The 107236-nt window shown below is 35.5% G+C and carries 104 protein-coding genes and 1 riboswitch (1 of these 105 only partly in view); of the genes, 35 read left to right on the plus strand and 69 right to left on the minus strand.

The genetic code is table 11. The features are described 5' to 3' along the window. Positions 1-262 carry the 5' portion of a TetR/AcrR family transcriptional regulator gene (locus tag FC70_RS04920; RefSeq protein ID WP_057889887.1) on the minus strand. The gene continues 338 nt to the left of window position 1, outside the view, so the window shows 262 of its 600 coding nt (coding positions 1-262); the start codon lies at positions 260-262; its stop codon lies off the left edge, out of view. Positions 263-963: 701 nt separating this feature from the next. Then, the gene (locus FC70_RS04925; RefSeq protein ID WP_057889888.1) at positions 964-1596 is read right to left on the minus strand and encodes an HAD hydrolase-like protein; all 633 of its coding nucleotides are present in this window, start codon (positions 1594-1596) and stop codon (positions 964-966) included. Positions 1597-1682: 86 nt separating this feature from the next. Here FC70_RS04925 and FC70_RS04930 point away from each other — a divergent pair, with 86 nt between their 5' ends. Beyond that, positions 1683-2093 carry a peptide deformylase gene (locus tag FC70_RS04930; RefSeq protein ID WP_057889889.1) on the plus strand — a complete coding sequence of 137 codons (411 nt, stop codon included), beginning with the start codon at positions 1683-1685 and terminating at the stop codon, positions 2091-2093. Positions 2094-2137: 44 nt separating this feature from the next. Here the strand turns inward: FC70_RS04930 and FC70_RS04935 are convergent, their stop codons facing one another. From FC70_RS04935 to serC, 13 genes are all read right to left on the minus strand, one after another. After that, positions 2138-2746: a sugar O-acetyltransferase gene (locus tag FC70_RS04935; protein ID WP_057889890.1), complete on the minus strand. Its 609-nt coding sequence runs from the start codon at positions 2744-2746 to the stop codon at positions 2138-2140. 94 nt (positions 2747-2840) lie between these two features. After that, a complete protein-coding gene (locus FC70_RS04940; protein ID WP_057889891.1) occupies positions 2841-3152 on the minus strand; it encodes a metal-sulfur cluster assembly factor in 312 nt (103 codons plus the stop codon). An 18-nt stretch (positions 3153-3170) separates the two neighbouring features. Beyond that, positions 3171-4574, minus strand: coding sequence for a Fe-S cluster assembly protein SufB (gene sufB, locus FC70_RS04945; RefSeq protein WP_083478647.1), 1404 nt, complete (start codon positions 4572-4574; stop codon positions 3171-3173). After that, positions 4571-5020 carry a Fe-S cluster assembly sulfur transfer protein SufU gene (gene sufU / locus FC70_RS04950; protein WP_057889893.1) on the minus strand — a complete coding sequence of 150 codons (450 nt, stop codon included), beginning with the start codon at positions 5018-5020 and terminating at the stop codon, positions 4571-4573. The genes sufB and sufU overlap by 4 nt, the downstream gene beginning before the upstream one ends. After that, positions 5007-6245: a cysteine desulfurase gene (locus tag FC70_RS04955; protein WP_057889894.1), complete on the minus strand. Its 1239-nt coding sequence runs from the start codon at positions 6243-6245 to the stop codon at positions 5007-5009. The genes sufU and FC70_RS04955 overlap by 14 nt, the downstream gene beginning before the upstream one ends. After that, entirely contained in the window at positions 6226-7518 is a 1293-nt protein-coding gene (gene sufD, locus FC70_RS04960) for a Fe-S cluster assembly protein SufD (RefSeq protein ID WP_057889895.1), read from the minus strand. Before sufD ends, FC70_RS04955 begins: the two co-directional genes overlap by 20 nt. Positions 7519-7520: 2 nt before the next feature. Further along, positions 7521-8339 (minus strand): Fe-S cluster assembly ATPase SufC, encoded by an 819-nt coding sequence (gene sufC, locus FC70_RS04965; protein ID WP_057889896.1) that lies wholly within the window; start codon positions 8337-8339, stop codon positions 7521-7523. A gap of 218 nt (positions 8340-8557) precedes the next feature. Further along, on the minus strand, positions 8558-9472 hold the full coding sequence (locus tag FC70_RS04970) for a PTS system mannose/fructose/sorbose family transporter subunit IID (RefSeq protein WP_057889897.1): 915 nt from the start codon (positions 9470-9472) through the stop codon (positions 8558-8560). A gap of 25 nt (positions 9473-9497) precedes the next feature. Next, positions 9498-10304, minus strand: a complete 807-nt coding sequence (locus FC70_RS04975; protein ID WP_057889898.1) for a PTS mannose/fructose/sorbose transporter subunit IIC — start codon at positions 10302-10304, stop codon at positions 9498-9500. Between the two features lie 24 nt (positions 10305-10328). Then, positions 10329-11300, minus strand: a complete 972-nt coding sequence (locus FC70_RS04980) for a PTS sugar transporter subunit IIB (RefSeq protein ID WP_057889899.1) — start codon at positions 11298-11300, stop codon at positions 10329-10331. Between the two features lie 153 nt (positions 11301-11453). Further along, positions 11454-11840 (minus strand): DUF956 family protein, encoded by a 387-nt coding sequence (locus FC70_RS04985; RefSeq protein WP_057889900.1) that lies wholly within the window; start codon positions 11838-11840, stop codon positions 11454-11456. A gap of 237 nt (positions 11841-12077) precedes the next feature. Continuing rightward, positions 12078-13268, minus strand: a complete 1191-nt coding sequence (locus FC70_RS04990) for a phosphoglycerate dehydrogenase (protein WP_057889901.1) — start codon at positions 13266-13268, stop codon at positions 12078-12080. Position 13269: 1 nt separating this feature from the next. Beyond that, on the minus strand, positions 13270-14343 hold the full coding sequence (gene serC / locus FC70_RS04995; protein WP_057889902.1) for a 3-phosphoserine/phosphohydroxythreonine transaminase: 1074 nt from the start codon (positions 14341-14343) through the stop codon (positions 13270-13272). Positions 14344-14845: 502 nt separating this feature from the next. Here serC and trpX point away from each other — a divergent pair. The 7 genes from trpX to nadC all read left to right on the plus strand — a co-directional run bounded on the left by trpX (position 14846) and on the right by nadC (position 22334). Next, positions 14846-15835 (plus strand): tryptophan ABC transporter substrate-binding protein, encoded by a 990-nt coding sequence (gene trpX / locus FC70_RS05000; RefSeq protein ID WP_057889903.1) that lies wholly within the window; start codon positions 14846-14848, stop codon positions 15833-15835. After that, positions 15835-16734, plus strand: coding sequence for an ABC transporter permease (locus tag FC70_RS05005; protein WP_057889904.1), 900 nt, complete (start codon positions 15835-15837; stop codon positions 16732-16734). Before trpX ends, FC70_RS05005 begins: the two co-directional genes overlap by 1 nt. Further along, positions 16727-17491 (plus strand): ABC transporter ATP-binding protein, encoded by a 765-nt coding sequence (locus FC70_RS05010; protein WP_057889905.1) that lies wholly within the window; start codon positions 16727-16729, stop codon positions 17489-17491. The genes FC70_RS05005 and FC70_RS05010 overlap by 8 nt, the downstream gene beginning before the upstream one ends. A 152-nt stretch (positions 17492-17643) precedes the next feature. Further along, entirely contained in the window at positions 17644-19338 is a 1695-nt protein-coding gene (locus FC70_RS05015) for an oleate hydratase (RefSeq protein WP_057889906.1), read from the plus strand. An 88-nt stretch (positions 19339-19426) separates the two neighbouring features. Further along, positions 19427-20209 (plus strand): NrtR DNA-binding winged helix domain-containing protein, encoded by a 783-nt coding sequence (locus FC70_RS05020; protein WP_057889907.1) that lies wholly within the window; start codon positions 19427-19429, stop codon positions 20207-20209. Positions 20210-20320: 111 nt separating this feature from the next. Then, on the plus strand, positions 20321-21514 hold the full coding sequence (locus FC70_RS05025) for an MFS transporter (RefSeq protein ID WP_057889908.1): 1194 nt from the start codon (positions 20321-20323) through the stop codon (positions 21512-21514). Next, positions 21504-22334: a carboxylating nicotinate-nucleotide diphosphorylase gene (nadC, locus tag FC70_RS05030; protein WP_057889909.1), complete on the plus strand. Its 831-nt coding sequence runs from the start codon at positions 21504-21506 to the stop codon at positions 22332-22334. Before FC70_RS05025 ends, nadC begins: the two co-directional genes overlap by 11 nt. Positions 22335-22375: 41 nt before the next feature. On the opposite strand, the gene FC70_RS05035 is transcribed toward nadC, so the two are convergent. The 8 genes from FC70_RS05035 to FC70_RS05070 form a co-directional block, all read right to left on the minus strand. Then, positions 22376-22639, minus strand: a complete 264-nt coding sequence (locus tag FC70_RS05035) for a hypothetical protein (protein WP_235804075.1) — start codon at positions 22637-22639, stop codon at positions 22376-22378. Between the two features lie 17 nt (positions 22640-22656). Continuing rightward, positions 22657-23361 (minus strand): matrixin family metalloprotease, encoded by a 705-nt coding sequence (locus tag FC70_RS05040; RefSeq protein WP_083478648.1) that lies wholly within the window; start codon positions 23359-23361, stop codon positions 22657-22659. Between the two features lie 102 nt (positions 23362-23463). Continuing rightward, entirely contained in the window at positions 23464-24327 is an 864-nt protein-coding gene (locus FC70_RS05045) for an NAD(P)-dependent oxidoreductase (RefSeq protein ID WP_057889910.1), read from the minus strand. A gap of 12 nt (positions 24328-24339) precedes the next feature. Then, positions 24340-24972, minus strand: coding sequence for a carbonic anhydrase family protein (locus tag FC70_RS05050; RefSeq protein ID WP_057889911.1), 633 nt, complete (start codon positions 24970-24972; stop codon positions 24340-24342). Between the two features lie 255 nt (positions 24973-25227). Beyond that, on the minus strand, positions 25228-25545 hold the full coding sequence (gene trxA / locus FC70_RS05055) for a thioredoxin (RefSeq protein ID WP_057889912.1): 318 nt from the start codon (positions 25543-25545) through the stop codon (positions 25228-25230). After that, entirely contained in the window at positions 25526-26293 is a 768-nt protein-coding gene (locus FC70_RS05060; RefSeq protein WP_057889913.1) for a DUF475 domain-containing protein, read from the minus strand. Before FC70_RS05060 ends, trxA begins: the two co-directional genes overlap by 20 nt. A 23-nt stretch (positions 26294-26316) precedes the next feature. Next, a complete protein-coding gene (locus FC70_RS05065; RefSeq protein WP_057889914.1) occupies positions 26317-27231 on the minus strand; it encodes an RluA family pseudouridine synthase in 915 nt (304 codons plus the stop codon). Between the two features lie 11 nt (positions 27232-27242). Continuing rightward, positions 27243-28220 (minus strand): choloylglycine hydrolase family protein, encoded by a 978-nt coding sequence (locus FC70_RS05070; RefSeq protein ID WP_057889915.1) that lies wholly within the window; start codon positions 28218-28220, stop codon positions 27243-27245. An 89-nt stretch (positions 28221-28309) separates the two neighbouring features. On the opposite strand from FC70_RS05070, the gene FC70_RS05075 reads away from it, so the two are divergent. Further along, positions 28310-29230, plus strand: coding sequence for a magnesium transporter CorA family protein (locus FC70_RS05075; protein ID WP_057889916.1), 921 nt, complete (start codon positions 28310-28312; stop codon positions 29228-29230). A gap of 54 nt (positions 29231-29284) precedes the next feature. On the opposite strand, the gene FC70_RS05080 is transcribed toward FC70_RS05075, so the two are convergent. The 4 genes from FC70_RS05080 to FC70_RS05095 form a co-directional block, all read right to left on the minus strand. Then, on the minus strand, positions 29285-30358 hold the full coding sequence (locus tag FC70_RS05080) for an aspartate-semialdehyde dehydrogenase (protein ID WP_083478649.1): 1074 nt from the start codon (positions 30356-30358) through the stop codon (positions 29285-29287). A gap of 51 nt (positions 30359-30409) precedes the next feature. Beyond that, entirely contained in the window at positions 30410-30841 is a 432-nt protein-coding gene (locus FC70_RS05085) for a MerR family transcriptional regulator (RefSeq protein WP_057889917.1), read from the minus strand. Between the two features lie 8 nt (positions 30842-30849). After that, the gene (locus FC70_RS05090; RefSeq protein ID WP_057889918.1) at positions 30850-31284 is read right to left on the minus strand and encodes a GNAT family N-acetyltransferase; all 435 of its coding nucleotides are present in this window, start codon (positions 31282-31284) and stop codon (positions 30850-30852) included. An 80-nt stretch (positions 31285-31364) separates the two neighbouring features. Then, on the minus strand, positions 31365-32027 hold the full coding sequence (locus FC70_RS05095; RefSeq protein WP_057889919.1) for a histidine phosphatase family protein: 663 nt from the start codon (positions 32025-32027) through the stop codon (positions 31365-31367). Positions 32028-32149: 122 nt separating this feature from the next. On the opposite strand from FC70_RS05095, the gene FC70_RS05100 reads away from it, so the two are divergent. Together FC70_RS05100 and FC70_RS05105 are read left to right on the plus strand one after the other, a co-directional pair. Next, positions 32150-32416, plus strand: coding sequence for a hypothetical protein (locus FC70_RS05100; RefSeq protein WP_112278644.1), 267 nt, complete (start codon positions 32150-32152; stop codon positions 32414-32416). 115 nt (positions 32417-32531) lie between these two features. After that, positions 32532-34664 (plus strand): LTA synthase family protein, encoded by a 2133-nt coding sequence (locus tag FC70_RS05105; RefSeq protein WP_057889920.1) that lies wholly within the window; start codon positions 32532-32534, stop codon positions 34662-34664. A 57-nt stretch (positions 34665-34721) separates the two neighbouring features. Here FC70_RS05105 and FC70_RS05110 read toward each other — a convergent pair whose 3' ends face one another. Then, entirely contained in the window at positions 34722-35720 is a 999-nt protein-coding gene (locus FC70_RS05110) for an NAD(P)/FAD-dependent oxidoreductase (RefSeq protein ID WP_057889921.1), read from the minus strand. A gap of 176 nt (positions 35721-35896) precedes the next feature. Here FC70_RS05110 and FC70_RS05115 point away from each other — a divergent pair, with 176 nt between their 5' ends. The 5 genes from FC70_RS05115 (at position 35897) to FC70_RS05135 (ending at position 40169) form a co-directional block, all read left to right on the plus strand. Beyond that, the gene (locus FC70_RS05115) at positions 35897-36856 is read left to right on the plus strand and encodes a nucleoside hydrolase (protein WP_057889922.1); all 960 of its coding nucleotides are present in this window, start codon (positions 35897-35899) and stop codon (positions 36854-36856) included. A gap of 41 nt (positions 36857-36897) precedes the next feature. Next, positions 36898-36987, plus strand: a riboswitch (TPP riboswitch). A 175-nt stretch (positions 36988-37162) separates the two neighbouring features. Next, positions 37163-37744 (plus strand): ECF transporter S component, encoded by a 582-nt coding sequence (locus tag FC70_RS05120; RefSeq protein ID WP_057889923.1) that lies wholly within the window; start codon positions 37163-37165, stop codon positions 37742-37744. Then, positions 37737-39128 (plus strand): ATP-binding cassette domain-containing protein, encoded by a 1392-nt coding sequence (locus FC70_RS05125; protein WP_057889924.1) that lies wholly within the window; start codon positions 37737-37739, stop codon positions 39126-39128. The genes FC70_RS05120 and FC70_RS05125 overlap by 8 nt, the downstream gene beginning before the upstream one ends. Then, positions 39118-39771 carry an energy-coupling factor transporter transmembrane component T family protein gene (locus FC70_RS05130; protein WP_057889925.1) on the plus strand — a complete coding sequence of 218 codons (654 nt, stop codon included), beginning with the start codon at positions 39118-39120 and terminating at the stop codon, positions 39769-39771. Before FC70_RS05125 ends, FC70_RS05130 begins: the two co-directional genes overlap by 11 nt. Positions 39772-39839: 68 nt before the next feature. Continuing rightward, positions 39840-40169 carry a magnetosome magnetite crystal formation protein family gene (locus FC70_RS05135; RefSeq protein ID WP_057889926.1) on the plus strand — a complete coding sequence of 110 codons (330 nt, stop codon included), beginning with the start codon at positions 39840-39842 and terminating at the stop codon, positions 40167-40169. Positions 40170-40226: 57 nt separating this feature from the next. Here the strand turns inward: FC70_RS05135 and FC70_RS05140 are convergent, their stop codons facing one another. Then, positions 40227-40718: a hypothetical protein gene (locus FC70_RS05140; protein ID WP_057889927.1), complete on the minus strand. Its 492-nt coding sequence runs from the start codon at positions 40716-40718 to the stop codon at positions 40227-40229. Positions 40719-40928: 210 nt separating this feature from the next. Between FC70_RS05140 and FC70_RS05145 the strand changes: the two genes are divergently transcribed. Beyond that, positions 40929-42995 (plus strand): cation:proton antiporter, encoded by a 2067-nt coding sequence (locus tag FC70_RS05145; RefSeq protein WP_057889928.1) that lies wholly within the window; start codon positions 40929-40931, stop codon positions 42993-42995. A 45-nt stretch (positions 42996-43040) separates the two neighbouring features. Here the strand turns inward: FC70_RS05145 and FC70_RS05150 are convergent, their stop codons facing one another. Next, on the minus strand, positions 43041-43976 hold the full coding sequence (locus FC70_RS05150) for an alpha/beta hydrolase (RefSeq protein WP_057889929.1): 936 nt from the start codon (positions 43974-43976) through the stop codon (positions 43041-43043). Positions 43977-43988: 12 nt separating this feature from the next. Here FC70_RS05150 and FC70_RS05155 point away from each other — a divergent pair, with 12 nt between their 5' ends. From FC70_RS05155 to FC70_RS05165, 3 genes are read left to right on the plus strand one after another with little or no spacing between them, the layout of a single operon-like run. Continuing rightward, complete coding sequence (locus FC70_RS05155; RefSeq protein ID WP_057889930.1) at positions 43989-44906, plus strand: alpha/beta fold hydrolase; 918 nt, start codon at positions 43989-43991, stop codon at positions 44904-44906. A gap of 43 nt (positions 44907-44949) precedes the next feature. After that, a complete protein-coding gene (locus FC70_RS05160) occupies positions 44950-45369 on the plus strand; it encodes a helix-turn-helix domain-containing protein (protein ID WP_057889931.1) in 420 nt (139 codons plus the stop codon). 14 nt (positions 45370-45383) lie between these two features. Continuing rightward, positions 45384-46238, plus strand: a complete 855-nt coding sequence (locus FC70_RS05165) for a hypothetical protein (protein ID WP_057889932.1) — start codon at positions 45384-45386, stop codon at positions 46236-46238. A 260-nt stretch (positions 46239-46498) separates the two neighbouring features. Here the strand turns inward: FC70_RS05165 and FC70_RS05170 are convergent, their stop codons facing one another. The 3 genes from FC70_RS05170 to FC70_RS05180 all read right to left on the minus strand — a co-directional run bounded on the left by FC70_RS05170 (position 46499) and on the right by FC70_RS05180 (position 48464). Beyond that, positions 46499-46972 (minus strand): hypothetical protein, encoded by a 474-nt coding sequence (locus FC70_RS05170; RefSeq protein WP_057889933.1) that lies wholly within the window; start codon positions 46970-46972, stop codon positions 46499-46501. Positions 46973-46975: 3 nt separating this feature from the next. Next, positions 46976-47371 carry a hypothetical protein gene (locus FC70_RS05175; RefSeq protein WP_057889934.1) on the minus strand — a complete coding sequence of 132 codons (396 nt, stop codon included), beginning with the start codon at positions 47369-47371 and terminating at the stop codon, positions 46976-46978. A gap of 82 nt (positions 47372-47453) precedes the next feature. Next, a complete protein-coding gene (locus tag FC70_RS05180) occupies positions 47454-48464 on the minus strand; it encodes a lipoate--protein ligase (RefSeq protein WP_057889935.1) in 1011 nt (336 codons plus the stop codon). 225 nt (positions 48465-48689) lie between these two features. Between FC70_RS05180 and FC70_RS05185 the strand changes: the two genes are divergently transcribed. Then, positions 48690-49136 (plus strand): universal stress protein, encoded by a 447-nt coding sequence (locus tag FC70_RS05185; RefSeq protein ID WP_057889936.1) that lies wholly within the window; start codon positions 48690-48692, stop codon positions 49134-49136. A gap of 65 nt (positions 49137-49201) precedes the next feature. Here the strand turns inward: FC70_RS05185 and FC70_RS05190 are convergent, their stop codons facing one another. The 21 genes from FC70_RS05190 to FC70_RS05290 all read right to left on the minus strand — a co-directional run bounded on the left by FC70_RS05190 (position 49202) and on the right by FC70_RS05290 (position 71323). After that, on the minus strand, positions 49202-50740 hold the full coding sequence (locus FC70_RS05190) for an MFS transporter (RefSeq protein ID WP_057890289.1): 1539 nt from the start codon (positions 50738-50740) through the stop codon (positions 49202-49204). A 1-nt stretch (position 50741) separates the two neighbouring features. After that, complete coding sequence (locus FC70_RS05195; RefSeq protein ID WP_057889937.1) at positions 50742-51293, minus strand: PadR family transcriptional regulator; 552 nt, start codon at positions 51291-51293, stop codon at positions 50742-50744. Positions 51294-51434: 141 nt separating this feature from the next. Continuing rightward, entirely contained in the window at positions 51435-52688 is a 1254-nt protein-coding gene (locus FC70_RS05200; RefSeq protein WP_057889938.1) for an ABC transporter permease, read from the minus strand. Beyond that, positions 52681-53577 (minus strand): ABC transporter ATP-binding protein, encoded by an 897-nt coding sequence (locus tag FC70_RS05205; protein ID WP_057889939.1) that lies wholly within the window; start codon positions 53575-53577, stop codon positions 52681-52683. The genes FC70_RS05200 and FC70_RS05205 overlap by 8 nt, the downstream gene beginning before the upstream one ends. 123 nt (positions 53578-53700) lie before the next feature. Next, positions 53701-54507, minus strand: coding sequence for a hypothetical protein (locus FC70_RS05210; protein WP_057889940.1), 807 nt, complete (start codon positions 54505-54507; stop codon positions 53701-53703). Then, complete coding sequence (locus FC70_RS05215) at positions 54500-55213, minus strand: ATP-binding cassette domain-containing protein (RefSeq protein WP_057889941.1); 714 nt, start codon at positions 55211-55213, stop codon at positions 54500-54502. The genes FC70_RS05210 and FC70_RS05215 overlap by 8 nt, the downstream gene beginning before the upstream one ends. Continuing rightward, positions 55206-55583, minus strand: a complete 378-nt coding sequence (locus FC70_RS05220; RefSeq protein ID WP_057889942.1) for a GntR family transcriptional regulator — start codon at positions 55581-55583, stop codon at positions 55206-55208. Before FC70_RS05220 ends, FC70_RS05215 begins: the two co-directional genes overlap by 8 nt. A gap of 135 nt (positions 55584-55718) precedes the next feature. Further along, positions 55719-56975, minus strand: a complete 1257-nt coding sequence (gene purD, locus FC70_RS05225; RefSeq protein WP_057889943.1) for a phosphoribosylamine--glycine ligase — start codon at positions 56973-56975, stop codon at positions 55719-55721. Positions 56976-57014: 39 nt separating this feature from the next. Further along, positions 57015-58544 (minus strand): bifunctional phosphoribosylaminoimidazolecarboxamide formyltransferase/IMP cyclohydrolase, encoded by a 1530-nt coding sequence (gene purH / locus FC70_RS05230; protein WP_057889944.1) that lies wholly within the window; start codon positions 58542-58544, stop codon positions 57015-57017. A gap of 36 nt (positions 58545-58580) precedes the next feature. Further along, on the minus strand, positions 58581-59159 hold the full coding sequence (gene purN, locus FC70_RS05235; RefSeq protein WP_057889945.1) for a phosphoribosylglycinamide formyltransferase: 579 nt from the start codon (positions 59157-59159) through the stop codon (positions 58581-58583). After that, positions 59152-60192, minus strand: coding sequence for a phosphoribosylformylglycinamidine cyclo-ligase (gene purM / locus FC70_RS05240; RefSeq protein ID WP_057889946.1), 1041 nt, complete (start codon positions 60190-60192; stop codon positions 59152-59154). The genes purN and purM overlap by 8 nt, the downstream gene beginning before the upstream one ends. After that, the gene (gene purF / locus FC70_RS05245; protein WP_057889947.1) at positions 60185-61663 is read right to left on the minus strand and encodes an amidophosphoribosyltransferase; all 1479 of its coding nucleotides are present in this window, start codon (positions 61661-61663) and stop codon (positions 60185-60187) included. The genes purM and purF overlap by 8 nt, the downstream gene beginning before the upstream one ends. Continuing rightward, positions 61648-63843, minus strand: coding sequence for a phosphoribosylformylglycinamidine synthase subunit PurL (purL, locus tag FC70_RS05250; RefSeq protein ID WP_057889948.1), 2196 nt, complete (start codon positions 63841-63843; stop codon positions 61648-61650). Before purL ends, purF begins: the two co-directional genes overlap by 16 nt. A gap of 39 nt (positions 63844-63882) precedes the next feature. Beyond that, a complete protein-coding gene (gene purQ / locus FC70_RS05255) occupies positions 63883-64554 on the minus strand; it encodes a phosphoribosylformylglycinamidine synthase subunit PurQ (protein ID WP_057889949.1) in 672 nt (223 codons plus the stop codon). A 3-nt stretch (positions 64555-64557) separates the two neighbouring features. Continuing rightward, on the minus strand, positions 64558-64815 hold the full coding sequence (gene purS / locus FC70_RS05260) for a phosphoribosylformylglycinamidine synthase subunit PurS (protein WP_057889950.1): 258 nt from the start codon (positions 64813-64815) through the stop codon (positions 64558-64560). Further along, entirely contained in the window at positions 64808-65536 is a 729-nt protein-coding gene (purC, locus tag FC70_RS05265; RefSeq protein ID WP_057889951.1) for a phosphoribosylaminoimidazolesuccinocarboxamide synthase, read from the minus strand. Before purC ends, purS begins: the two co-directional genes overlap by 8 nt. Before the next feature lie 2 nt (positions 65537-65538). Beyond that, a complete protein-coding gene (purK, locus tag FC70_RS05270) occupies positions 65539-66675 on the minus strand; it encodes a 5-(carboxyamino)imidazole ribonucleotide synthase (RefSeq protein WP_057889952.1) in 1137 nt (378 codons plus the stop codon). Further along, the gene (purE, locus tag FC70_RS05275; RefSeq protein WP_057889953.1) at positions 66656-67141 is read right to left on the minus strand and encodes a 5-(carboxyamino)imidazole ribonucleotide mutase; all 486 of its coding nucleotides are present in this window, start codon (positions 67139-67141) and stop codon (positions 66656-66658) included. Before purE ends, purK begins: the two co-directional genes overlap by 20 nt. A gap of 190 nt (positions 67142-67331) precedes the next feature. Next, entirely contained in the window at positions 67332-67715 is a 384-nt protein-coding gene (locus FC70_RS05280; protein WP_057889954.1) for a Rid family detoxifying hydrolase, read from the minus strand. Positions 67716-67865: 150 nt separating this feature from the next. Next, positions 67866-70322, minus strand: coding sequence for a phosphoketolase family protein (locus FC70_RS05285; protein WP_057889955.1), 2457 nt, complete (start codon positions 70320-70322; stop codon positions 67866-67868). Between the two features lie 272 nt (positions 70323-70594). After that, on the minus strand, positions 70595-71323 hold the full coding sequence (locus FC70_RS05290; protein ID WP_057889956.1) for a GntR family transcriptional regulator: 729 nt from the start codon (positions 71321-71323) through the stop codon (positions 70595-70597). 127 nt (positions 71324-71450) lie between these two features. On the opposite strand from FC70_RS05290, the gene FC70_RS05295 reads away from it, so the two are divergent. Both FC70_RS05295 and FC70_RS05300 read left to right on the plus strand, forming a co-directional pair. Then, positions 71451-71945: an aminoacyl-tRNA deacylase gene (locus FC70_RS05295; protein ID WP_057889957.1), complete on the plus strand. Its 495-nt coding sequence runs from the start codon at positions 71451-71453 to the stop codon at positions 71943-71945. Between the two features lie 11 nt (positions 71946-71956). Then, positions 71957-72718 (plus strand): hypothetical protein, encoded by a 762-nt coding sequence (locus FC70_RS05300; RefSeq protein ID WP_057889958.1) that lies wholly within the window; start codon positions 71957-71959, stop codon positions 72716-72718. Positions 72719-72770: 52 nt separating this feature from the next. Here the strand turns inward: FC70_RS05300 and FC70_RS05305 are convergent, their stop codons facing one another. From FC70_RS05305 to FC70_RS05315, 3 genes are all read right to left on the minus strand, one after another. Then, positions 72771-73727: a TerC family protein gene (locus tag FC70_RS05305; protein ID WP_057889959.1), complete on the minus strand. Its 957-nt coding sequence runs from the start codon at positions 73725-73727 to the stop codon at positions 72771-72773. Positions 73728-73753: 26 nt separating this feature from the next. Continuing rightward, positions 73754-74578 (minus strand): undecaprenyl phosphate translocase family protein, encoded by an 825-nt coding sequence (locus FC70_RS05310; protein ID WP_057890290.1) that lies wholly within the window; start codon positions 74576-74578, stop codon positions 73754-73756. Positions 74579-74684: 106 nt separating this feature from the next. After that, positions 74685-75350, minus strand: coding sequence for an HD domain-containing protein (locus FC70_RS05315; RefSeq protein WP_057889960.1), 666 nt, complete (start codon positions 75348-75350; stop codon positions 74685-74687). Positions 75351-75653: 303 nt separating this feature from the next. Here FC70_RS05315 and FC70_RS05320 point away from each other — a divergent pair, with 303 nt between their 5' ends. The 5 genes from FC70_RS05320 to FC70_RS05340 all read left to right on the plus strand — a co-directional run bounded on the left by FC70_RS05320 (position 75654) and on the right by FC70_RS05340 (position 81490). Then, positions 75654-75893, plus strand: coding sequence for a hypothetical protein (locus FC70_RS05320; protein ID WP_057889961.1), 240 nt, complete (start codon positions 75654-75656; stop codon positions 75891-75893). Between the two features lie 22 nt (positions 75894-75915). Beyond that, positions 75916-77337 carry a glycoside-pentoside-hexuronide (GPH):cation symporter gene (locus tag FC70_RS05325; RefSeq protein ID WP_057889962.1) on the plus strand — a complete coding sequence of 474 codons (1422 nt, stop codon included), beginning with the start codon at positions 75916-75918 and terminating at the stop codon, positions 77335-77337. A gap of 113 nt (positions 77338-77450) precedes the next feature. Beyond that, positions 77451-78209: a type I 3-dehydroquinate dehydratase gene (gene aroD / locus FC70_RS05330; RefSeq protein ID WP_057889963.1), complete on the plus strand. Its 759-nt coding sequence runs from the start codon at positions 77451-77453 to the stop codon at positions 78207-78209. 131 nt (positions 78210-78340) lie between these two features. Next, the gene (locus FC70_RS05335; RefSeq protein WP_057889964.1) at positions 78341-79768 is read left to right on the plus strand and encodes a C69 family dipeptidase; all 1428 of its coding nucleotides are present in this window, start codon (positions 78341-78343) and stop codon (positions 79766-79768) included. A gap of 99 nt (positions 79769-79867) precedes the next feature. Next, positions 79868-81490 (plus strand): ABC-F family ATP-binding cassette domain-containing protein, encoded by a 1623-nt coding sequence (locus FC70_RS05340; protein ID WP_057889965.1) that lies wholly within the window; start codon positions 79868-79870, stop codon positions 81488-81490. A 53-nt stretch (positions 81491-81543) separates the two neighbouring features. Here the strand turns inward: FC70_RS05340 and FC70_RS05345 are convergent, their stop codons facing one another. Continuing rightward, positions 81544-83004, minus strand: coding sequence for an amidase (locus tag FC70_RS05345; RefSeq protein ID WP_057889966.1), 1461 nt, complete (start codon positions 83002-83004; stop codon positions 81544-81546). 80 nt (positions 83005-83084) lie between these two features. On the opposite strand from FC70_RS05345, the gene FC70_RS05350 reads away from it, so the two are divergent. Continuing rightward, positions 83085-83942, plus strand: a complete 858-nt coding sequence (locus FC70_RS05350) for a transporter substrate-binding domain-containing protein (RefSeq protein WP_057889967.1) — start codon at positions 83085-83087, stop codon at positions 83940-83942. 2 nt (positions 83943-83944) lie between these two features. Continuing rightward, complete coding sequence (locus FC70_RS05355) at positions 83945-84604, plus strand: amino acid ABC transporter permease (RefSeq protein WP_057889968.1); 660 nt, start codon at positions 83945-83947, stop codon at positions 84602-84604. Positions 84605-84656: 52 nt separating this feature from the next. Here FC70_RS05355 and FC70_RS05360 read toward each other — a convergent pair whose 3' ends face one another. From FC70_RS05360 to FC70_RS05375, 4 genes are all read right to left on the minus strand, one after another. Further along, positions 84657-85220, minus strand: coding sequence for a hypothetical protein (locus FC70_RS05360; protein WP_057889969.1), 564 nt, complete (start codon positions 85218-85220; stop codon positions 84657-84659). Positions 85221-85279: 59 nt separating this feature from the next. Then, entirely contained in the window at positions 85280-86281 is a 1002-nt protein-coding gene (locus FC70_RS05365) for an aldo/keto reductase (RefSeq protein WP_057889970.1), read from the minus strand. Between the two features lie 151 nt (positions 86282-86432). Continuing rightward, entirely contained in the window at positions 86433-87857 is a 1425-nt protein-coding gene (gene araA / locus FC70_RS05370; protein WP_057889971.1) for an L-arabinose isomerase, read from the minus strand. A 195-nt stretch (positions 87858-88052) separates the two neighbouring features. Next, on the minus strand, positions 88053-89126 hold the full coding sequence (locus tag FC70_RS05375) for a GntR family transcriptional regulator (RefSeq protein WP_057889972.1): 1074 nt from the start codon (positions 89124-89126) through the stop codon (positions 88053-88055). Between the two features lie 112 nt (positions 89127-89238). Between FC70_RS05375 and FC70_RS05380 the strand changes: the two genes are divergently transcribed. Continuing rightward, positions 89239-90090 carry an aldo/keto reductase gene (locus tag FC70_RS05380; RefSeq protein WP_057889973.1) on the plus strand — a complete coding sequence of 284 codons (852 nt, stop codon included), beginning with the start codon at positions 89239-89241 and terminating at the stop codon, positions 90088-90090. A gap of 62 nt (positions 90091-90152) precedes the next feature. Here FC70_RS05380 and FC70_RS05385 read toward each other — a convergent pair whose 3' ends face one another. From FC70_RS05385 to FC70_RS05395, 3 genes are all read right to left on the minus strand, one after another. Further along, positions 90153-90977 (minus strand): helix-turn-helix domain-containing protein, encoded by an 825-nt coding sequence (locus FC70_RS05385; RefSeq protein ID WP_235804076.1) that lies wholly within the window; start codon positions 90975-90977, stop codon positions 90153-90155. Positions 90978-91173: 196 nt separating this feature from the next. Beyond that, positions 91174-92679, minus strand: coding sequence for an arabinosylfuranosidase ArfA (arfA, locus tag FC70_RS05390; protein ID WP_057889975.1), 1506 nt, complete (start codon positions 92677-92679; stop codon positions 91174-91176). A gap of 15 nt (positions 92680-92694) precedes the next feature. Further along, the gene (locus FC70_RS05395) at positions 92695-94065 is read right to left on the minus strand and encodes a glycoside-pentoside-hexuronide (GPH):cation symporter (protein ID WP_057889976.1); all 1371 of its coding nucleotides are present in this window, start codon (positions 94063-94065) and stop codon (positions 92695-92697) included. Positions 94066-94500: 435 nt separating this feature from the next. On the opposite strand from FC70_RS05395, the gene FC70_RS05400 reads away from it, so the two are divergent. From FC70_RS05400 to FC70_RS05410, 3 genes are all read left to right on the plus strand, one after another. Then, positions 94501-96864, plus strand: coding sequence for a hypothetical protein (locus FC70_RS05400; protein ID WP_057889977.1), 2364 nt, complete (start codon positions 94501-94503; stop codon positions 96862-96864). Between the two features lie 312 nt (positions 96865-97176). Beyond that, positions 97177-98145, plus strand: a complete 969-nt coding sequence (locus FC70_RS05405; protein WP_057889978.1) for a glycoside hydrolase family 43 protein — start codon at positions 97177-97179, stop codon at positions 98143-98145. 16 nt (positions 98146-98161) lie between these two features. Further along, positions 98162-99424, plus strand: coding sequence for an oligosaccharide MFS transporter (locus tag FC70_RS05410; protein ID WP_057889979.1), 1263 nt, complete (start codon positions 98162-98164; stop codon positions 99422-99424). A gap of 108 nt (positions 99425-99532) precedes the next feature. On the opposite strand, the gene FC70_RS05415 is transcribed toward FC70_RS05410, so the two are convergent. Both FC70_RS05415 and FC70_RS05420 read right to left on the minus strand, forming a co-directional pair. After that, the gene (locus FC70_RS05415) at positions 99533-100900 is read right to left on the minus strand and encodes an MFS transporter (RefSeq protein ID WP_057889980.1); all 1368 of its coding nucleotides are present in this window, start codon (positions 100898-100900) and stop codon (positions 99533-99535) included. 16 nt (positions 100901-100916) lie between these two features. Continuing rightward, complete coding sequence (locus FC70_RS05420; protein ID WP_057889981.1) at positions 100917-103025, minus strand: alpha-galactosidase; 2109 nt, start codon at positions 103023-103025, stop codon at positions 100917-100919. Between the two features lie 219 nt (positions 103026-103244). Between FC70_RS05420 and FC70_RS05425 the strand changes: the two genes are divergently transcribed. Next, positions 103245-104165 carry a helix-turn-helix domain-containing protein gene (locus FC70_RS05425; RefSeq protein WP_057889982.1) on the plus strand — a complete coding sequence of 307 codons (921 nt, stop codon included), beginning with the start codon at positions 103245-103247 and terminating at the stop codon, positions 104163-104165. A 54-nt stretch (positions 104166-104219) separates the two neighbouring features. Here FC70_RS05425 and FC70_RS09480 read toward each other — a convergent pair whose 3' ends face one another. After that, a complete protein-coding gene (locus tag FC70_RS09480) occupies positions 104220-106376 on the minus strand; it encodes an alpha-galactosidase (protein ID WP_057889983.1) in 2157 nt (718 codons plus the stop codon). 65 nt (positions 106377-106441) lie between these two features. After that, positions 106442-107236, minus strand: a 795-nt coding sequence (locus tag FC70_RS09485; protein ID WP_235804077.1) for an MFS transporter, incomplete at its 5' end; no start/stop codon positions are given.

Below are 107236 nucleotides of genomic sequence, written 5' to 3' on the forward strand. Positions count from 1 at the left end.
CCATTTTCAATAAAATATCCTCTGACTTCATATCACCAGTAATTCCTTTTGCAATAGATGAACCAAATACTATCGATATCTGTCCTACTAAAGCTTTTAAATAATCATTTTTATTCGCAAAATGCCTATATGGACTAGAATGTGTAACTCCACAAATTTCTGCAACTCTTCTTAAGGAAATATGTTTCATACCTTCTGTTTGTACAATTTTAGTACCTTCCATAATTAGCTTTTCTTTCAGTTTAGAACCTTCAACTACCATTTCAAAACTCCTGTCTATTGTTAGCCACACTTACAAAACAAAATTTTTTTAAATGCCATCGGAATTCTATCCTATACTTAACATGATAACTACAAATAGCGATATATTTATTAATATAATATTTCAGCTCCTTCTATTCCATCTAATCTTGAATTCCACATAAATTCAATATTCAACATTTACGGTGGATATAAGCACACATACCTAACGATTGATATTGATTAATAACTTTGCAAAACACGCTAATCAAGTAGACACTGTCTACTTGATGAATAAAAAAATAAGCTAAAAACAAAATTATTAAAAATAGGTACTAAAATTAAATAAGTGGACACTGTCTACAAGGCAATATTAACTCTTTTATTTGGAAAGTCAATAATTTTTAATAGCAATAGCATCAATCTTAACAGCAATATTTTTAACTTTTTTAGAAATATAATCATTATTAACGAAAAAAAATACGGTTCAATACCAAAATTTTTTTCGACCAGTTAATTGCATAAAATTCATTATAATTTATGTGTTTCATCTCATATTTTTAATTGCTTTTTTCTAGACAAAAAAACCTTCCATAATTGTGAGATAAATTAATAATATTTCATCTCACAATTATAAAAAGTATTATCTTAAAAAATAAATGTTTTTAAATTATTTAATTTAGCAATTTGGTAGTGACCATTGTAATATTTGTGATTTTTTGTTTAACTAAAGATTTCTTGTACTCCTGCAATAATTTTAATTGGTGAATCTACTATTACATCTGCCCCAGTCACTTCACCAAACCCATAGGTCACGCCCAGTGTTTTAACGGCATTATTCTGACCACCGATAATGTCATTCATAGTATCACCAATCATGACACTATTCGTTTGTTTTGAACCCGTGACTTCCATGGCGTAATTTAGAATTTCAGTTTTAGCTGGGAATTGTTCCGTTGCACCATAAATGCCATCAAAATATTGTGCTAAATCAAAATAATTTAAAATTTCAGTTAATACTTCAACTGGTTTAGCTGAAGCAGTATAAAGTTTATAATCCATTGACTTTAATGTTTGCAGGGTTTCTTCAAAATCATCAAAAATAACTAAATCAAACTTACCCTCGGTTACATAACGTTCATGATACACCTTAGCGGCAACCTTTAATTGTTGATCATCTAATTCTGGATAATGTACTCTCAGACTTTCTGCAATTGGTGGGCCAATAAAAGTTCGATATTCTGACTCAGTTAATTCTTTCATCTTCAATTGTGCAACTGCATATTTTAAGCTGTTAACAATTCCTGGTTCTGAATCTGCAATGGTACCATCAAAATCAAAAAATAAATTTTCCACATTGACTCTCCTACAATTTGAATTTTTAGTTTATAACCTCTATTTTACGATATAATTAGCTGAGATAATACGGATAGGAGAAAATAATGATTAAAGAAATTAATCGTGATGAAAAATCACTCAGTAAAAAATCAAAATTTGCTACTAAAGCGGATAAACAAATCATCACCGACTTAGCAGATACACTACAACATCATAGTGATACTACGGTTGGCATGGCAGCCAATATGATTAGTGAATTCAAAAACATTATCATTGTTCAAATGGGGATGATTGCGGTTATTATGGTTAATCCCGTCATCAAACAAAAATCAGATCCTTATCAAACTAAGGAAGGTTGCCTTTCGCTTGCCGGTGAACGCCCAACCATGCGTTTTAAAAATATTACAGTTGAATATCTTGACCAACATTTCGAAAAACAGCAAAATACTTTTTCGGAATTTACCGCTCAAATTATCCAGCATGAGATTGATCACTGCCACGGTATTATTATTTAACTTAACAAAAAAGAATCCTGACAAGTCAGCATTCTTCAAATTAATTAGTCATTATGTTTAATAATTCGGGCTGGATTACCAGCCACAATCGTATTACTGGGAACATCTTTCGTCACAACACTGCCTGCACCCACCACGACATTGTCGCCAATCGTCACATTTGGCAATACAATTACTGAGCCACCAAACCAACAATCATCCCCAATTGTGATGGGACCATCATACTGCCATCCTTGACGACGAAGTTCCTTATTTGAAGGATGATGATTCGGTGTAAATAATTGACAATTAGGACCAATAAAACAATGCGCTCCAATGGTAACTTTTCCGGCACTTAAAATTTGAAGATTCGCATTAATAAACGTCTCTTCCCCAATAAACAGTTTAGTTGGGTGTTCGATTGAAGTTAATGGAAAATAAATATCTGCTGATTGACTAGCGTTGGGTAAAAATTCACGCAACATTGATGTAGCTTGATCCAAATCCGTTTTAGCAACATCATTCATTTGTTGTACAATTTGTGCGCTATGTTTTACTATTGCCTGAATTTTTGGCTCTTTTGAATACTGATACCAGTCACCATCATTAACTTTATCAAAAATATTTTTAGCTGCTAATGCTTCAAGATTCGGTTCTTTTAATTTTTTCGACATCTAATTGACCTCATATGTAATTGAATTTAATGATTCTATATTATCACAAAAGCGCCTTAAGTTAACCGTACAAATTAGCTTAAGACGCTTTTTATTAATGAATTCCTAATTCAATTCGGGCTTCACGTGACATTTTTTCAATTGACCAAGCTGGCTCCCAGACCAAATTAATCTTAACTTCTTTAATCTCAGCAAAATGGCTAACTTCTGCTTCAATTTCATCATTTAAGTAATCTGATAATGGACATCCGGCAATGGTTAGTGTCATTGTAACTGTACAAATGCCAGTTGTTGCATCTGCATCGACCCCATAAATCAGGCCTAAATTGACAATATCAATCCCCAGTTCAGGATCAATTACATTTTCAAGTGCATTTAAGATCTGTTCATTTAATTGATCTGCCATTATAAACTCCTTAGTTAATTATCCGATACTGCCTTCCATTTCAAAACTAATTAATCGGTTCAATTCAACTGCATATTCCATCGGTAGTTCTTTCGTAAATGGTTCCACGAAGCTCATGATAATCATTTCCGTTGCCTTGGCTTCACTAATCCCACGACTCATTAAATAATAAAGTTGTTCTTCTGAAATTTTTGAAACTTTTGCTTCATGTTCCATTGAAACATTACTATTAAGAATTTCATTATATGGAATCGTATCACTAGATGATTCATCATCCATAATAATCGTATCACATTCAACGTGTGCAAACGAGCCATCTGAATGACGTCCAAACCGAATTTTACCACGATAATCCACCGCGCCACCATCTTTAGCAATCGACTTAGAGACAATTGATGATGAAGTATTTTTAGCGTTATGAATCATTTGAGCGCCAGTATCAGCATCAATATTTTTACCAGCAACGGCAATTGAGAGCATAGTTCCCCGCGCACCTTCACCGTTTAAATAAACGGAGGGATATTTCATGGTAATTTTCGAGCCTAAATTGCCATCGACCCATTCCATTACACTATTTTCTAATGCTTGTGCTCGTTTTGTTTCCAAACTGTACACATTATTTGACCAATTTTGAATCGTCGTATACCGACAATAGGCATCCTTTAAAACATTGACTTCGACCACGGCTGCATGCAAACTATCAGAATCATAAGAAGGTGCGGTACAACCTTCAACATACTCAACATGTGCCCCTTCATCAACAATGATTAAAGTCCGTTCAAATTGACCTGTATTTTCATTATTCAAGCGGAAATATGATTGAATGGGTGTCGTTAACGTAACTCCTTTAGGTACATAGATAAAGCTACCGCCCGACCAAACGGCACTATTAAGCGCCGCAAATTTATTATTAGTTGGTTTTACTAATTTACCAAACCATTCCTTAAATAATTCCGGATATTCTTTTAACGCCGTATCGGTATCGGTAAAAATAATTCCTAATTTTTCAAACTCTTCGTGCATATTATGATAAACCACTTCCGATTCATACTGAGCTGATGAACCAGCCAAATATTTTCGTTCAGCTTCTGGGACGCCAAGTCGATCAAACGTCGCTTTAATATCAGCGGGCACATCTTCCCAATCACGATATTTTTTGTCCGTAACTTTTTGGTAGTAGTTCATATTAGCTAAATCCAAACCACTTAAATCAGGGCCAAAATCTGGATCCTTCATTTTTAGATATGCGTGATAAGCCGCTAACCGATACTCTAGCATCCATACTGGTTCTTCTTTTTCAGCTGAAATTTGGCGAACAACCGCTTCAGTTAGCCCACGTCCGGTCGTAAAAATTGGCTTAACATCATCATGAAACCCAAATTCGTATTCGCTATTATCTAAAACATCATTAATATCTGTCATTTTTGGGTCTCCCATTTTTCTAATAACTCATCTAAGGCATGCCATGGCAATGTCGCACATTTTATTCGGGCTGGAAATTGAGCTACCGTTCCTAAAATTGCTGCATCTCCTAATGACTCATCTGCCTGAGTTGAAATTGATTCACCGATTGTTAATTTAGAAAATGACGTGATTAACTCCCGGGCATTTGTAACCGACTGGCCAATTAAAGCAACCGTCATCATACTTGCTGATGACTGTGAAATTGTGCAACCAATCCCATCAAACGTTAAATCAACAATTGTATCTGCTTCAATTTGAGCTTGGACATCAATCACATCGCCACAAGTAGGATTACGTAATTCAAGATGCGAAGTGGCAGCAGATAATTTTCCGTGATGCCGGGGATGCTGCGCGTGATCTAACACAGTTTCTTTATATAATAAATTTAATTTAGATATCCCCATTATTAAAGAACTCCTTCACAGTCTGAATTGAATTAACTAAACGATCAGCGTCCGCTTTCGTATTATAAAAATAAAAACTAGCCCGCACGGTGGCTGCAACATTCAAGTATTCCATTAATGGTTGGGCACAATGATGGCCCGCACGAACTTCGATGCCTTCCATATCCAGTCCCGATGCAACATCATGTGGATGCAAATTATCAAGATTAAATGAAATAACGCCTGTATGATTAGTTGGATTATGTGGACCATAAATCGTTACACCATCAATTTTAAGTAACTTAGGTAAAACATAATTAACTAATTTTTGTTCATAATTTTGGATGTTTTGCATACCTAAATTCGTTAAATAATCGATCGCACTACCCAGCGCAATCGCACCACTAATATTAGGTGTTCCAGCTTCAAATTTCCATGGTAACTCGTTCCACGAAGCCGATTGTGAATGAACAAAATCAATCATTTCACCGCCAAACTGGATTGGTTGCATTGCTTGTAATAATTCTACTTTGCCATATAAAACACCGATGCCAGTTGGTGCCAACATTTTATGACCAGAAAATGCATAAAAATCAACGTCCAACAATTGAACATCAACTTTCATATGTGGAACACTTTGTGCACCATCACAAATCATATATGCTCCATGTTGATGAGCTAATTTAGTAATTTCTTGAATTGGATTAACGACACCCAAAACATTTGACGCATGAGTAATGGCAACAATTTTAGTTTTATCAGTAATTTGTTGGCGTGCATGGTTCATATCTAGTTCACCATCGACCGTTAAATTAATATATTTTAAAATTGCATGTTTTTTGGCTGCTAATTGTTGCCACGGGACTAGATTGCTGTGATGCTCCATGGGCGATATTACAATTTCATCGCCTGCTTCAACAACTAAATTTCCAAAGCTAGTAGCAATTAAATTGAGACTTTCTGTCGTTGAGCGTGTGTAGATCACGGTTTCTCTTGATGGCGCATTGATAAAGGCAGTAATTTTATCACGAGCTGATTCAAATGCATTCGTTGAACGCTGTGACAATGTATGAACCCCACGATGCACGTTGGCATTATCGTGTTCATAGTAATTAATAATTGATTGCAAAACTGCCTTGGGTTTTTGGGTTGTGGCCGCATTATCCAAATAAACGAGTGGTTCATCATTAATATTTTGAGCTAAAATTTTAAAATCTAACCGGCTATTATTCAGTCCGTTGTCCATCAATTAGTTTCCTCTCAATCATCTCGACCATTTGTTGACGAACAGTTTCACTTGGGATTTCTCGTAAAATCACCCCTAAAAAGCCTCGAATAACTAGCCGTTGGGCAACTTTTTTTGGTAAGCCACGACTCATTAAGTAATAAAGTTGCTGTTGATTTATTCTCCCCACACTGGCAGCATGTCCCGCAATCACATCATTTTCATCAATCAACAAAATTGGGTTAGCATCACCCCGCGCTTGATCAGATAACATCAAAATTCGATTTTCTTGTTGGGCTTTTGCTCCATGCGCACCATGAATAATTTTTCCAATTCCATTAAAAACCAAGGTCGCTTGATCTAAAATCACGCCCCGTTGTAAAATATTCCCTTCTGAATACTTACCTCGGTTGGTTACTCGAGTATTAATTCCCTGCATTTGTTTACCAGTTGAAATCGCCACTGATTTAACTTCTGCATGGGCGCCATTTTCATTGAGATCACTATCAAAATCCGCAATTGTATTGCCTTGATTTAAGACGCCAAGGGTCCAATCAACTTGCGAATCACGTGCTAATATCCCTCGACGATTGAAATAACTATGGGTCTTTTCACCCATTGAATCGAGTGCTGAAAAACGAACATGACTACCAGCTTTAGCCATTACTTCAACGGTGACATGGGCTGGATTGGCTTGGTCTCCAACAGTAAAAGTTCGTTGTAATACTTGAAAACTACAATTTTCTTCCGCAATAATTAACGTCCGGTTAACAAAGTTTTGTTTAGCACGACTATCCTGCACTTGTAGTAATTGAATTGGTTCTGATAAATGGACATTCTTTGGTACATAAACAACTGCCCCACTACTTACCAATGCTAAATTGATTGCTGTTAATTGGTCTTCATCAGCCTTAACGGCTTTCGCTAGATAATCATGGACTAATTCTTCATGATCTCGCAAAGCGGTCTTAAAGTCTGTAACAATTACGCCTTGGCTTTGCATGTCATCCGTAATTTCTGACTTTATTGTTTGTATCCCTAAGCTCGCAAACTGATAATTACTTAATTCTGCTTGAATCTCGATTGGGATTTCTTTTGATTCATTTTGAGTTTCATTAAATTCAAATAATGGCCACCGCTGATAATCAACTTTATCAATCGTTGGTAATTTTAAATCAGGAACTAAAGTGGCTGCATTATAACGAATAACGGTTAACCAATTGGGTTCATTTTCAAATTGGGAATTTTTAACTACAGCGTCACTTAATTGCAGTAATTTTGAACGGATTGCCATCTTTATTTATCTCCGTTTCTGCCTGCTACACCTTCATCAACCAGGTCTACATCTAGTCCAAATTCATCACGTAAAGCAGAATACCCTTTTGCTTCTAATTCCTTAGCCAAAGATGCATCCCCCGTTTTAACGATTCTTCCACCCATCATAATATGAACTTGATCCGGCACAATATAGTCTAATAGTCGTTGATAATGAGTAATCATTAAAGTCCCAAAATTAGGGTTAGCCATTTCATTAACCCCTTTAGCAACTACTTGTAACGCATCAATATCGAGTCCCGAATCAATTTCATCTAAAATTGCAAATTTAGGTTTAATCATCATTAACTGTAAAATTTCATTACGCTTTTTTTCACCACCAGAAAAGCCTTCATTTAGATAACGTTCGGCCATCTCTTCTGACATATTTAATAACTCAAGATTTTTATCTAATTCTTTTAAAAATTCTCGAATCGAAATTGGATCATCTGCAGCTCGCCGGGCGTTAATTGCCGCGCGCATAAATTCAGCATTCGTAATCCCTTTAATTTCAGCTGGATATTGCATTGCTAAAAATAAACCAGCACGTGCCCGTGTATCGACAGTATCAGCTAAAATACTTTTACCATCTAATAGCACATCACCTTTTGTAACATCATAATTTGGATTTCCCATAATTGTTTCAGATAAAGTAGATTTACCTGTTCCGTTAGGTCCCATAATGGCATGTGTTTCGCCAGTTTTGATCGTTAAATTAACGCCGGTTAAAATTTCTCGCGTTGTTTTTTCTTCTTCATCATGAATTGAGACATGTAGATCTTTAACTTCTAATGTTGACATCTTATTGTCAGCCTCCTCATATGCTAGTTAATGGTCACGGAATAATCGTTTACTATGTAGCTACAGCTAATGCTGCCACTGCATAAAATCATCAACTAATTTTAACGCAAACACCCTCTAATTTCCAGATTCTCTACAATGATAATTAATACTTTTTTTAGTTAATAATTGGCACAAAAAAAGTTTACAGCAGCTGCTGCAAACTTTTATTTTAATAATTACATTAAATTAAGTACATGGAATAGCACACCGACTACGAATAGTCCTAGGATAATAATAATTGGAGAAACTTTCTTCTTCAATAACCACATACATAGTAACGTTAGTAATAATGCTGATAGTCCAGGAATCAAACTATCTAAGTTATCTTGTAACGTTGTTACTTTACTAGAGCTAAGTGCCAAACCATCAGCTTGACCTTGTAAAGCTTTTTGAATACCTGCTGCACCACTAGGTAATTTATCCCAATTAATAAATGCGCCATCGGCTAGTTTCGTTGTTGCAACCACTGGCGTCCAAGTAATTGTAACCCATTTGTTAACCAGTGACCCCAAGATAAACATCCCTAAAATTGAAGCTCCCTTGGTAACGTCACGAAGTAAGTTACCAGATAAATCCTCAGATATTTTAGAACCAGCTTTATATCCAAATTCTTGTGTATACCAGGTGAATCCCATTCGAATCAAATTCCAAGCGATAAAGTAGATAATTGGTCCAAGAATGTTTCCACTCATTGCCATCGTTGCAGCTAACGCACCTAAGATAGGTTTAACTGTGAACCAGAATACCGGATCACCAATTCCGGCAAGTGGTCCCATCATCCCAACTTTAACCCCTTGAATGGTTACATCATCAACTGGTGCGCCATTAGAACGTTCTTCTTCAAGGGCTAAGGTAACTCCCAAGATTGGAGATGCAATATATGGATGAGTATTAAAGAATTCTAGATGTCGTTTTAAAGCAGCAGCTCGATCTTCTTTAGAAGTATACAATTTTTTGATCGCTGGAATCATTGCATAAGTCCAACCACCATTTTGCATCCGTTCGTAGTTCCATGATCCTTGAATAAAAGTTGATCTCCACCATACGTGAAGACGATCACTTTTAGTTAATTTAATTTTATTATCAGCCATGTTGTTAATCCTCCTTTCAATTGGTTTAATATTTATCGATGATGTCGCCGATTGGGTCACCAGTGTTGCCACCGCCCCCATTGCCACCACCACCGGTTTTAGAAAGTGTTAGATAGATTAATGCGACTGATAATCCAATTGTACCTAAACCAATCAATGTAAAATCTGTCACTGTAGCTAAAACAAATCCAATTGCGAAGAAAGGCCAAACTTCTTTGGTTGCCATCATGTTAATAACCATTGCATAACCAACGGCAACAACCATTCCACCACCAACTGCAAGGCCAGCTGTTAACCATGTTGGCATTGCATTTAGCATTGACTTAACTGGACCAGCACCAACGGCTAAGATTAAAGCAGCTGGAATAGCAATCCGAAGTCCTTGTAAGAAGATTGAAAAGATATGCCAAAATTCAATTAATTTAAAGTTAGCATTTTCAGCAGCTTTATCCATTAAATGGACAATCCCAGTTGTAATGGTACGAACAATAATTGTAAGTAGTAAGCCGGCAACTGCTAATGGGACCGCAATTGCAATCGCTGCGTTAATTCCCGCTTTACCTTGACCACCTAAAACTAAAATAATTGCTGATGCAATAGCAGCCAAAGCAGCATCAGGAGCAACTGCAGCTCCAATATTTGCCCAACCAAGTGCAATCAATTGTAAGGTACCACCTAAAATTAAGCATGGTAGTAAGTTACCGGTAACTAATCCGATTAATGTACAAGCAATTACTGGTTGATGAAAATGAAATTCATCCAAGATTCCTTCCACACCTGCTAAGAAAGATACTAATATAACCAAAATAATTTGAATTAAATTCAAACTCATAATGTCGAACCTCCTTCTTTTTTCCTATTTTTTCTCACGATTTAATTCATTCTGAGCTTTTTTCAAGATTTCATCCATGTTGTCTTTGCTGTTACTTGGTACCTTACGAACATCAAATTCAACACCGTCTTTTGCTAATTCAGCAAACGTATCAATATCGTCTTGATCAAATGCTAAGACCTTATTTGGTTGAACTTTACCAACTGCATGGGCCATTGATCCTACATTGATAGTTTTAAGATCTACACCACCTCGAACTAACCGTAATGCATCTTGTGGTGTTTCAAACAATAACATCACCCGTTCATTACCAAAATGTTGATCATCTTTAGCGAGCTCAATCATATGGTCGATTGGAACCACATGGGCATGAACACCAACTGGTGCTGCCTGTTGAATCAAGTTTCTACGAAGTTCATCTTTAGCAACCGCATCTGAAACCACAATAATTCGTGTCGGATTAGTTGCTTTTGTCCATGCCGTAGCAATTTGACCATGTAAAAGGCGCGTATCAATTCGGGCCAAAACGTAGTTCATTTTGCCCGGAGCACCAGCATTGGATACTTTAGCTGTTGGAGTTGCATCCCCTGTTGTTTGTAGTTCTTCAGGTTTTACTTTAACCCCATCTTGACCAACAGGTGCAATCTTAGCAGCAATCTCATGACTGCTTTCAGAAGACATCCGAGCACCATATGCTTCAACTAATAATGGCAAATTCAAACCTGTCACAACGGCCCAAGTATCTTTATGAGCTTCGAATAGGTTATTGACTTGATTAAATGGCGTGCCACCCCATAAATCAACTAAGAAAAGAATTTGATCTGCATTATCCAAACTTTGAATTGCATCTTCAAGTTTCTTTTTAAAATCATCCGGACCTTCACTTGGTTGCAGCGTAACTGCTCTAACATTCTCTTGTTCTCCGAAAATCATATTTCCAGATTGAAGAATGCCTTCTGCAAAAGCACCATGACTTGTAATGATTATTCCAACCATTCTTACTAACCTCCTTTTCAAATTGACAACTTCAATAAACAATGTGATTTCTCGATAAACAACCGCATCGATCATCGGTATCTTGAATACGCTTTCATTTTACAGACGTGCATCTTGTTTGTCAAACAAATCATTTTATGTTTTTTTGTTCAATTATTTATTCTTATTATTCTTGTGAAGAATATTACATGCGCTGCGTTTAACCACATCCCAGAAACTCAACGATTTTACCATCTTATCCGGGCTGACATAATTTCTAATTGCTCGTAAGGTTGCTTTCGGATCTTTAGAGGAAAAAGTATATGTACCATTTCCCTTTGTCTTAAGCGCAAACCGTGGAATTGCCTTGCCCCCAAAAATTACTGAAGCAATTACTTGATCAACTTCTTCCCAAGGGATTTGAATGAAATCTTTAACGTTTTTATCGTTAAAAAACTCGAATCCATTGTTGCCAATCATCAATTGACCGTATGTTCCAACTCCAAGGTAAGATGTCGCTTTTTCGACAAGTTCAACTTTTGTGTTAATTGACTCAACCATTTTATCCAGCTCATTTCAATTTATTTTTTTGCTTCCTATCTACTATACCAATTTAATTATCATCTCAAATTATGACTAACATCTCAGAAACATGATAATAATTAACTAGTACACTTAACCTTTAATACGATACCACGAATTATGGTACCGCTTCAAATCACACGAATAAATAACTAAAATTATTATCTTTTACATATTAAAAAACTACTATCATTAATGATAGTAGCTTATATTCTATTAATCTATTTGTGGATTTTTTAAGCCACGGACACGAATAATTGCATCGATATCAAGGCATTTTTGTTCAAACTCATCATATAGTTTGGTGTCCATTTCATCGACATCAATCATTGTATACGCATAATCACCTTTTGATGAATTAATCATATTCGCAATATTAATATTTAATTCTGCTAACACGGTTGCAATTTTACTAACCATGCTAGGCACATTTTGATGTAATAATGTCAATCGATATGGTGAATTGAATGGCATGTAGACGGATGGAAAGTTGACAGAATGCTCAATTTCACCAGTTTCTAAGTATTTACACAATGTATTAGCTACCATCTCAGCACAATTATCTTCTGCTTCTTCCGTTGTGCCGCCTAAATGTGGCGTGACCATTACATTTTCATGGGTAACTAATTCATCGGAAGCAAAATCAGTCCAATACTGACTAATTTGTCCAGATTCCAGAGCGGATAAGACGGGCGCTTCTTCAACAATTCCATCACGAGAATAGTTTAAAAGGACCGCACCTTTTTTCATTGTTAGTAATTCTTTGGCACTAATTAAATCTTTATTTTTTTCAGTATATGGGATATGAATTGTTACGTAATCACTATCTTTTAATACTTCACTAATTGATCCTGCGCGTGGAATATCATTTGATACTTTCCAAGCGTGTTCGACCGAGATATTAGGATCGTAACCAATTACCTTCATCCCCAATTGTTTAGCAGTATCGGCAACTTTCGAGCCAACGGCACCTAAGCCAATCACCCCTAAAGTTTTGCCCGCTAATTCAGTACCCCGAAAATGATTTTTGCCTGATTCAGCTTGTAAAGTAACGTCAGCATCTTCTCCTGAATTAAGGGTATTAACCCAACCAATCGCTGGAATAATTGGTCGGGCAGCCATGATTAGGACTGCAACAATCAATTCCTTAACGGCATTTGAATTGGCACCTGGAGAATTAAAAACCACGACACCATTTTCACTAGCCTTATCTAATGGAATATTATTAACCCCAGCCCCAGCACGACCAATCGCTAATAAACTAACTGGTAATACCCCGCGATGCAAGTTTTGACTACGAATTAAGAGTGCATCTGGTTCAGTCACCCCGTTAATTTCATATTTATCCTTTTCAAATACGGCCAAGCCAACATTTGAAATCACATTATATGTTTTAATTTGATACATCTTATTTTCCCCCATGAGTCACTTCAAATTGTTTTAGTTCATCAATTAATTTAACTACACCATCAGTTGGCATCGCATTATATAAACTAGCACGCATGCCACCGACTAGGCGATGGCCGCCAAGATTAACTAATCCATGAGCTGCAGCTTGATTAATAAATTCTTGATCTAGTTCTGAACTGGCCGTTTTAAATACCGCATTTGTAATTGAACGTTCAGCCGCGGGAACATCATTATTAAACACCTTAGAGTTATCAATAAAGTCATATAGCATGTCAGCTTGTTCGAGATTTTGTTGATAAATTGCTTCAACACCACCCATTTTTTTCAACCATTTAAATGTTAAGCCTGCCGCATAAGTATTAAATACCGGTGGCGTATTAAAGGCCGAATGTTTATTATCTTCAATTCGATAGTCCATTACATCTGACAAAAGTTGCTGTTTCACTAATTTATCTCGCTTAACAATCACCACCGTCATCCCTGCTGGGCCAATATTTTTTTGAGCACCTGCAAAAATCAAATCAAAATCATTAACATTGTATGGCTCAGCCAAAATATTCGATGACATATCAACTACCAACGATTGATCAAATTTAGGAATTTGATGATAGGCCGTTCCTTCAATTGTATTATTCGTTGTTAGATACACATAATCGACATTATCAATGTGACCATCTATTTTAGGTAATTTACTTGTTGGATCACTATTTTCAATGACTTGAACCGTTAATTCATCAATTCGATTCGCAGCTTCAATGGCTTTTTTTGAAAAATAGCCGGAATTTAAATACACCGCTTTATGATAATGTGTCGCTAAATTTAATGGCACACTTGTAAATTGTAAAGTCCCGCCACCTTGTAAAAATAAGACGGCATAATCATCACTAATCTTCATTAGATCACGCAAGTCTTGCTCTGCTTCTAGCTCTAACTCCGTATATAAGGAAGACCGATGACTAATTTCCATTACACTCATTCCACTATCTTTGTATGATGGTAAATCACGTTGAATTTGATTAGTAACTTCGACCGGCATCACCCCTGGTCCGGCTGAAAAATTATAAACTGACATCTTTATCCTCCCATACATTTTCTAATTGGTTACTATCATACTGGCTAACCAAATTAATGCAATTCAATTATTTTAAGTGATTTTCATTTCAATCAGACTAATCCCTATTGTATTAGCTTTTAAAGTCGATTAAATTATTTTTATAAATTAATTTATAAAAAGATTATTTGTATTAATCATAGATATAAACCCTATTAAAATACAGCATTGCCGCAAATATAATTATATTCATTGTATAGTATAATTATATTTATAATACTGTTTATCCCTAAATTGACACTCGCACAATCATTACATATAATTAAGTGTTATTAAAACCGCTTTAATGTCAGTGTCTACTCTGATTTTTTTGAGTAGACTTTTATATTATTAAAAAAAATCATAAAAATGTGAAGAAAATGTGAAGAAAAGTGTTGACCTAAAAGACTTTTAATATTAGAATTTAATAATTCATTAATCAAATTTTAATAATTGGTTTTGAAAGATATGGAGGAATGATTGAATGAAAAGAATGTACAGTTTTATTGCTATTATTCTAATTCTGCTCGGAATTGGTTTTTTCCAAGGTAATGGTTTTTCTACCAATAAGACACCACGCGTTGGTATTTTAACCCTTATGCACCATCCTGCACTTGATAAAATTCACGAAGGAGTCGTCGCCGGTCTAAAAGACGAAGGTTATGTTGATGGTAAAAACGTCAAGATTGACTATCAAAATGCACAGGGTGATCAGAGTAATTTAAAGACTATGAGTTCCAAATTAGTTAATGAAAACTCTGATGTCCTAATCGGGATTACTACTCCGGCTGCACAAGCTTTAGCCAATGCTACTAGCAAAATTCCAATTGTGCTTGGCGCCGTTACAGATCCTAAAGATGCCGGCTTAGTAAAGGATAATAAAAATCCTGGTGGCAATATTACCGGAATTTCTGATCAAGCACCGTTAAAGGAACAGCTTCAATTAATTCAAGATTTCATGCCTAACATGAAAACACTAGGAGTTATTTATACTTCCAGTGATAGTTCTGCGGTTGCTGAACAAAAGAAATTCGTTGCCCTTTGTAAAGCCGCTAACGTCAACGTCAAAACCTACTCAATTTCAAATAGCAATGATTTAAATCAAGTCTCACAACAAATGCTAACTGAAGTTGATGCCGTGTTTGTACCAACTGACAATACGATAGCTGGAGCAATGCAAACATTAGTCAACAACGCTAATGCTGCTAAAAAGCCAATTTTTCCAACTGTTGACACCATGGTTAAAGCTGGTGGACTTGCTACTTATAGCATTAACCAATATAAACTCGGTGTTCTTGGTGGCAAAGTAGCTGGTCAAATTTTAAAAGGTAAGATTACTACTAAAGACACCCCGATTACATACATTCGTCATGGGGATGCCACTATTAACTTGAAACAAGCCGAAAAACTAGGAATTACGGTTCCTGCAAAATTCTTAAAAGAAGCACAAACAGACGGGGAGGTCTTTAAATAATGGGATTAATTGTATCTGCTATTGGGCAAGGACTACTCTGGGCTATTTTAGGGCTCGGCTTATTTTTAACTTTCAGAATTTTAGATATTGCTGATATGACCGTTGAAGGTACCTTTCCACTTGGTGCTGCAGTTGGAGTTACTGCCATTGTTAATGGTATGTCTCCTATCGTTGCTACCTTACTAGCAATGTTAGCCGGAATGACGGCTGGTTTAATTACCGGCTTACTTTATACCAAAGGTAAAATTCCAATTTTATTAGCCGGAATTTTAGTCATGACAGCAGCTTACTCAATCAACCTTCGAATTATGGGCAAATCAAACACTTCCTTATTAGGTCATAACACTTTATTAAAGGCCGACTTTTTAAAGGGACTTCCTACCTATTATGATAGCGTTGTTCTGGGGATGATTGTTATCGCCGTAATTACATTATTGTTAGTTTTCTTTCTTCAAACCGATTTAGGTCAAGCCTTCATTGCAACTGGTGATAATGAAAAAATGGCCAAATCATTAGGAATTCATACCGATAATATGAAAATCATGGGACTTATGGTATCAAACGCCATGGTTGGTGGTTGTGGTGCTTTAATTGCTCAAAGTAATGGCTACGCTGATATTAATATGGGGATTGGAACCATCGTAATTGCGTTAGCTTCCATCATCATTGGTGAAGTTGTCTTTGGTGAATTAACTCTGACTCAGCGTTTAGTGGCGGTTACCCTCGGTAGTATTATTTATCGTCTTTTGCTACTTGCAGTCCTTCAAATTGGATTCAGCGCAAACGATCTAAACTTACTATCATCAATCGTCCTTGCAATTTGCATGATGTTACCACAACTCAGCAAAGCTCTTCATCTCGATACTGTCTTTTCAAAGGGGGATAAAGTCCATGACTAACCCAATTCTAGAAATCAAAAATGCAACAACGATCGTTAACAAAGGCACTTCATCCGAAACTAAAATCTTGAAATCAATGAATTTAACGATTAACGAAGGTGATTTTATTACTATCGTTGGTTCTAACGGAGCTGGTAAATCAACTCTTTTCAATATCATTGGTGGTAATTTAGTTGTCGATAGTGGTCAAATATTACTTCATGGTCAAGATATTTCAAAAGAATCTGAAGAATCACGGACGCGCTTTCTCAGTCGGGTCTTTCAAGATCCAAAACTCGGAACGGCTCCACGAATGACTGTTGCTGAAAATTTACTGTTAGCTAAAAAACGTGGTAGTACCCATGGTCTCCACTCAAGAAAGCTAAAGCAACAAATGGACGAACTAACTGCGTATGCTAGTAAAATGAAAAATGGTTTGGAAAAACGAATGAATACCGCTACCGGTAACCTATCTGGTGGTCAACGCCAGTCATTAAGTTTCTTAATGGCTACCTTAAAGAAACCGGATATTCTTTTATTAGATGAGCATACGGCCGCACTTGATCCTAAAACTAGTCGTCAATTACTGATTACCACTGACGAACGAATCAGAGAGGATAACCTAACCGCCTTGATGATTACTCATCATTTAGAAGACGCCGTAAAATATGGTAATCGTTTAATCGTCCTCACCGATGGTAAAATTGTCGCTGATTTAACTGGTACGGAAAAAGAATCACTAACGACTGAAAAATTATATTCATATTTTGAAGAATAAGCGTAAAACATCTAATTATATAATTAGATGTTTTTTTGCACCCACTAAATGATTAACCGCATGAAATAGTTGATGTACATAATGATTGTATTTAACACACACTTGTCCTATACTGAAGCCGTATTCAATTTCATATTCAGGAGGTCAATATCATGATTAAACATAAAGCAATAATGATTGGCGCAGGACTTGCAAACATGTCTGCAGCGGTTTATCTGATCCAAGAAGGTCATTGGTCTGGTGAAAACATTACATTTTATTCACTTGATGATCACGGTTCAAATGACGGTGCACCTACTAATGAAACAACTGACGAATATTGGAACAAAAATCAAAAAATGGCAAATACGACTGGCTACGTTGCACGTGGCGGTCGGATGCTAAACTACCGTACCTATGTTGATTTAATGGATTTACTAGATCGAATTCCCTCAGCAACTGAATCTGGGATGACTGCAGCGGAAGATACTCGTGACTTTGACAGTAAACACCGCACCTTTGATAAAGCACGTTTATTAAAAGGTGGCAAGCATATTATTAATGGTGGTCATTTAGGATTAAATAATAAAGATCGTATTTTACTATCAAAATTAGTTTTAATGCCTGACAAAGACGAAGAAAAATTAGACAACATTTCCATCGCCGAATACTTTAAACATGATCCACATATGTTCCAAACTAACTTCTGGTATATGTGGGAAACTACCTTTGCTTTCAGAACCAAGAGTTCAGTTCAAGAATTACGTCGTTACATGCATCAAATGATTTATGAATTCACTCAGATCGAACACTTAGTTGGTGTCAATCGAACTCGCTACAACCAATATGAAAGCATTATGCTTCCAATTATCAATTACTTAAAAGAACAAGGATGTAACATCATTTTAAACCGACGTGTAACTGACTTTGACTTCTTAGATACCCCAATGCAAGATGAAATTACAGTTACTGGTCTAGAAATGACGAATACAGAAAATGACGAAACAGAATCAATCCCCGTTGATTCTGATACGGCTGTTTTCTTCACCAATGGTTCAATTACTGATTCAGCTACTATGGGTGATTACAATACCCCAGTTTCTGAAAATATGGATTATGGGGCTGCTTCAAGTCTTTGGAAGAAAGCATCCGAACGCTTCTATAATTTAGGTAATCCAGATAAGTTTTTCGCTGATCGTGATGCTAGTGAATGGGTTAGTTTCACTTTAACTACCAACGATCACATTTTGTTAAATGAAATCACACGCATTACCACCCAAGTACCCGGAAATGCCCTTAACTCATTCATTTCAACCACACCAATCACCAAATTAGGTCATGAAGACATTAATATGTCGATTGTGGTCCACCACCAACCTCACTTCACTACACAGAAACCAAATGAAACGGTTATCTGGGGATACTTCCTCTATCCACGTAGAACTGGTGAGTTTGTCGACAAACAATATATCAAAATGACTGGTAAAGATATGTTGGATGAATTACTTGGTCAGTTGGCTAAAGTTGATCCTGGTGAACATAATATTCTTGAAAAGAAATCAGAAATTTATGATAGCGTAATTAACAACATCCCCGTTTATATGCCATACGCATCTGCATTATTTAATAATCGGGCCAAAACAGATCGTCCTGAAGTTATTCCAGAACATTCAACTAACTTAGCCTTCACTGGTGAATTCGTTGAACAACCTTATCAAATGGTCTTCACTGAACAAAGTGCAGTTCGTTCAGGTGAAATTAGTGCTTACCACTTTGCTGGGGTTCCAATGGAAAAATTAGTTAAAAACCCTCGATTTGATAAGGATCCCGTTGTTCTAGCACGAGCCACTAAAAAAATGTTTTCATAAATAAGTAGTTTAAAAACGGAATGTTCTTAATTCCGTTTTTTTGATATGCTACAATAAAATTACCTAACGCGAAAGAAGTGAATTCAGTTTGAATACGGAAGCATCTGTCATTGAACGACCATATATTAATATTACCAATCTAATTTGGAGCTTTGATCAACAAACAAATCAAGTGAATTTACTCTTGGTGAAACGTTCTGAATGGCCATTTGAAAATCAATGGGCCTTACCAGAAACCTTTTTAAGGTCCAATGAAGATGCCGATGAATCATCTTTACGACTCGTTAAAGAAAAAATTGGAATCGAACTCGCAGATTTTCATACTGAACAACTTGGGACTTTTACTCATCAAACTAGATATCCTGGCAGTCGATCACTATCATTATCATATATGACTTTTTTACCCAATATGCCCAAGTTAAATCCCGGTAACGGAACCACCGATGCTTGCTGGTTTGCAATGTCATTTAATGAATTCCAATATACTTTTGCAAATAACAATGACACCTTTGCAACGGCTACATCTGATAATCACGATACTTACTACCAAAAATTAGTTAATCATCAACTACCCGATAATCAACTTGCCTTTGATCACTCTTGGATTTTAAAAATCGCCTGTGATCGAATTAAAAATAAACTAGACTATCAACCAAATATTTTGTTAACTTTGGGTTCTAGTTTTACCTTAAAAATGGCACGTCAAGTTTATGCAATCTTTTTAAAAAAGCACGTGACCGAAATTGACAACTCTAATTTCAAAAAAAATCATCAACATTTATTTACCGAAGTCGGCGTCGTAGCAAGTAACCGTCCTGGAAGACCTGCTCGAGAATATCAACTTTCTTATCTTCAAGTTGATTCATATTAAGCTAAGTGGTATGGTGTACACATTAAAAGTACATTGTACCTTTTTTATTTATCATAATAAAAGTACTTTTTACTTTTATAATAAGATAGAAAAATTTTAGGAGGAATTATCATGTCACGAGCCAATCGTTATTTCATGGCTATCATCGGTACTGCCTGGTTATTCGATGCTATGGATGTTGCCTTATTATCATTTATTATGCCTATTTTAAAGTTAGAGTGGTCACTCACTCCTGGTCAATTAGGGTTGATTAGTGCCTCAACTTCAATTGGTATGGTAGTTGGTGCCCCAATTTGTGGATTGCTAGCCGACAAATATGGTCGTAAGAACGTTCTAATTGGTACATTAATTCTATTTTCTTTAGGTAACATTTTATTAACATTAACTCATAACATCTCCGGATTTATCGCGGTTCGTTTTATCACTGGAATTGGCTTGGGTGGTGAATTACCTGTAGCTGCCACTGCAGTGGCCGATCGCTTTAGCGGGAAAAAGCAAGCTAAAATGTTAGTAATTGCCGATAGTTTTTGGGCAATCGGTTGGATTTTTGCAGCGCTGCTATCGTTTCTTGTTATGCCAAAAATTGGTTGGCGATTTACTATTCTCATCGCATCGATTACTGTTGTTTTTGCCTTTATTATGCGACGTCACCTATCAATTGAACCACATCAAAATCATACTGTTAAACAACATTCAATCTCGGCTCTTTGGCAATCAAAATATCGACGACCATTAATTATTTTAGGTGCCCTTTGGTTCGTCGTGATGCTTAGTTATTATGGTATGTTTTTATGGTTACCAAGTGTCCTCGTTTTACGCGGCCTACCAATTGTTAATAGTTTTGGTTATACCTTGTTAATTAGTATCGCCCAATTACCAGGATACTTTTTTGCGGTTTACCTATTAGGAAAAATTAGTCGTAAACAGGTTTTATTCATTTATTTAACTGGTACGATTATTAGTGCTTTAGCGTTTGGGGGCGTAGGCACTAATACCTTAGTCTTAATTTGTGGAGCTTGTTTATCATTTTTTATGTTAGGAACCTGGGGGACCTTAATCGCGCTTACTCCTAGCCAATTTCCACAAGAAATTCGTGGTACTGGCATGGGAATGGCTCAAGCAATCGGTCGAATTGGCGCTGTTATTGGCCCCTTCTTAGTCGGAATAGCACTTGAATTTAATATTTCAATCACCAGTATTTGGCTTGGTTTTGTTACCATTCTGATTATCGGCGTCTTAATTTTAACCCTTGGAATATCGAAGAATGATAATGCTTATTCGGAGACAATTGCCCATGAAAAATAACATTCTTTACACTCGTGAACTTTTACAACGATTATTAGCAGAAGATTTAGGGCAAGGCGATTTATCCGTTCAGTCACTTCCTAATTCCATTATTTCAGGTTATTTCGAAGCCAAGTCAGACGGCATTTTAGCCGGTCAAACTATTCCGCCAGCAATCTATCAATTATTTTCAAATGACATTACTTATACATCACTGATTGCCGATGGACAGCATATTAAGCTTGGTGATAAATATGGTAAAGTTTACGGACCGGCACATGCCTTACTCTCAGCTGAACGCTTAATCTTAAATTTGACCCAACGCATGAGTGGCATCGCAACGGCTACTAATCTGGCGATTAATAAATTAGCTGATCCAACAATTAAAATCCTTGATACTCGTAAAACCGTTCCGGGTCTTCGTTACTTCGATAAAATTGCCGTCCAAATCGGTGGTGGCCTAAATCATCGAATGGGACTGTATGACTCAGTGATGATTAAAGATAATCATTGGCAATTAATTAATAACTTACCCGAAACTATTAATAATATTCGACTTGATATTGGACCAACTAAAACTATTGAAGTTGAAGTTGAAACGTTAGTACAACTTAAAGCAGCCATTACCAGTAACGTTGATATCATCATGTTTGATAATCAGCATCCCGATACTATCAAAGAATGGCAGCGTCTGGTCCCTAATAATATTAAAATTGAAGTCTCTGGCGGTATCACTCTTGATAATCTCCACGAATATGCACATACTGGTGTTGATTTTATTTCACTAGGCTATTTAACCAATAACGTAACCCCTTTGGATTTATCATTTGAATTAGTATAAAAAAATAACTTAATCACGAAAAATTCGTGGTTAAGTTATTTTTATAAATCAAAGCCATTAAATAACGACATAATTCCAAAGCCGGCAATCACCGCAATAATTAATATACCTGCTAATAAAACATTAAATACGACTCCTAGTCCGCCAAAAACTAACAATAAAATAAACAAGATTGGATGGCGGAAACAGAATTTGATAAAGCCAATAATTAACTTGATAAACAACAAGATAAATACAATAACTCCTACCCCAATTCCAAATTTAGCCCCATCACTCATCGCTAAAGCCATCGGTATAAATTCCATTATTATTCACCTTCATTCTAATATGAACTATAAATTGCTTTCAACGCATTAATATCAGCATCAGTTAACGCTGTTTTACCTTGATCAGTTGGATACATAACCGATTGAATATCATTTGAATGATCTAATCCTAATGCATGGCCTAATTCATGTACAGCAACTGATAATTTAATTGAATTAGTATATTTAATATTTAAACTAGCAATAGCATGATTAGCCGTATATGCACCCCAACCGGTTCTTTCAATAATTGCCGGGCCACCGTGACCTAACTCGATTGAATTTTGAAGCGATGAGGTAGTCATTGTTTTTCGATAAACTGAAAACTTAATTTGGTTTTGTTGGCTAGTCCCCGTACCGGAAACCAGCTTAACAATTCCAGTTTGATTATAAATTTTAATTGCTTGATTAAACTGGTCCTTAACAGCTTGAGAAACATTTTCATCATAGTGATAATAATACGTCGTCGCTAGCGTTTTTCCCTGAACGTTAGTTTCAATTGGGGTTTCGTTAACACCAGCCTGATTCGATGAAGCTACTGAATTTTGATTAATGAGACCAGCAAACCCAACCTTCTCTTTCAGATCATCAATAACTGTATTTATTTGCTTATTTATCTGTGCAACATTTTGTCCGAGTTCAGTATTATCATTGGTAATCGTTGGTAAAAAGATAAATCCTAATACAATTGACAACCACAGTAAATTTGATTTATGTTTCAAAGTGTTCCCCTTATTATCACATTACCAATTAATTGATTAATACTAATGCAAACAGATAAATTCGTAAACAATTTAGCTAAAATTTTACTAATCCTTACACTATTAATTCCACCATAGCTTGACTAGTGCTTGCGTTCCGTCACCCCCAAGCCCATCCTCATCAACAAGTGTTTCATATAACTCCTTGGCTTGCTCAGTTGCTGGTAGTGAAATACCTAATCTATTCGCTTCATCTAATGCGATTCGTAAATCTTTCAGAAAGTGTTTAGCAAAAAAGCCAGGCGTATAATCTTGTTTCAATATGCGAGGTACATAATTATCCATACTCCAATTATCAGCTGCACCAGACTTTAAAGTTGCAAAAACCGCTGTTAAATCAAGCCCAGCTGCTTTAGCATACACCAACATTTCAGTTAAACCGGTCATCGTTCCGGCAATCATAATTTGATTAGCCATCTTGGTGTGTTGTCCACTGCCATAGCCACCAAAACGATTAAATTGTTGACTAATCTGTTCGAAAATTACAGTGGCACTGTTATACGTATCCTCATTTCCACCAACCATAATCGTTAAAGTCGCATTTTTAGCCCCAATATCTCCACCAGAAACGGGTGCATCTAAAATTTGTAAACCATGAATATCAGCATAGTTACCTAATTCAACTGCCAAGCTTGGTGTACTGGTTGTCATTTCAATTAAAATTTGTTGGTTAGTTGCCACAGAAAAAATGCCATTTTCACCAAAATAGACGTCCTTAACATCATTCGGATAACCGACCATCGTCAATACAAAATCATTACCCTGACAAGCTTCCGCTGGTGAATCTGCCCAAGTAGCTCCATTATCCAGTAATGATTTAGCTTTTGCCTTCGTCCGGCTGTACACTGTTACCTCATGGCCAGCTTTCAATAAATTATTAACTATCCCGGTCCCCATAACACCGGTTCCAACAAATCCAATTTTCATTGTAAAAACTCCTTACATTATTCCAAATTGTACACAACGATTTTTTAGCGGTTGTACTTTTCGGTTATTTGGTGTTGCAAAAACTTCATGATATTTTTGGAGCTGCGATTGAGAAACCGTTAATGGATCGATATCGATATACCAGGACACATTTTGTGTTAGTGGCGGTGTCGTTAGTGATCCTTGATAATGATAACAGGAATCATCTACCTTGATAATTGAAGTCAGATCAATTGCTGGTATTTCAGATGAATTCACCTGGTAAGCATCCCATATTTGTTGATAGACTACATTGGCTTCCCCTAATTTTACCAATCGGGCAATTACAAGGGTCTGCCCTTGCTCATTTTTAAAGACTAAATGCCACTCCATTTTAAATTGATGATTATCAATCAAATGTTCAGATGGCAGATGGAAATGTAACTCTTGAAATTTAAAAATAACTTGATTTATGACAATCGAGCCACTACCGATAATTCGAAAACTATTATTTGAATTTTCAATAATCTTGCCTATTAACGGTTGTTGAAATACAAGCCTGACCAAATCTTCATCATTACTCACAATTTCAGGTTGCAAATTAATCGGTGATTGTAATCCACCGACCCCATTTTCCCACTTATCTTGTAATTGATAATCCAGCATTTAGCTATACCTAATTTCATTTAAGATAGTTATATCTTATCTTATAATATCAAGCTAAATCAAGCATTATACGTGTTAATTATAATAATTTGTGATTATATACCGTATTATTTTATAATTATTTTCGGAAGAAAAATGAATTTATTCAATTATTTTATAAATTCAAAAATTTTGATTGTCTCTACTAAAAATACCATTCAATTCTTAAAAAAACGAATTAAATGGTATTTTATGATTTAATTTATAAATTGACAATTATTCTGCTAGTTTTTTTTCAAAATATCTTGCTAGTTTTTCTTTGGGAAAAATACCAGTAATTTTTTCTTTAGCTACGCCATCTTTAAAAACGACTAAGCTTGGAATACTCATTACTTTATATTGTTCCGCAATTGTTTGATTATCATCTACATTAACCTTAACAAAATTAATTTTATGATCAAATTCTGTTTCCAATTGTTCTAAAATTGGATTCATCATTTTACAAGGGCCACACCAAGGTGCCCAAAAATCAACAATAGTTGTTCCTGCAGCTGTTATTTCACTGAAATTTTCTTTAGTTCCGGTCATTGCCATCTGAATCGTCCCCTTTAATACCTTTACGAATAAAGTGAATAATAAACGTAATCATAAACATGATCACTACAAATCCACCAAATACCGCTGATGAAATTTCAATATCAATCATTGGAATAGTTAAAAATAATTTAACAGCGATTAATGCAATTAAAATATACGCCATTGGCTCCAATTCTGGAACTTTTCGCATTAAGTTCATAATGATCACTGCAATTCCTCGCATCGCAAGAATTCCAACCAGACCACCAATTAAGACAATTACGGGGTTCGTTGAAATTGCTAGCGACGCTAACACAGAATCAACTGAAAAGACAATATCCATAATGATAATTTGCATAATTACTGCCCAAAAACGTGATTGTTTTCCACCGGCTTTAACTTTAGTTTTATCATCTTTGCCTTTTTTCTTAAGTTTGCTACTGAAAAATTTATAAACTAGGTACATTAAATATAATGCCCCAATAACTTTTATTTCCCAGATATGAATTAGGTAAACCCCAACCCCAATAATTAAAAACCTAAAGATATATGAACCGATTAATCCATATAGCAATGCTTTCTCTTGTTCTCTCAATGTGGGTAGCACTCTTGCCTGTGTTGCTAATACAATGGCATTATCAACCGACAATAAGCATTCAATTAAGATCAATGACAAGATAATTAACCAATCTTGGCCTGAAGTTACCACTTGTGCCCAATTATTTAAATCAAAAAATGGACCATATAATTTTTCTAAAAGTGACAATTTACGTCCTCCACTAACGTGTTTTAATTAAGACTATAGTGTACTATATTTTGGTTGAAATAGTCTGGATATTTAACATTTATTTTTTTAATCGTTCCTTCAAATGGCAAGACTAACTGTAGCTCATTTCCATGCAACATCATCCTGTCTTCTACATCCGTTGAATTATACAAGGGATCGCCTACAATTGGATGACCTAATGAAGCTAAATGAACTCTAATTTGATGTGTCCGGCCAGTTTCTAGCTCCAATTTCACTAATGAATGCTGCCAATTTGATTGTACAACTTGGTAGTGAGTCCGAGCAGATTGTGATTGTTCGCCATTGATTTTCCGTTTTCGTGGATCATCACTATCTTTTCCAATGTCTGCATCAATCACTCCATTACTTTGAGCTAATTGACCATCCACAATCGCCACATATGACCGCTTTATCTGGTGACTACTAATTAAACGATCCAAAATTGGAACCACAACTGGTGTCTTAGCAATAATCACCGCACCACTCGTCTGCTGATCAATTCGATGCACCATAAATGGTTGTTGCGATGTCACTGCCAAATACGCTGCCGCAAAATTCATTAACGTCCCAGCTTCATTAGCTTGATTGGGATGACTTTTAATTCCAGCCGGCTTATTAACAACCATTAAATATTGATTTTCAAAGATGACGTCTAGTGCTGCGGAATCATCAACAACATAATTAGATGCTGCGGTTCTAAATTCATCACCTTCAAACTTCATCACTACTAAATCACCATTATTTACTAGCGAATTCATCGTTTGATAAGTCCCATTTACTTTGACGTTCTCTCGAATCCTTAAAAAATGAATGTATTTCTTTGGTAGTAGCCAACTTTTTTCAAGTAATTCTCGTAACGAGATTGGATTATTTAGCCCCACGACAGGTTCTTCAATTGTGTATTGCTTATTTAACATCTTCGTCTCACTTAATTTAAATTTTTAACCGCTAATTCATCTTTAACCACATATACTTGTGGCTCAGTTAAATTAAGCATTTCTGGTTTTAACTGTAGTTTAACAATACCTTCACGATGATATGATTGGAAATAATAAGTTTTTGATTCTGCAACCGTCGCTGCCCGATAAACTGAATAAGTTAATTGGTGTTCAGAATTCTTAGGGACACTCACACTATCCAACAGATGCCAGCTACTCACAATGGCTTGTGTTTCATCTTGTGGTTGATCTGCCCGTTCTTTAAAATAGGCCGCCCGAATAAAGCGTGCCCCAGGTGAATATGACCCAGGTGGAATTGATTTACCAGACAAATTACCCGTTGTAACTTTCGGTGTGTTTAACGGAACCACTCCATTATTAAAGTCATCCGTAAAATTAACATAGTCCCCTAACCGTTCAATTTGTCGATCAAAGTTGGGGACATTCGTTACAATTCCCAATGGATTATCAATAATTTTCATTGGCATCTGCGTTGGTTCCACGATAATTGTCCGCCCAGTAACATCTGTAAATGCGAAGTGAAGTTCGGGATTACCATACTTTAAATCACTAAAAGTATCCGCCATTAATTCAATTTCATTAAGGTGTTGTTCTAAATCATCTACAGATTTTACATTACCTAATACCCAAAAAACAAATTCAAATGAAGCAAGTTGGATTTTTGAAGCATCGCGTTGCTCACTATGTTTAGTTCCGTTCGCAAAAGTTAATTTTTGCGCACACAGCCCAAATTCATTCACCCCGTCCGAAACATCTGAACGCGATTTAGTTACTTTTCCGCCACCAATAAATGCATATTTATTATGATACTCGTGATGATCATAGACTGACTGCCATTTAAAATTACGTGGCAAAAAAACTGGACTAGATTCTAAACTAGGCCAATCCATCGTTCGTGATAGTACATGCGTACCATCAATTGCAATTTGATAAATACTTGTACACATCTTAGCCCCTCAATTCTTTCAATGTCTATGCTACCCAAGGCGTTTAATAAATGGTATTGTTATATTGAATTAACACCTGGGGGAATTTTATGCTATCAATAAAAAATTTAAATCATGAATATAATTGGGTTAATGTTCTAACCCCTTCAGAAACTGAAATTGCTTCCCTAATCAATGATTACGGTGTTACTAGTGAAATGTTGGGATATGTTTTAGATCCTGACGAACGCGCACGTGTCGAAGTTGATCCCGATGCCAATATCACTTTAATTATTTTTGATGTTTATTATGAAGGCAATAACGATAATGAGGCACGAACACTCCCAGTTGGCTTAATGCTAACTAAAGGCACTTTGATTTCATTTATGGACGTACATACTAAGTTTGTCAGAGAAATGTTTGAAAGCCAATTAAAAAAATTAGGTTCTGATCCTGTAATTGAAAATCAATTTAGTTTAATTCTCCCCTTATTGTATCGTTTATCGGTTGCATATTTCAAACCAATTAGACTGGCTGATAAAAAGCGACAACAAATTCAAGCAGAACTAAGAATTAAGACTAATCGTAAAGCGATTAATGAATTTATGATTATCGAAACTGGACTAGTTTATATTTTAACTTCAATTAAAGGTAATGTTTCTTTATTAAATGAAATTAAACGACATGCAAAAGAACTTACTAAAGATCAAGCTGATTTACTTGATGATGTCATTGTCGAAGCTCAACAAGGTATGGAAATGGCAACGATGACTTCTGATATGACAGCCCGTTTGTCATCGTCTTATTCTAAAGTCTTAGATATGGAATTGAATAACACGATGCGTTTTTTAACGATTTATTCAATCGTCTTAACTATCCCCGCAATTGTCTTTGGTTTCTTTGGTCAAAATGTTCAAGTACCGTTTCAAAATTCACCAATTGGTTGGGAAATCACCCTAATCATTATGGTAGTTCTTTGTCTTGCTGCTGGTTGGTTGTTAATGCACAACGATTGGTGGAAAAAGCGATAATTAATTACATTAAATAATCGAGCCATTCCTGCTTTAGGAATGGCTCGATTTTTATTATTTTATAAATCCAGGTACATAAAGTAAATCCATTTTATCTAAATATTCAGCAATTTCAACTGAATTCCAGGCAGCGCCCTTTAATAAATTATCCGAAACGTTCCACAAATGAAATGAGCCTTTATTTTCTAAATCAGGTCGGACACGACCAACAAAAGTTTCTCGTTTGCCAACCGCATTAATTGGTTGGGGATAAATTTGGTTAGCCGGATCATCTTCTAAAATATCACCATCAAAATTACGAATGGCTTCATGAATTCCCTCAACTGTGGCACTTTTATCGAGGACTTCAAAATAAACCGATTCACTATGGGCTATTGGTACTGGAACTCGTGAACAAGTAGCAGTTACTTGAATCGCATCACTATTCATATCACCTTCGCACATAATTTTTTTAGTTTCATGAATCATTTTCCATTCTTCGTGGGTATAGCCATCATCTTCAAATACATCTATTTGTGGCAAGACGTTAAATGCTTGTTGATAATGTTTTTTGTCACCTGCTACTGGTAAAATTTCAGGATTAACTGGGTTACCATCAATCACCGCTTGACTCTGATCCATCGTTTCTTGAATGGCTCGATTACCAGCACCTGAAACTGCTTGTAAAGTCGTAACAATAATTCTTCCCAAACCATAACGTTCTCGAATTGGTTCAAGCGACATTACCATTTGAATCGTTGAACAATTTGGATTAGCAATAATTCCTTTATGAGCATTTAAAGCCTCGGCATTGACTTCCGGTACCACCAAAGGCACTTCGGGATCCATTCTAAAAGCTGACGTATTATCCACAACCACTGCTCCACGTTTAACCGCCTCTGGTGCAAATTGTTTAGAAACTGATCCGCCCGCAGAAAATAGAGCCAAATCAATCCCTTCAAATGAATTAGGCGTTGTTTCTTCAACTGTATAGTCTTGGCCTTTAAATTTAATTTTAGTCCCAGCAGTTCTAGCTGAAGCCAACATTTTAACTGACTTAACCTTTAAACTTGATTCTGCCAACATTTGAATCATTCTTGTTCCTACTGCTCCTGTGGCACCAACGATTGCTACATTATACTCACTCACTTAAATAACCCCGATTTTGAAATTTTATTACTATTCACTAGTACTAATAATTTAACTTTTAGTTCGATAATGAACACCATCGTCATCAATAAAACCATATATTTTTTGACTTTCATCATCATTTAATGAGCCAATGCATACCGCTTTTTGACCATCAACTTCAGTTAAATTAAAATGAGATTGCGTAGCAAACTTATGAATCCATTCCATTTCTTCAATAATTATCGTGCTTTTTTCATTTGCTTTACTTAATGTAAATCCATCATCTAAAAATTTTTTAATTAAACGAGACTTAACATACATTCTAAAACTGAATACCCGCGCATTTTGCTCACCGGTACGTTCATTTGATTTAAGATAACCTTGCTTTTCCCAATATCGTAATTGGCGGGTTGAAACATCAGCCATTTCACTAATTTCACCAATTTTAAATTGAAATTTTTGGGTATTATATATTTCGCGAATTATATCATCTACTAGCATAATAGCTCCTATTTGACTTTCAGTTCCATCTCTCGATGTAAAATACCTGCATCTAAAAACTCTGGACCAATCACTTTAAACCCAAGTTTTTCATAAAATGGGATGGCCGTCAATTGGGCACCAAGTACTAATTTAATAATTTTTGGTTCTGCTATTGCACTTTGAATTGAATACTCGATTAACTGCTTTGCATATCCATGTCCACGTGCCGTTTTAACTGTGGCAACTCGTTGAATATGCCATTGGTCAGCTTCCGCTTTTATTCTAATTGTGGTTACTGGTTGATCACCCTGATATCCTACTAAATGATCAGTAATCACATCAAAATCATCACGTTCGAGTTCTTCGGGAACACCTTGCTCATCAACAAAAACGCTTAGACGGATATTAAGCGCATCTTTAAAAATTGGGGAGTTAATATCATTTGTTGTTTTTATCTTCAAAGTCAAATCCTCACTTAATTAATCGATAAAGTCCATTATACTCGTTCCGTTCAACTAACGTGAAACAAATGCTTCTTCAGCTACTTGGTTTGATTATAGAAATCCACCGTCACATCTTGATCCGTAATAATTAATTTGGTAACACTCCCATTAGCTGGACGAACTGATAAATCAAATTTACCTTGACCGAATCGTTCCATTAAACTTAATAATGTATTGCCATGACTAATTAATAAGACGTTATCACCATCGTTTAAATCACGATTATTTCTAATCAAATCAATTCCTTGATCAATTCGTTCCCAGTATTCTTTATTATTTTCAGCATGATGAAATGGATCGGCTTCCTTCATAAAATCTTTTGCTTTACCAATTGAATACTGATCAACGATCGCTTTAAAGGTTGGTACTCCATGTGGTGCCCCAGTTGAATACCATGCAGCATCCATATTGGTTCCTTCAAATGAACCATAAAATTGTTCTCTAAAATATGATTGAGTTTCCGGTACAACTAACTTACTCATCTGATTTTCTTTTAAAATAACTTTGGCTGTTTCTTCAGCACGAGTTGTATCACTTGAATAAGCGGCGGCAAATTGAATTCCAGCAAGCCGTTTTCCCGCATCATGGGCATCGTCAATTCCCTTTTGAGTTAATGGCGAGTTACTCCACCCTTGTAATTTATTATAAATATTGAAATAAGTTTGGCCGTGTCGCACTGCGTATACATTTAATTTCTTCATATTTACAACTTCCTTTTAATTTTATTTAACCTTAGTTTAGTCCACTCATCATGATTTAACCACAAAATATTCATACGCTTGCTTTAGTATTACAATCATCAGAAAGAAAGCAGGTGGCAATCATGGCCGTAATCGAAAACACACTTCAAAAATCAAATATTATTGTATCCGCAAAAATCATTGCCTTAACCAATAAAATGATTACTTTTCTTACCCAAGATGGACAACATTTACTTGTTCCCGTCACACAATCAGAACGTGAAGATATCTTATTTTTACCAACCCTTAAAGATATTTGGCATGCTGAATTATGGATTCCCGTTAATCGTAAATTGCACCAATTACTGCAGTACGACTGGATGGCAGTGCCAACAAACACAAAGGCTTAATATTTCCTTACAAATATGATGAATTCGGATAAGCGTTCTAAAATATGCTAAAATAACAATAATTAAAATGTTCAGAATTTGTGAACCAATAAAATTATTGTGAGGACTGCACCGAATGAAGAAACTTATCAGATTAAAAGACACTAGAATTGGGCTTATGACCATTCTGGTGGTCCTTTTTTGGTTAAAAACCCTTTTTGCATATTTTATGGACTTCAATCTAGGAATTGAAAATGTTTTCCAATTTTTAATTTTACTAATTAATCCACTAGCAACAACTTTATTAACCTTAGGGATTGCACTTTATTTCAAACGTTCACGTTTCTTTTACCCAGTTTTAGGTGCCATTCATTTAATTAATTCATTCCTACTCTATTTGAATGTGATCTACTATCGTGAATTTACTGATTTTATGACCGTCGCAACTATGACTGGTTATTCAAAAGTTAACCAAGGCCTAAGTGGTAGTTCGCTTGCTTTGACTAATTTACATGATGTTTTTTATTGGTTAGATATCGTTATCATTATCTTATTAATGTTATTCCGTAAAATTCATTTTGATCCACGCGCAGTTAATCATCGATTGGCCTTTTCAATTACTTCGATTGCTATTCTAATTTTTGGAGTCAATCTAAGTTTGGCAGAAATGAGTCGGCCCCAATTATTAACTAGAACATTTGACCGGACCTACTTAGTTAAGTATTTAGGTTTAGATTCATTTACCGTTTATGATGCCTTAAAAACAACTCAGACTGATCATTTGCGAAAAACTGCAACTAAGTCTGAACTAGAAAAAGTTAAAGCCTTCACTGATTCACATTATGCTTCACCTAACAAAAGCATGTTTGGCGTTGCCAAAGGACGTAATGTTTTTGTGATTCATTTAGAGAGTTTCCAACAATTTTTAATTGATAAAAAAGTCAACGGTCAAGAAGTCACACCGTTCTTAAATTCTATTTATCACGGATCAAATACGTATGCCTTTGATAATTTCTTCCACCAAGTTGGCCAAGGTAAAACCAGTGATGCGGAAAACTTACTTGAAACTAGTACTTATGGTCTATCACAAGGTTCTTTATTTGCAACATTAGGTAGTGATAACACCTTCCAAGCTGCTCCGGCAATTTTAAATCAACGTGCCGGTTACACTTCCGCCGTTTTCCATGGTAACGTGGCTAGTTTTTGGAATCGGAATAATACCTACAAAAATCTTGGCTACCAATACTTCTTCGATGCTAGTTACTATGATACTTCTGGTGACAAAGCAACCGGTTATGGTCTGAAAGATAAGTTACTATTTAAAGATTCCGTTCAATATTTACAAAGATTACAACAGCCCTTCTACGCTAAATTTATTACTGTTACCAATCATTTCCCATACGATTTAGATGACGAAGATAAAGATAGTAGTTTCACCACCGTTGATACCGGTTCTGATTCGGTTGATAGTTACTTTGAAACTGCCCATTATTTGGATCAATCATTGGAAGAATTCTTTACTTATCTCAAAAAAGCTGGTTTGTATGATAACTCAATGTTCGTCATTTATGGTGATCATTATGGTATCTCAGACACTGAAAATAAAAAATTAGCTACTGCACTCGGAAAATCTTCTGATGATTGGACTAGTTTTGATGATACGCAACTACAACGGGTCCCATTAATGTTCTTAATCCCTAATTCTGGTGGTAATGGTGGTATTTCACATACTTATGGTGGTGAAGTCGATGTCCTTCCAACCATGATGCACTTATTAGGAATTAGTTCTAAACGTTATATCCAATTTGGGACTGATTTATTCTCTAGTGATCATGATCAAGTTGTCGCCTTTAGAAATAAAGATTTCATCACTCCTAATTACACTAGTATTTCGGGTGTGATTTACGATAACAGTACTGGTAAAAAAATCACCCCAACCGGTAAGGTCAAAGCTGAACTTGAGGCTGACCAAGAAAAAGTATCGAAAGAATTATCATTATCTGATTCTCTAAATACGAAAAACTTACTAAGATTCTATACACCAAAAGCATTTAAAGCTGTTGATGCAACATCATATAACTATTCAGATGGTTTAGATAAAGCCATCAGCATTGAAAAGAAACTTGGATCAAAATCAACAAGTGTTTATTCTGAGAATAATAATAAGAGTACCGTTGATGAATACTTTACGGATGCTCCGGAAGCTACTAGTGCTTCAACCGATTCAAACCGAATTAAGATTACCAACCCGGACGATTCTGGAAACTAATTAATCTCAAAAAAAAGGATTCTTACTCAACTTTATTGAGTAGGAATCCTTTTTTAATTACTTTTCATCTAAATGAATTGCAGTACTATGAATATGTGAATTTTTATCAGGATACAAACGATTCATTATTGCAGTCACGGCCGTTGGTCCCTCACCAAATGCCGTTGCAATCAATTTAACTTTTCCAGGGTAGATAACTCCATCCCCAATTGCATAAACGCCATCAATGTTTGTCATCATCTGTGAATTAACCTTAATATCATGCCGTTCAGACTCTAAATCTAATGACCAGGCTGTTAAAGCTTTGTTATTCGAAGTAAAGCCATAACTCACCACAATATCATCAACTGTTAATTGCTTAGTTTCATCAGATTTCATTTTTTTCATGGTTAATTCAAGTGATTCATCTGCATTTTGTTTTAAATCTTTCAATAAATACGGAACTTCTAGCTTTGCTTTTGATTGTTCAATCGCAGTCACCATATGTTCTAATCCTCGAAATGATTCACGTCGATGCATTAAGTAAACTTGACTAGCTACTGGCTCTAACATCATGGTTAAATCTAAGGCTGCATCTCCGCCACCAGCAACTAAAACTCGTTTATTACGAAAGTGTTCTTTTTGTTTGATAAAGTAAAATAAATGTTTATTTTCAAGTTCATCGGCACCATCCACAGCTAATTTACGCGGATTAAACGCCCCATTACCTAACGCAATAATTACGGTTTTAGAATACGTAATTTGTTGATCCGTCACAATTTTAAATTGATCATCTTGCTTAATAACGTCTTCAACCGTTTCACCTAATCGAACTTCAACGTTAACTAACCGCATTTGCTTTTCTAAATCACTAATTAGATCATGGCCCGAAACGTTAACTGAACCAGCAACATCTAAAATGCGCTTTTCTGGATAAAGAGCATCAACTTGGCCACCAAGTTGCTCTAGGCTCTCAATTACTTGGACTTTCATTTCACGTAAGCCAGCGTAAAAGCTCGCAAACATCCCCGCGGGTCCACCGCCGATGATCGTTAAATCATACATTTCTTCATTCATATTAATTCGCACCTTTCTCATGTTAATTTATAGCTTACCTTACTACCTTAAATAAAGTCAAAATCATAATCTAATTTAAGAATACTCATCAAAGTTTAATTTGTTTTTCAAGGGCTAGTTGTTTATGATTAGGGTATGTAATGGCTTTCATAATATATATAGTTGGAGGAATTCAAATGGCTACAAAAAAAATGATTCTCGATTTAGATACTGGTGTTGATGATGCCTTAGCAATTGCTTACGCGCTCGCTGCACCTGAAGTTGATTTGATTGGTATTGTTAGTTCATATGGTAATTGTTTAGTTGATCAAGCGGCTGAAAATAGCTTGAAACTTTTAGAAATTCTTGGTGCAACTGATGTACCGGTCTTTATTGGTGCCAGTCATTCAAGTACAACTGATAACTTCGAAGTAATGCAAGTTAGCAAAGATATCCATGGTAATAACGGAATTGGTGAAGTTGTCTTGCCTACTGCTAAACGACCAGTTGAATCCCAATCAGCCGTTGATTTTTTGATTGAATCAGCTCATAAATATAGTTCTGATTTAATTTTCGTTCCTACTGGTCCAATGACTAACTTAGATGCTGCCTTAACTAAAGATCCCACCATTGCTAAATTAATTGGTAATGTTACTTTCATGGGTGGTGCTTTAACCGTTGAAGGTAATGTTACCCCTTACGCCGAAGCTAATATTAATCAAGATGCACAAGCTGCTGACCGTGTAATGCGTAGTGATCTAAATATTATCATGGTTGGTCTCGATGTAACCTTAAGAACTTTATTAACGAAAAAAGAAACTGCTACTTGGCGTAATTTAGATACCGTTGCTGGGAAAGCCTATGCTGATGTAACAGACTTTTATATCGATGCTTACTACAACCTTGGTATCGATAAAACTGGTTGTGCACTGCATGATCCATTAGCCGTTGGGGTAGCCCTTGATATGTCATTTGTCGATACAATTGATCTCAACATGAAGGTTACTTACGATGAAAATAATTATGGTCGTACAATTGGTGATAATTCTCGTCTAAACAACGATTCTACCAATGTAAAAGTCGCTGTCAATGTCGATAAAGATCGTTACCTTAAAGTCTTCATGGATTATTTAACTAATCTTTTTAACAATCATTAATTGCAATTTGCTTTGAAATAAGCTATATTTGCATTAATCAAATATTACATCTGGGGTGCCTGCTTGGCTGAGATATACCCATTGAACCTGCTCTGGTTAGTACCAGCGAAGGGAGATAACCTTTTATTTAACTCGACTAACAAATTTGTTAAGCGACTCTCCTTTTACACTCGGAGAGTCGCTTTTTTTGATAATTGAGTTTAAATAGTTATTAAATTCAAAAATATGATTCATTAATTTGCTTAATTTAAAATTATGATCATACTCCTAATTTTATTTGATAATACATTTTTGGAGGATTCTATTATGAATCTAAGTAATCATTATCACGTTCGCGACATTATTTTCGTCACTCTTATTGGTATTGCTTTTGGTGCCATTTTCATTAGTACTAACTTCATTTACAATTTTCTCACGGTCATCCTAACCCCCATGGGGCTTGCACCAATGGCCAATGATATTAACATGGGGATTTGGGTAATGGCTGGGCCATTAACTGGGTTTATTCTACGAAAACCTGGTGCTGGTTTTCTGGGTGAATTTTTAGCGGCCGTGGGTGAAATGTTTTTCGGCGGTCAATGGGGTGCTTCAACTCTAATTTCCGGTACAATTCAAGGGCTTGCCGCCGAATTAGGTTTTACTCTAACTGGTTATAAGCTATACAACTGGTTTTCGCTAACCCTTTCATGCCTAACTACAACCATCATTACCTTTGGTTGGGACATGTTTAAAAATGGCTACACCGAATTTAGTTTTAACTTGTTAATTTTATTGTTCATCGTTCGCTTTATCTCAATCTTTTTCTTTGGTGGTATCCTAACCAAAATGATTGCTGCTTTACTTGATAGAAGCCACGTTTTAACCAAATTTGGAGGCACTAATGTCTAACATTGACATTAAAAATTTAAGTTTTAGCTATCAACCAAATGTTCCAACTCTTGAAAATATGACGGCTCAATTTGAGGTAGGTAAATTTTCCTTACTAGTTGGTTCATCTGGTAGTGGTAAATCAACTTTATTAAAAATATTAACCGGATTATTACCAACTTTTGGTGGTGAAATTACTCGCGGTAGAATTACAATCCCAAATCAATTAACCGTTGGTCTTGTCTTCCAAAATCCTAACCATCAATTCACCCTTGATACACCACGCCATGAATTAGAATTCGTTCTTGAAAATTTACGCACTAATCCAAGTGAAATCCCCAATAAAATAATTTCTGCCCTATCTTTTTGTGAAGTTCAACATTTGATTGATCGTCAATTCAATACCCTATCTGGTGGTGAAAAGCAAAAAGTCGCCTTGGCCATCGTGATTGCTATGGACCGTGATATTATTTTGTTAGATGAACCCTTTGCCAGTATCGACCCTAAATCACGGACCGAATTAATTAATAAACTAGTTTGCCTTCGCGATGATAAACATAAAACGATCATTATTGCTGATCATGACTTGCTAGGTTATCAGTCCATCGTTAACAATATCTATACCATTAAAAATCATGATATTCAGACTTTATTACACGATGAAGGCCGTAAACTGCTCACAGAATTTGAACAGCAATCACCCACTATTAACTGTACTAAACCTGCTTCTAATAGTTCAATATCATTTATGTTTAATCAACTAAATATTTCCATTCAAAATCACAAATTACTGAATCAAGTTTCACTGCCAATACCTAAAAATAAAGTCACCCTCATCACCGGTGAAAACGGTATTGGCAAATCAACATTATTTTTATCAATGACCAAACTAATGAAGTATCACGGTCAAATTACACTAGCTAACGTTGATATTCAGTCAATTAAAGCCAAAAAATATGCACGACAAGTAGCACTAATTTTTCAAGATTCTGAAAATCAATTTCTAACAGTTACCATGCGTGAAGAACTTGAACTGAGCAAACAGCATCGTAAAACTAACTATTTTAATGATGAAGTAATTAAGGAATGCCTAACTAAACTAAATTTATTAGCCCTATTAGATCAGGTAGTTTACACCTTAAGTGAAGGTCAAAAAAAGAAACTGCAATTACTATTAATGATGATTGTTGAGCCTGAAATCATGTTACTTGATGAACCTTTAAAAGGACTAGACATTAATTCCATTCATCAAATCATCCAAATTATTAATGGCTATCGTGGTCAACACCAGCAAACTATTATCATTATCAGTCATCAAATCAGCGGATTAAATAACTTCGTTGATCACCAATTACATTTTGAACGGCAACATTTAACTTATTTGGAGACACATCATGAATCCTAGTTTTAAATTAATTTTAATCATTTTGATTTCTTTTGAAATTTCATTTACACGCAGTTTAATCACTAACTGTTTGTTAATTATAATCTGTTTGCTGTATTTAATAATCAATAAAATTCCAACCAAAACCTTAGGCATAATATTATTAGTTCCAATCGTTCCTGCGGTTGCGTTAAGTATCACGATTGCTTTTTTCACTCCTGCACATGATTATCATTTTGCATTAGTCTTATTTACACGAATGTTTGCTTATGTCTTACTGGGCACTTCATTCACTTTAATCAATTCACCACTTGAACTTGCTCGTTCGCTTGAACAAAATTTAAATCTACCATCTAAATTTGCATATGGCAGTTTAGCGGCTTTTGGTGTCTTGCCTAAAATGCGGTTAACTATCCTAACACTACAAAAGGCTGCCCTGATGCGTGGTATCCGATTATCATTTTGGTCACCCAAATTATATTTCAAGGCCTTATTAATTGCACTAAATTGGTCAGATGAATTAGCTCAAGCGATGATTTCCCATGGCTACGTAGAAGATACCGCAAGAACCTATGCTCATAAAATCTCCATTAAGCACACCGACTGGCTTTATTTGCTTGTTCCCTTATTTATTATTCAACCCCTCTTATTAATGCTTCCGTGAACTTCAAATTTTGCGAATCACGTCTAATATTGGTAAAATAAAGATATTAAACGAGAGGAGATAAACTTATGGAAACCAACCAAGCAAATAAAATCGTGAATGGCTTCAGCTACTTAAGTATCCTATTTCTCCCCATCATTTTTCCAATCATCGTCTGGCTACTAGCGGGCGAGCGAAAAGAAATGAGATACCATGCAGTTCACGCATTCTGGCTGCATGTAATTCCAGTAATATTATCAATAATGGCTGTGATTTCATTAGGAACTGTCGGGTTATTTACGAATAACGTGGCCCATGTCGGCTGGATGTCAATCATCTTAGTGGGAATCTTAGCCATCGTTTCCTTTGTCTTATTTATCTACAACATTGTTAAAGCGGTAAAAATCTTCATTTCATAGCCATGAAAAATAAAAGCAATCACCGATTTTTAAACGGTGATTGCTTTTATTTTGGACTTAATTATCTCGATTTTTAATTTTAAATTTGAAGATAACTTCATATTTTAATTTTTCTGATTCATCGTTACTAACTCTTAAATGATAAAGTCTAACAATTGAAATGCGGTAGACGTCTTGCCAAACATCAAACGTTGATAATACAACATCTCTACCCTTAGTTGTTAGGGTAAACGTACTTTCATCAATTCGTTTAGTAAAACCAGCTACTTCCAGATTACGCATTGCTAATATTATATTGTAACGAATAAATTTTAAATTAGTTTCTCTTTCATCATCTGAGAATAATTCATCATTCGTGGCACCCTTTAACAAAGCATCCCAAGAAACAGATTTATCAGTAGCTTGCAAAAACTTTAAAATAGCCACAACTGCCTTTTGGTCACCCAAACGGGTCTTAGAATTAAATAGCTCTAATTCGTCGAACGGAATTCCATCTTGTGTTGCTTCCTGGCGACTAATTTGTCGACCAATCCCATATCTGTAATCCATAAAGCACCTCCCGTTACTCAACATATTACTTCATCTATGCAACATTCCCAATTACTTAGATAACTACAATTTTAAAACTTATCAGTTCAAAATACTAGTGCTATTAAATTTAAGCTAATTACAGCCCTTCAATCTATTAATATAATTATATAAACATTCAATTCATCTTTGGTATAATGGGGCTAATTATTACCATCTGAGGAGTTTATTATGGAAATCATTTTAATGGTTGTTTTACTTTTACTTGCTGTCATTGTAGCCAATATCGTTAACCTTATTTATCCAAAAATTCCGTTAGCATTATATCAAATTGCCGCTGGCCTTATACTTTCACTTGATTCACAGTTCCATCATTTTGTGATTCATCCAGAAATTTTCATGCTAATTATCATTGCACCATTAATGTTTAAAGATGGCAAGGGCCAATCTTTACGTTCACTAAAAAACAATTTATCCACACTTTTATCATTATCAGTCGGCTTATCAATTGTTACGGTAATTATTGCTGGATTTTTCATTAACTGGATTTGGGGTGCTGCCACCTTACCAATTGCTTTCATGTTAGCAGCCATTATTACGCCTACTGATGCTGTTGCAGTATCGTCAATTACTCGTAACGTGGAAGTACCAGCTGATGTAGATCAAGCCTTAGAACATGAATCTTTATTTAATGATGCCGCTGGAATCGTATTATTCGGATTAGCCCTGTCCGCCATCATATCTGGTGAATTTTCATTACTTGGTAGTGTCCTTGATTTTGGTAAAACCTTTTTTGGTGGGATAATCGTCGGCTTTATCTTAGGCTACTTAATCACCGCCTTACGTTTAAATTTAACACGAACGCATACCGATATTAGTGCAATCATTGTTCCCATCGAAATTATGACTCCATTATTTGTTTATTGGGTTGCTGAAGAATTAGGCGTCTCAGGAATTTTAGCCGTCGTTGCAACTGGTTTAGTTTTTGCAATCTTCCAAACTAGATTACGACTTACTTCGACCAAATTGCAAATTGTTACTACTACCACTTGGGCAATTATTGCTGATGTTTTAAACGGTTTTGTGTTCGTCTTACTCGGGGCAACTTTGCCATCCGTTTTGGCTGATCGCGGTGTTCAAGATATTTCTAAGTTACTTTTAGGTGGCCTGCTCATTTATATCTTAATTACCGGTATTCGGTTCCTTTGGATTAAATTTAACTTTGCACATAATGTCAAATCAGACACTAATAGCGCAATCATCACTGCTATTGGTGGTGTCCATGGTACGATTGCCCTTGCGATGGCCTTTTCAATTCCAACTGGAGTTAATGCTACTTTGACCTCATTACGTGGACAATTAATCTTTGTCACTGCCACGGTTATCTTAATCAGTTTAATTGTCGCAACCGTTGTCTTTCCATTTATCGTTCCAAAGAAAAAAGAAGAATTCAATCAACAAGAACTATCGAATTTGTTCCGCGACCTAATTTATTATGCCGAGTCACAACTAAGAAATTCGAATCCTCAATCGAAAGAAGTCGATCGAGTAAGTAGCACCATTGATAGTCAAACCAGGTCATTCACGACCCAACCAGATCGAAAAAAATATGTTAAATTAATTGATCAGGTCCACCAAGTTGAACTTGATACTTTAGATAAGTTAGAAGACAACGATGAAATCACTCATTCTGAAAGATTAATTTCCGAAAGAATCTTGCGTAAGTCATTAGCCTTATTTAGTAATCACGGCTTTGTCGCAACCTCGAAATTTATTTATCGTAATCTACGTCGTAAATCACAATTCAGACGGCAACACCATCGAATGCAAGCTCGTCGTCAACAAATGTTACAAACACGCGGCAATATAGATGAAAATACCCAACAACAATTACAGGCACGTGAACACACACTACATGAACCTAATGGTGTTCGGCCACAAGGTCCCAGTGACTTTAAGCTACAAGAACGCAGTAAAATTACGCGTAGTAAAATGCAATCAATTATCATTCAAGCTACACAAGCTGTTCAAGAATATCTACGAACGCTTGATGATAAAGAGAATACTCACGAAATTAATTTTATTTTGGAATATTATAATCAACTATTACAACAATATCAAAGTGGTGAAGATTTAGATGATGACTTAATGGGCAACCTCTTTATACAGGCTTTCCAATACGAACACTCATACATTCAAAACTTACTCGCAAGCGGTAGTATTTCAACTAGTGTTGCCAATAAGTTAAACGAGCAAATTTCAACGGATGAACTAGTTTATATGCAGTCCTTAAATTAAAAAAATGGTGAGTAAATTAAATTTACTCACCATTTTTTCAAGAACTTATTCCACATACTTCGCCAAAAAAGTCTTAACTTTAAGCTGATATTTATTTGTTTCATGATCTAGTGAAGCTGCATGTTTAGCTCCTTTAACAACCCATAGTTCTTTTGGTCCACGAGTAGCATCATAATTCTGATACACCATTGAAATTGGAACAAATTTATCTTCTGAACCGTGAATAAACATCATTGGACGATCATTTTTGTGTAATTGTTTGACAGAACTAGCTTCACCAAAAAAGAATCCATTTTTAATTTTATTAATTCCACTAACAATATAAACTAACGGAAAACTTGGAACATGATAAAGTTCTTTAGCTTGATAGGCAATTTCGGTTCGCGTATTATCATAACCGCAATCTTCGACAAATGCCTTAACCTGTGATGGTAGTTTTTCTCCACTGGTCATCATCGTTGCCGCACCACCCATACTAACGCCAAACATGACAATTTGAGAATTTTGGCCATTAGTAGCAATAATTTTATTAATCCACTTCACATTATCCTTACGTTCTGGCCAGCCATATCCAATATATTGGCCGCCACTAGCTCCGTGGGCCCGTGCATCAGGTAGTAATACATTATAACCTAACTGATGAAATAAATAAGCATACGCTCCCATTGTTTCTTTACTACCCATAAATCCATGAGCAATGACTACGGTTTTATTAGATGGTTGTTGAGCTGCGATATAGTTTGCCACTAGCTTCAAGCTTCCACTTGCCGATTTCATTGTCCATGTTTGCTTATCAACATCTAAATACCACTTTTTTTGTTTATACAATGGATCTGATTTTTTCAAAGTTTTTGTATCACTTAAAAAGCTCTTGTGCGAAGGAATTACCGCCTCATGAAAAAAATATAACGAGGCCACAACAAATCCTGTGCATATCACCAAAAATACTAATATAATTATGTATAAATACTTTTTATTCAAAGGAGTTCACCCGTGTCTATCGAATTTAATTTTCCATCAAGTGATGGTCAGACGAAAATTTATGCTAAAAAATGGAGTCCAACATCTAAGCCAGTTGGGATTATTCAAATCATCCATGGTATGGCTGAGCATATTAACCGCTATAATGAGTTCGCTGAGTACCTCACCAGTCAAGGATGGATTGTCATTGGCGACGATCATATTGGCCATGGTAAAACTGCTAATCATTCACAACTTGGTTACTTTGGTAATCAACATCCGGTTCAAAATCTTCAACAAGATGAAATTACCTTAATGCACTTAACTAAAAATGATAATCCTAGTTTACCATATGTTATGCTTGGACACAGTATGGGGGCAATGCTTTTACAATCTATTTTAAAAAATATTTCTTATGAAATTGATGGTGCCATTATCATTGGTAGCAGCGCAACTCACCCTGAATTAACACCAGCATGGCCAATAATTGAAACTTTAAATCGAGTTAGTCCAACTAAAACAGGACATTTTCTTGATCAACTTTCTTTTGGATCGTTTTCCAAGACCTTCAATAAACATGTTAAATTTTCATGGTTAACCAGCGATTCAACTATTTTAAAGCAATATGAAGATGACCCTAAATCAGGATTTATCTTTACTAACAATGGCTTTTTCACTTTAATGTCTCTAACAAAAATCGCCACAAATAAACATTGGGTTGATAATGTTCGTCGCGGATGCCCCATCCTCATTACTAGTGGGTCAAAAGATCCCGTTGGTAAATTTGGAATCGGCCCCGCATATCATTTTAACTTACTCATCAACGCCAAATTCAAACAAGTTACGCTTAAAATATTTGAAAATGCACGTCATGAAATTCTGAACGAAACCAATCGACCAGACGTATATCGTTATCTCAATCAATGGCTGACAAACAATCTATTCAAATAGTGGTAAAATAGTCACAAGATAACTAATTAAGGATGTGAATTTTATGTTCCCTGAACGATTACGGGCACTTCGACGAGGACAAAATATTACGCTTAAAGAACTAGCGACTTCACTCAATCAACATTTAGCCGATGGTGAGAGTAAAAACTCTCCCTCACAAATCGGAAATTGGGAACGTGGCATTCGAACCCCTTCATATATTGAAGCCCGAAAACTAGCTGAATTCTTTGATGTAAGCTTAGATTATTTAACTGGAAAAACCGATCAAAATGACACTGACTTAGGTCGCTTATTTGTTTCCGGAAAAGATCTTTCATTTAACCATACACCCTTAACTAGCGAAGACCGATATGAAATTTTCCAACTAATTGATGGCTATGTCCATGGTCGTCAAAACCGCCGTGATACCGAACGTTTTTATAATACTAATTCCTCACAAGAAGAATTAGATTTAGATTTATAGATAGGAATTATTTCATGAATCCAAAACAGCTAAAGAAATTAAAGAAACAACATCGTGACCGTCAAGAATCAAAGCCTGCTGATTACATTATTGAACTAAGTAACTATGCAACTTTATTTGCTGATTACCCGGTCATTAAATTTTTAATTAATAATGTTTTAGAAAGTGATCGTCTCCTAAAAAATGGCTTGTTACCTCAACCATTACCACCATTACTACTACCCGATACAATTCAAGACCAAATTTATCAAAAAATAGCTGATGATTATCCAGCTGGTGACGTAATTGGCGACAACCTCTGGGATCAACTTTCTGAGGTCTTACCTAAATTAGACACCTTGCTAAGAAACTATCGTGACTATCTTGAATCAACCTATGGAATGTGGGCTTATATCAATGCCCCCTTCATTAAAAGTTTGGCCTCATTTACCTGTAATGGTGCCGTTTTAGAACTGATGGCTGGTCGTGGCTTTATTTCAAAAGGACTTCGCAATTTAAATCCTAATCAGCAAATTTTTACAACTGACAATCTTGATTGGCAAGCTAAGGTTAAAACTATCCTACCTGCTGTTACCTCAGTTGAAAATTTAGATGCTTTGGAATCAGTTAAAAAATATGGTAATTTAGTTCAATATATTGTCTTATCTTGGGCGCCAGATACCCAACAAACTGATTGGGATATTTTACAACTTATCCGAAAAGAATACCCTAATATCCAACTAATTGTGATTGGTGAGAAGGATGGTGCAACTAATTCAACAGCCTTTTGGCAGCAGGCCGAATTGATTGATTCTGATGATCGCAATCAACTCAATACTAATTATCATAGTTTTGATCTCATTGATGAACAGGTATATTTAGTTAAATAAAAAAGAGACATACTGACAAACAAAGTTTGTTAGTATGTCTCTTTTAATGTATTGATAACCGAAGTTATCTCAGGCAATACTTGATTCCACAATCTCCTACCGCCGAACACCCTGAATACGTCAGGAATATGTGTCCCATGTGAATGTCATTAAATCGCTTGCGCGAAACAATCAAAAGATTGCCTGACCATTCGACTCATCGCATAACAATAAGTATAACAGGTTTTAACTACAATTCAAGTTTCATTTAACTAAGAATATTATTCTTCAGTATCTTTATTTTGACGAATTTCTACAATTGCTGCTAATTGATCATTCACCCAATTACTAGCACTGTGAGAAACGCCTTCAATATCATCTTGTACGGCCATTACCGAAGCAACCTTATCAATTCGTAACCCAGATTTATTCATATCTGGTGTCTCAGCAATCAGATAAACATTCATTTCCGCTTCATCTTCAACATTTAAAATTTTAGATATTGTTTTTGTATCTTCCAACGGCAAATTAATTACACTAGTTTCGATGCGAATACTGACTTTTTCACCTTCTGACATATCAACCACCCAGTTATACTGGGCAATTTCATTGTTACTAGTGGTCTTGGCAATAAAATCCAATCCCATTTTCACTGTATCAACTTGTTGCATCGTTGCAAGATCAGTTTTCACTACTTTAGCAGTGATTTTTTCATCTAAAACATCGTCCATAAATTGTTGTATTTTAATTTGCATGGTTTACTTCCCTTTTAATTTTGGATTTACATAAGTAGCTCGTTGTTTACCGGCCGCAATGAAGCATAAAACATTCAATGCCAATCCAGCTAAGCTTAACACATCCATAATTATTTTGGTAAAGATACTCATATGACTGCTAGCAGTCATAATCATCACCCCACCAAAGGTAAAGGAATACACAATCAACATAAAAATTGTTAGATATGCTGAAAATCGCATTTCTTTATAACTACAAATAATACAGATTAAATAAAAGGCTAAGATGATGCCAAAGTTAGGCATTACGTCAGCACTAAATATTTTGGTACCATTATATAAATCCATAATAATATTGACAATAAAATAGATTACTGTTGAAACTGATAGGTAAAGGAAAACAAATTTATGATATTTCAATTTAATCGCTCCATTTTTTTAAAGTAATTCTATTGTACATGATAATCATAAAAAAAGAACCTCAGTTGAGGCTCTTAAATCATTAAACTAATAAATCAACCAGTTCTTCTTTTGATACACCAACAATATATTGTGCAGTATCGATGTTATCAATAATACCTTTAATAACTGTTCGATCATACTTTTGTCCATTCAGTGCTTGTGCAAGAGCATCAACATCCCCTGGGCCAAAGAAATCACCATAGAACTTGATGTTCTCAATTTTTCCATCATCAACTTTAATACGAGCATCAACGGTTCCCATATCAAAATGCTGACGCTTTTTAACTGTAAATTCTGGTGAATTACCATATACTGAATCCCAGTTATCATAAGTATCTTTATAAATTTGATCAATTTTCACTTGTTCATCAGGTGTGATAACAACTTCTTGATCTTTAATTTCAGCTAAATCATCAACATTAAATAACTTTTTCAAGAGGGTATCTCTAAATTCAGGAACTGTAATATCTTGATATTCTGGAGCCAAGAATGGCTTCAAATTAGTTACTCGAGAACGAACTGATTTAATTCCCTTTGACTTAATTTTATCTTCGGGTACATTCAATGCTTTGCCAACAACATCTAAATCAACGTCCAACATCAAAGTTCCATGAGAGAAGGTCTTGCCGTTACGAGTATACATTGCATTACCAGAGAACTTACGACCATCAACCAAGATGTCATTCCGCCCACTTACTTCGGCCGTAGTTGCTCCCATTTCATGTAAGGCATCAACAATCGGTTTAGTAAATGATTTAAAGTCACCAAAATCTTCACTATTACTATCAACTACGAAACTAAAACATAGATTACCTAAATCTTGATAAACTGCTCCACCACCAGAAAGACGGCGGGTTACGCGAATATTATGATCATCAACGTATTTTTGATTAATTTCTTCTAGCGTATTTTGATTCCGACCAACGATGATACATGGTTCTTCATAATAAAATAATAGTAATGGCTCACCAAAATCTTTATTGTTCATTAGATATTGTTCAGTCGCCAAGTTTTCACCAATATTATGTGATTTCATTGCAATATAACGCATATCCCTACCTCTTCTTCTCTAAAGTTTAATTTCTTAACGCTTTGAGTTTACCACCTGATGAAACCGATTACAACATTGTAGCTAAAGTTGTTGTTAAAAGACACTTTAATTATCCTTTAAATGCAAAAATGACCATTAAATTAGATATTTTTTAGCGAAAGGGCTTACACTTTCCTAATAGAATAGTATAATAAAATTAAACATAACTGAAAGAGGGTTTCCAACATGACACAACAATATAAAAAAATTCTCGTACCAGTTGATGGTTCTAAAGCAACACCTCAACTTATTGAACGGGCAATTCAAATTGCTAAAGAAAATGGTTCACATCTAGATATTTTAAACGTCGTTGAGATTAATCAATTCAGCGATAGTTATGGTGGAGCAATTAGTGGTGATGTCGTTTATAGTTTGGTTGAAGACATTGAAGCCAGACTAGCTAGTTTGAAGAAACAAGCTTCCGAATCTGGACTAACCGATGTTAGCATTCACGTTCGGTTTGGTAATCCTAAACCAGTTATTGCTCGTGAATTTCCTGAAGATCATGGTACTGACTTAACCATTATTGGAACGACTGGGATGTCAGCCGTTGAACGATTCATGGTTGGTTCTGTAACCACTTACGTTAACCGCATTTCTAAAAATGATGTTCTCGTAGTTAAAATTAAATAATTCAAAAAATAGAGCTAACTAAATTTTATTTTAGTTAGCTCTATTTTTGTCTTATGTGATTAATGTTAACTATTTTTCTTCAGTAATATGCCTGATAAAATAGCTCCTGCAAAGACAACTCCAGCTGAAACTAAGGTGGCAGCAGTCATTCCGTTATCATATGCATGTAGTACAACTTGTTGCAAATCATGCGCAAATGGAGCTAAGTTCATTTTATCGCTAAAGGCAATCGCATGACCCGAAAATGGTCCCGCCTCAATTAAGGCATCTTTAATTTTATCGGCTACATCAGTCGAAGCTGAAATCGAATGAATATGACCATTTAAATACTTTTCATATTGGGCGCTTTGAACTAATCCCAAACTAACCACTCCAATAGTAGTTCCAAATTGACGAAAGACATTTAGTAATCCTGAAGCCATTCCCATTTCTTCCATGGCAACACCTTCCATTCCAACCGTGTTAAGGAGCGGATTAACCATCCCATTGGTAATTCCCATTAAGACCATTCCGGGCCATAACTCAACGAATGAAACTTTCGTAGTCATTGCATTAGCTAACATCAAAAATCCGATACCACCAATGAACAAGCTACCACTAATTAAGCGTTTCTTTGAAAATCTCGAACCTAGGATTCCAGTTAGTGGTCCAAGAATCAATGACCAGACACTAATTACTAATTGACGAACCCCTGTATCAAAAGCAGAATAACCAATATAGTTTTGCATTAAAGCGGTTAAATAAGCATTATATGAATAAATCCCCCATCCTAATGCCAATGCGACAATCACGGCACCCACAAAATGACGGTTCTTAAACATTTTCAAATTCATCATGGGATTTTTAATTTTACTTTCAACCCAAATTAAAAGCGCCAATAAAATAATGGCGGCAATCAACCAACCAGCTACTCGAATATCAAGCCACTTCCAAGCGTAATGGCCTTCTTTTTGAATTAAGCCATAAATTCCGGTAAATAATGCAGCGGCTGATAAAATCATTCCCGCAAAATCAATTTTTTGATTGGCACCAAAACTAGGTGTTTCTTTAATAAAGACCAATGATAAAACTATGGAAATAATTCCGACTGGTACATTAATAAAGAAAATTGATTCCCAGCCAAATTGTGCAACTAGGTAGCCACCAATCAATGGTCCTGATGCAGATGATAACCCAATCACAGAGCCCAAAATACCTAATGCAGTTCCACGTTGCTTACCCGAAAAATTAGAGGCCACTAATGCCATTGATAGTGACATCATTCCTGCACCACCAATTGCTTGAATCCCACGACCAATGTTTAACATGGTTAATGATGTCGACATTCCATTCATAATTGATGCCAAAGTAAAAATTACCATTGAAACAACAAAAATTTTCTTACGACCAAACATATCACCAAGTTTTGACATGATCAATAAAGTCACCGCAAATACCAAAGTATATGCATTCAAAACCCATTGTAAATTTGTAAATGTTTCGTTTAAATCTATTGCCATTGTTGGTAGAGCCACGTTGACAACTGTTACATCTAACAGTCCCATAAATACGCCCATTGCCATTGCGAATAAAGCAATCCATTGACCCAGTGTTGTTTTTTTCATATTATTCACCAATACTCTCTTCTATTTCGTTAATTTCTGAACGTAACCAATCAAGGGTGGTTTCCGTTAACTTAATTGCTAATTCAATATTCTTAATACTCCACTTCAAAAAATCCTTTTTGGTATCTTCTATCGATAACAAACCAGTCAAATGATCTTCAACTTCCCGATAAGCCTTCATATCATTATCAACATCATGATAATAGGCTTGTAAAATATCAATTTGTTCTGATAATGAAACGGCTGCTAATGCTCGCAATTTACAACGATAAATCGACTCACGTTTAGCGGTCATTTCAACTGGCTGTAGCATTAATTCTTGTAAATAATTAACTCCACCACTAGTAATGTGGGCCATTTTACCCGCATGTTCACTCTCTTCTTCGTCGTAAAGTTCAATATAGTTAAGTTCAGCCATTTTTTTTAAAACTGGATAAATTACACTATTTGAAATGGGACGACGTGGAATCATGGAATTCTGCAAAATACATCGTAATTTATATCCCGACATATCACGTTGCACCAATGATCCTAAAATTAATAATTCGTACATAATAGCCTCCAAGCATACGTCAAACCGACCTATATAATTATAGGTCTTTTCGACTGGTTGTCAACTAGTAATTTCATCAAAAAAAATATCGTCAGCCAGATACTAGCTGAACGATACTTTAACTAACTATTTAACCCGATTTTATAATTTCTTCCGTTCTGCGCGCATAATTGAAATTGTGCTCCGGATTGATTTCCAAAAACCACTTTGATTATAGACCAGCACGTTACTTTTGTAAGCTTTAGCCGTAAACCAAGTAAATAATCCCAAAAAGATAACTGAAATCAAAATACTAATGATGGCATCCCCAATTGTAGCAAAACTCATTGCTAATCGAACTGGCATCACCGATGGCCCAACAAAAGGTACATAACTGGCAATTTTGACCACTAAACTATCGCCACCTTGAGCTACTAATGCAAAGATATAGCCTAAAAGTCCCAGCATCGAGATTGGCATTACCGCTTGCTGGACCTGTTCTTGATTAGCCACTAATGAACCGGTTAAAGCTGCTAGGACAGAATAAGTAAGGACTGCAATTATGAAGAAAATAATAAATATCAGTCCATTAATCGAGGTCAACACACTAAAATCAAAGTTTTGAACTAATGATTTTACAAGTTCCAAATTCATGATTGGATGCCAACCAACTAAAATAATTACCGCATATAACAACACATGAACTAACAACAATAGTAAAATCCCGGCTAATTTACCAAAAAATTGGGTTGTCGCATCGACTGATGACAACAAAGTTTCCATGATTCTCGAACCTTTTTCGGTTGCAATTTCTTGTGCAATCATCGAACCATAACTCATAGTAAATACTAACATTAACACAGTGATTGAAAGTGCAATTAACCGATTACTCGTATTTGTTTTATCATTCTTAATCGCTGATTTACCGTCATTCACGGCCACTGTTTTGGTTGATAATCCTGCCGGTTTCAGTAAAGTCTGTACTTGATCCGCATTCAAATTAAGCTTACTAGCTTGGGCAGATACTTGTAACTGTGTAAGTACACTTTGAATTACTTTAGTTGAAACGGTTTTACCACCGTCTCGAATTTTCAACTTAGCATTAATCTGCCCATTCTGAACCGGCACTACCAGCACAGCATCTAATTTTTTATGATTCAAGGCTTTATCAGCTAAGGTTTGACTCTTAAAGTTTTTGACCTTTGTCGCTGGTAAAGATTTTGCTAACGTTTTGGTAATCGTGGGCGATGAACTAACTACCCCGATGGTTGGATCATTATTTGAATTTTCAACTAAATGACCAATCCCAACCATAATACCCAATAAGACGATTGGTGAAATAACCAAGATAATCCATGCGGTACTACGTACATTTTTCATAAAGACTTGTTTCATAATGATTACTAGCTTATTCATCACGTTCACCAACTTTCATTCGGAAAATTTCATCTAAGGTTGGTGCTTGTTGACTAAACTCTGGAATATAGCCATTTTTCGTTGCTGCTGTAAAAATCGTTTGGCCCACTTCTGGCGATTTCAGCATTAATTCAAACCGATTTCCATCTTGCTTAATTTTTTCAACGCCCTCAAAACTAATTAGTTCATCCCGAGTTAATTGTGATTCGATCATTAACTTAATTCGCCCATATGAATTACGAATTTCGTCAACTGTCCCATTAAGGACCGTTTTACCATTTTTCAACATAATTAATCGATCTGATAAGGCTTCCACGTTAGCCATATCATGACTAGAATAAATAATACAGGCACCCGAATCACGCATCATATTAATTCCATCTTGTAATAAACTTGCATTGACTGGATCTAAACCAGAAAATGGTTCATCTAAAATAATCAACTTAGGCATGTGAATTAAAGTGGTAATTAATTGGATTTTTTGTTGGTTTCCCTTACTTAAATCCTTTAATTTATCAGATTTTTTCCCTTTTACTTGAAATCGATCAAACCATTTATCTAGTTGTGCATCAACATCTTTAGCTTTCATCCCCCGTAATTGGGCAAAATACGAGATTTGTTGGTCAACGCGCATTTTAGGATATAAACCACGTTCTTCTGGTAAATAACCCAAGATATCGTAATCTTTATTTGTCAATGGATGCCCATCCCACAAAATATCGCCTTGATCTGCCGTAATAAAATTAAGAATCATCCGAAACGTGGTGGTCTTCCCCGCTCCATTTTGACCAATTAAGCCCATAATTTCACCTGGACGAACTGTAAACGATTCATTATCAACCGCCACCATCGAACCAAATGTTTTTGTTAATTTGTTAACCTCTAACATTGTTAACCCCTCCTACTAATTTACCATTGGACAAAGTATACCATATCCACAATCTAAAAAAAAAATGCCCACAACGATTAAACATTACAGCTAATCATTGCAGGCACATTAAAATTTAGTTTTTTAAATACTACGTGGGTCAGTTTCGACCCATTTTTTCAGTAAGAACACGTTGATAAATGAAATGAAAATCACGGCAATGGTGAAATAACCCGAAGCCATCAGCATCGATGCTGCAGCAGTATTAGCCACATCAGCTTTATCTAAACTAGTAGTGAATTCAACAAATAAATTATTACTTACATTACTGATATAACCAGCAATTTTAAGAACAACAAATGATACTAACACATACAAAATTACTCGATAAATTTTTTCATGTAACGTTGGTAAAAAAGTACTAATTGATTCAACAATCAAATGAATCAAGGTTACAAAAATCCAGATAAAGATGACCATAATAAAGATCAATAAAATTGCTGAAAAAATAACTTGATATGGAAATTTAGCCTCACTAAGTGTTTTTACAATCTCATCTAAATACTTAAAACTACTGATCAATCCACTAATATTGAAAATCAATAATAACAAGACTTGTGCAATTCCAAAATAAAGATAATTTAAAAATACTGAGCCAAGATTAGCTAGATAAAATTTAGAACTCGAAACTGGAATTAGTCGATAAAAGTTACGAGTCCAAACTCGTTCTTGGCGAACCGTTAACATAAAAAACATAATGACTGAAGCAAAGAATGAAATAGTAAACGTAATTGCAAAAATCCCTGCACTGAACGACGAGCCTTTACTACTACTAAAAAATGCTAATACAACACCGGTAAGTAAGGCAACAACTTCCATAGAAACGAAAGTATTCACCACACGAACTTTATCTCGAAATAAAGCTTTCGTTAATTTATTGAAACTAATCATTGTCGTTTTCCTCCTTATAAAAGCTTTCATAGTATTCTTCAATACTTTGATTATATTCTTCACGGATTTTGTCGGCTGCTATCTGGTTAACAACCGTTCGATCTTTAATAATAATTACTTGATCTAACAAGTTTGCAATATCACTAACATGATGATCACTGACAATGACTGATGCATTGTCTGGCATCCAGGTTAGAATATTTTCGATAATCTTTTTACGTTTCATACTATCAATTCCATCAAAAGGTTCATCAAGTAGATATAATCTTGCGCGTCTTGCTAAAGTAATTGAAATTACAAAGTTACGACGCATTCCTTTTGATAACTGGCTCAGTTTTTGTTTTAAATTTAGATCAAAGTTTTTGGCTAATAAATTAAAATTAGTCATACTAAATTCAGGATAAATTGAATCGTAGAACTTTGCCAAATCTCCCATACGGGCATCGTTACTAGCGCCAGATAATTGTTCACTGAAACTAACCATGCCTTTAATCGTCGTTTTATCAACTTCACCGTCCAAAATAATACTTCCTTGATAGTTAGTTGCTGCTCCAGCAATCAACCGCATTAATGTAGTTTTCCCAGCGCCGTTGTCACCTAACAATCCAATAATCGAGCCCGTCGGAATCGTCAGTGAAACATCCGATAACAGCACCCGCATATTACGTTTATAAGTTAGTTGGTCAATTACTAATAAATTATCCATTATCTTGTTCCTTTCTTTGTCCTATATAGGTCGTCAAGTATTCTAGAACTTCATCTGGTGAAACTTGTAACGCCGTTAAATTGTTATACATTACTTCAATTTGTTCTTCAACTACATGTCGTTTTAATGCAAATAATTTTTCCATATCCGTGGTCACAAAATTTCCTTTCCCCCGCTGAGTTACAATGATTCCCTCTTCAACTAATTCGCTGATTGCCCGTTGAATCGTGTTAACATTAACTGTTAAATCAACTGCCAACTGGCGAACTGCAGGTAACTTATCCCCTGGATTTAAGTGTTCAATAATGATTTCTTTATAAAGGTACTTTTTTATTTGGTAGTAAATTGGTACTTTGTCGTCAAACTGCATAGTCTTCAGCCTCCTTTCACTAGTGTATTAGTTTACTATTACACTATAATATAGATTGATTTAGATTGCAAGACTTATACTAAAAAACATCTACTAAACCAAATAATTTGGTTTAGTAGATGTTTTTAATTGTATTTATTTATATGCTTTATCGCCGATGTCACGGCGATATCTCAACCCATCAATCGACTGTTGATCTAGCCATTGATAAATTTTATCCTGGGCACTTTCAACACTATTAGCATGCGTCACCAAACTTAAAATTCGTCCACCCGAGCTGACTAAGGTATCATCAACTTGCTTAGTACCAGCAAAATCGACTTGAATATCTGTTGGAGTTTCTAAAAAGCGACTCAAATTCACTCCCGAACCAGAGCTCTGCGGATATGCCTTAGATGCTACACCCACACAAAGATAGGTTTGATCTGATTGCCATTCAACTACTTGCAATTCATGATTAAGTAATTTAATCAGTAATTCATAAAAATCGGTTTTTAGTTGTGGTAAAACTACTGAAGTTTCCGGATCACCAAAGCGAACATTAAATTCAATTACTTTTGGTCCCGAATCAGTAGCAATTAAACCCGTATATAAAATCCCACAAAACGGATTACCTGCTGCCATCGTATTAACAATTGGCTGAATAATTGTATCTAACGTCGCATCTCTAATTTCTTGGCTAATTTGTGGTACCGGACTATACGCACCCATTCCACCCGTATTTGGTCCTAAATCACCATCATAAGCTGCCTTATGATCTTGAGCTAATGGCATAGGAATTATCTGTGTACCATTCACAAACGTGAAAAAGGAAAATTCTTGTCCAATAAGAAATTCTTCGATCACAATTTCATCAGCCGCAAATTTACTTTCACCCAACATTTCATGAACTGTGACGATTGCCATTTCATAATCAGTCGCAATTACAACCCCCTTACCAGCGGCCAAACCGTCTGATTTAATTACAATCGGATAGTCAACCTGGTTTAAATATGCAATAGCTTTGATTTCATCAGAAAAGTTTTGATATTCGGCGGTTGGAATCTGCGCGATTTCCATCTGTTCTTTGGCAAAAGTTTTTGAGCCTTCTAGTCGCGCGGCATTTTTAGTTGGCCCAAATATTTTTAAATCAGCAGCCATAAAATAATCGACAATTCCCGCTTGTAATGGAACTTCTGGGCCAACAACGGTTAAGTCAATGTGTTCTAGTTTGGCAAAATTAATTAATTCATCAAATGCCAACTCATCAATCGGTACTAGTTTCAAATTACTTGCTTGCATCCCTGGATTACCTGGAGCACAAAAAACCGTTTCTACGTGTTCACTTTTTAAAAATTGACGGCAAATGGCGTGTTCACGAGCACCACTACCAATAACTAATACTTTGGCCATAATGAAAACTCCTGTATTTTTATCTCAAACCCGACTAAATTAATGTCTAAAGTGTCTGCGACCGGAAAAGACTAGTGCAATCCCATATTTGTTAGCATTATCAATTGAGTCTTGATCACGAATACTACCACCCGGTTCAACGATAGCTTTAATTCCGTGTTCAGCGGCAAATTCTACACTATCACCCATTGGAAAATAGGCATCGGATGCTAGTACGGCTTGGTCATACGTTTCAGCAGCTTCAGCTTGTTTAATTGCAATTTGTGCAGAACCTACCCGATTCATTTGTCCGGCCCCAATTCCAAGTGTCATTTGATCCGTTGCCACAACAATCGAGTTACTTTTAACATGTTTAGCCACAATTTGTGCAAACTCAAGGGCTTTTAATTCTTGTTCCGTAGGTTGTTTTTCTGATACCACTTTAAAATTAGCAATCGATTCATGAACTAAATCTTGTTCCTGACATAATAATCCACCCATAACTGAAACCGTTTCTAATGCTGTTTGAGGACGAGCATTAAAATCAACTGTCATTAATCGTAAATTCTTTTTCTTTGCCAACATTTCAAAAGCATCATCATCAAAGCTAGGTGCAATAATCATTTCTAAAAATAAGACATGCATTTTTTCAGCCGTTGCTAAATCGACGTTCCGATTTAAAATAATAATGCCTCCAAAGATCGAGGTACTATCTGCAGAGTATGCCCGATCCCAGGCCTGACCAATCTCAGTTCCTAACCCAATACCACATGGATTCATATGTTTAACAGCGACCACAGCAGGTTCATCAAATTCCGCACTCATTCGTAAGCCCGCATCAGCATCTTTAATATTGTTAAACGACAATTCTTTTCCATGTAATTGTTTTGCTTGCGTAATTGAAAATGCTTCGGGGAGTGCATCTTCATAAAAGGCAGCTTGTTGGTGGCTATTTTCGCCATAGCGTAAGGATTGAACTTTGTTATAAGTTAGGGTTAAACTTTCTGGAAATTCTTCATCAGCCCCTAAATATTGGGCAATTAAGGCGTCATATGCAGCGGTATGACGAAAAACATCTAACGCTAAATTACGCCGAAAGGCAAAATCATCTGAGCCATCATGAATCGCATTTAAAATATGATTATAATCAGTTGGTTTCACAACCGTAATTACATCAGCAAAATTTTTAGCTGCCGCCCGCAACATACTTGGGCCACCAATATCAATTTGTTCAATGGCTTCTGGTTCCGTCACGCCTTCAGACTGAATCGTGGCTTTAAATGGATAAAGGTTCACAGCGACTAAATCAACCGTATCAATATGATGATCTTTCAACGCTTGCATATGTTCTGGAACGTCACGACGAGCCAATAAACCAGCGTGAATTCGGGGATGTAAAGTTTTAACCCGTCCGTCCAGCATCTCTGGAAAATCAGTAATTTCTTCAACTGCTGTTACTTGAATCCCAGCGGCCTCGATTGCTTTTTTGGTGCCACCCGTTGAAACTAGCCGATATCCTAAGTTAGTTAATCCCTTTGCAAAGTCAACAATTCCCGTTTTATCTGAAACACTTAATAATGCTGTTTTCATCTTTTATATGCCCCTTATTCATTTTAATGTTTTCGATTATGATAAATGTTTTTGTTCAATTACCTTACATAAACTATCAAAATATAACTGATGTTCAACTCGATGAATTCTTGTTGCTAATGAATCAATATCATCCGTTGGTAAAACCTCTACAACCTGTTGAGCAATAATTGGCCCTGTATCAACACCGGTATCAACATAGTGAACTGTCACTCCAGTTGATGTAACACCAGCAGCAAAGGCATCTTCAATCCCATGCCGACCTGGAAATTTAGGTAACATCGCTGGATGAATATTAATAATTTGACCTGAAAAAGCACTCAATAAGACTGGTGAAACAATCTTCATATAGCCAGCCAATATGAGTAAATCCACCTTAAATTGGGCTAAATAAGTTTCAATTGCTGTCTCATAATCATGTTTATCGTTGAACTCTTTTAATGTATGAGTCCAGACCGGAATCTTCGCTTCATGCGCCCGTTGCACGACTTGTGCCTCCGGATGATCACAAATTAAACTGATCACTTTAATTGGTAAGTCGCTGGCATTAATTTTTGCTATCAATGCAGAAAAATTAGTTCCCGTTCCCGACGCAAAAATTGCTACATTAATCATCATTTTCTCCCAGCAATTTCACTTGTTGTTCACCAACTAATTTTGACACTTGGCCAATTTGATAATACTCTTCATCACCCAATAAACTAGTTACTTCTGCCAACTGATTAGTATGAATTGCCAACACCATTCCTAGACCCATGTTAAAAGTTTCGTATCGATCTTCGACTGATAATTCACCTTTATTAACTAGTAAGTCAAAAATTGGTTGGTGTTTCCAAGTACTTGTATCAATCTCAGCCTGTAAATCAGCAGGTAACATTCGTGGAACATTTTCTAATAGTCCACCGCCAGTAATGTGGGCTGCTCCCGCAATTAATCGCTGCTGTAATAATGGCTGCATTAGATTGACGTACAACTTAGTTGGCGTTAATAATTCATCAATTAATTCACCATTTATTCCATCAACATGATCACTAAATTCAAATTCATTATCTTCAAATAAAATTTTCCGGACTAGTGAAAAGCCATTACTATGTAGTCCGCTTGCTGGTAATCCCAATAAAATATCACCGGCTTGGACATTAGCCGGGTTCAATAATTGTCGTTTAGATGCTAGTCCCACCGCAAAACCAGCCAAATCAAAATGCCCTGGTTGATAAACACCAGGCATTTCTGCCGTTTCACCACCTAACAAGACAATTCCATTATCTTGGCAAACAGTTAGGATACGATTTAAAATAACATCAATTTGTTCAGGCTTAACTTCTGCTAGGGCCATATAATCCAAGAAAAATAATGGTAATGCCCCTTGTGCTAATAAATCGTTAACACACATCGCAATTAAATCTTGACCAATCATATCAACTTTATCTGCCGCTGATGCCAATAAAACTTTCGTTCCAACACCATCACTGCCCGCAACTAAAACCGGCGTATCAAGTTGACTATCGTCCATTTCATACATCCCCGCAAAACCACCTAATTGCCCAATCACATGGCCGTCTTGCTGCGACATTTTCTTTTTTAAGTTTTGAACAACCTCATCCCCGGCAGCAATATTCACTCCGGCTCGTTCGTAAGCATTAGACATTCGTATTGACCTCCTGCGATAAAGTTGCGGTTAATTCATGTTGATCTGCCGTTTTAGGATATTCAAACGTGGCTTCATAATCGTAAAGTGGGGTTGGATATTCACCATCAAAATACGACACGCATAGACCATCATTTGGCGCTGCTTGGTTTAACCCAATTGATTTAATTAATCCATCTAAACTTAGGAAACTTAAAGCATCAGCTCCAATTTGTTCACGCATTTCTTCAATCGTGTAGTTGGCAGCCATTAATTCACGTGTGTGTTCGATATCAATTCCATAGAAACACGGATATTTCAGTGGTGGTGAAGCAATTAACAAGTGCACACTTTTGGCCCCGGCATCGCGCAACATCTTAACAATATAAGTACTAGTAGTACCACGCACAATTGAATCATCAACTAAGGCCACTTTTTTACCTTCAACCACTGCTCGAACTGCGGATAATTTCATTTTCACACCTTGTTCGCGCAATGCTTGGGTTGGTTGAATAAATGTCCGAGTACTGTATTGATTTTTTAATAATCCCATTTCATCTGGAATTCCTAATTGTGAGGCTACTCCCGAAGCTGCCGACAATGAAGAATTCGGTACTCCCACAACAATGTCAGCATCAATTTTATTTTCTTGTGCTAACTGACGACCCATTCGTTGTCGTGCTAAATGCACATTCACCCCATAAATATCAGAATCAGGTCGGGCAAAATAGATATATTCCATCGCACAAACGGCTAATTGTGTATCCGTTGTATATTGACTAATTCGATAACCATCATCATCAATGACGATCAACTCACCTGGTTGCACATCCCGAATAAATTTTGCTCCCACAACATCTAATGCACAAGTTTCACTAGCCACAATCCAAGCACCATTCTCTAATTGACCAATTGCTAATGGTCGAAAGCCATTGGGATCAAGAGCCGCATACAATGCATGATCCGTCAAAATTAAGTAAGCAAAGCCACCTTTAATCTGGCGTAAACTCGCGCTTAATCGATCTTCAAATTTTGCTTGTGGTTGTCGTTGAATCAAATGCATTAAAACTTCAGTATCTGAACTTGATTGAAAGATTGCGCCAGCTTGTTCTAATTCTAATCGCAAACTTACTGCGTTAGTTAAGTTACCATTATGAGCTAACGAGATATCATAATCCGTGTAGTGAAAATTTAAAGGTTGAATATTTTCAATTCCATTACTACCAGCCGTTCCATAACGAACATGTCCAATCCCAGCCGTTCCCACTAATTCATCAATCGTTGATTGCTGATTAAAGACATCCGCCAATAAGCCAATTCCCTTGTGACTGACTAGTTTGCCATCATCATTACGCACAACAATTCCCGCACCTTCTTGACCACGATGTTGTAAGCTATGAAGGCCAAAATAAGTTCGTTGCGCCGCTTGAGTATCACCCCAAACTCCAAAGATGCCACATTCTTCATTTAAGCTTTTTACTTCATTTGCCAAGCAAGTGCCTCCTTCCACGCTTTCTTTGCTGTAGTTACATCTAGATTAATTTTTGAATTATTAGTTTGAATAGCTAAGTGCTGACCACCGGTGGTTCCAATTAATTTGGCACCAGTTAATTGTTCAAAATCAGCTTGTAATTCACTTGATACTGACACAATAAATCTTGATTGCGTTTCTGAAAACAACCAACTAGCCGGCATGTCTAGCTTAATATCCACACCAATTTCATTATCAAAAGTACTTTCAGCAATTGCCACTGCTAGTCCACCCTCAGCTAAATCATGCACACTATTAACTAGTCCCGCACGAATTGCCTCTTGAATTAATTGTTGATTAGCTGCTTCAGTTGCTAAATCAAAGTCAAATAATTGCCCTTCAATTTGACCCATCTGCATTTTTTGAATTTCAGTTCCGTTAAAATCGGCCTTGGTTTCACCAACCAAGTAAACTAGGTCACCATGTTGTTTAAAACTTTGCGTCGTGACATAATCCATTGATTCAATCAAACCAACCATACCAACCATTGGGGTTGGATAAATTGCTTGCCCATTAAATTCGTTGTACAACGATACATTGCCAGAAATAACTGGGGTTTCAAATTGTCGACAAGCTTCTGACATTCCCTTAGTTGCTTGTTCTAATTCATAATAAATTTCTGGATCTTCTGGACTACCGAAGTTCAAACAATCAGTAATTCCTAATGGCATTCCGCCAGAAGCGACAATATTACGGGCGGCCTCTGCAACTGCAATTTGACCACCTTTATGAGGATCTAAAAATAAATATCTTGGATTAGCATCCGTCGTCATCGCTAAGGCTTTGTCAGTATTCCGTACCCGAATAACTGCGGCATCAGATCCTGGCAACACTACCGTATTAGTTTGAACTTGTGAATCATAACGATGGTAGACACTTTCTTTACTAGCAATAGCTGGTTGTTGCAATAAGTCCATTAATACTTCAGCTACTTTGGAGGTATCAGGTTCAAATCCGGTACTCTCCTTATCCAATCGAGCTGGCCGAGAACTTGGTTTGCGATAAACCGGTGCTTCATCCACCAAGGCCTTAACATCGACATTAGCAACCACCTCATCATGCTGATGTAAAATATATTGTTGGTCATCCCGAACCGTGCCAATTTCAACCGCTTCAGTTTCATATTGATTAAAGAGTTCAATCACCTCGTCTGCATGTCCTTTTTTAATACAAAGGAGCATCCGTTCTTGCGATTCAGATAACATTAATTCATAAGGAATCATGTCTGCTTCACGCTGTGGGACTAAATCAAGGTTAAGATCCATTCCAAATCCTGCTTTGGCACCCATTTCAGCAGACGATGACACTAAACCGGCGGCACCCATATCTTGAATTCCAACTAAAATATCAGCATGATTTTCAATTAAATCTAGACAAGCTTCCATTACCATTTTTTCAGCAAACGGATCCCCAACTTGGACTGCTGAACGTTGGGATTCTTGCTCATCATTAAATTCAGCAGAAGCAAAAATTGCTCCTTGAATTCCATCCCGACCAGTTTTAGCACCAACATAAAAAATTAAATTGCCGGCCCCAGCTGCGGCCCCTTTTTGTTGTTGGACAGAATCAAGTAAGCCCACACACATTCCATTCATTAACGGGTTGCCTTGATAAACATCTTCAAAAGTCATTTCACCACCAACAGTAGGAATTCCAATACAGTTACCATAATCACCTATTCCAGCAACAGTTTGATCAATTAAGTATTTAGTATGGTCATTATCTAATGGACCAAAATGAAGACTATCTAACATTGCAATTGGTCGCGCACCCATTGAAAAAATATCTCGAATAATGCCCCCCACTCCGGTTGCCGCTCCTTGATAAGGTTCAACTGCCGTTGGATGATTATGACTTTCCGCCTTAAATACGACCGCTTGTCCATCCCCGATGTCAATAATTCCGGCACCTTCACCTGGTCCTTGCAGAATATTTTTACCCGTAGTTGGAAATTGTTTCAAAAGTGGTTTCGAATTTTTATAAGCACAATGTTCACTCCACATTGCTGCAAATAATCCAGTTTCCGTAAAATTTGGTAAACGACCTAATAATTCTTGTACCTTATCAAATTCTGCTTCACTCAATCCCCATTGCTGATATAATTTTTGTTCTTCAATTTCACGTGGCTGCAACTCAATCATCGGTTACTCTCCCTTTGGTATGTTTAACTGATTTCGCTATTATTTTTGTAGTTGACGTGTCACAACACTTTGGAATAACCGTAATCCATCAGTTCCACCTAGAACCAATTCGCTAGCTCGCTCAGGATGTGGCATCATTCCCATCACGTTACCTTGTTCATTCACAATCCCGGCAATATCGGCAACACTTCCATTTGGATTTTTTGAATACGTTAAGACAATTTGGTTATGCGTTCGAAGCTGTTGTAAGGTGACATCATCACAATAATAATTGCCATCACCATGGGCAACTGGCATCATTACTTTTTCGCCAGGCTTAAATTGATTTGAAAAAGTAGTTTGATTATTTTGAACAAATAAATCTTGTTGCTGACAAATGAATTCCAGATGTTGATTTTTTCGTAAACCACCTGGTAACAGATGAGCTTCAGTTAAAATTTGAAAGCCATTGCAAACCCCTAGGACTGGATTTCCGGCTTCAGCAAATTTTTTGATATCTTCCATGATTGGTGCAAAGCGAGCAATCGCACCACTACGAAGATAATCACCATACGAAAACCCACCAGGAACGATGACGGCAACTACATCAATTGGCAAATTTGTTTCACGATAGTCAACAAAAATTGGTTCCACTTTTAATTGATCCCGAAGAACGTAATACATATCCCAATCACAGTTTGAACCAGGAAAACGAATCACTGCGTATTTCATTAATTAGCCCTCCGTGGTTAATTCTTCTATTTCATAGCGATAGCTTTCCATATTAGTGTTCGTTAATAATTCGGTACACATTTTTTCAACTTGTTCCTCAATACTTTGCGTCGTCTTTGTAATAGTTAACTCAAAATATTTACCTTGAGTTACAGCTTGAACATTGGTAAATTCTAGCCGATGTAGTGCCATCTTTACAGCCTCACCTTGAGGGTCAAGAATTGATGCCTTGTAAGTTACATATACTTTTACGTTATACATTTGTAGCCTCCTGACTATCAATTAATCGCTTTAATACTTCGGTGTAGACGTCAACTAAATCGCCAGTTTCTTTACGAAAAACATCTTTATCCAATGACTCCAACGTTTTTTCATCAACTAACCGACATGAATCGGGTGATATTTCATCCGCTAAGACAATTTCACCATCCATTGTTTTACCAAATTCAACTTTAAAATCAACCAGTTTCAAGCCAGCCGCTGCATAACGAGCCGTTAACACCTGGTTAACTTTTAACGCATAATCGATAATAAAGGCTAGTTCAGTTTCAGTTACAATTTCAAGCGCTAAAATTTGGCTTTCATTAATAAAGGGATCATCAAGTGCATCTGATTTATAAAAAGTTTCAACTACCGGCTTCTTAAATGCTTTCAGATATTCAACTTTAAATTTTCGTTGAAAACTACCTGAGGCTGCATTTCGAATTACAACTTCTAACGGAATCATTGTCATTGTCTTAACTAACTGTTCATTCTGAGAAACTTGTTTTACAAAATGCGTCTTAATTCCATTGGCCATTAAGTCTTCAAACAAAATCGTATCAATTTGATTATTTAAGCTACCTTTGCCAATAATTCGATCTTTACGTTTTCCATTTAGTGCGGTAGCTTGATCAAGATATTCAACCCAATTCACACCAACTTCATCTGTTTCATAAAAACGTTTTGCTTTTCCCTCTTTAATCATTGCCAATTTTTGCATACTTATATCTCCCAGATTTTTTCTGACTTAATTTGTGCTAAAACTGATGACATGTCATCACTTAGAATTGTAATATGTCCCATTTTACGGTCTAATTTACACTCAGATTTCCCATAATCATGATAGTGCCACATTGGACGAATTGGTAACAATTCGTGAGTTGCTTGCAGATGTTGCCCTAAAACATTGACCATTACTGCTGGCTGATACAAATATATTTTTGGAATTACTAAGCCACAAATACTGCGAATGTGTGCTTCAAATTGTGAAATATTACAGGCCTCAATTGTATAATGTCCAGAGTTATGTGGTCGTGGTGCCAACTCATTGACCATTAATTGACCATCAGCTAACATAAAGAATTCTATTCCTAACACGCCACGAAGCTTCAAGGCGTTAGCTATTTTAGTCGCAATTTCATCAGCTAATTTTTTGGTATCATCTTCAACCCGTGCGGGAACAATACTTTCATTCAAAATATGGTGTCGATGAATATTTTCAGCCACTGGAAAAACTTGAACCTCACCAGCCGCACTTCGTGTAACCATCACAGACAACTCTTTAATGAATTGCTGTTTTTCCTCCAAAATACATTCACCATGTTTGAGTAACTCTTCAGCAGCTTCAAGATTGAAATGTCCATCAATATTCAACTGTCCATGACCATCATAACCACCACTAGCAGTCTTCAAAATACATCCGTATCCAAACTCAGCAATGGCCATTTCTAATTCAGTTAGCGCCGTGATTGCTCTAAATCGGGTAACTGGAATCTTATTTTCTTCGAGAAATTCTTTTTCACTAATTCGATTACTAGTTATTTCTAGGACTTTAGTCCCCTGTGGTAACTTCGTATACTTGGCTGCTTCCTTTAAGGTTGTAACATCGACATTTTCAAATTCATAAGTTAATACATCACTTTTTTTGGCTAATTCAATCAAAGCATCATGATCGTCGTAATCAGCAATAATTTGAAAATCACTAACTTGTCCAGCTGGACAATTAGCCGTTGGATCTAAAATACCAACTTGATAACCCATTTGTTTAGCAGCAAATGATAACATTTGGCCTAATTGACCACCACCAACAATCCCTATCGTCTGACCGGGTAAAACAACATCACTTAAGTTGGTCCGCACTTTTGATAGCCTCCTCAGTTTGCCATTTCCGAAAATCAACTAATTTTTGCGATAAACTATCATCATTAATGGCTAAAATTTCTACTGCCAATAAGGCAGCATTTTTAGCGCCAGCCGAGCCAATCGCCGTTGTAGCCACTGGAACACCACTTGGCATTTGAACAATTGATAATAATGAATCCATCCCTTTTAATGCCCGGCTTTCAATTGGAACACCAATGACAGGTAAAATCGAATTAGCGGCTAACATTCCAGGTAGGTGAGCAGCGCCGCCAGCCCCAGCGATAATTACTGAATAGCCATTTTTTTTAGCTGACTCTGAAAATAATTTAAGTTCTTCCGGCATTCGATGAGCAGAAATTATTTTTGGTTCATAATCTAATTCAAATTGTTCAAGTAGCTGGGTAGTTAATTGCATTGTGGGCCAATCAGAAATCGAGCCCATTACAACAGCGATTTTATTCATCATGTTCTCCCTAATATTGAAATTTCCCCCTTAGTGTAACAACCCCATAAAAGATAGTCAACGAATTTTACATACAATAATATTAAGTTTAACGATATCGTTCGTGTTTAAATGGTTTTACCTGTATTTTAAATTAAAAACGGTCAAAAAAATACTCAAACGCTAACTTTCAGTGTTTGGGTATTTTAAATTATTTACTAACAATATATTCAATTTGAATTAATGCATCCGCTGGCAATTTAGTTACTTCCACAATTGATTGTGCAGGTAAAATTAAATTATTTTCGAAAAAGTCAGCATAAACTTCGTTAACTTTCATCCAGTCACTCATATCTTGTACAAAAACAACGGTTTTAACAATATTGCTCCGCGTAAATCCGGCTTGCGCAACAATTGCCGCAATATTGCGAAGAATTTGCTTAGTTTGACTTTCAATATCAGTTCCAACTAATTTTTCTGTTTCAGGATCAATTCCAATTTGGCCTGAGCCATAAAGTGTATCACCGACTTTAATTGCCTGTGAATAAGCTCCACGTACTGTTGGTGCATCTTTAGTTTCAATAACTTGAATCATATCATTTCTCCTTATAATCAAACTATGAATAGTTTACCATTCATTTTAATAATATTGACATTTAATTATTGTTAAATAAAAAAAGTTTCTACTCATTAAAATGAGTAGAAACTTTTTAATAAATCATCATTATTACTAACGATTATTTAATTACTTAAGAGCAGACCATTTCCAGTCAGTAAATTCAGGAATATCATGTCCTTCATTACGAGTAACATCGAAATGCTTAGCCAAAATGGCATCCATCTTAGCAATAAATGCATCAGCATCAGCTTGTGAGATTGCTCCCTTAGCAGCTAATAATGAAGCGGCATCTTTAGCTTGGTTGAAACGATCCAATTGTGAGTATACACGCATGTCGTATGCAGTTGTAATATCACCATCTTCACGATATCCATGAACACTCAAACCAAGGTGAGCGCGTTCGTAGAAGTATGATTCAATCAAGTCTTCATAACCATGGAATCCGAATAATACTGGAGTTCCTGATTCGCCGAAGAACTTAGTGAATTCAGCATTTGTCAAAGCACGGTCAGCATTTTGCTTACCATTCTTGTTTTGTAGACGATTCAATTCAACAACGTTAACATAACGAAGTTTAACTGAAGGGAATGCTGTGTTGATAAGATTGATTGTAGCCAATGATTCGATTGTTGGTTCAACACCAGCAGAAGCGAACACGATATCAGCATCTTCATTTTCAGAAACAGTAGATGCCCAATCAATTGTCTTCAAGCCTTCGTTAGCAAGAGTTTCAGCTTCATCAACTGAGAACCATTGTTGACGTGGTTGTTTTGAAGCAACAACGTGGTTAATCTTTTGACGTTCAGTAAAGGCACGGCCAAAGACAGCAAGCAATGTATTAGCATCACCTGGCAAGTATTGACGAATAAAGTCAGCCTTCTTTTCAGACAAGTGAGTTAGCATACCAGGATCTTGATGGGTATAACCATTATGATCTTGTTGGAATACTGTTGAAGTTGAGATCAAGTTCAATGATGGGTAATCGTTACGCCATGGTTGATCTGCAGCTTGACGAATCCACTTGAAATGTTGAGTAATCATTGAATCCACTACACGAAGGAATGATTCGTAAGATGTGAACACACCAGTACGACCAGTAAGTGTATAGGCTTCCAACCAACCTTCAGCTTGATGTTCAGAAAGTTGTGCATCTAAGATACGGCCTTCTGGACCTTCATGTTGATCATTTGGTTCGCGGACTTCTTCCATCCATTGACGGTTAGTAATTTTGAACATATCCCAGAGACGGTTTGACATTGTTTCGTCAGGTCCGAAGATACGGAATGAAGTTGGGTTCTTCTTAGCAATATCAGCAAAGAATCCAGATAAGACGTTCATATCCATGTTACGGCTACCGTCAGCTAGTTCTGTTCCACGGTTTTCAGGTGTGATGTCATTAGCAAAGTCTTTCCAGCTAGCCATAGCTAATTCTGGAGCTTTTTCGCCGCGACGACGGCCAGCGTTAGCAACAGGATTACTTGCCATACGCTTGTCACCCTTAGGAGCCATAGCTGCAACTTCATCTTTAAGTGAACCATCAGCGTTGAACAATTCAGTTGGCTTGTATGAATTTAACCATTCTTCAAATTCAGGTAATTCAGCAAGCTTGTTTTGTTCAAGACCCAATGGAACTTGATGAGCACGGAATGAATCTTCAATTGGCATACCATTCTTATCAAAGCGTGGTCCACCCCAGCCCTTAGGCAAGCGCGCGATAATTACAGGCCAAGCTGCAATTTCACCATCTTGATAACGACCGTTTTCACGAGCATCTTTTTGAATATCTTTAATGTCAGCAATTGCATCATCAAAGATTTTAGCTGCTAATTCGTGATAAGCCATGTAATCATGAATATCTGAGTTTTCGATGAAACGAGGTGAATAACCTAGTCCTTCGAAGAACTTAGTAATTTCTACATCACTCATACGTGAGAAAATAGTTGGGTTTGAAATCTTAAATCCATTTAAATCCAAGATAGGCAATACAGCACCATCATTCTTAGGGTTAACGAATTTAATTGAATGCCATGCAGTCATTGAAGGACCAGTTTCAACTTCACCATCACCAATTACAGTGAAAGCAACTTGATCAGGGTTATCCAAGATAGCACCAGTAGCATGTGATAATGAGTATCCAAGTTCTCCACCTTCATGAAGTGAACCTGGTGTTTGAGCGGTCATATGTGAACCAATACCACCTGGGAATGAGAAACGCTTGAATAAGCGAGTCATACCTTCAACATCTTGAGTAATTTCTGGGTAGTTTTCAGTATATGAACCATCCAAATAACTGTTGGTAACCATAACTTGTCCACCGTGACCTGGGCCACCGATATAGAACATGTTTAAATCAAATTTGTTGATTAAACGGTTAGCATGAGCGTAAAGGAAAGTTTGACCTGAGATAGTACCCCAGTGGCCAATAGGCTTAACTTTAACATCGTCAGCTTGGATTGGTGTATTTGTAACTGAGAACAAAGGGTTGTTCTTTAAAAAGATCATACCTGCTGAAAGGTAGTTGGTAGCACGCCACCAAGCATCGACTTTAGCAAGATATTCTTTTGAATCATAATCTACTGCCATGAAATTAACACTCCTTTAAATTAAATGAATTAATAACAACATAGTGTTTGATGCGACTTACGTAAAAATTTACCTAAGTAACAATTTACAATGACTATTTTACCTACATTTTCAGAAAAGTCAACTTATTTGAAAATTGATACGGTCCAATTTTAATCAATAAATTATAACGCTGCTAACATAAAGCTTGCTATGCTTTGACTCAGTGTCAATTTAGCTATATTAAATCGTTTTTATGAATTTATTAATAAAAAAAGAATAAGAATTCCTTCTTATTCTTCATCTAAGCTGACAAATGTATTATATTTTAAATACTTGTAATGAACGCGCATGTTTGAAACTTCCAACGGCGTTCCATCATCAAGAAAGAAGATGCCTTCCATAATACCAACTGGCTCTTTATCAGATAAACCTAACAATTCTTGATCTTGCTGATTTGAAGGCTCAGCTAAAATCGACATAAACGATTTTGTAACTGATTTGCCTTCAATTTCTGATAAATAATTAAAGATTGATCCTTTAACCACGCTTGGAGTTAAACCCGGCATTATTTTAATTGGAATATAGCCTGTTTCAATGATTATTGGCTCATCATCTAATAAGCGCAGACGCTTAATTTTATAAACAAAATCATCGGGTTCCAAAAATAAATCTTGTTGTAATTCTTTGCTAGCTGGGATAACTTGATAATCAATCAATTTAATTCCAGGACGTTTACCATCTAAATGAAAACTATCGGTAACCCCTAAATTAGTTCCTTCATAATTAAATAGTGATTGATTTTTTAAATATAGTGGATTAATAAACGTTCCAGATCCACGCTTTTTGAAAATAATTCCTTGTTGTGCCATTACGTTTAGCGCACGCTTAATTGAGCTACGACTAACTCCGTACGACTCACTTAAGCTACGTTCGTCTGGCAATTTTTTATCATTGAACTCTTGATTGAAAATTCGCTCTTTGAGGTCTCGCATTATTTTGCGGTATACTAAATCTGCCATAAAAACTAACTCCTACATTTAAAATCCTAGTTTTATACACTTATGTAAGTATACCAGATTTTCAGATTGGTTGTATACTTTAATAAAATTGGTCCGAACCAGTCACTCAATCCTTGGAGGTTTACAAATGGGAAAACAAAAAAAAGTTAAAAAAACATTAGTCGAACAAATTCTTGATAAACATCATGTTAACTATGATCAAACCGAGTTTCCAACCAAGCAAGATGGTGATGTAACGCAATTAGATGTTGATCATGGCGAAATTGATGAACATTTAATTTATAAAACTTTAGTCCTAACCGGGCCAACCACCGGACCCGTCGTTGGCGTTATTCCAGTTGACTGGCACTTAGATGAAAAAAAGCTTGCTAAAGTTTCTGGCAATAAAAAAGTTTCCATGGTCCCACTCACTGACTTATTAAAAACAACTGGGTACGAGCATGGCGCTAATACTCCTATCGGAATTTATGAGAAGTTCAAGTACCCAATTTACATTGACCAAGAAGCTAATTCAGTCCCTGAAATTTTTGTCTCGTCCGGCAAGATTGGCCGTTCAATTAAAATCAATGCCCAAGATATGGCTTTAGTAGTCCATGGTAACTTCGTCGACTTAAAACAATAGGAAAATAATTTATGACAAATAATCTATTTACTAATTTCGGATTCTTGCTTTTGTACTTAGCAATCTTTCCCATTATTTTTGGAACCTTCTTAGTCCTTGTTAATCATAACAGTAAGCAATTGACTGTGACCTACTTTGGCTATCAGGCTCAAATATGGCTGGGCTTCATCGGGATTGCGATTCATGAATCAAGCCACCTAATTATGGCTTTAATCTTCCGCCATAAAATAACCAAATTTAGATTAGTTCGTTTCCCCAAACGGAATGATCCTAATGATCAAGCACTTGGCTACGTTTCACATAGTTGGAATAAAGCTAGTTTTTATCAGCGCCTGGGTAACTTATTCATCGGAATTGCCCCCATCATTGGTAATACCTTGGTTGTTTGGCTAATTTCAAAATGGCTGGTTCCAAACGCACTATCTTCTTGGCAAAGTTATGTTAGCACCCAATCAATTTCTGATTTAGATTTATTTGCTAACTCACCTTACGGATTTGTTGGTGTGATTATCTGGATTATTATCTTAATTAACATTTGCGTTGGCGGCTTTGACTTAAGTCGTTCTGATTTAAATAGTTCATTATCTGGAACACTATTCTTTCTACTACTTCTGGTGGTGATCACTTTATTCATTACCTTTATTACCCAATCAGTTGATATCGCCAGCACCTTACAGTCATTCATGTTGCCATTATATTCTGCAATGATTCTAGCTGTGATTATCTCCACCGCTACTAACTTAATTCTAAGAATTATTGCATTAATTAAATAAAAAATGCGTTGTCAGAAAGCCTAAAAAGGTTATCTAACAACGCATTTTATTTTTATCCCATTTTCCTTCGTTGCTCAGCTTTATCAACAATGATCGAAGCGACGATTGCCACCGTAATTAACACGACAATTACTAATAATGAAGCGATATTTGAAATTTGGAAATGCCAACCAAAATAGTGGGCACTTTCGTTCAAGACCATTTTGACTCCAATAAAGGCCAAAATAATCGATAGTGCATATTTGATATATCGGAATAACGGTAAGATACCATTCAATGCAAAGTACAATGAACGTAAGCCCATGATTGCAAAGATGTTAGAAGTAACAACGATGAATGTATTTTGCGAGACAGACAATACCGCTGGAATTGAATCAACCGCAAACAATAAATCAGATGCTTCGATGAATAAAAGGGCCACCAAGAATTGTGTAGCTACAGTTTTACCATTAACTTTCGCTAAAAAGTGTGGTTCTGTGGCATCGTCTTTAATTGGGACGACTCGGCGAATGATTTTCATAATTGGACTATCATTTAAGCTCTTAGTTCCACCGTCTTTTTCAAATAACATATGAATTCCAGTGTAAATCAAAAATGCACCAAATAAAAACATCAACCATTTAAACTTATCAAGTAAGGCCACGCCGGCAAAAATGAAAATTACCCGCATAACTAATGCGCCAAAGACGCCCCAAAAAAGTAAACGATGTTGGTATTTAACATCAATTTTAAAGAAACCAAAGACTAAGATAAAAATAAACAAATTATCAATACTTAACGATTTTTCAAGCAAATATGCGGTAATAAAATCAAGCGAGTAGCTCGGTCCCGCAAAGCCCCAAATCCAACCCGCGAAACAAAACGCGAGGCCAATCCAAAAGGCACTCCAAAGTAATGATGACTTAATTGTTGGTGCTTCATTACCCTTATGGAAAACTCCTAAATCTAGTAATAACATCACTACAATGAATGCAAAGAACCCAATCCAATACCCAATACTAACTTCCATTTATTTTTCTCCTTATTAATTACCTATTATTTAGCAACAACTTGTTCTAAGCGACTCATCCACCATCCCAGTAAGATTCCTAATAAGCAAAGAACTGCAGCAATTGAGAATCCTAACATTCCGATACCATCATAATTAGTGGGCACAATCATTATCGTTGATGCCATTACAATTCCAAATACCAAATGAAATAATTTTGAATAGGCGATTTCAAATAACCAATTCATCACTTTAGATAACATCAAGATTACTAACACAACACCAATAATCATTGGTACTAACACTGTTAAATTACCAGTTTTAATTCCATCTGACATTCCTTTGTATAAACCCAGATAAATTAAAAAGTTTGATGGACTTAAGCCTGGGATTACAAGTCCTAATCCGATTAATATACCCGCTAACAACCATGACCAGCCATTAGCTTCAATCGTATTCACTGATGACAACCCAAAGATTAAAAACAATGTCATCCCCATAAATGCAATAATCATTAAACTCATATCAGTTAGTGATCGACCTTGTTTACCAGAATCATGCCACATTGCTGGAATGGTTCCCACAATAGCCCCAATAAAAAACCACAAAACAATATTTTCGTAATTACCTAATAAGTAACTTACCCCAAACGATAGACCAAAAATTCCCAGTATTCCACCAATTCCCACTGGTAAAAAAAAGAAAAAGTTTTGTCGGAAATGTTTGAATGGATGAGCCAAAAATTTAATTAACGGTCCATATAATCCAAATACCACTGACAGAGCCCCACCACTAATTCCAGGTAAGATAAATCCTGAGCCAATCATAGCTCCTTTAATCACATTCAGTAACCACACACGTTGATTGTTAATTTGCAATCAATGTTCCTCCGTATTATATATATTTCTTATGAATATAATAATTATAACTAAAGGTTGATTGATTTAACTAGTCATATCTCTTGGTTATAATAAAAAGTTAATAATTGATTTCACCATTCCACTCAGCTTTAAACTGTTTAATGAATTTTTGCATCACTAATTGACGTTGTTGCCCAATCTTTTTTGCACTATCCGTATTTAACCGATCTGCAATTAATAATAACTTTTCATAAAAATGATTAATCGTTGTCCCTGGTTCATTTCGATATTGTTCTTTTGTCATATTAACTCGCGGCTCAATTGATGGATCATACATTTCTTCACCCACATGACCACTGTAATAAAACGCTCTTCCAATTCCTAACGCGCCAATTGCATCAAGTCGATCAGCATCTTGAACAATTTTTCCTTCTAATGATAGTTCAATCACCTTTCCACCTAAGCTTTTCGAAAATGACATATTCATAATAATATCTTTAATTTGATTGACTTGCGTGTTGCTTAGTCCATTTAATTTTAAAAATGACCATACTTTCATCTGTTGTTGTTCTGGATGATCAGTCAGTTTATCGTCAATTACATCATGTAACCAACCCGCAGCTAAGGCAATAAATTCATCTGCTTGTTCAGCCTGACTAATTCGAGTAATCAAATTAGTTACGCGAATTAAATGATCCATTCCATGCCCGCTTGTATCATTTTCCATTTCTTTAGTGACAAATTCCTTAATTAACTTTAATTGGTCCACTTGTCGTTTATCCATCATTAACCACCCCGCTATTAGTTCTTATCATACCAAAAGGTCACAATGATTTTAATCATAGTGACCTTTTTATCTTTAACAGATTACTATAATTATATCCATAACATGTTTTTTTACTAAAAAATAACCACCGATCATGTTAGGGCTTACTTGCCTATAATCACGATTATGTTAAGCTTTTCACAGTCTTTTATTTACTATTTTTACTAAAAAATGCTTGCTTTTTTACCGGAAGAGTACTAAATTATAGAAAGCGTTTACATTGCAATTATTTATTTCTACATAAAAAAGGAGTTGGATAAAATGACAAACGATGAAAAGATTCGAATTGACGCGAAAGAATTTGCACGGCTCATTGTTGGAACAAACCCTCAACGTGAAGGTGAAGACGATATCAAATATATCAAGCGTGAACTTAAGCTGTACTTGGAATCAATGATTACTATTGATGATTTCAATGATCTTGAAGAAACCCGCTTTGATATGGCGAAATCAGAACAACGCGACAAAATCTTAGAAAAAATCATGGAGCACCGATACTAAAATTTAGGGAGCAAAAAAAATTATGGGACATACTAAACAGTATACTTCATTCGCAGCAGGTGCCTTCGGGCATGACATGTTCTACGCAACATTAAGTACTTATCTAATGTTATTTGTTACAAGTCAATTATTTGATACCAGCGATGCAGCTTTCAACGCTCGCATGATTTCATACGTAACCATCATGATGATGGTAATCAGATTAATTGAAATTGCTTTTGATCCATTAATTGGTGGAATGGTTGATAACACTAATTCTAAGTGGGGTAAATTTAAACCCTGGTTACTGATTGGTGCCGGAGTTAGTTCGGTGATGTTAATCATCATCTTCACTAATTTTGGTGGTTTAACTACTAAGAACCCTGTTCTTTATCTGATATTGTTTGGAATTTCATTTGTTATTTTGGATATTTTTTACTCATTTAAAGATATTGCATTTTGGTCAATGTTACCTGCACTTAGTGTTGATTCTAAAGTTCGTGGTAAATTTGGAACCATCGGTCGTTTTGGTTCAACCTTAGGTGCGCAAAGTGTTCCAATCTTTATCTTCCCACTAATTATTTTTCTTTCAAAAACCTTCTCTGGTTCTACTGGTGAAGAAAAAACACGGGCTGGTTGGTTAGGATTTGCAATCGTTGTCGCAGTTGTTTCATTCTTAGGTGCCTTAGCTACTGCTTTTGGAACTAAAGAAGAAAAGAATATTATTCGTGAAGACACACAAAAGACTCGTTTCCGTGACGTCTTTAAAGTGATTGCTCAAAATGATCAATTAATGTGGTTAGCTTTATCATATTTCTTATTTGCTTTAAGTTATGTTGTTACTAACTCATTAATGGCTTACTATTTCCAATATGTTCTTGGTAATACCAGTGCCTTTTCAATGGTTGGTGTAATTACTGCCATTTTAGGAATTATTTCAGTATCGCTATTCCCAACCGTTGTTGCCTTAATCAAACGTCGTGCAATCTACGTCGGTGGAATTGCAATGATGTTACTTGGTTACCTGCTCTTTATCTTTGCTGGTCAAAACGTAATTATGGTGCTAATTTCTGTTGCCATTTTCTTCTTCCCATACCCAATGATTTTCTTAGCTGCCTTGATGACTATCACTGACAGTGTTGAATATGGTCAATTGAAAAATGGAACTCGGAACGAATCAGTTACGTTATCAGTTCGTCCTTTGATTGATAAATTAGCAGGTGCCATTGCTAATGGTGTTGTTGCCTTAGCTGCTGTCCACGCGGGTATGATCGGTAGTGCAAAGCCAAGTAGTATTTCTTCTGGCGAATTGCTTACTTTTAAAACTTATATGTTCTATACTCCAATCGTCTTAATCATCATTGCAGCCTTAGTATACTTATTGAAAGTTTCATTAACTGAAAAGAAACATGCTGAAGTTGTTAATGATCTTGAGAAAAAACTAACTGCTAAAAAAGAAGCTTAGACTTTAATAAACTAAACGATCGTCATTATATTAGTGGCGGTCGTTTTTATTATTTACAAATACATTAAATACGTGCTATTCTCAAAGAAATAGCTTACAAGGAGGACCATCCAATGAATCAAGCCACCAAAATTATTAATATCGGTAATCTTGAATTAGGTGACAACAAGCCTGAGCGTATTATCGTTCCAATCACCGCTAAAACCTACAAAGATGTCTTAATCCAAGCTAACCGTCTCATCACTGAACCTGTAGATATTGTTGAATGGCGATTAGACTATTTACAATCTAATTTGTCAGACTTTGATACCCTAGTTGGTACTGCAATTGACTTAAAATCCATCCTTGGCGAAACACCCATTATTGCCACTAATCGAACAGTTAAAGAAGGCGGTGACTTTGATTATCCAGGTAACCTTTACACTGATACTTATAATCAACTGATTCAAGCTGAAATAATCGATGCCATTGACGTTGAATTTTCTCGTGAAGACATCGAAATCGCTCAGTTGCGTTCGCTAACAACCAATGGTGATGTGACTATGATCATGAGCCATCATGATTTTGAAAAATCACCAGATAAAAATGAGTTGATTTTCTTGATGTCCCAAATGGCGAAAGGAAATCCCGATATTATCGAAGTTGCTATCGCAGCGACTAACCGTGAAGATGTCATGAATTTGATGGATGCAACTCTGGCAGCGGATCATCAAATACAACAACCCTTAATTACACTCTCTATTGGAGAATTGGGAAAAATTACTCAATTAGCTGGCAAAACATTTGGTAGCATCGCTACTTTTGGAACTATTGAAAACAATCCCAACCAACTATCAGTTAATATGTTAAAAGACGTTTTAGCTAACGTCTAAAAAGTGTGATGAAGTTTTTTAACTTCATCACACTTTTTATTTTATAAATTAACTCACTAGTTAATGATATTTGACTACTAAAATATATGCGTTAGACTTAAGCATAACGCAATTTGAAAGGAATCCTAACAATGAAATTTGAAAGTGCTTGTACTACTGTTTTAGTTGGTAAAAAAGCCACCATTGACGGCTCAACAATGGCTTCACGAAATGATGATACTTTCTTACCAATCACTCCACAAAAATTCATCGTATACCCTAGTTTCACAAATAAGTCTTCTACCATTACCTCAGGTAAAAATGGTTTTACTGCTAAACGTCCTGAAACTGGATATGGTTATCAAGCAACACCTAATGTTGACGTTGAGAATGAAGGTGTTTTTGATGAAAACGGCTTTAACGAAGCTAATGTTGGGATGAGTGCAACCGAAAGTGTTTATGCTAATGAACGCGTTCTTGCAGCTGACCCATTAGTTAACAATGGTCTTGCCGAAGATTCAATTGTTGCGATGGTATTACCATTTATTGATTCTGCTCGTGAAGGTGTTACTCGTCTTGCAGAAGTAATTGCAGAACACGGATCACCTGAAGGTAATGGCGTAATTTTTAGCGATAAAGATGATGTGTGGTACATGGAAATCGTCACTGGTCACCATTGGGTAGCCCAAAGAATCCCTGATGATTCGTATGCGGTTACCGGTAACCGAGTTGCAATTCAACAAGTCGATTTCAGTGATTCTGATAATTTCATGTGGTCTGATGGTATCCAAGCACTTGTTTCAGAAAATCATCTCAATCCTGATTTAAACGATTGGAACTTCCGCCGTATTTTTGGGACATACACCGAATTTGACCAACATTACAATACTCCCCGACAGTGGTATGGACATAAATTACTTAGTCCTAGTTTAGAATTCGAACCCGAAGATTTAGATTTACCATTTATTTTACCGGTTGAGAAAAAACTAACCCTTGAAGATGTTGAACAAGTATTAAGTAGCCACTATAACGGGACCGATTTTGATCCATTGGGTCATGGTAGTGACGCTGATAAGCATCGTTACCGTCCAATCTCACTTGCACGAACTCAAAACTCACACATTCTACAAGTGTTAAATGATGTCCCTGAAGCAGCCTCAACTATTATGTGGTTATGCTTTGGAATTCCTTCATTTACCCCATTTGTACCTTTCTTCGGTAATTCAACTGCAAATGACATTAGTTATACTGATACGCCCATGACCCTTGATATTAAAGGCAATAGTGCCTATTGGATGTATCGCACATTATCAATGTTGGTAGAATCCCATCACAGTCAATTTATTCAAGCTGACTTAGACTATCTAAAGGATACTCGCCAATTCCACCACCAATTCGTTAATGATGTTACTAGTGCTGCCGAAAAATTAGATAAAAAAATAATTACTGAATTCTTAACTCGTCAAAATAAAGTCATGACTGATGAAATGGCTAAACGTACGAATGCCTTGATTTCAGAGCTGATTATGCATGGATTAGAGCTATCTGATTTAACGTTTAAAATGGATGCTAACCTCTAAAAATTTGATCTGTAACTTTCTTTTAGTTGCAGGTCTCTTTTTATCCAAGTATAATAGACTGTTGATGATAATTTTAGACACGAAAAGCGAGGAAATATATTGATTACTGTAAACAACGTTAGCTTACATTTTTCAGATCGTAAGCTATTTAGCGATGTAAATATCAAATTTACACCCGGAAACTGTTACGGTTTAATTGGTGCAAACGGAGCTGGAAAGTCAACTTTCTTAAAAGTTCTTTCTGGTGAAATCGATCCAACAACTGGTAACGTTTCATTAGACCCCAATGAACGAATGACTAAATTGAGCCAAAATCACTTTGGTTTTGAAGATAAAACTGTTTTAGATACTGTTATCATGGGTCATAAAAAGCTTTATGACATCATGAATGAAAAAAATACATTATACGCTAAAGCCGACTTCACAGATGCAGATGGTCTCCGTGCTGCTGAACTTGAAGGTGACTTTGGTGAAATGGGCGGCTGGGAAGCTGAACCAGAAGCTGCTGCCTTATTGCAAAACTTAAGCATTCCTGAAGAATTGCATAACAAATTAATGGCCGACTTAACTGAATCACAAAAGGTTAAAGTTTTACTTGCTCAAGCATTATTTGGCAAGCCTGACGTCTTATTATTGGACGAACCAACCAATGGTCTTGATATCCAATCAATTGCTTGGTTAGAAGACTTCTTAGCTGATTTCGAGAATACCGTTATCGTGGTATCCCATGACCGTCATTTCTTAAACAACGTTTGTACTCATATGGCTGATTTAGATTTTGGTAAAATTCAACTTTACGTTGGTAATTATGATTTCTGGCTTGAATCAAGTCAGTTAGCTGCTAAATTAAAATCAGATTCAAATTCTAAAAAAGAAGAACAAATTGCTGAATTAAAAGAGTTTATTGCTCGATTCAGTGCTAACGCATCTAAATCTAAACAAGCAACTTCACGTAAGAAAATGTTAGATAAGATTACCCTTGATGATATCCAACCTTCATCTCGTAAGTATCCATACATTAAATTTGTTCAAGCACGTGAAGTTGGTAATGATTTACTTAAAGTTGAAGACTTAAGCGTCAGCCTTGATGGCACTAAAATTCTTGATAACATCTCATTTAGCTTAAATAAAGATGACAAAACTGCCTTTGTTGCTAATGATGATATTGCTATCACAACTTTATTCCGTGTCTTAAAAGGTGACTTAACTCCAGACTCTGGAACTATCACTTGGGGTGTAACTACTTCACAGGCATATTTACCACGAGATACGACTGCTGAATTTTCACGTGAAATTTCAATTATTGATTGGTTACGTCAATACGCTGAAAAGGGTGAAGATGACAATACCTTCTTACGTGGTTTCTTAGGCCGGATGTTGTTTGCTGGAGAAGATGTTAACAAGTTAGTTAACGTCCTTTCTGGGGGCGAAAAAGTTCGTTGTATGCTATCAAAACTAATGTTATCAAAATCTAACGTTATGGTTATGGATGATCCTACTAATCACTTAGATTTGGAATCAATTAGTGCTTTAAATGATGGCTTGATCGATTACAACGGCTCATTACTATTTGGTTCTCATGATCACCAGTTCATTCAAACAATCGCCAACCGCATCATCACTATCTCTGATAAAGGTTTAGTTGATCGTGCTGATACAAACTATGATGAGTATCTTAAAAATGACTCTGTGCAAAAACAAGTCGCCGCATTATATGCTTAAAAACTAACTTATAGAGGTCCTACATAATCTTTTGATTGTGTAGGACCTCTATTTTAATCTGATAGTAATTTAAATTGTTGATTTACTTCAAATAGCTTTCCCATTTGCAGCAATAAATCTTCCCGACCCTTTGCTGCCGTAAATTGGATCCCTAAAGGTAAACCATCCTCACTAACGTAAGTTGGTAAACTAATAGCTGGTTCCCCAGTTAAATTAGCCGTTTGTGTAAATGGTGAACGCGTTAGCGCCGGTAACCATTGTTCATAAATAAATTCACGTTGTTGTTTAGAAGACATTTCATTAATATGATACATTTTTTCATAATCTTCTGGTGATACTAGCGGATCATTAACCTTTGGTGCCGTGAAAGCCGTTGTAGGTGTTAAAACTAATGGATATTTCTCGTGTAACAAGTCCATTTTATATGCCGTCTGATCCCATAAATTTAAAGCGTCAATATACTCTGCTGCCTTCACTAGATTTCCAGTCTGATATAATGCCCATGTCAATCGTTCCATCTCATCACGTCTAATCGAACGACCCATTGAGCTACTCATGCCGGCAAACATTGCTGAGGTTTCACCTGCATTCATTAAATAATAACTTTCCATCACTTCAATTCCATTAATTGGAATATCAATTTCTTCAACTTCAAATCCTTGATGTTCTAAAAATTCAACTGCTTGTTGAACTGCTATAACAGCATCATCAGAAACCGGCGTTCCAACTGGTGATTTAGTTGTATAACCAATTTTAATTGATTTATCCCGATTATCTAGCTGTGATAAATCAATTTTGGGTGTTTGAAAAACTGCCGCTGATTGAACCACTTGGATTTGGTTAAGTAGCATTGCCGTATCGTTAATATTATTGGTCAATGCAAAACTTGTCGAAGCACCTTGCCATGAACGCCAATCATCAGGACCAACCGGAACTCGACCACGAGTTGGTTTCAACCCCACAACCCCACTCCAAGAAGCTGGTATTCTAATCGAACCACCACCATCACTTCCAGCAGCAATAGGAACTATTCCAGCAGCTACTGCCGCACCCGCACCGCCTGATGAGCCCCCAGGGGAATAACTAGTATTCCATGGGTTGCGAGCACTACCATATAATTTAGAATCTGTAATATTTTTAAAACCGAATTCAGGAAAATTAGTTTGACCAATTATGATAAAGCCGGCTGATTGCAAACTTTTAACAAAATTATTCGAATGTTCCGCAACTGAATTTTTTAATAATTTATTGCCACCAGTATCACTTTCACCTGCTAACTGTTGACCTAAACCTTTCAGCAATAATGGCACTCCATAAAACGGTTGCCCGGTATCTTTTAACTCCTCGGCTTCAATAAGCGCCTTTTCTTCACGTAGCGAAATGACTGCATTTAACGTTTGATTTTGCTCTTTAATATTTTTAATAGCTGCCCGTATTAATTCTTGAACATTTATTTCCTTATTCCTAATTTCAATTGATAATTCAACGGCCGACTTCTTTTGAAAATTAATCATGTAAATACCTCCGATTATATATTGATAAAGCGCTTACAATGTTTTATACTTTGCGTATTACTTTGGAATGGAGAATAGTTATGAACAAGAAAATAAAAATTTTTTCAGCTTTAATTAGTATCTTAGCATTTACGGCAATTATACTCATTGGTTGTACGAAAAACAACGATTCCAAAAAGCCACTTATTGTGGCAACCTCGGGAACGCTCTACCCTGCATCTTATCATGATTCAAAAACCAATAAATTAGTTGGTTATGACATTGAAATCGCTCGTGCAGTAGCTAAAGGGTTAGATCGAAAAATTGAATTTAAGGAATATAACGTTGATGGCCAGCTAACCGCAGTTAAAACTGGTAAAGCAGATTTTGCTGCCAACGACTTCAATATTTCACCAACGCGGCAAAAGAAGTTTACAACTTCAACCGTTTATAAATATTCCTTTAACAGTGTAATGGTTCGGGCTAGTGACAATTCTGGAATTAACTCATGGGCAGACATCAAGGGCAAAAAAGCCGCTGGCGAAGCTGGAACAGGTTATCAGCGCTTGGCACAGCAACTAGGTGCAACCTTAGTCAACTACGATAACGTTTCAAATGATGTTTATTTAAGAGATGTTAAAAATAGTAAAACTGACTTCATCATGAATGACTATTATCTTCAGTCACTTGCCTTAAAGGCAATGCCCAATAGTGGTTTAACGCTACCCTCAAATCTTTATTTTAATACCGAAGAAGATAAAAGTGGCGTTGGCTTCTTAATGCAAAAAGGTGACACCAAACTTCAAAAACAAGTTAATGAACAATTAAAGAAACTTAAAAAAGATGGTACGATTAAGAAACTTTCTGAAAAATACTACGGTGCTGATGTAACTAAAAAACCAACCGTTAAAAATATTCATACTTTCAAAATCGAATCTAAATATGATGGTCGTCAATAATCATGAATTTCTCATCCATCTCTTCCTTATTTGACTGGCATTTAGCCATTCGAGCATTTCCTAATGTATTATTAGGATTACCAATGTCAATTTTTCTCACGGTTATTAGTTTTGCCATTTCATTAGTTATTGGTGTGTTATTAACCTTAGCTCGTTTAAGTAAATATCGGTTATTATCTGGTTTTTCACGAGCCTACGTTTCTTTTCTTCGAGGTGTTCCGTTACTTGTTATGCTATTCGTTATCTACTTTGGCTTTGGTGCAGATGCATTACCAGCAGCCATCATCGCCTTTACCCTTGGCTGTTCAGCCTTTGTTTCTGAGGTATTTAGATCTGCCTTTCTAGGGGTAGAAAAAGTTCAAATCGAATCCGCATTTTCATTAGGAATGTCATATTCAAAAGCGATTCGCTACGTTATTTTGCCACAAGCATTTAGAATTGCAATTCCCGCACTTGGGAATATCGTGATTGATTTATTCAAAGGAACCTCTTTAGCAGCCATGATCACCGTCTCCGAAATGTTTATGCAAGCTAAAATAATTGCCGGTGCTAATCAAGATTATATGACTCTCTATATTTTGATAGCGGTTATTTATTGGCTTGGATGTGAAATTATCTCAATTGGCCAAAATTTACTAGAAAAGCATTTAACTTATGTATAGAAAAAAGCAGCTTACGATTTAAAATTCGTAAACTGCTTTTATTTAGCATTAATTAAGCATCATATGATGAGCTTACTGTAGTCCAAGCATCTGATCCTTGATTAGCTACAGAAATATACTGAAGCGTACCGTTTGAAGTAATTCTAAACCATCCTGCATTAGAAGATGTATTAGGATCTGCTCCTGCCGCTTGCATGTTGGCACTACTATGATTTTCTCTAATTTGATAATATACTGCACCATCAGTTACACCTGCGGGTCCAGTAGTTCCATTATAATTGTAGCTAAAATCTTCATTATTGAACTTTGTACTACCAGTATTATACTCAGCTAATACCGTTGTATCCATATGTGCTTGAATCCACGCAACTGCTTGGGCACTTGATAAACTAGTTGTATCTGTTGAACTTGATGATTCTTTACTTGAACTATTTGCAGCATCTTTACTACTGCTTGATTTACTGTTTGATTTATTATTTGAACTACTATTCTTAACAACTTTACTTGATTTCGAGCTTGATGAACTCGAATCAGAGCTATCGCTACTAGAATTCCCACAACCTGCCAATGACACTAATAACAGTCCACTCAACCCAATTGTAATTAACTTCTTCATGTTACATCCTCCAAATGTTATATAGTAATCACATTATACCCTATTTGTTACTTTCATTTCTATTTGAATTCAACCCCATCTAAAATCGTATCAAATTGTTTAAGTTCTTCATCACTAAACTCAAGATTATCTAACGCTTTAATATTATCTTCCAGTTGCTGAGTTCTTGATGCACCAACAATAACACTTGAAACAGTCGGTTGTCGCAAATTCCAAGCTAATGCCATTTGAGCTAATGATTGATCACGTTTTTTGGCAATTTCATTCAGTTGATTAGCAATCGTAATCGTTTCCTCAACTCGCTGAACATCCAAGAATGGTGAATCGGATCGATTAGCTCGCGAATCTTTGGGGATTCCATTTAAATAACGATCAGTCAACCGTCCTTGTGCTAAAGGACTAAATACAACTGCCCCAACTTCTTTTTCTGCTAAAACATCCGTTAATCCATCTTCAATCCAACGATCAAACATATTATACCGTGGCTGATGAACAATAAATGGCGTTCCTAAATCTTCAAATATTTCAGCGATTTCTTGAGTCTGTTCTGCTTGATAATTAGAAATTCCAATATATAACGCTTTACCTTGTCTAACTAATAAATCTAGCGCTTGCGCGGTTTCTTCAATTGGCGTGTTTGGATCTGGACGATGATGATAGAAAATATCAAAATAATCTAATCCAGTTCGCTTCAAACTTTGATCAATACTTGCCGTTAAATATTTTTTAGATCCCCAGTCACCGTAAGGCCCTGGCCACATTGTATATCCCGCTTTAGAAGAAATTACCATTTCATCACGATAAGGAGCCAAATCTTCATGTAAAATTTTCCCAAAGTTTTCTTCTGCAGAACCCGGTTCAGGCCCATAGTTATTGGCCAAATCAAAATACGTTATCCCATGATCGAAAGCGTCAAATAAAATTTCTTTTTGATTAGTTAATGGTGTAGTATTTCCAAAATTATGCCATAATCCTAATGAAATTGCTGATACCTTCAACCCAGATTTGCCTAAATTACGATAAATCATATTATCATATCGTTGTTCTTTTGCTTGATACATAAAAATTTCCTCCTTAATAATATCTATATTAATGATGAAAATGCTTTCTTTGTTGTTTACAATATTCGAAAAAGCTTAATAATGCAAGCTACTTAACTATAAAGACAACAAAAGCCGACCAGCAATGATCGGCTTTTGTATTAATTTTTAATTACTTGATGTCAACAAAGTTCAAATCGAATAAGTCAGCAAGATCTTGTAATTGTTCACCTGTAATAGCTAGTGAGAATACCGTATGATGTCCACCACCATTACGAATCCATTCAGTAGCACCGGCTTGTAAGCCAGCTTTTGGTGTCCATAGTTGCTTAGCAACTGGCAAGAATGGTGTATCTTTTTCAGGGATATTAGCTTTAACATCGTATGAAATCATCTTGAAGTCATCGCCCATGTCTGAAACAGTAACATCAATTCCGTCACCTTCAGAACCTGAGAATACAAGACGTGCAGGATCATCTTTACCACCAATATCAAGTGGATGAACTTCAACGCGTGGTTTGTCACTTGCGATTGAAGGATCAACTTCTAGCATATGTGATCCAAGGATAGCTTCCTTACCCTTTTGGAATTCCAATGTGTAATCTTCCATAAAGGCAGTTTGCTTGTTATGTGAAAGGATCTTAAGAAGACGAGTCAAAGCAGCTGTCTTCCAGTCACCTTCAGCACCGAAACCATAACCTTCAGCCATCAATAATTGAGCAGCTAAACCAGGTAATTGTTCAAGACCGAATAGATCTTCGAAGTTTGTAACAAAAGCAGTATAACCATTACGATCCATAAATGCTTTCAATGCAAAGTATTCACGTAATTGATATTTAACTGATGATTCAAACTTAGCAGGATCATTGTCACCAATTACATAGTCATATTCTTTTTGTAAATCTTCATATTTATTGTTTACATCTTCGTCAGAAACTTTGTTAATTTCTTCAACCAAGTCACCAACACCATAAGCATCAACAGTCCAACCAAATTTAATTTGAGCTGAAACTTTGTCACCTTCAGTAACAGCAACATTACGCATGTTGTCACCAAAACGAACAACCTTAAGCTTTTGGCTTTCTTCAAATGTTACAGCAACATCTTGCCATGAAGCAATCTGTTCTTGAACATCTTCATCGCCCCACCAGCCCATAACGATCTTGTTCTTAATACCAAGGCGTGCGTTAATGTAACCATATTCACGGTCACCATGAGCTGATTGGTTCAAGTTCATATAATCGAAATCAATTGTTTCGTATGGAATTTTGTTAAGGAATTGTGTAGCCAAGTGAAGTAATGGCTTTTGCAATAATTTTGTACCACGAATCCAGTTTTTAGCTGGTGAGAATGTATGCATCCAAGTAATTACACCGGCAACACTATCGTCGTAGTTAGCATCTTTCATGAATTGTGTAATTGATGCAGCAGTAGTTGCAACAATCTTGAATTCAACTTTATATGGCAAGTTTCCACTTGCGTTCAACTTTTCAACAATTTCTCGTGCATCATTTTCAACTGATTTAAGTTGTTCTTCACCATAAAGATGTTGACTACCAACGGCAAACCAGAATTTGTAATCAGGTACATTTATCATAATTAATATCCCCTTTAATAATAGTGTTTTATTGAACAGCCTTACTAACTGTACAATATCAGTATGTTAATCGCTTACAAATCTATTGTAAAATATTTGTCCGTATAAATCAACTATAATATTTTTTATTAGATAAGTTTTTATGCGCAATAAAAAAAGAGCTGATAATCAGCTCTTTTAAATTATTATATGTTTCTAATTACGCTTGGTTGAATTCCTAATAATCATTTCTGGATCATAAGTAATAGAACTTACATTTTCTTTATTAATCATTTTAATAATTGCGTTACCAGCATCAATTCCCATTTTTTCTTTTGGATGAGCCATAGTTGTTAAACTAGGATCTATATATTCACTTAATTGATAATCATCAAATCCAGCAACTGAGACATCCTCTGGTACTCTTAAGTCTAATGACCTAATAACATCAATAATTTGAATTGCTAATTTATCGTTATAACACGTAATTGCGGTTGGATGATCTTCTTTTGACATAATACTTGTTATTCGCTCAAATATTTTAGCCATCTCATCACTTGATTGATACATTAAAATTTCACTCAAGTACGAAATTTTGGGATGTTTCAAATATGATTGTACAAATCCATTCATTCGATGAACACCTTGACTGTCATCAACTTGGAATACTCCCAAAACTTTTTCATGTTCTTGTGTAAATAAATATTCGACTAACCGCTGCTCAGCTTCCAAATCATTTGTTTCAATATACGGAAAATCTAAATCATCATAATGCGAATTTACACATAAGATTGGAATCCCAGCTTCACGTATTTTTTTGTAAATATCTAAATTGGGATTCGGCAAAGCACTTTGCGTCGGCTCAATAATCATAGCTTCAACATCGCTATCTAACATTCTAATCAAACTTTGCCGTTCTTTTTGATGATTGTTATGCGTATTACTAATTAAAATTGAATATCCATTGTCTGATACAATACGATCAATTCCGTTAATAATATTAGGAAAAATATAATCCGCTATGTGGGTGGTAATCACACCTATCATTTTATTATTAACTTGAACTACACGTTCAGACTGCCAATCATCGACAAACATTCCGCCACCTTGAATACGATAAATAAAGCGTTCATTTTGTAGTTCACCTACTGCACGCCTAATTGTATATCTACTAACTCCGAACTGATGCATAAAATCAGATTCTGTAGGTAACTTATCTCCAGTTTGATAGGTTCCGGCAATTATATCGGCTTTAATCCCTTTTTTAACTGTTTCGTATTTCGTTTCCACAGTATTTCTCCTTGATTGTCATTATTTATTAACTATATCATTCTATGATTAATTTTACCTGTCTTATTACAAAATGTTACAATTAAAGCAACTAACTAAACGGAGGACCACTATGACAAATATTTCTAATAATTATCTAAACTTATCCGATGGAAACAAAATGCCACAACAAGGATTTGGCGTTTATAAAATTACAGATCAGGCCGAATTCGACCAAGCAATTGAATCCGCTTGGAACCATGGCTATCGACTTTTTGATACTGCCCAAATGTATAAAAATGAGCAAAATTTAGGTGATTCTCTCAAAAAATTGAATGTCCCTCGAGATGAGATGTTCATTACCACTAAAATATCTGAAGCCAATCAAGGATATGATGGCTCAATTAATTCGCTTAAAGAATCCCTAAAAAAACTTCAAATGGATTACGTTGATTTATTGTTAATTCATTGGCCAATCAATACTGATTTTTTTGAAACGTGGCGTGCATTTGAAGATATCAAAAAATCAGGATTAGCTAAATCGATTGGTGTTAGCAATTACGACATGGTACACCTTCAATACTTAGCTACCCAAGCTCATGAGATGCCCGTTATCAACCAAATTGAAGTTAGTCCGTTAATGAGCCAGAAGCCAATGCTAAAATTCAATGCTGAAAACAATATCATAACCCAAGCATGGAGTCCGCTAGGTAGAGGTAAAGTACTAAATCATCCAACGATATTAGCTGTTGCTAAAGACACCGGTAAATCAACAGCACAAGTGATTTTACGCTGGCATTTGCAAAATGGAATTGCCATCATTCCTAAGTCTATTCACGATGAACGTATCGCCCAAAATGCTGATATTTATGATTTTGAACTTTCAACTTTACAAATGGAACAAATGGACTCAGTTAATACTAACCACCGTGTCAGTAAAGAACCTGAATTAGTTTATGAATTTGGTGAACAATATCCATACTAATGTACAATTCAAGCATCGGTTAATATCCGATGCTTTTTTGTGCAACAATTAGCTACACATTTTCACTTTTTATCCATACGGTATTTTTTTGGTGACAATCCAGAAAACTGCTTAAATGCAGTTGAAAAATAATATACGTTTTGAAATCCAACGTTTTCTGCTATTTCTGTAATAGAAGCACTCGTATTCAACAATTGTTTTTGAGCCTCTTCCATTCTATATCTAACTAAAAATTCATTTGGAGAAATGCCAATCGTTTGTTTTAAAGATCTGCCAATATAATTGGGGTGAAAATGAAATACGCTTGCCAATAATTTGTTATTGATTTTTTTATTGTAATTATCACGTAAAAACGCCTGTACCTTAACTGATAATTCTACAATTTTACTTTCATCTAAAGCGTGAATTTGAATTTCTTGCAAAATATCAATAAATACTTGTTGCGTCCGCCAAAATCCAATCACATCAGTATCAGAACTTTCATTAAAAATTGTCTTAATACTATCTGATAACCTTGGAAGATCCTTCGACTTAGATTGCTTTGGAAGATGAATAGTCATTGTTGGTGTACTATAATGTAACGTTGGAACTTCAACTTCGGCATGCATTACCACCGGCTTTTTAGCTTGTATATATGTTCCTGATACATAAAAATGAATCCAGTAATAACTAGTTTCAGTATCAAATTTTTTCCATGAATAATGATGGTGATTAGGCTGTAGAATAAATATCTCATCCTCAAAAACAGTATAATTAACACCGTCCTCAGCAATATATAGAACCCCTTTTGTAACAAACATTATAATAAAATATTGCAGGTTATATCTATTGGGGTGTGTATCACCTGGTTGAAAAGTTACAAAATTTCCTTCAATAAATGTTGGCATTGGTATACATGAAATAGAAATACAATCCATAATAGCCACCCTTCCGTTGATGTAATCCCTTACACAAGATTGTAACCTGCTAACTTGTGATAATCAATCACGAGTGTGATATTTTATAAAAGTATATTTAACTAATCAAAAAAATCATTCCTTTAATTAAACATTTAAGGAATGATTTTTAGTTGTTCTATAAAATTTACTTAACTTTGATTCGTAGCATATTCCAAGACAATGGATTAAGTTTTGCATTGACTTTAGTATCCGAATTTGACACTGCTGTTAATTTTTCAATCTGCATTCTTCCATCCTTATTATCTTGTTTTGGATCGTATCCACTGAATTGTGTTGCTTCAATGATTTCATCAATTATTAAATCATCCAAATCAATCGAAAAATTTAATGTTTCATCTTGATTTTTGTTTTCAGCAAAAATGGTAACTGTTTTATCTTGATCGTTATATGTGGCAATTGTATCTAAATATGCAACATTATCAAACTCACGTGATTTATATGTTTCAGTTTGTACATGTGGCACTAACGCTTTTCCACGTCCATATTTAGAAACCTGCATAAACGGGTAGAAGATTGATTGTAACCAAACGCCACCATTTTCATCAGTCATTATCGGTGCAATTACATTAACCAACTGTGCCAAGCAAGCAATTTTTACTCGATCAGAATTTTTTAGCAATGTAATTAGTAAACTACCAACTAATAATGCATCTTCAAAATTATATACATCTTCTAATAAATGAGGACCTACCTGCCAAGGTTCAACTTTTGTATCTGCATCATTAGAGTGATACCAAACATTCCATTCGTCAAATGATAAATTGATAGTTTTTTTCGACTTTTTCTTCGACTTAACGGCATCACACATTGCAACAACGCCTTTTATGAATTGATCTAAGTCAACGTTTTTACCTAATAAATTATCTAATTCAGTTGGATCATCATCATTATAAAATCCATAGTATCGATGAAGTGATAGATAATCAATATTTTCATAACAATGATCCAATACAGTTTCTTCCCAATCACCGAAAGTAGGATTATCCATTGATGAACTTCCACAAGCAACTAATTCTATTGAGTCATCAACTCGTTTCATTGCTTTAGCAGTTTCGTTAGCTAACTTAGCATATTCCTCAGCATCTTTCATGCCGATTTCCCATGGACCATCCATTTCATTACCTAAACACCAAGTCTTTATGGCAAATGGCTTTTCAGCACCATTTTTGATTCGTAAATCACTTAGGTAAGTACCCTTAGGAAAATTACAATATTCTAATAAATCCGCTGCTGCTTCAATACCACGAGTACCTAAATTAACTGCCATATTAGGAACTGCATTAACTTTTTTTGACCACTTCATGAATTCATGTAGCCCAAATTCATTAGTTTCAATTTCTCGCCAAGCAATATCTAATCTAGTTGGACGTTCACTCTTAGGACCAATTCCATCTTCCCATCGATATTGTGATAAGAAATTACCACCTGGATATCGGATTAATGGAACATTTAATTTTTTTACTGCTTCAATAACGTCTTTTCTAAAACCGTCTTCATCTGCAGTTGGATGATTGGGCTGGTAAACTCCTGTATAAACCGCACGACCTAATTGTTCAATGAATGATCCGTATACTCGTTCATCAATTTCAGAAATTACATCACTAGGTTTTACATTTAAATGACCATCCATTTAGCTTACCTCTTTCTAATTTGTTTCCCCACGACGAGCCAATAAATCGCTCTTAACTACGTCTTCTTTTGATTCAAAACGAATGTATAAAATCATGATTGCGGCACCAATCAAGAAGAAAATTGCTGGTAAATAACTTACACAGAATTTGATTGCTGATAGTGAAGTTGCAGTTTGAGTAACTCCAGCCTTGTACCCTGCATTATTCAAAATCATTGAGGGAGCCCAGCCACCAAGACCAGAACCAATCTTAATTGCAAATGAACTACCAATAGCCGTTAAGAAACCACTTGCCCGAATTCCGTTCTTCCATTCCCCATAATCAACAGTATCTGATAACATCGCGAATGGCATTGAAACTGAAATACCAGTACCAATACTTGCAATACACCATACAACTGCAAGGGCTGGTAATGAACTACCTACAGCCGAGACTAATAGTTGACCAATCGCTGCCAAACACATCCCAAAAATTAAAATATATGATTTTTTGAACTTTTTAACAAGAAATGGAATCAAAAGCATTCCCACGATTTGCATCATAACTAACCCATTCAATACTGAGGCAAATCCTTTTGAACCAAGGTTGTACTGTGTATAATATACCAACACTGAAGTCCGTGATGCATTTCCTAACCAGTAAAATACAAACACAATAACTAAAATGAACCAAGGCCAATTACTTTTAGCAGCCTTAATTGAATCGATAATTGGTAGTGATTTTTGAGAAGCAGTGTTAATTTCTCGAGTATCCGAGAATGCAAACAATAGTAAAGCAAATCCAACGATTGCAAGAACAATTGCGGTAATTCTCCAACCCAAGATGTCATTGCCGCCACCGAAGAAGGCAACTAAACTTAATGCAAAACTAGCTGTAATAAAGTAACCAATATTACCACCAATCATTCTTGTACTATTTAGCTTAATTCGTTCTTCAGAACTATTAGATAAATTAGGTAAAATAGAACTAATTGGGGTACCAACACCGGTATATGAAATCCCAAATAGTAGGTAAGTAATTAATGCCCACCAGAATTTAGCAGTATGTGATAAATCTGGCGTCCAAAACATTAATACGAAGAAAATTGCAAACGGGAAAGCCATCCATAAGAAGTATGGACGACTTTGACCCCATTTAGTATGAGTATGATCAATAATAAATCCCCATACTGGTGCATCAAATGCATCTAAAACACGGGCTGCTAATAAAATTGTTCCGGCAGCCGCAACTGACAATCCAAAAATATCCGTATAATAATATAGAATAAACGTTGTAACAGTTGTATATAGTAAATTTCCTGCAGTATCAGTACTGGCATAAGCTAACATTCGATGGAATGGTAGCTTTTCGTTTGATGACATTGCATCTGCTAATTTATGTGTCAAGATTGTTTCCTCCATATATTTTCGAAGTAATTCAATACAATAGCTGCTTTTTTGAAACCGATTTCATATAATTCTAAAAAAATATAATCATTACTCCGATGATAAACGCTAATGCGCTTTCATGACTTAATTTAATTCATTATGCCAACTTTTAAAATCAAATATTTATCATAAAATTTATAAAATCACACATATAACTAATTATTAGCATCTAAATAATTCAACAAACACGGTGTTATTAAGCAAAAAACTAATTGTTTTTGTATTTCTAATTATAAAATTAATAATTACATTTTACATATATTATATTTATCACTAAATTTTATAGTGTTATTTTTTATAAATTTCGGGTGACAGTTTATATTCACTCAAAAATGAAAGCGGTTATAATAAGATGTGAATTATAAAGAATTTCGTTAGAAAGGATTACAAATCATGCAATCTAAAGCTTTTAATATTAGTCAAAATAACCGAGGTAACATAACTAATTTACAACTATCATCAGACTCAACTCATATGAATTGGGTAATCGACCCTGACTACCTAGCATCTGTAAATTATCACGATGCTGATAAATTATTTGGTGAATTCACCGCCACAATTAATGGTCATACTTTTAATAGTATCGATTATGTACCATCAATTGATAATAACGAAACTAGTAGTAATGTAACTTTTAAAATTAATGACGTTGATTTTATCTTTAATTATCAATTAAAAAATGACTATCTTGAATGGAATATTTCAGTTGTTAATACTAGTCAACAAGTCATCTCATTAGATAATCTCGGAATTTGGACTAGTCTTGCTTATGTAATGTTCCGTGACCTAAACGTTAAAAAGAATGCTAATCAATCAGCAGCTGTATTTCCATCAATTTCTCCAGACTTCACAAAACTTGCTGTGACTAGACGTGACAACACTAATTCAAATCTTGGTGTATATGCAACCAAAGGTAAAATTTTATCCGTTGGTACCTATAATGAGTATAATAATCGTTTTTTTGAAAATGTTTCACCGTCACTAGATGGATTACTTTTCCATCAACTTATCTTAGCCGGTGGTTATCCAGATAATAATGGCCCTAAAAATGATTGGATTTATTCACAAGAGTCTATCACTTTGGAACTAAATGAACATAAAGACTGGCAGCTTTCTATCGCCCAATTCACTGATAACGATGATTTCTATAAGGTTGCCAATCGTTTTGACCACCCAACTGTTAAATTTTCACCATTAGTCACCGATAATCAATCTCAAGTAATCACCTTTGAAACGAACAATAACAAAATTGATAAAATAATTGATCAAAGTTGCGTTAACGGTAACGTAACTGCCGTTGAACTAACCAACAAAATGGAGAATAATGTTCTTATGTATTCTCCATCAAACTTTGGTGAACATAAAGTGATTATAGAACTTACTGATGGACGTCAAGATATGATTGTATTCAACTACATGAGTTCTATCAAACAATTGATTCGCAACCGTGCTGATTACCTTTCAGAGCACTCTTATGCTGGTAAAAATGGTAAAGTTCCATACAGCTTTACACCCGTATCAAATCAAGGTGAAGCCCTTGGAAAAATGAATTTTATTCTTCAAGCTTGTCTAATTGATACAGGAATTTCAGAAAGCGCTCATAAAATTCAACAAGTTGAAGAAAGTGCTGTTAAATACGTTCGTTCAAAATGGTTTGAAGATGGTGATTTTACAAAACCTACAAAATTATATGGTGACTTTTATCGTGTAATGGATCTTGAGTACATTGCGCATTTATACTATTTATTATCACAATGTCCAGCAGATTGTCTAGAATTGAATTCACCAAAGGATTATCTCAATTGGGCCGCTGAAGTATTTGATACACGAGTTAACCCGGATAGGCATGCAGATGAACGTGGAAAAACTGAAGCACAAATGTTAGGACAATACTTCTTATTTATCGAAGATCTTTTAAAAGATCTAAAAAAGAACGGTTTAAATGAAAAATTTGAAGAGATTTCTAAATCATGGAAGAGTGCTACTAATCGGATTGCTTCAGATAGCTCTAATTTATCAGCAGCAATGACTGAACATTTTTACGATAATGCTGGCTTTGGGCCAGCTGCTGGTGCATTAGCACTATCTAATCATCAAGAAGCTGCACACATTTATGGCGAGCTACTAAAAGCAAATATTGGTTTCAGTAATGATTTTAGAGCACAAAGTCCAGATCGTTGGTGGGAAGCATTATCTTATATGGTACATTCATTATGGGGTGGTGTTACTTCAGCAGCTGCCTTAATTACTGGACGAGCTCTTGGTGATCCAGAGTTAGTTAAAGCTGGATATCGTGGTACTGTTGCAGTCTTATATATGTACGATTCTAATGCCAACACCACAAATCGGATTTTAGAACCTGGCGATGCAGCATCCACATATAGTATTGCTGGACCAAATCTTAATCGTCCCGACCTTTCTCGCGATCGCTTCGGACAATCAGTTTTCGCCTCTGATGGCGGTATCTTTACTCGACTATTTCCAGATGGTTATACTGGTGAAGATGATTGGGATATGGGAGAAGAACTAGTTGCTTATCTAAACGGATTTGGACAAGAAACCTTTATCTATACTGATGAAAATGGATCAATACAAGTTATTAACGGTTCAATTTCTGAAAATAATGGCGATACAATGAATATCAATAGTCATGCTCCTTATCCAAATAGATATATAGACTTAACTAATGGCACAACGTTTGAAAGCAAACAAGCAACTGTCGTTTATAACACTAATACAAACGGATTTACCAATTAAATACTAATTAATAAAAAGCATTTCATAAGTTCATTTAAACGAACTTATGAAATGCTTTTTTACTCTAGCAAATAATTAAATAAAAATAGTTAAAATCAATAATTACACCTTAATCATAATCTTATTAGAACTTTTATATGACATTTATATGAAAACACCTTCTTAAAGATAACTAAAAAGGTATTCTTTGCTATTTTTTTAAAAAAGAATAACAAAAAAGTGTTGAAATCGGTTTCAGTTAATTATAGAATAAGCATGTTCTTAAGAAAAACACTTAACGTTAAGATAATATTTTTGAAGGCGGTTACTAAAATGAGTTCTCAATATTTAACACCACTCGTTGTTCAACGAGCAGATCCATATATTTACAAGCATAGCGATGGATATTATTACTTTACGGCATCTGTCCCTGCATACAACCTAATCGAAATTAGAAGAGCAAAGACCTTAAATGGCTTAGCTAACGCGGCCCCTAGAACTGTTTGGCGTAAACATGACAGCGGTGAAATGAGTCAATTAATTTGGGCTCCTGAAATTCATTTCATTAATAATAAATGGTATATCTATTTTGCAGCTGCAGAAACAACAGCTTTTGATGAAAACGGAATGTTCCAACACCGTATGTTTTGTATCGAATGCGACAATCCAGATCCAATGCGACAAGAAGAGGACTGGATTGAACGTGGTCAAGTCAAAACAGGGATGGATAGCTTTTCATTAGATGCTACTTGCTTTGAACAAAATGGCAATTTATATTATGTTTGGGCACAAAAAGATCCCGCAATTAAAGGCAATTCTAATTTATATATTGCTGAAATGGAAAATCCTTGGACATTAAAAACTAAACCTGTATTGATTTCAAAACCAGAATTTGAATGGGAAACAAATATTTTTTCAGTAAACGAAGGACCTGCAGTAATTCATCGAAATGGTAAATTATTTATTACTTATTCAGCTAGTGCAACTGACCAGAATTACTGTATGGGCATGTTAATCGCTGACGATCAAAGCGATTTATTAAACTCAAACAGTTGGACAAAGCAAGATAAACCAGTATTCGAAAGTAATTTATCTGTTCGTCAGTACGGACCCGGACATAACTCGTTTACAATCGGTGAAGATAATAAAACTGATATATTAGTCTATCATTGTCGAGATTATACGACAATCAAGGGTGATCCGCTTTATGACCCAAATCGTCACACTTGTGTGCAACCATTTACTTGGAATTCAGATGGCCTTCCAAATTTTGGAAAGCCAAACCCTTATAATTATAAATAACCTGGAGGATTAACAATTGAATAATTCTAAACATGCAACAAAAGATTTCTGGGGCTTTCCCCTCACTCACTTTACCTACTTCTTTACTTGGGCAATTGTATATGGCTATTTAACACTTTGGTTAGAACAAGAAGCTCATTTATCTGGTACTGAATCTGGATTCTTATTTTCAATGATGGCTGGTATGTCATTACTTTTCCAACCTGTTTTTGGTATTTTATCTGATAAATTACTTTTCAAAAAGAACTTAGTAATTACTATTTCAGCTGGAATGATGCTAATTGGACCATACTTCCAATGGGTTTTTAAACCACTACTTCATTCTACTGGTGCAGGCTTTGTAGCCGTATTAACCGGAGTTTTACTTAGCTTTGTTTTAAACGGCGGTGTAAGTGTTATTGAACAATACGTTCAACGTGCCAGTTTAGCCAATAAATTCGAATATGGTCATTCCCGTATGGGTGGTTCTGTTGCCGGAGTTGTAGCCTCACTTGTAGCCGGTAGATTATTCATCTGGCAACCAAACGCTATGTTTTGGGCATGTTCTATCTCTGCTTTAGCTCTTACTTGTCTATTTATTTTTAGTGATAAAGTTCATCTAGAAAATGCTTCTGCAGCTGGTGATACTTCAAACTCTCTTGATTGGAAAACAGTTACATCAATTTTCAAATTAAAGAACTTTTGGATTCTTTCAATCTTCTACATGGGTGCTTCAGCAATTTATGATGTTTTTGATCAACAATTTATTGTATTTTTCCAAACATTCTTCCATTCAGCTGCTCAAGGAACTCTTGTATATAGCTATATGACATCTGCACAAACTGCCATCGAAGTTCTATTAATGATTCCTATGCCTTGGATAATTAATAAAATTGGTTCCCGTAATGGTTTAATTATTTATGGATTTATCACTACACTACGTATTGTGGGGAGCGCACTTTCTCCAACATATGGTTGGTTAATATTCTTCCGACTACTTGCCGGACTTGAAATGCCATTACTTTTAGTTTCTATTATGAAATACATTGCTGGTGCTTTTGACATTCGTCTTTACGCAACTGTCTATGCATTAGCTTCTAATTTTGCTAAACAAATTTCCGTATTTGTTTTCTCATCAGTTGCTGGTAATCTTTATGATAAAATTGGATTCCAACACACGTACTTAATTCTTGGTGCTATCGTCTTTGTGATTACTTTAATCGCAGCCTTCGGACTACAAAAAGAAAATCGTGAACAAGCTGGGGAAGGAAAAGTTAGTGAATCAACAAGCATTGAATAATAAATAAGAAAATTAAATAATAAAAACGCTACTCAAGATTGTCTGAAACTTTTTGACAATCTTGAGTAGCGTTTTTTTATTATTAAGAAATAAAACTAACTTTATTTTTTACAAACGTGTTTTAGATAAATCAGTAATAATTTTATCTTCCATTTTTTCATACTTACTATACATCAGTGCTGGAATAATCGCTAAAGCGTAAAGAACAATTGTAGCTCCATTAAAATCAAGACTGATTCCTGTTAATGCATGTGCTGTTTGGGTTGCATTGGCTACATAACCAAAGGCACTTAGGAATGCACCATTGATATATCCTGCAATACCTTGTCCCATTGACATACAGAATGCCGAACCAATTGTCGTCAATAAGCCGGCGGCATTGATTCCACTTTTCCACTCTCCAAAATCAACCGCTGAACCTAACATCGCAAATGGCATTGATACCGCAATACCTGATCCCAGCATTCCAATCACCCAACCGACAATTGCGCCAGCCATACTATGTCCTGAAACCATTATAATTACTTGTCCAAAAACAGCGCCCGCAAAACCTAATGCCCAAATATGACTCTTAGTCATATGCTTATTCATTAATGGAATTAACAAAATTGCTAATACTTGAATTAATGAAATTGAATTAAAAAAAGTAACTAGTCCTTTGTTGTGGAAATAATAAGTAAAGTAATAAACCATTCCTGATTGACGATTTTGTTGTGCAATCCAAAATAGTAAATTACCCGCAACTAAGATAAACCATGGCCAGTTTTTATTCATAGCTCGAACACTTTGTTTCAAAGTTACTCGTTTACTGCTTGCAACCTTAACTCGCTCTCTTACATTTGAGAAAGAGAAGATAGTCAACGCACAATTAAAAATAGCAAAGATAACAATAAAAATTCTAAATCCTTTAACATCATTCCCTGATCCAAAGAATGCAACTAATGGTAATACTAAGAGGTTAACCATAAAACTACCTAAATTAGAGCCAACTAATCTCCATGAATTAAGCGTGATTCGTTCATCTGGATTAGAAGTTAGTAAAGGCAGCATCGTTGTAATTGGTGCGTTTATGCCTAAATAAAGAATTCCATAAATAATATATACAATGCCACAATACCAAATTTTACCAGTCATACTTAATGCTGGTGCCCAGAAGAGTAGCACGCCTGCGGCGGCATATGGAAAAGCCAGCCAAAGAAAATATGGTCTGGCTTTTCCCCACTTAGAATCCGTCATATCAATTAACGTACCCCAAACTGGTGCAGCAACAGCATCAACAACTCGAGCAATCAACAGAATTGTTCCCGCAATTGCGGTGGGAATTAACGCAACATCTGTAAAAAAATATAACAAATACGCATTAACCACTTGGGCTACCAATTGACCTGCAAAATCTAGTTGCGCATAACTAAATTTTTCAAGGAAACCAACTTTTTGTTTCAAATATGATGTCTTATTACCTACTTTATTTTCCATGAAATTTTTCACCTCATTATTTTAATTTAATATGATATAGCCTTGCCATTTTATCGTTTTTAAATTCAATATTTACTACGTTTCCTTTATTTATACATGTAGCATCTGAAACAACCTTAACCGGATAAATTTGTTCAACTTTTTTAATATTTCCATACTTAGATAAATCAATTTCAAAATTATCTGATGTTGAAACCCCACGCCAAATTGCTAAATATATCTCTTTGTTTCCTTTAAGACCATAACTGAACCATTGATCATCTAGTTGGTTCAACCCACTTGGCCAAATTGGTAACATGTCAGGAATTTTATCACGAAATCCTTTATAAACTTGAATACCTTCTGTAACAAGTTCTAAACGTTTACCTTTTATTTGATCAAGCAACCCACTTTGATGTATACGCATTAACATTGTATTTGTCATGTTATAAATAACTTCTTCTTCATCGCCATTTTTTAATGGATAAGACCATACTGCACACTGTTCCGGCGTTACAACTGTGGCTCCTACTGAAGCAATATTACCATTACGAACATAATCAGTCTGATCAGTCAAAGACTGAATACTATGTTGCTCCATCAACGCATAATCATGTCGCATCCCTCCACTACCACAATTCTCAATAACCAGTTCAGGAAAACGATTGAATACATTTTTAATCCACTTAATATATTCTCGATTATGTTCAAGTAAACCGTCTCCAAAACTATCAGAGTTTAAATCAGTACCAATTCCAGTTGTAATGTTGTAATCCATTTTTATATAACCAACACCATACTGTTCAACTAATCTATCTACCACCTCATCAGCAAATTTTCTAACTTCTGGATTCCTAAAATCCAAATGATATCTATCTGCATCGATAACTCTTTTACCATGTCTCATAAAGAACCAATCATCTGGTAATTTATTAGCAATTGGGCTCTTAATCCCAATAACTTCAATTTCCAACCATAATCCTGGGGTCATTCCTTTATCTCGAATATATTTAATTAACTCTTCTATGCCATTAGGAAAACGTTCTTTAGACGGTAGCCATTCACCAACACTATCCCACCAGTACCCTGGAGCATACCAACCACAATCGATAACAAAATATTCACATCCAACTTTAGCAGCTGCATCTGCCAATGACTTCTCTTTAGCCGTTGTTGGATCACCAGCCAAACCATTCATATAATCATTAAAAATAACAGCTAAGTTTTTATTATCTCTATTTGGTCTTCTAATTAATCGCCTATATTCAGTTAATTCATCAATTGCATCTTCAAAATCACCATTTAATTGACTAAAAGCCACCGTACATGTTTTAAACGATTCACCTGGTAATAGATTTTTCCACCAAGAATTATCAATTTCTTCTGGACCAGAAAGTCTTAATGCCAAAAGATTTCCTTTACCAATATCAGTTAATTCATAGTGCCATGCGCCATTATTTTCAATTTGCCAGATTGCACTTTGGCCGGTTTTTGTATTAGTTAAAATTCCGTTTGGTGAATATTCAGAACATGACCATGAAGAATTATTATTTATACTAATTCGCTTGGTTGATGCCTGCCCTTTCTCACCATCCACCCAATAATCTAGTCCCACATCTTTTAAAGACTGTTTTTTCCACTGTGCTTCACTAGTCCAATTATTATTAGCTACATAGATTTCATTATGTTCAGCATAATTACCTGACAAATCATCAAATTGATTTATTCCCGAAATTGCAAAGGAAGATACATATTCAATTCCTATATGTTCCTCACTAGTATTAGTAACCTCTACCCAACTTCGAATTAAAGACGTCTTGTCATATAATTGATAATAATTGCTTACCTCAATACTTTTAAGTTCATCATGTTGCTTTATAATCAATAACTTTCCAAAATTGTTTTCTTCAATTTTATGATTACTGTATTTAAGTTCTGAGCCTGGACTAGTATCAACAAAATTTACTCCTTTATGATGAAAGTTATTACCAGTAATTTGAACTTCACAAATTTGCATATGTCTTTTTAATTCTATGTCTGCATCACTTAAGTTATTAGAATTAATTCTTGTAATTACAACTCTTCGATCTGTCAACACTTCGAATATTACTGTAGCTGTTTCGGTTTGTACTTTAAATACTGACATTAATAATTACACCTTTCCATTAAAATATTTTATAAATAGCAAATACTATTAATCCGATTATTTTTATAAACCTCCTTATAATAATTTGTATACACTTATTGTATACGCTTTCAAATATTCTTAAAATGGTGTATCTTATACATAAGGTGTATTTTTATCACTTATCATTTGTACAATTAGTGTGTTTTTGTGACTTTTTATTTTTTAGGAGATGATAACATGTTTTTATTATCAAAAATAAACATAAGTACGCCCTTACTACATATCTCTTCCGGTAAATTTGAAGCTGGAGCAAACTGGAAACATAAGCATATGTTTCATGATGGTAATTTTGAAATAATAATAGTAATTAAAGGAACATTATTTTTAAAAGTTGATGGGTCCAAAATCATTGTTGAAGCTGGTGATGTTTTTTCATTGCCACCATTTCATAATTTAGAAGGTTATCAAGATTCACCTACAGGCACTCAATATTTTTGGATACATTTTTTTAATCATCCAAACGGACTAAAAGTCTATAATTTAAAAGCTCAAGATAATTTAAAAATAGAAAATATGTTTACAAAAACTACCTGCATGTTGCCATTAAAATTTAGTCTTCCTAATACCGATAAATCATTTATACTATCGAATCAACTTCTTGATGTGGTTAGAGACAGCTACTTTACATCTCTATCAATTGACTATTTATTAACAGAACTAATCATTCAACTTTCAAATGATTACTTCAAAACCCTTGCACAAGAAGAAATCTCAAGAAAAGACGCCCGCATAAGTCTAATAAAATCCTGGATTCAGGCTAATTTAAGTGAATCTCTACGCGTGACTGATGTTGCAAATAAGTTTGAATTAAACTCAAAATACTTAGTTCGATTTTTCAAAAATCATACTAATGAAACGATTATTCAATATATTAATCGACTAAAGATTCAAAAATCTATTGAGTTACTTGTAGAAACCAATTTACCGATAAAACAAATTTCCAGCCTGGCTTATTTCTCTGATGCTAAGCAATTCATGAAAGACTTTAAAAAATATACTAACTTAACACCTTCGAAATACCGTTATGCCTATACAAGAAAATTTTTAGATTCTAGTAATTTTGATCCTGAGGTTCCCATTGATCGTAATCCCCTTTAAAAATTAATACAAAAAACGCTTGATTTTATCTTAAACCAAGCATTTTTTGTATTATTAAATATCTATTTTATATAGTCGAGCCATTTTACCTTTTGGAAAACTAAAACTAATCTTAGTTCCATGGACTTTATAAGTTACATCATTTCGATTTTTAGGATAAATTTGTTGTATTGAAATTTCATTACAATATTTATTTAAATCAATATTTAACGTTCCTTGATCATCTGTACAATTCCAAATAGCCAAATAAATATGTTTACTATTTATTAAACCAAACGTGACTAAATCATCATCTATATGTGGCATCCCCGATGGCCAAATAGGTGTAGAGAAAGGAATTTCTTCTCTATATGTTTTATACACATCAATTCCTTCTGAAACCATATTAAATCGATGATCAGTTAACTCATTTAAATATCCACTTTGATGGATTCTTACTAACATTGTATTTACCATGTTATAAATGGTTTCTTCATCGTCACCATCAATTAATGGATATGACCAAATTGCCGTTTGTTCAGGTGTAACTGCACTAGCACTAGCTGCAGCTATTTGCCCATTTCTAACATATTCAGTTTGGTCAGTCATTGATTGAATGCTGTGTCTAGCTAACATTGCATAGTCATGTCGCATTCCACCACTACCACAATTTTCAATTACTAAATCTGGATATTTTTCAAATAATTCATCTATCCATTTCAAATAAGCTCTATTGTGTTCTAATAAGCCATCACCAATACTCTCAGCATTTAGATCTGTACCTGTACCGGTCGTAATATTATAATCCATTTTAATATATCCCAAACCATACTCTTTTACTAGTCTATCAACTACGTCTGATACATATTTACGTACTTCGGGGTTCCTAAAATCTAAATGATATCGATTTACATCAATTACTCGATGTCCATGTCGCATAAAGAACCAATCATCTGGTAACTTAACCGCTAGTGGATTATTAATCCCCATAACTTCAATCTCTAACCATAATCCTGGTGTCATACCTAATCTTTTAATTTCATCAGTTACTTCACGAATTCCATTTGGAAAACGTTCGGATGATGCTTTCCATTCCCCAACGCTGTCCCACCAATCACCAGGAGCATACCAACCACAGTCAACGACAAAATATTCGGCACCTGCTTTTGCAGCTGCATGAATAAGCGGCATTTCTTTTTCAGTAGTAGGATCTCCCCATAAACAGTTCATATAATCATTAAAAATAACTGGTAGACGATCATTATCATCATTACTTCGTCTAATCTGACGTCTGTATTTTGTCATTTCTCCAATCGCATCTTCACTGTCACCGTTAACTTGTGTAAACCCTACTGAAACTGTAGTAAATGAGTCTCCTGGTTTAACTAATTTCCACCACTGATGATCATTTTCCTCTGGTCCAAATAATGATAATCTAATAACTCGACCATCACCTGTATCACTAATCTCAGAATGCCATGAGCCATTATGTTCAATCTGCCACATTGCAGCTTGTTGATTATATTCATTAGTTACAATCCCGTTAGGTGACCACTCAGACGATGACCACGAACCAGTATTATTCATACTAATTCTTTTTGTTGAAGCCTCTAAATGTTGTCCATCAGATAAAAAGTTCATACCTAATGATTTTAAGCTTGCGGTATTCCATTGCAATTCAGACTGCCATTCATTACTTGGTTCTGATATTTTAACTCTTTCAGCCCAATTTTTACCATATTCTCCTTTTTGAACAATTCCACTTAATGCAAATGATGAAACATATTCAAGTCCAACTTCACTTTCGCCTTGATTAATAACTTGCGTCCATGAACGAATTGCAATCGTTGAATCATATAAAACATAGAAAGATTTCACCTCTAGCTTTGTGATTTCATCACGTTGGGTGATAACTAACTTCTTTCCGCCATTAAATTCTTCAATAGCGTGCTCAACAAATTTAAGTCGTCTATTAATTGCCGAAGATATTAATTTAACACCTTTATGCAATGTATCTCCCCCTGTAATTTGTATTTCAACAGGTGAAAAAAAGTTTGTTTCTGGCTCACTTTTTTTAGGTATTTCTATCGTTGCTTGATCATCAGCAGCAATTATTAAATCTGATATTGAATCGGTAATTTCTCCGACATAAACTAGACTAACAATTCCACCAACTTCAGCTTTAAAATCAATTTCAGTACATTTACTTTTTATTCTTATTAATTCTGACATTATTAAATACCTCCGTTACTTTATTTATCTACAAAAAACAAACTAATTATTATAATAATGAACAACTATAAACGTGTCTTAGATAAATCCGTGATAATTTTATCTTCCATTTTTTCATACTTACCATACATCAAAGCTGGGATAATTGCTAAAGCGTAAATAACAATTGTAGCTCCATTAAAATCAAGACTAATTCCAGTTAATGCATGTGCAGTTTGGGTTGCATTCGCAACATATCCAAAAGCACTTAGAAATGCACCATTAATATATCCCGCAATACCTTGTCCCATTGACATGCAAAATGCCGAACCAATTGTCGTCAATAAGCCGGCGGCATTGATTCCACTTTTCCATTCGCCAAAATCAACTGCTGATCCTAACATCGCAAATGGCATTGATACCGCAATTCCTGATCCCAACATCCCAATCACCCAACCGGCAATTGCGCCAGCCATACTATGTCCTGAAACCATTATAATTACTTGTCCAAAAACAGCGCCCGCAAAACCTAATGCCCAAATATGACTCTTAGTCATATGCTTATTCATTAATGGAATTAACAAAATTGCTAATACTTGAATTAATGAAATTGAATTAAAAAAAGTAACTAGTCCTTTGTTGTGGAAATAATAAGTAAAGTAATAAACCATTCCTGATTGACGATTTTGTTGTGCAATCCAAAATAGTAAATTACCCGCAACTAAGATAAACCATGGCCAGTTTTTATTCATAGCCCGAACACTTTGTTTTAACGTGACTCGTTTACTGCTTGCAACCTTGACTCGCTCTCTTACATTTGAAAACGAGAAGATAGTCAACGCACAATTAAAAATAGCAAAGATAACAATAAAAATTCTAAA

Source organism: Paucilactobacillus oligofermentans DSM 15707 = LMG 22743 (assembly GCF_001434315.1).
In the GTDB taxonomy this organism is placed as follows: Bacteria; Bacillota; Bacilli; order Lactobacillales; family Lactobacillaceae; genus Paucilactobacillus; species Paucilactobacillus oligofermentans.

Coding starts and splice junctions, on each gene's coding strand:
- sufU (WP_057889893.1), bottom strand. CDS start 5,020: ATGGGGATATCTAAATTAAATTTATTATATAAAGAAACTGTGTTAGAT.
- purM (WP_057889946.1), bottom strand. CDS start 60,192: ATGTCTAATGCTTACGAACGAGCCGGAGTGAATATTGCTGCCGGGGAT.
- FC70_RS05050 (WP_057889911.1), bottom strand. CDS start 24,972: ATGCTGGATTATCAATTACAAGATAAGTGGGAAAATGGGGTCGGTGGA.
- FC70_RS05190 (WP_057890289.1), bottom strand. CDS start 50,740: ATGAAAAAAACAACACTGGGTCAATGGATTGCTTTATTCGCAATGGCA.
- FC70_RS05115 (WP_057889922.1), top strand. CDS start 35,897: ATGGCTACAAAAAAAATGATTCTCGATTTAGATACTGGTGTTGATGAT.
- FC70_RS04935 (WP_057889890.1), bottom strand. CDS start 2,746: ATGTCGAAAAAATTAAAAGAACCGAATCTTGAAGCATTAGCAGCTAAA.
- FC70_RS04985 (WP_057889900.1), bottom strand. CDS start 11,840: ATGGTTGAGTCAATTAACACAAAAGTTGAACTTGTCGAAAAAGCGACA.
- FC70_RS05005 (WP_057889904.1), top strand. CDS start 15,835: ATGGGATTAATTGTATCTGCTATTGGGCAAGGACTACTCTGGGCTATT.
- FC70_RS05215 (WP_057889941.1), bottom strand. CDS start 55,213: ATGGATAATTTATTAGTAATTGACCAACTAACTTATAAACGTAATATG.
- FC70_RS05420 (WP_057889981.1), bottom strand. CDS start 103,025: ATGTCAGTATTTAAAGTACAAACCGAAACAGCTACAGTAATATTCGAA.
- trxA (WP_057889912.1), bottom strand. CDS start 25,545: ATGGCAATGACCGGAACTAAAGAAAATTTCAGTGAAATAACAGCTGCA.
- FC70_RS05315 (WP_057889960.1), bottom strand. CDS start 75,350: ATGGATAAACGACAAGTGGACCAATTAAAGTTAATTAAGGAATTTGTC.
- FC70_RS05045 (WP_057889910.1), bottom strand. CDS start 24,327: ATGAAAATTGGATTTGTTGGAACCGGTGTTATGGGGACCGGGATAGTT.
- purL (WP_057889948.1), bottom strand. CDS start 63,843: ATGATTGAGTTGCAGCCACGTGAAATTGAAGAACAAAAATTATATCAG.
- serC (WP_057889902.1), bottom strand. CDS start 14,343: ATGTCAGTTTATAATTTTTCAGCCGGACCAGGGGTGATGCCGGTCGAA.
- FC70_RS05015 (WP_057889906.1), top strand. CDS start 17,644: ATGATTAAACATAAAGCAATAATGATTGGCGCAGGACTTGCAAACATG.
- FC70_RS04970 (WP_057889897.1), bottom strand. CDS start 9,472: ATGGCTGATAATAAAATTAAATTAACTAAAAGTGATCGTCTTCACGTA.
- sufD (WP_057889895.1), bottom strand. CDS start 7,518: ATGGCAATCCGTTCAAAATTACTGCAATTAAGTGACGCTGTAGTTAAA.
- FC70_RS05035 (WP_235804075.1), bottom strand. CDS start 22,639: ATGGAATTTATACCGATGGCTTTAGCGATGAGTGATGGGGCTAAATTT.
- FC70_RS05185 (WP_057889936.1), top strand. CDS start 48,690: ATGACACAACAATATAAAAAAATTCTCGTACCAGTTGATGGTTCTAAA.
- FC70_RS05355 (WP_057889968.1), top strand. CDS start 83,945: ATGAATTTCTCATCCATCTCTTCCTTATTTGACTGGCATTTAGCCATT.
- FC70_RS05320 (WP_057889961.1), top strand. CDS start 75,654: ATGACAAACGATGAAAAGATTCGAATTGACGCGAAAGAATTTGCACGG.
- FC70_RS05135 (WP_057889926.1), top strand. CDS start 39,840: ATGGAAACCAACCAAGCAAATAAAATCGTGAATGGCTTCAGCTACTTA.
- purC (WP_057889951.1), bottom strand. CDS start 65,536: ATGCAAAAATTGGCAATGATTAAAGAGGGAAAAGCAAAACGTTTTTAT.
- purQ (WP_057889949.1), bottom strand. CDS start 64,554: ATGAAATACGCAGTGATTCGTTTTCCTGGTTCAAACTGTGATTGGGAT.
- FC70_RS05300 (WP_057889958.1), top strand. CDS start 71,957: ATGACAAATAATCTATTTACTAATTTCGGATTCTTGCTTTTGTACTTA.
- FC70_RS05125 (WP_057889924.1), top strand. CDS start 37,737: ATGTCTAACATTGACATTAAAAATTTAAGTTTTAGCTATCAACCAAAT.
- FC70_RS05075 (WP_057889916.1), top strand. CDS start 28,310: ATGCTATCAATAAAAAATTTAAATCATGAATATAATTGGGTTAATGTT.
- FC70_RS05425 (WP_057889982.1), top strand. CDS start 103,245: ATGTTTTTATTATCAAAAATAAACATAAGTACGCCCTTACTACATATC.
- FC70_RS04975 (WP_057889898.1), bottom strand. CDS start 10,304: ATGAGTTTGAATTTAATTCAAATTATTTTGGTTATATTAGTATCTTTC.
- purH (WP_057889944.1), bottom strand. CDS start 58,544: ATGAAAACAGCATTATTAAGTGTTTCAGATAAAACGGGAATTGTTGAC.
- aroD (WP_057889963.1), top strand. CDS start 77,451: ATGAATCAAGCCACCAAAATTATTAATATCGGTAATCTTGAATTAGGT.
- FC70_RS05120 (WP_057889923.1), top strand. CDS start 37,163: ATGAATCTAAGTAATCATTATCACGTTCGCGACATTATTTTCGTCACT.
- purD (WP_057889943.1), bottom strand. CDS start 56,975: ATGGCCAAAGTATTAGTTATTGGTAGTGGTGCTCGTGAACACGCCATT.
- FC70_RS05405 (WP_057889978.1), top strand. CDS start 97,177: ATGAGTTCTCAATATTTAACACCACTCGTTGTTCAACGAGCAGATCCA.
- purN (WP_057889945.1), bottom strand. CDS start 59,159: ATGATTAATGTAGCAATTTTTGCGTCGGGAACGGGAACTAATTTTTCT.
- FC70_RS04980 (WP_057889899.1), bottom strand. CDS start 11,300: ATGGTTGGAATAATCATTACAAGTCATGGTGCTTTTGCAGAAGGCATT.
- FC70_RS04930 (WP_057889889.1), top strand. CDS start 1,683: ATGATTAAAGAAATTAATCGTGATGAAAAATCACTCAGTAAAAAATCA.
- FC70_RS05145 (WP_057889928.1), top strand. CDS start 40,929: ATGGAAATCATTTTAATGGTTGTTTTACTTTTACTTGCTGTCATTGTA.
- FC70_RS05165 (WP_057889932.1), top strand. CDS start 45,384: ATGAATCCAAAACAGCTAAAGAAATTAAAGAAACAACATCGTGACCGT.
- FC70_RS05280 (WP_057889954.1), bottom strand. CDS start 67,715: ATGATTCAAGTTATTGAAACTAAAGATGCACCAACAGTACGTGGAGCT.
- FC70_RS09480 (WP_057889983.1), bottom strand. CDS start 106,376: ATGTCAGAATTAATAAGAATAAAAAGTAAATGTACTGAAATTGATTTT.
- FC70_RS05365 (WP_057889970.1), bottom strand. CDS start 86,281: ATGTATCAAGCAAAAGAACAACGATATGATAATATGATTTATCGTAAT.
- FC70_RS05285 (WP_057889955.1), bottom strand. CDS start 70,322: ATGGCAGTAGATTATGATTCAAAAGAATATCTTGCTAAAGTCGATGCT.
- FC70_RS05180 (WP_057889935.1), bottom strand. CDS start 48,464: ATGCGTTATATTGCAATGAAATCACATAATATTGGTGAAAACTTGGCG.
- FC70_RS04990 (WP_057889901.1), bottom strand. CDS start 13,268: ATGTATCAAATTAAAACATATAATGTGATTTCAAATGTTGGCTTGGCC.
- FC70_RS05170 (WP_057889933.1), bottom strand. CDS start 46,972: ATGCAAATTAAAATACAACAATTTATGGACGATGTTTTAGATGAAAAA.
- sufC (WP_057889896.1), bottom strand. CDS start 8,339: ATGTCAACATTAGAAGTTAAAGATCTACATGTCTCAATTCATGATGAA.
- FC70_RS05305 (WP_057889959.1), bottom strand. CDS start 73,727: ATGGAAGTTAGTATTGGGTATTGGATTGGGTTCTTTGCATTCATTGTA.
- FC70_RS05195 (WP_057889937.1), bottom strand. CDS start 51,293: ATGTACGAATTATTAATTTTAGGATCATTGGTGCAACGTGATATGTCG.
- FC70_RS05110 (WP_057889921.1), bottom strand. CDS start 35,720: ATGAATGAAGAAATGTATGATTTAACGATCATCGGCGGTGGACCCGCG.
- FC70_RS05200 (WP_057889938.1), bottom strand. CDS start 52,688: ATGAATAAGCTAGTAATCATTATGAAACAAGTCTTTATGAAAAATGTA.
- araA (WP_057889971.1), bottom strand. CDS start 87,857: ATGATAAATGTACCTGATTACAAATTCTGGTTTGCCGTTGGTAGTCAA.
- FC70_RS05345 (WP_057889966.1), bottom strand. CDS start 83,004: ATGATTAATTTTCAAAAGAAGTCGGCCGTTGAATTATCAATTGAAATT.
- purS (WP_057889950.1), bottom strand. CDS start 64,815: ATGTATAACGTAAAAGTATATGTAACTTACAAGGCATCAATTCTTGAC.
- FC70_RS05140 (WP_057889927.1), bottom strand. CDS start 40,718: ATGGATTACAGATATGGGATTGGTCGACAAATTAGTCGCCAGGAAGCA.
- trpX (WP_057889903.1), top strand. CDS start 14,846: ATGAAAAGAATGTACAGTTTTATTGCTATTATTCTAATTCTGCTCGGA.
- FC70_RS05095 (WP_057889919.1), bottom strand. CDS start 32,027: ATGAAGAAATTAAATGTATACGCAGTGCGACACGGCCAAACTTATTTC.
- FC70_RS05210 (WP_057889940.1), bottom strand. CDS start 54,507: ATGATTAGTTTCAATAAATTAACGAAAGCTTTATTTCGAGATAAAGTT.
- nadC (WP_057889909.1), top strand. CDS start 21,504: ATGAAAAATAACATTCTTTACACTCGTGAACTTTTACAACGATTATTA.
- FC70_RS05290 (WP_057889956.1), bottom strand. CDS start 71,323: ATGGCAGATTTAGTATACCGCAAAATAATGCGAGACCTCAAAGAGCGA.
- FC70_RS05400 (WP_057889977.1), top strand. CDS start 94,501: ATGCAATCTAAAGCTTTTAATATTAGTCAAAATAACCGAGGTAACATA.
- FC70_RS05010 (WP_057889905.1), top strand. CDS start 16,727: ATGACTAACCCAATTCTAGAAATCAAAAATGCAACAACGATCGTTAAC.
- FC70_RS05385 (WP_235804076.1), bottom strand. CDS start 90,977: ATGCCAACATTTATTGAAGGAAATTTTGTAACTTTTCAACCAGGTGAT.
- FC70_RS05100 (WP_112278644.1), top strand. CDS start 32,150: ATGGCCGTAATCGAAAACACACTTCAAAAATCAAATATTATTGTATCC.
- FC70_RS05335 (WP_057889964.1), top strand. CDS start 78,341: ATGAAATTTGAAAGTGCTTGTACTACTGTTTTAGTTGGTAAAAAAGCC.
- FC70_RS05160 (WP_057889931.1), top strand. CDS start 44,950: ATGTTCCCTGAACGATTACGGGCACTTCGACGAGGACAAAATATTACG.
- FC70_RS05325 (WP_057889962.1), top strand. CDS start 75,916: ATGGGACATACTAAACAGTATACTTCATTCGCAGCAGGTGCCTTCGGG.
- FC70_RS05360 (WP_057889969.1), bottom strand. CDS start 85,220: ATGAAGAAGTTAATTACAATTGGGTTGAGTGGACTGTTATTAGTGTCA.
- FC70_RS05130 (WP_057889925.1), top strand. CDS start 39,118: ATGAATCCTAGTTTTAAATTAATTTTAATCATTTTGATTTCTTTTGAA.
- sufB (WP_083478647.1), bottom strand. CDS start 4,574: ATGACAGATATTAATGATGTTTTAGATAATAGCGAATACGAATTTGGG.
- FC70_RS05085 (WP_057889917.1), bottom strand. CDS start 30,841: ATGCTAGTAGATGATATAATTCGCGAAATATATAATACCCAAAAATTT.
- FC70_RS05105 (WP_057889920.1), top strand. CDS start 32,532: ATGAAGAAACTTATCAGATTAAAAGACACTAGAATTGGGCTTATGACC.
- FC70_RS05380 (WP_057889973.1), top strand. CDS start 89,239: ATGACAAATATTTCTAATAATTATCTAAACTTATCCGATGGAAACAAA.
- FC70_RS05220 (WP_057889942.1), bottom strand. CDS start 55,583: ATGCAGTTTGACGACAAAGTACCAATTTACTACCAAATAAAAAAGTAC.
- arfA (WP_057889975.1), bottom strand. CDS start 92,679: ATGGATGGTCATTTAAATGTAAAACCTAGTGATGTAATTTCTGAAATT.
- purE (WP_057889953.1), bottom strand. CDS start 67,141: ATGAATAAAATCGCTGTTGTAATGGGCTCGATTTCTGATTGGCCCACA.
- FC70_RS04955 (WP_057889894.1), bottom strand. CDS start 6,245: ATGGACAACGGACTGAATAATAGCCGGTTAGATTTTAAAATTTTAGCT.
- FC70_RS05205 (WP_057889939.1), bottom strand. CDS start 53,577: ATGTTAGAGGTTAACAAATTAACAAAAACATTTGGTTCGATGGTGGCG.
- FC70_RS04940 (WP_057889891.1), bottom strand. CDS start 3,152: ATGGCAGATCAATTAAATGAACAGATCTTAAATGCACTTGAAAATGTA.
- FC70_RS05025 (WP_057889908.1), top strand. CDS start 20,321: ATGTCACGAGCCAATCGTTATTTCATGGCTATCATCGGTACTGCCTGG.
- FC70_RS05350 (WP_057889967.1), top strand. CDS start 83,085: ATGAACAAGAAAATAAAAATTTTTTCAGCTTTAATTAGTATCTTAGCA.
- FC70_RS05295 (WP_057889957.1), top strand. CDS start 71,451: ATGGGAAAACAAAAAAAAGTTAAAAAAACATTAGTCGAACAAATTCTT.
- FC70_RS05065 (WP_057889914.1), bottom strand. CDS start 27,231: ATGTTAAATAAGCAATACACAATTGAAGAACCTGTCGTGGGGCTAAAT.
- FC70_RS05070 (WP_057889915.1), bottom strand. CDS start 28,220: ATGTGTACAAGTATTTATCAAATTGCAATTGATGGTACGCATGTACTA.
- FC70_RS05415 (WP_057889980.1), bottom strand. CDS start 100,900: ATGGAAAATAAAGTAGGTAATAAGACATCATATTTGAAACAAAAAGTT.